We start from the raw sequence: 115343 nt of genomic DNA, 5'->3' as shown, positions 1-115343 counted from the left end.
GAGTGCGTCGACCGAGGCGCACGACCAGTGGTATCGCGAATTCGGCGACGACTTCCGCCAGTTCGTGTCGCCGCGCGGCGAATTCTCGCCGCCCGAATACGTCGCGATGGCGCTGCTCGCGAACGCCGCGATCGCGCGCGACGTCGCGGGCGTGCGCTGCGACGCGGGCAGCACGGCCGTCACGAGCTGGATCGAATACCTGATCGAGAAGACCGTCGCATCGGCGGTGCTCGCGACCGGCTCGGACTACGGGATGTCGAGCTCGCTGCGCGACATCGGCCAGCTCGTCGCGTACGACGAGACGACGCTGCTCGACACGATCCACGCGCTCACGCCGGCGAGCTTCTTCACCGCCTACGTGTCGCACCGGACGATCGCGCGCTTCGGCGAGCCGGAGAGCACGATGATCGCGACCTCGGTGCAAAAGCGCATGCAGTTCAACCGCTGGCACTTCATCCCGGGCAACTTTGAGCGGCCGCTGATCCGCGCGTCGCGCCACTGGTACTACCCGCCGCTCGTGCCCGACATCTCGTCGCATTCGGACATGCACCGCGCCGCGCACAACCGCGCGCGCGTCAAGTACTCGATCCGCGTGCCGGGCCCGGACATGTCGCGCCCGCCGCTGAACATCGCGGGCCGGCGCTATCGCGGCTTCTACGACGTGCGCGTCGTGCGCGCGGAAGGCGACGAATACTCGACCGAGGACATGCTGCGCGTGCGCCGCCGCACGCTGTGGCTCGAAGCGCTGTACACCGCGCTGGTCAACTACCTGATGACGCCGGATGCGCACCGGCTCACCGTCAACGGATTCGACGCGGGCACCTATCTCGACCTCGCGGGCGACGTGCTGCCGAACGCGGCCGATGCACTGCGCGCGACGGCCGCGGAGGGCGCACTGTGACGTCGTCCACGGCAAGCGTCGTCAATACCGTCGCCGCGAACGGCGGCAAGCGCGCGACGCATCGCGTCACGTTCTTCCAGCAGGGCGGGCGCATCGTGCTCACGCACGCGCAGCTCGACGCGCAGGCGGCGCGGCTCGCGCACGCGTTGCGCGCGGGGGGCCTCGCGCCCGGTGCGCGCATCGGAGTCGTCGCGCGCAACGGGCTCGCGTGGGTGCTGCTCGATCTCGCCGCGCTGAAGGCGGGGATCGTGACGGCCGGCTTCGAGTTCGGCAAGTTCCGGCCCGACCAGGCGTTCGTCGACCGGTACGCGCTCGACGCCGTCTATGCGGACGGCGCCACGTCGTTCGATCCGGCGCGCGACCTGCGCGCGCTCGTCGATGCGCACGTGCGCGCCTGCCGCGATGGACGTAACGGGCGCGACGTCGATCCGGTCGCGCCGCCGTTCGAATCCGCCGCGTATGCGCGCGACGACGTCACGACGATCAAGTTCACGTCCGGCAGCTCCGGCGAGCCGAAGGGGCTCGCGGCGCGCGCGGGCAGCATCGACGCGTCGCTCGCGGCGGTCCAGCAGCTCTACGCGCACGGCGACGGCGACGACGTGCTGGTGTTCCTGCCGCTGTCGCTGCTGCAGCAGCGCTACTGGATCTATTCGGCGCTGACCTACGGGCACGACGCGACCGTCGCGCCGTTCGAGTTCGCGCTCGAGGCGATCCGCGAGCAGCCGCCGACGGTCGTGATGGGCGTGCCGGGCTTCTACGACGGCATCAAGAAGCGCATCGAGCGCGCCACGCCGCCGGACGACACCGGCCTCGACGCGCGCAGGCGGCGGATCGACGCGCTGCTCGGCCCGCGCATCCGCTACCTGTGGACGGGCTCCGCGCCGGCGAACCCGCAGACGCTGCGCTTCTTCGACGAAGCGGGCGTGCCGATCTTCGAAGGCTACGGGATGAACGAGACCTGCATCGTGACCAAGAACCATCCGGGCGCGGCGCGCACGGGCAGCGTCGGCCGGCTGATCCCGGGCAAGCGCGCGCGGATCGACGACGACGGCGTGCTGATCGTCGGCGCGGACGAGCCGGTCAACACGCAATACCTGTACAGCGAGCCCGGCGCGAGCGAGCGGATCTTCCTGCCGACGGGCGAGGTGCGCACCGGCGATCTCGCGCGCTTCGACGACGACGGCTACCTGTACATCCTCGGCCGCGCGGACGACCTGATCGTGCTCGCGAACGGCAAGAACGTGCATACGCGCAAGCTGGAGGAGCAGGTCAAGGCGCACGTCGGCGTCGAGGAATGCGTGCTGTACGGCGCGGGCCGGCCGTTCCTCGTCGCGGTGATCTCGCCGCAGGACGCGCGCGCCGACCATGCGGCGATCCATGCGCATCTCGCGGAACTCAACGCGACGCTCGCGCCGCACGAGCGGATCGTGAAGGCGTTCATCGCGCCGCGGCCGTTCGGCGGCGAGACGCGCTTCGTCACGTCGCAGTTCAAGCCGAAGCGCAACGCAATCTTCAGCGCGTTCAACAACGAAATCGAGCGACTTTATGGAGGGCAAGCGTGACCGACATCGAATCCATCGTGCGGCGCCACCTGTGCGAAGTAGCGGGGCGGCCCGCGTCCGACGCGGCGACGCTGCCGCTCGACGACGACCTGACGTTCGACTTCGGCCTCGCGTCGCTCGAACTGATCGTGCTGCTGAGCGGCGTGTGCGACACCGCGCGCGTGCCGCTCACCGAATTCGGCGAGGACGATCTCGCAAAGCTGCGCACCGGCCGCGACATCGTCAACCTGCTGGCCGCCAAAGTACACGCATAAAGGACCACTGATGAGCTGGAACATTCCGAACCTCCTGAACGCGACGCTCGAGAACGACGTCGTGAAGCTGCGCCGCATCGGCATCGACGACAAGGCCGGCTTCGCGCAGATCGCCTACGACCCGGACAGTTGGACCTACATGGTGTCGGTCGTGCACGACGAGCCGAGCCTCGTCGCGTTTCTCGAGCGCGCGATCGCCGATTCGCTCGCGGGCACGCGGATCGTGTTCGCGATCATCGACAAGGCGAGCGGCCGCTTCGCGGGCACGGCCGCGTTCGGCAACCTCGCGCCGGCCGACTGCCGCATCGAGATCGGCTGGTCGTGGCTCGGCGCGCCGTATCGCGGCACCCGCGTGAACCGCGCGACGAAAGGGCTGCTGCTCGACTACGCGTTCGGCGAGCTGGGCTGCGAGCGCGTCGAGTTCAAGACCGACGTGCTGAACGCGCGGGCGCGCGCGGGGCTGAAGGCGATCGGCGCGACCGAGGAAGGCGTGATGCGCAGCTTCAACGTCATGCCGGGCGGCCGCCGTCGCGACGCGATCTACTACAGCATCCTCAAGGCGGAGTGGCCCGATGTCCGTGCAACCCGCTTTCGTTGAGCCGGCGGCGCGCGCGCCGCACGACGCGCCGTTCGCGATCGACGCCGACGTCGACCCGGCGCGCCGCGTGCGGCTCGCGGGCAGCCGCCGCGAGATCGGCCGCCGGCACGGCGCGGCGCTGCGCGACGCGATCGGCCGGTTCCTGACCGATCGCATCGCGCGGCTCGCGCCGCTCGTCACCCACGCGCGGCTGCGCGAGTTCGCGCCGCTCGTCGCGAGCCATGCGCGCGTGATCGAGCGCGCGCTGCCCGATCTCGCGGAAGAGGTGCACGGGCTCGCGGAAGGCGCGGGCATTATGCTCGAGGATGCGTACCTGCTGCAGCTGCGCCGCGAGTTGACGGGCTTCCAGCGGATGCCCGCGCGCGGCGACTGCACGACCTTCGCGCGGCATGCGAACGGGCAGGCGGTGGTCGCGCAGACCATCGACCTGAACGGCGACATGGCGGGCGAGCTGAGCGTGCTGGAGATCGCGCCCGACGCGGGCGCGCACGTCGCGCTCGTCAGCTTCACCGGGCTGCTCGGCTATCTGGGGATCAACGGCCACGGCGTCGCGATCGGCCTGAACCTCGTGCTCGGCGGCGCATGGCGGCCCGGCATTCCCGGCTACCTGGCGATCCGCCATCTGCTCGACACCTGCGCGAGCGTCGACGAATGCGTGGACACGCTGCGCCGGCTGCCGCGCGCCAGCTCGCGCGCGCTGACGATCGCCGACGCGCGGCGCGTCGTGACGGTCGAGACCCTGCCTGACGACCTCGTCGTGATCGAAGGCGCCGAGCATGCGCACGCGAATCACTTCCTGCATCCAGCCTTCGCGGCCGGCGACGCGCTGAACCCGTTCGCGCGCACGTCGTCGCTGCGCCGGCTGGACGCCTGCCGCGCGGGGCTCGCGCGCCTGCCGGACGACGCGGATGCGGCGGCCTGTCTCGCGCTGCTCGGCGAGCCGCCGATCGAGGTCGCGCCGACGGGCGACGTGCGGCGCGAGTGCACGGTCGCGTCCGTCGCGATGTTTCCCGCGCGGCGTGCGCTGCACGTGCGCGGCCGGCCGGGTGTGCCGCCCACGCCGCCCACGCCGCCCACGTCACGACACTGAGGTTGTGAACCCGCTACTGAATCCCGTCCCCACCGGAGAACCGCGATGGCCTACGTCGTCACCGAGAACTGCATCAACTGCAAGCACACCGATTGCGTCGAGGTGTGCCCCGTCGACTGTTTCCACGAGGGCGAGAATTTTCTCGTCATCGATCCGGACGAATGCATCGACTGCGGCGTCTGCGAACCGGAATGCCCGGTCGGCGCGATCCGCCAGGATGTCGCGCTCGATGCGGACCAGGTGCATTACGCGGGCCTGAACCGCGAGCTCGCGCAAAGCTGGCCGACCCTCACGATCCGCAAGCCGGCGCTGCCCGACGCGGCGCAGTGGAAGGATGTCGAGGGCAAGTTTCAGCAACTCAAGCGCGATGTGATCGCGTAAGCAACCAGGATTTTTTATGTCGAATGCGGGTATCAACGGGGCCGGCGTCTTGCCGGCAACACCTGACCGCGCGGCGCCGCACCGCCGGATGCTGCCGCTGCTGCTGATCGGGCAGGGGATGGCCGCGATGGACACGTCGATCGTGAACGTCGCAGCACCCGCGCTGCGCGCGGACCTGGGCATCTCGGGCGCGCTGCTGCAGCTCGTCGTTGCGGGCTACATCCTCGCGTATGCGGTGTTCCTGATCACGGGCGCGCGGCTCGGCGACGATTACGGCTATCGCCGGCTGTTCGTGACCGGGCTCGCGATCTTTACGGTGTCGTCGCTCGCATGCGGCATCGCGCCGGGCACGTGGCTGCTGATCGTCGGGCGCATCGCGCAGGGCGTCGGCGCCGCGATGCTGGTGCCGCAGGTGATGTCGTTGATCCAGCGCAGCTTCGAGGGGCCCGCGCGGGCCCGCGCGATCGGCTACTACTCGATGATCCTCGGCCTCGGCTCGACCGCCGGCCAGGCGCTCGGCGGCGTGATCATCACCGCCGATTTCGCGGGGCTGTCGTGGCGGCCCGCGTTCCTGATCAACGTGCCGATCGGCATCGTGCTGCTCGCGGGCGCGCGCTCGGTGCTGCCGGCGCTCGCCGGGCCCGAGCGGCGCAAGCTCGACCTGGTCGGCGTCGCGCTGCTGACGGGCGCGATGCTGCTGATCGTCGTGCCGCTCACGTTCGGCCACGACGTCGGCTGGCCCGCGTGGGTATGGGCGTCGCTCGCGGCGGGCGTCGTCGGCGTCGCGACTTTCCTGCGTTTCGAGCGTGCGCTCGCGCAGCGCGGCGGCAGCCCGCTGCTCAGCCTCGACGCGGTGCTCGCCACCGGCATCCGGCCCGGGCTCGCGGTCGTGTCGATCGGCTTCATCGGCTACGGCGGCTGGCTGTTCGCGTGCGCGCTGTACCTGCAGACCGGCCTCGGCTTCTCGCCGATGATCTCGGGCTTCGTGTTCGCCGCGTACGCATTCGGCTTCGGCATCTCGAACGTGAGCTGGTCGAAGCTGCCCGCGCGCCTGCTGCGCTTCACGCCGGCGGTCGCGTTGATCGCGATGGCGGCCGCGAACCTCGCGTTCGGCATGACCGCGCGCCACGCCGGCTGGGTCGCCGCGGTGATGGTGCCGCTGCTGTTCTGCGCGGGCGCGAGCCACGGCCTCACGTTCGGCACCACCGTCAACCAGATGACGCAGCGCACTGCACCGCAGCACGCGCCCGCGCTGAGCGGGCTCGTCACGACGTCGGTGCAGCTGTCGATCGTGATCGGGGTTGCCGCGCTCGGCGCGATCTACCTCGCGGTCGCGACGCCCGGCGCGCCCGTGGCGTCCGCGCGCGCGATCGCCGACGTGACGTTCGCGATCGGCGCGCTCGCACTCGTCGCGATCGCGTGCTCGCTGCGGCTCGCAACCGTGCGCGCGCCGGCCTGATTTCTCCGAACGCTGACGAACCACAAGGACCGATTCGTGAACGACCAACCGTTGATCCTCGAACCCGACGTCGCACCAGAACAGTTGCGCGCGCAACTGATAGACGAACTGCGCGCGACGGTCGCGGCGACGCTGCACGTCGCGCCGGACGTACTCGATGCCGACCTGCCGCTCGCCGACGCGGGCCTTACGTCGGTCGAGCTGATCGACCTGATCGTAAGCTGCCAGGCGCGCCATGCGATCGAGTTCCCGCCCGAGCTGCTGGTCGGGCTGACGCTCGGCTCGCTCGCGGACGGCATCCTGGCCGCCCGCGACGCGGGAAAGGGCGCGCGATGAGCACGCCGATCGCCATCACCGGCTTCGGCGTGCTGTCGCCGGCCGGCGCGACGCCGGACGCGCTGTGGCGCGCGCTGGAGACGCGCGCGGTGCTGAACGGGCCGTGGCCGAAGCGGCCGCTGGCCGGCTATCCGGCGGACAACGTGATCGCGGTGCCCGAGGCGGTCTGGCGCACGCTCGAGCCAGGCGCGACCGGCGTCGAGAACCGCGCGGCCGCGCTCGCGCGCTACGCAATCCGGCAGGCGTTGGCCGACGCGCAGCTCGCCGACGCTGACGGCCTGCGGATCGGCTGCATGCTCGGCACGACGACGGCCGGCGTCGAGGTCGCGGAGAACGTGCTCGTCGACGCGCCCGGCAGCGGCGCGGCCGGCGCGGCGGATCTCGACGCGAGTGCGCTGCTGCCGGGCCGCGACGGCCGCTGGCGCGGCCCGCTCGCGGTGCTGTCGACCGCCTGCTCGTCGGGGCTGCTCGCGCCGGCGCTCGCGATCGACGCGCTCGTGGCCGGCGAAGCCGACGTGATGATCGCGGGCGGCATCGACGTGCTGCTCGAATACACGATCTGCGGCTTCAACGGGCTGCGCGTCGCGACGCGTGACCGGTGCCGGCCGTTCAGCGGGGACCGGCAGGGCGTGGTGCTGTCCGAGGGCGTCGCCTGCGTGTGCGTCGAACCGCTCGACGCGGCGCTCGCGCGCGGCGCGCCGATCCGGGCCGTCGTGACCGGCCATGCGGCGGGCTGCGACGCGGCGCACGCGACCGCGCCGGACGTCGACGGCGTCGCGCGCACGATCGCCGCCGCGCTCGCCGGGAGCGGCGTGCGCGCGGACGCGCTCGGCGGCGTGTTCGCGCACGGCACCGGCACGCCGACCAACGACGGCGCGGAAATCGCCGCGCTGCGCCGCGCGTTTGCCGACACCTACGGCCGTGACGCGCTGCCGCCCGTCACGTCGATCAAGTCGACGCTCGGCCACCCGCAGGCGGCGGCCGGCACGTTCTCGCTCGTTGCCGCGACGCTTGCGCTCGCGCGGCGGCGCCTGCCGCCGACCGCGAACCTCGACGTGCGCGACGACGCGCTCGGCGACGTGCGCATCGCCGACGGCGACGGCCTGCCGCTGGCGGGCGACAGCGTGCTCGTCAACGCGTTCGGCTTCGGCGGCAACAACTGCGTGATGGTCGTCGCCGACGCCGCGCGCGCCCATCAGGAGGCCCGCGCATGACTGCCTTGATGCCTCGCGCGCCCCGCCGCGCGTTCCGGATCGCGGCGGCGGCCGCGATCGTGCCCGCCGCCGACGGCGTGCTGACCGACGCGCATCTGCATGCCGAGCGCCGCTCGCGCAAGGTCGGCCCGCTGCCGCTGAAGGCGCGGATGACGCTTGCCGCCGCCGAGCGGCTGCGCGCCGCGCTCGGCGACGCCGACCGCGCGACGCCCGCCGGCCGGATCGGCGTGAGCTTCGGCACGCTGTTCGGTGCGATCGACGTCGCCGAGCAATGCGTCGGCACCGTGCGCGCGGAAGGCTTCGAGCAGGTGACGCCGTCGTGGTACGCGGCGGGCCTGCCGAACGCGACCGCCGCGATCGTCGCGTCGCTGTTCGACTGGAGCGGCCCGAACCTGACCTTCCTCGGCTACCAGGCCGGCCTCGACGCGATCGTCGGCGCGTGCCGGCAGCTCGCCGCCGGCCACGCGGACGCGGTGTGCGCGGGCGGCTTCGACCTGCCGAGCGCCCGCTATGTCGCGCACGCCGACGCGCCGCTGCGCGACGCGCAGGCGCTCCATCCGGGTGCGGGCGTCGTATGGCTCGCGGCCGGTGAAGCGCGCGCGGGCGATCTCGGCCGGATCGTCGGCTGGTCGCAGCAGGCGTTCGACGCCGACGCGTTCGACGCGGCGCACGCGCGCGGCTTCCCGGCGCTCGTCGCGGCCGCGCTGCCCGGCGCGCCGGCCGATACGGCGCCGGTGGTGCACGTCGTGCGCCCGGGCGCGCCCGGCACGATCGACCGGCTCGCGGCAAGCGCGCCGGTCGCGCTCGCCGAAGGTCTCGCCGGCGCATGGCGGCCGGGGCTGCACGCGCTCGTCGTGAAAGGGCTCGGCGTGCTCGCCACGTGCGTGATCGTCGACAACCAACCGGGCAGGGAGTGACGCGATGGCCGACCTCATCGACCTGCGCGCGCGCACGGCGCTGCCGTACCTCGATGCGCGGCTGCGCGCGTTCGACGCGCTGCGCCCGCTCGACGCGCTGACGCCGCGCACCGTGACCGCGAGCGACGGCGTACCGCTCGCCGCGTTCGACGCGGGCGCCCCCGATGCGCCGACGGTGCTCGTCGTCAATGCGCTCGGCGTATCCGCCGCGTTCGTCGCGCCGCTCGTCGCGCGGCTCGCCGATCGCTGCCGCGTGATCACGTGGGAGTCACGCGGGTTGCCCGATGCGCGCGGCGATGCGTCTGACCTGTCGCTCGCGCGCCATGCGCGGGACGCGGCCGACGTGCTCGCCGCGCTCGCCGGCGCGAGCGTGCACGTCGCGGCGCTCGTCGCGTACTGCTCGGGCGCGAACGTCGCCGCGTACGCGCTCGACGAGCGCGTGCTGGCCGCGGACCGTCTCGCGATCGTGAGCCCGTCGCTCGAAATCGCGGGCGTCGCGGACAAGACGCTCTACCAGAAGACGGTGCTGCCGCTGTGGGCACGCATAGCGGAAGCCGGCGCGAAGCACGCGGCGCTCGTGCGCGTGCTGCTGAGCCAGGCGCGGCGCGTCGACGACGGCTCGCTCGACTACCAGCTTTCGACGCTGAACGCGCTGCCGTTCGGCGACGACGATTCGATCTGCCGCTATGCGCGGATGCAGGCCGCGTGCCTGCGCGAGGACTGGGCGGCGCGGCTCGGCCGCCTCGCGCTGCCCGCGCGGGTGCTGCACGGCGCGCGCGACGACGTGATTCATGCCGCGACGTCGCGCGGCGTCGCGCAGGCGCTGCCCGTCGCGACGCTCGAGACGATCGATGACGCCGGCCACTTCGGCGTGTACACGAGCCGGGCCCTGCAGGACAGGATTGCGGCGTTCCTGGACGACGCCGGCCAGCCCGCGGGCGAACGACTTTCTGACAAGGAGTGCGAACGATGAAGATGCATCTCACCGTGCTGGAAGAAGCGAAGGCCGATCTCGTCGGCCGGATTCGCGATCATTCGTTTCTCGCGCGCTGCCGCTCGGGCGACGTGCCGCTCGACGAGCTGAAGCTGTTCCTCGTCCAGCAGGGCCTCTACGGCAGCTACTTCACGCGCTATCTGTGCGCGCTGATGGCGAACCTGCCTGACAACGCGGACGTGCTGAAGCTCGCGGGCAACCTGTGCGAGGAACTGGGCCTCACCGACGACAGCGAGACGCCGCACAGCCTCGTCTACCGCGCGATGCTCGAGCACTTCGGGCTGACGACCGACGGCGCGCAGCCGCTGATCGGCACGCGCCGGCTGATCGACGCGATGTTCGACCATTGCCGCCACCCGGACGCGTCGCGCGGCCTCGCCGCGCTGTGTCTCGGCGCGGAGGCGCTGGTGCCGGCCGTCTACGCGGACATCATCAAGGGCTTCGAGCGGCACGGCGTCGCCGCGCCGGCGCTCACGTTCTTCCACCTCCACGTCGAATGCGACGACGGCCATGCGCAGACGATGCGCGACATCATGGTCGACATCGCGCAGCGCGACCCCGGGCGGATTCCGGCGATGCTGAGCGCGGGCTACGCGCTCGTCGACGCGCGCCTGGCGTTCTTCGATTCGATCGAGACGGGCTTCGCGCGGCGCGGCGACGCGCAAGGCCGCCGCGCATACGACCCGCTCGTGCTCGCGTGATGGCTGCCTTTCACGGAGACCGACACATGTACACGACGCTCAATCACGATGCGAGCTTCACGCAGAAGGTCGTCGAACGCCTCGCGGCGAGCTGGAACCACCGCGTGGCCGTGCGCCAGGAACGGCTCGACCTGACGCAGTACTGCGACGACGCGATTCCGGAATTCCCGGTGTCGATGGTGCCGTTCTGGGACGACGAGGATTTCGCGGGCCTGGCCGACGCGCGGAAGCGGCGCTTTCTCGGCGCCGCGTGGGTCGCGTACAACGAGAAGGCGATGTATCTCGAGGACGAGATCGTCCAGCCGCTGTGCAGCCTGCTGCTGAAGGGCCGGCTGCCTGGCGCCGGCGACCCGCGGCTCAAGCAGGTGCTCGCGCAGATCCAGGTCGACGAGCAGTTCCACATCCTGATGTGTGTCGACGTCTGCCACTGCGCACGCGAGCGCCATGCGCTCGACGGCTACGTGCTGCCCGAGCCGCTGGTCGGCGCCGGGCAGCGCGCGCGGCTCGCGCAGGTGGGCGACGACGCGCGCCGCGCGGCGATCGTGCGGCTCGCGTATGCGTCGATCGCCGAGATGTCGATCAACGCGTACCTGACGCAGGTGTCGAGCGACATGACGATCCAGCCGCTGAACCGCATCAACACCGACATGCACCGCCGCGACGAGGCTGCGCACAGCACCGCGTTCCACGAGATCGTCGCGTCGGTGTACCGCGCGCTCGACCCCGCCGGGCAGCAGGCGTTCCGCGACGAGATCGCCGCCGCGCTCGACGTGTACACGACGCCCGATGCGAGCGCGTGGGCGTCGATCCTCGCGTTCCTCGACGTGCCGGGCCGCGAGCGGATGCTCGCGCGGCTCGACGCGCGCACGCGTGGCGTGAAGCTGAACCGCGACTACGCGACGCTGCGCAGCCTGTTCGACGAGCTCGGCATTGCCGCGCCGCCGGCGTTCGCGTGATGCGCGCCGCTGACCACTCCGCCCATTCGGGAGCCGTATGAAGATCTTCGATGCCTCGATCCTGAACCTGCCGTTCTACGACGCCGCGCACCGCACGCTGGCCGCCGATCTCGAAGCGTGGGTCGACGCGCACGCGTACCTGCCGCGCGAATACGCGCATCTGAGCCCGTCCGAGCGGGGTCGCGTCTACACGCGCGTGCTCGGCGAGCACGGCTGGCTGCGCTACGCGGTCGATCCGGCGCCGGGCCGCACGCGGCCCGACGTGCGCAGCCTGTGCCTGATCCGCGAGGCGCTGTCGTATCTCGACGATCTCGTCGACTTCGCGTTCGCGATCCAGGGCCTCGCGGCCGCGCCGATCGCGTGGTTCGGCTCGGACGCGCAGCAGGCCGCGTGGCTCGGCGCGCTGTGCGACGGCACCGCGGTCGGCTCGCTCGCGCTGTCCGAGCCCGACGCCGGCTCGAACCTTGCCGCGCTCACGGCGGCCGCCGAGCGCACGCCGGACGGCTATGCGGTCAACGGCCGCAAGACCTGGGTGTCGAACGGCTCGATCGCGACGCACCACGCGGTGCTGCTGCGCACCGGCGACGGCCCCGGCGGGCTCGGCCTGAGCTTCCTGTCGGCACCGGCCGCGACGCCGGGGCTCGCGGCGAGCGAGATCGAGCTGGTCGCGCCGCGCGCGTTCGCGAGCCTGACGTTCGACCGCGTCGCGCTGCCCGCCGACGCGCTGATCGGCGCGTCCGGCGCGGGCTTCCGCTACGCGATGGAGATCCTGAACCTGTACCGCGTGACGGTCGGCGCGACCGCGCTCGGTTTCGCGCGCCGCGCGCTCGCCGCGTCGCTCGACTGGTCGCGCCAGCGCGCGGTCGCGGGCGGCAAGCTGATCCAGCAGCAGTTCACCGTCGACAAGCTGGCCGGGATGGCGACCTTCGCCGACGCCGCCGCGCTGCTCGTCGCGCGCGCGGCGTGGGAGTTCGACACGGGCGCGGCCGACGTCGCCGCGCACGCGAGCATGGCGAAGCTGTTCGCGACCGACGGCGTCGCGCAGGTCGTCGACGACACCGTGCAACTGTTCGGCGCGGCCGGCCTCGTCGCCGGCTCGACCCCCGAGCAGCTGTATCGGCAGGTGCGCGCGCTGCGCATCTACGAAGGCACGTCGGAGATCCAGAAGATCGTGATCGCGGGCAGCGTCTCGCGGCCGCGCAAATGAGCGCGGGGGCGGGCGACGGGCGCGCCGTGCTCGTCACCGGCGGCACGCGCGGCATCGGGCTCGCGATCGTGCGCCGGCTCGCGGCGGCCGGCTGGCGCGTGGCGGCGTCTTATCGCGGCGATGTAGCGGCCGGCGCGCGGCTCGCCGATGCGCTGGCGCGCGCGGGCGTCGAGCGTGCGGTGCTGCAGGCGGACGTGACCGAGCCGGACGCGGTGCGCCGGCTCGTCGCCGACGTCGTCGCGCGCTTCGGTCGCCTCGACGCGCTCGTCAACAACGCGGGCATCGTCGACGACGCGCCGTTCGTCACGCTGCCGCGCGAGCGCGGCGCAAACGTGCTGCGCACCAACCTGCTCGGCGCGATCCGCACGACCGGCGCGGCGCTGCCCCACCTGCTGAAGTCGGCGCGGCCGGCGGTCGTCAACGTCGCGTCGCTCGGCGGCATCGTCGGCAAGGAAGGGCAGGTCGCGTACGCGGCGAGCAAGGGCGGGCTGATCGGCTTCACGCAGTGGCTCGCGCGCCGCTACGCCGACGCCGGGCTCGCGGCGAACGCGGTCGCGCCGGGCTTCATCGACACCGACATGATCGCGTCGCTGACGCCCGCGATGACCGCGCACATCGTCGGCGGCAGCGCGGCGAAGCGGGTCGGTCGCGCGGACGAGGTCGCGCGGGCCGTGCAGTTCCTGCTCGAGCCCGGCTACGTGCACGGCACGACGCTGCGCGTCGACGGTGGCTTCAACCGGTGACCCGGACGACGGGTCTTCATCGGGTTCAACCTGACAACGGACACGCACCATGCGGACACACGAAGACGACACGACGCTCGACTACGAAGTGGGCTACGCGGACACCGACGCGGGCGGCATTGTCTATCACGCGCGCTACATCGAGATGGCGGAGCGCGCGCGCAACCGGCTGATGCGCGCGGCCGGCTATTCGTTCGCACGGCTCGCGGACGACGGCGCGCTGTTCATCGTGCGTCGCGTCGAGGCCGTGTATCACGCGAGCGCGTGGCTCGAGGACCGGCTGACGCTGCGCGCGCGGATCGCGAGCGTGTCGGTGTCGCGCTCGGTGTGGGTGACCGACGTCGCGCGCGACGGTGCGCCGATCGCGCAGGTCACGATCGAGATGGTCGCCGTCGATCGCGCGACGCGATGCGCGGTGCCGCATCCGCCCGCGCTGATCGACTGCCTCGCGCCGTACGCGGCGCAGCGCGCGGGCGCGCCGGCATGACGGCCGCGACCGAAGCGGGCTTCACGCTCGCCGCCGCCGACGTGCTGCGCTGCCTGCCGCACCGGCCGCCGTTCCTGTTCGTCGAGCGCGCGCAGGTCGCGGCGGACGGGCTCGCGATCGTCGGGCATCGGACCTTCGCGCCCGACGAGCCGTGGTTCGCCGGGCATTTTCCCGGCGATCCGCTGGTGCCGGGCGTCGTGCTGATCGAGTTCGTCGCGCAGACGGCCAACCTGCTCGTTGGCCATCTCGCGGGCGGCGAGGCGCGCTGCCATCTCGTCGGCGTGCGCAACGCGCGCTTCGCGCAGCCGGTGCGGCCCGCGCAGGCGATCGAGGCGCACGTGCGCGCGGGGCCTGACGGCGCGCTGCCGCGCGCGGGCGGCATCGCGACGTTCGACGCGACCGTGCTGCGCGGCGGCGTGCGCTGCATGAGCGCAAGCGTGACGATTTACCTGAAGCAGTAACGCAATCCGCCCGGCTTGCGCCGGGCCTTCAACCCGAATGGAGACGCACATGAGCCAGCCTTGGACGAAGAATCAGGTGATCGACGTGATCAGGACGGAGCTGCTGCCGGCGCTCGAATCGGCGGCGGGCGTGGCGCCGGAATCGATCGGCGTGGAGACCGCGCTGCTCGACAACGGGCTCGCGCTCGATTCGCTCGACGTGCTCGATCTGCAGGTGGCGCTCGAGCGCCGCTTCGGCGTGAAGCTGCCGGTGCTGAACCGGCAACTGATCGACGGGCCGCGCAACAGCGTCGGCGGCCTCGCGAGCCTCGTGCTCGACCATCTGCCGCAGGTCACGGCTTGAGCGCGCGGGTGCTGGTGATCGACGCGCACGGCCCGGTCGAGCGCGCGCTCTGCGCGAGCCTCGCCGAAGCCGGGCTGCGGGTCGTCGCGCATGTCGTGGATGAAGCGGACGACGGTGCGGCGGACTGGCCGGACGCGCCGGGCGTGCAGGTTGTGCGTGCGGCCGATCCGGCCGCCGCGCTCGACGGCTGGAACGACGCGTACGGCCCGTTCGACCGGATCGTGTTCGGCCAGCCGCGCGATGCGCGCGCGGGCACGGGTGCCCCGGAGGTCGATCCGTTCGACGCGCTCGCGGAAGGCGTCGAAACGCGGCTCGACGCGTTTCTCGCGACGCTGCAGGCGGCGTCGGCGCTCGCGCTGCGGCGCGGCGACGGCGCGCAGATCTGGGCGCTGACGCAGGACGACAGCGTCGGCTATTACCTGGACACCGCGCCCGGCGCGCTGCCGATCGACGTGCGCGCGCGGCACGCCGCGCTGAAGAGTCTCGGCAAGGAGATGCTGCGCTTCGGCGTGCGCGTGAACGTCGCGCACCTGCAGCCGGTGGCCGAGGCGGCGGCCCCGGACGCGTGGCACGCGGCGCGCGACGGCCTGAAGGCGTTCGCGCTGCGGTTCCGGCCGTCGCCCGCGGCGTGCGTCGCGGCCGCGCTCACCGCGTGGATCGCGCGCGACGACCTGCCGCTTGCGGGCATGGTGGTGCCGATCGGCATCGGTTTTGCGGAGAACAACGTGTGAAGGGCGGTGAAGATCCGATATTCAAATGCTGCTTTCGTGCATCGCGACAAATATATGGTTCATCGTCGCTATTTCCGGTTTCGTGATTAAATCATATAATAAATTCGTCAGGATCGTGTTTGATATCTGACAATTTTGCTAGTTTCCAGTCTCATCATGCGGTCGAAGTCTTCTTCATATGCAGTGAAAAATTCGACAAGGAGATTCTTATGAAATCGGTGCGTATGGGTGTGATTTTGTTTGCGTTCGGCGTTGGCGTAGCGGTCGAGCCGGTGATTGCCGCGGAATTATTTCAAACATCCGAAGTCGCCGCGAACAATATATCAAGCGATAGTGGGAAAAAGGGGAGCTTTAAACTGAATGCCGCGCAACAAGCCGAACTCGATCAGGCGCTTGGTTCCTATCCTCGGCAAAACTATCAGGGGCCTTATTTTGGAGCGACGCCTTACTGGAATCCAGGCACCGGGCCTTTTTGTCTCTACAATTGCCCGCCGCCGGTAGGCAGCGTATCGGCATCTCCTCAACAGGTCAGTGTTCCGCAAAATGGGACGGGCGCGACGACGCTGCGTTGGACATGGGATGAATCGCGCGCCAAACCGGTTGCCGAATATGCATGCTTGTGGGTGAGCGCCGGCGATGAACCCAATGCTCACATGGTGGATTGTGAACATCCTGGTAACCAATATACGGTCAATATTCCCTGGATCGCTGCTGGCACGTATACATTCTGGGTCGCTTTAGGTAACCCCAAGGGCGGGCCTTCTACTGTGCCAATTGCCAATCTGGTTCGATTTGCCCAGACAACCGTGGTAGGCATTTCTCAGTAGTCGCCGTAACGCTGCCGAACGCCGCGACACTAACTGCCCTCCATCAATTCCAATGCAAACCGGAATGGTATATTCCCGCGCAGTGTTGAGCGTGCCGTGCTCTTGGGGTGGTTAAGCAAAGGGACCCGGTTACGGCCGGGTCCCGATTCGGTGTGACCTTGCGTCGAATTCACGTACGGCAACTCGCGCAATTATCGATAATGATGCAGCATCGGTTGATGCTGACCGCGCTTCTCCGCCAAATACCACTACATCCGCCCCGGCTCGCCACGCATCAGCACGCGCCGCAGCAGCGCGCGCCATTGCGCGGCACGCGCCGGCGCGCACGGGCGTTCGAGCGTCGCGACCCGCAGCCGCGGCGGCACGCGCATGCCGTCCGGCGGCGGGCCGTCCATCCCGCACACCGTGAATCCGTGGCGGGCGAACGTCGCGTGGCGCGCGTCGAGATCGGGAAACACCGCGCAGCGCACGGCCGCGCAGCCGTCCAGTTCGGCCAGCGCGCCGATCCGCGCCAGCAGCGCGCCGAGCACGTCGGCGGCGTGCGCGCCGTCGCGCACGTACAGCCGGCGGATCTCGCGCGGGCTCACGGGCCCGCCGTCGGCCGCGATAGCCGTCACGGCCGCACAGCCGAGCGGCGTCCCGTCGACCCGCGCGACGTACACCGCGCCGTACGGCGGCGCATACGGCCCCGGCAGCGACGTCAGCTCCGCGCCGAGCCGCGGCATCGTCACGCCGTGCCGCAGCAGCGCCATTTCGTATTCGAGCAGCAGGTCCTGCACGATTTCCTCGTCGTCGGGAAACGTCGCGGCGCGTACGTCGACCGAACGCGCGCGCGCCGCGGCGTCGAGCCCGGCCGGAAACGAGGAGGAAAGCGCGGAGGCAGGCGTCATGGGCGTCACCCGCAGAGCGAGAAGCCGGTGAGCAGCGACAGGAGCGCGGACGGCGTCAGGTAGCCGGCGAAGCTCCACGCGACGAGCGCGAGCAGGCCGATCCACACGGCCCCGATGCGCGCGATGCGCATCGTGCGGGCCGCGCGGCCGGGGTGCAGTGCGGTACTCATGCGGGCTGGGCCGCCGCCGGCACGGCGAGCCGCGCGACGCGCCGGTCGTTGATCGGCAGGTGCAGCAGCCCGGCGATCACGCCGAGCGCGATCGAGCCGTACCACAGCAGGTCGTACGAGCGGGTCGTGTCGTACACGACGCCGCCGAGCCAGACACCGAAGAAGCTGCCGAGCTGGTGCCCGAAGAACACGAAGCCGAACAGCGTCGCGATGTAGCGCACGCCGAACACCTGCGAGATCACGCCGTTCGTCAGCGGCACGGTGCCGAGCCACGTGAGCCCCATCACGAACGAGAACACGTAAAGGCTCGCCTGCGTGAGCGGCAGGAGCACGAACAGCGCCATCGCAGCCGAGCGGACGAAGTAGATGCCCGCCAGCAGGTACTTGCGCCGCAGGAAGCCGCCCGCGTAGCCGCACAGGAACGTGCCGATGGTGTTGGCGAGCGCGATCGTCGCGAGCGCGATGCTCGCCTCGCGCGCGGTCATGCCCTTGTCGAGCAGGTACGCGGGAAGATGCGTCGCGATGAAGGCGAGCTGGAAGCCGCACGCGAGAAAGCCGAGATTGAGCAGCCAGAAGCCGCGGTGCGACAGCGCTTCCGTCATCGCCGCGCGGATCGTCTGGTCGTGGCCGCCCTCGGCGCCGTGCGTGACCGGGCGATCGCGCAGCCAGCCGGCGAGCGGCGCGGTCGCGAGCATCACGACCGCGAGCACGACGATCGCCGACACCCAGCCGAGCCCGCCGATCAGCTCCTGCGCGACGGGCACCATGCAGAACTGGCCGAGCCCGCCGATCGCGCCGGCGACGCCGAGCGCCCAGCCGCGCTTGTCCGCCGCGAAGAGCCGCGACAGCGCGCCGTACACCGCGCCGAACGCGGTGCCCGACAGCGCCACCCCGACCAGCACGCCGGTGCCGAGCGTGTAGACGCCCGTGGTCGCCGCGTAGGCCATCACGAGCAGGCCGAGCGCATACAGCACCGCCCCGACGAAGATGACCCGCGCGGACCCGAAACGATCGGCGACCATGCCCGTGAACGGCTGCGCGACGCCCCAGATCAGGTTCTGCAGCGCCAGCGCGAGCCCGAACGCTTCGCGCGACCAGCCGTGATCGAGCGACACCGGCGCGAGGAACAGGCCCTGCACGTGGCGGATGCCGAGCGCGGCGCCCATCACGATGCCGCCCGCGATCACGAGCAGCCAGCGGCGCTTCCACGCCTCTTCAGGTCCGATCACCGTCGTCTCCTTATTCTGTTGGACACTTTCATGCGTGCGTCGCACGCAGGCGACGACCGTTCGGCTATTAGAGCGCCGGCCGGACCGTTCCCTCAAGTGACTCTTCAGGCGGCTTCGCATGCACGGCGCGCATGCGAGACGGTGGGTCGGGGTCAGCCGGCGCTGCCGCCGCTGCCGCCGCTGCCGCCGTCAAAGCGCAGCTTGCGCACCACGCGGTCGCGCACCGGCGCGCTGAACGTCAGCTTGACGAGCCACACACCGTCCATTTCCAGCGCGAGCCGCGCGCGGTAGCGCCCCGGCTGGCCGTCGGGCATCGCATCGACTGGCGTGATGTTGTGCGCCATCGGCATCGACGGCATGTCGGCCGTCACCGTGAAACGCGCGCCGTCGACGGGCGCGTGCGTGCGCGGATCGGCAAGATCGATTGCGCAGTCGTAGGCCGACGCGGCGCCGGCCGGCTTGCACGCGATCCGCGCGTCGGGGGCCGCGGCGTGTGCGGCGGGGAGGGCGGCCGCCAGCACGACGATCGTCGCCAGCGCGCGCGCACGGCGCAGCGGCCACCGGGCGGCGGCGAGGTGGAAATGCGGAAGGGTCATGTTTGTTCCGGTTGGCGCCGCGCCGCGCGGCGGCGCAAGCGGCGCGGCAGCAGCAGCGGCGAGAGGGAAAAGACGCACATCACGCGCCGAATACGCATTGCATTCCACCCGCACAGCTTCGCGACGAGGGTTTCATCGATCAGCCCGCGCGGGCGCACGACGAGGATCACCGCGACGAGCCCGCCGAACACGATCATCCGGTAGCCGTGAAACAGCCGGCTGCCCTCGAGCAGGCCGAGATCGACGGCGACGCCCGCGAACGCCCCGAGCGGCGCGCCGAGCCCGCCGATCAGCGCGTACGACAGCCCGTGGATGCCGAGCATCACGTCGAAGTTGTCCGGCTCGACATAGGTGTTGCAGTGCGCGTACAGCGCGCCGCCGAGCGCCGCGATCCCGCCCGCGAGCGCCGCCGCGCCGAGCTTCGTGCGCCGCACGTCGATGCCGAGCGCGCCGGCGAGCGCCGGGTCCTCGCCGGTCATCCGCAGCGCGCGGCCGAAGCGCGTGCGTTCGAGCACGACGAGCCCGGCGAACACGAGCGCGAGCACGCTCCACACGACGAGCGCGACGTCGCTAGGCGTCATCCCGTGCTCGAACACGTAGCGGATGCCGGCGAAGCCTTCGGCGCCGTTCGGGCCGACCGGCTCGCCGTCCGCGCCGGGCCGCTGCACGCGCACGACCGCCAGCGCCTGGCGCACCGTTTCGGCGGCCGCGAGCGTCGCGAGCGAGAAGCCGAGCGCATGCAGCCGCAGCGTGAGCGCGCGCAGCACGAGCCCGGCGGCGACGCCGACCGCCGCCGCGAGCGCGAGCGCGGCCGCGAGCGGCCACGCGAGGAGCACCGTCGCCGCCGCGCCCGCATACGCGCCGAGCGCGAACGGCGCCTGCTGGCCGAACGACCAGTCGCCGCCGATCGCGAGCACGTACGCGGACAGCGCGAGAAACGCCAGCAGCCCGAAGTTCGCGAGCAGCGTCATGGGCCGGCCTCCGCGCGGCCGAGCAGCGCGGCGCGCGCGCGAGTGCAGGGCACGAGCGACGCGAGCCCGCCGGGCCGCACGCACAGCACCGCGAGCAGCAGCAGGTTCGACGCGAGATCGCGGTATTCGGCGCCGACGCGGGCCTGCAGCACCGTCTCGACCGCGCCGAGCGCGAGCCCGCCCGCGATCGCGCCCGGCATCGAGCCGAAGCCGCCGAGCACCGCGGCGGCGAGCCCCTTGAGCGTCGCCCACATCGCGAACATCGCGCTCACCTGGCCGTGGAGGCCGGCGATCAGGCAGCCGCCGAGCGCGCCGAGCGCCGCCGCGAGCGCGAACACCCGCGCCGACACGCGGCGCACGTCGACGCCCATGAACGCGGCGGCCTCGGCGTCGTCGACGACCGCGCGCACCGCGAGGCCGAACCGGGTCCGGTGGATCAGCAGCCAGCAGCCGAGCGTCGCGAGCGCGGCGCAGCCGAACGCGATCGCGTGGTCCGCGCGCAGCGGGCCGGCCTGCCACGCGGCCGGCAGCCGCGCGAACGGCGACGGGAACGGGTTCGCGTGCGCGGGCAGCAGCAGCACGCTCGCTTCCTCGACCTGCATCCACACGGCGAAGCTGGCGGCCATCGCGGTGACATGGGTGCCGACCTTCGCGCTGCCGCGATGCGGCGCGAAGCACAGGCGCTCGACGTACAGGTTCGCGACGAGCGTCGCCGCCACCGCGACGAGCGGCGCGGCGACCAGCGCGGCGACGGGCGGCAGCGGCGCCGTCAGCCGGATCGCGGCGTACAGCCCGAACATCACGGTTGCGCCGTACGCGAGGTTCACGCGCCGCAGCACGCCGAACACGAGCGTGAAGCCCGACGCGAGCAGCGCATACGACGCGCCGAGCGCGAGGGCGTCGAACGGCAGCGCGCTCATGTCAGGCCGCCGTGCAGCCGGGTTGCGGGGCCGGCGGGTCGCCGAGATGCGCGCCGAGATACGCGCGGCACACGGCCGGGTCGGCGAGCACGTGCGCGGGCGTGCCGGCCGCGAGCACGCGGCCGTGTTCGAGCACGACGATGCGCTCGGCGAGCTGCGCGACGAAGCCGACCCGGTGCTCGACCAGCACGATCGCGACGCCGCGCGCGCGCAGCGCGGCGAGCCGTTCGCGCAGCGTCGCCAGTTCGTCCGCGTCGAGCCCCGACGCCGGTTCGTCGACCAGCAGCACGCGCGGGCGCAGCGCCAGCGCGCGCGCCAGTTCGAGCCGGCGCCGCTCCGCGAAGGTCAGCGTCGCCGCGAGCGCATGCCGCCGGTGTGTGAGCGCCGCGTCGTGCAGCGCGGCGTCGGCGGCGTCACGCCCGGCCGCCGCGAGGTTGTCGCGCACCGACAGCCGCTCGAACACCCGCGGCTGCTGCGAGGTCCACGCGACGCCGAGCGCGACGCGCCGCCACGCGGGCACGCGCGTCACGTCGGCGCCCGCGAGGCGGATCGTGCCGGCCGTCGGGCGCAGCGTGCCCGCGACGAGGCCGAGCGTCGTGCTTTTGCCGGAGCCGTTCGGCCCGATCAGGCCGACCGTCTCGCCTTGCGCGACGTCGAGGTCCAGCCCGTCGACCGCGCACACGTCGCCGAAGCGGCACGTCACGCCGCGCAGCGCGACGAGCGGCTGCGTCACGGCTGGCGAGCCGTCGGCGCGGCGCCCGCGAGCTCGCTGCGCGGCGCGGGCCGCTCGATGACGGTCCACTCGTTGCGGCGCGCCTCGACCAGCACGAACGGCTTGATCGACTCGCGATCGGCCGTGCGCTTCACCGGGCCGAGCAGGCCGTCGGCCGTCTTCATCGCGGCGAGCCCCTCGCGGATCTTCTCGCGGTCGGCCTGCACGGTGTCGGGCTTCGCGAGCACGCCGCGCGTCTCGATCGCGGCGCGGATCATGTGGAGGATCTCCCACGCGGCCATGCTGTGCAGGTCCGCATAGCCGCCGTAGCGGGCGGTCTCGGTCGCGGCCTGCTGCGCGTCCGGGTTGATCGTCGCGAAGCTGGTCGGGATCACGAGCCCCTCGGCCGCCGGCCCGCACACCTTCAGCAGCTCGGGCGTCGAGCTGCTCGTGAGGCCGACCAGCACCTTCGGCCGCACGCCCTGGCGCTGCATCTCCTTGAGCACGCCGCATGCCGAGTACGGATGCGCGGAGATCGCGACGACGTCGGCATTGGCCGCCTTGATCGCGCGCACCTGCTCGGCGAAGTTCGTGTCGTCGAGCAGCCAGCGCGTCTCGCCGAGCACGTCGAAGCCGGCCGCCTGCGCGCGCGGCTTCATCACCTGGTACCAGGTCTGGTTCGAATGAACGAAGTTCTGCTCGACGCCGCCGTACACGGTGCGCGCGTCCGGGTGCGTGCGCCGGACCCACGCGAACACGTCGTCGTACATCGCATTCTCGTCGGGAATGTTGCGGAACGACCAGTCGGACATTTTCGCGAGACCGATCTTCATCGCGACGTCGGTGAAGACGGGCAGCTGCAGGCCGGAATCGGCCGCGTCGCCGGCTTTCTTCTGCAGCGAGCCGTACACCGCCTGCACGACCGGCGAACAGGTCGTGCCGACCGCCGCCAGCGTGTCGGTCTGCGCGAGGCGCCGTACGATGTCCACGCCTTCGGTCGGCTTGCAGTTGTCGTCGAGGTAGCGGATCTCGATGCGGCCGCGCGCGCCGTCGCCGAGCTTCACGCCGCCCGCGCGATTGATGTCGTCGGCGGCCGCGCGCAGCGCCGCCTCGCTGTTGACGCCGAACGGGCGCAGCACGCCCGACGTCGCGCCGAAGCCGGTGATCCGGATCACGCGCTCTTCGGCGCCGGCGCGGCCCGCGCCGGCGAGCGCCGCCAGCGCGAGCGCGGCGGCCAACCAGGGTTTGAGGTGTTTCATCGTGTCTGCCTCCTGAGGCGCGGCGGGCGGACGCTCGGCTCGGGCGTCGCGGACGCTGCGATGCGGTCGTTGGAACGCCGTCGATTTCACCGCGTCGCGCCGCGCGCGGACAACTACCAGCTTTGGTAGGTGGCGGCGCGGCGCCGGGTGCGCGAGGGTCTCGTCAGGGGCGGCCGACCGCGGCGAAGCCGCAGGCCAGGTCGAGCGAAGGTAGCCGGTCGAGCGTGGCTGCCATGCGTGTTCGTCATGCGAGAGATGCAAGAAGATTGATTGAGCGAAACAGCCCGGTCAAGTGAAATGGATGCCGTGACGTGGAGGGTTTCGAATGAGCGGAATGAATGACGGGGACACGCGCATCGCCGAGCCGGAATCGATCGCGCTGACGGCGGCCGACGGCTATCCGATCAAGGGCTTCGTCTGGCGCCATCGCACGGGCGAGGACGATGGCGAGCCGCGGCCCGTCGTGATCGTGAACGCGGCGACGTCGGTGCGCTGCCGCTACTACTTCCGGTTTGCCGCCTACCTGCACCGGCACGGCTACGACGCGATCGTGTACGACTATCGCGGGATCGGCGAATCGCGGCCCGCGCAGCTCGCGCGGCTCGACGCGACGTGGCTCGACTGGGGCGAGCGCGATTTCGAGGCGGTGCTGCGCTATGCGCTCGCCGAGTTTCCGGGCCAGCCGGTCGACGTGGTCGCGCACAGCATCGGCGGCTTCGTCGCCGGCCTCGCGCCGTCGAACCATCTGGTGCGCCGCATGTTCACGATGGGCGCGCAGTACGCGCACTGGCGCGACTACGCGCCGCGCAGCAAGCTCGCGATGCTGTGGAAGTGGCATGTCGTGATGCCGGTGCTGTCCGCGGTGTTCGGCTATTTTCCGGCCAAGCGGCTCGGCTGGATGGAGGACACGCCGAAGGGCGTCGCGCTGTCGTGGAGCCGCAGCCGGCCGGATTTCGAGGACACCTACCGGCGCGCGCCGATCGCGCGCGACGACGCGCAGCGCCGCGCGCTCGTCCGGCGCTTTGCCGGGATGCGCGCGCAGGTGCTCGCCGCGAGCGTCACCGACGACCCGTTCGGCACGATTGCCGCGATCGAACGGCTGCTGCGGTATTTCACGCGCAGCAGCGTCGTGCACCTGCGGATTCCGCCGGATGCGATCGGCGTCGACAGCATCGGCCATTTCGCGTTTTTCCACAGCCGCTTCGAATCGACGCTGTGGCCGATTCCGCTCGGCTGGCTGAAGACCGGGACGCTCGCGCCGGCGACGCCTGGCCGGATCGTGTCCGAGCGCGCCGCGCCGGGGCAGGCCGATGCGGAGCCGGCGGTCGAGCATCAGATCGTGCTGTTGTGAGCGGGTGGGTTGACCTGTCTAACGAGGTGCGGATATGTTGCTCAGTCCTCATGAAATCGCCGCGCTGATGGTGCTGGCCAGCACGCCATGCCAGCTGGACGGCGAGCTGGCCGAGGTTCGCGCGCTGCTCGGCCACGGCCTCGTGCGGCTCGACGCCGATGCGAGCGCGCAGGTGCGCGTGCTGCTGTCGGTTCAGGGGCGGGATGTCGTGTCGCGGCTGGCGTCGACGCCGGCTGTTCGGGGGTAGTGCTCCGTACGCGAACGGCGCGTCATCGTCGAAAGAGTCGTCAGCGCGAGCGCGCCAAAGCGGATTGCCGGTGATGCCTCCGGCCGATGATCGGACAAAAACCGGTTGCCGCTCCCAATCAGCTCAACCGAGCCCGGCCAAGAAAAAAGGCGATTGCCATCCAGCAATCGCCTGAATCCATCTGCTGGAACTCAAGGCCACCCAGCGAAGACGGGACGCGGCCATGCAGCCGCGCCTGAGGCACTCGGGGCCGGGCAGGTGCCCGAGCCGGAAAGCGGCGGACCATTTCGGCGATCATTCGCCTGAACTCCGTCGGAACCCTTGCGAGCGAGCGGTCATCTTGCGCTGCGTTCGCGCTACCGGGTGATCAGGAATGCGTCACGGCTGCGGCCCGCGATCCACAGCGGCGGCCTGCCTCGGCCACTCCACGTCGCGCCGGTTTCCGGATCGCGGTACTTCGGTGCGACCGAACCACGGCGTTTCCCGCGACCGCCGTTCGGCTTGGCCCGGCCAAAGATGTCCTCCGCGGAAATGCCGTACTGGCAGACGGTCTGCCGTATCGCCTTGATTGCATCCGCGGCTTCCTTTTTCCGTGCAATCTCGGCCGCCTCCGACACCGACTTCAATCTGGCCTGGAGTTCTCGATAGGTTTCAGAATACAGTTCGCTCATTTTTGCTCACCTATATAAATTTCCATTCCTGGTCATTGAATTCGACGAGATGTTCCGCTTGACGGATCGGCTCAATCCTTGCGCGGGGACCAGCACGCGGTTGCGATGAAGCTGAGGGCCGCGGTTCCCATCACGTAAAAGGCCGGGGCAAGATTGTTCTGCGTTGCCGCAATCGCCCAGGTGAGAATGGCCGCGGAAAATCCCCCGAACGTAATGACGGCAAGGTTGTACGAAATCGAAATGCCCGTGGAGACGATTTGCCGCGGAAACGTATCGCTCAACGCGGCGAGGATCGGCCCTTCATAACATGCAATAACCAGTCCGAATACGATCTGGAACAGCAGCAGCGAATGCAGCCCGGGGCTCGCATTCAAGAGCTTGAACAGCGGATGCGCGGCAATGATGGCCATGACGAGCGCCCCCATGAGAAAGCGGCGCCGTCCGTATCGATCGGAGAGGTGACCAAAGATCGGCGTGACGAAAAGAACGATCGACGCCCCGACGAGCACGGCGATGAACCCCGTCGATGCCGGCAAGTGCAGCACCTTGGTTGCATACGTGGGGATATAGAAGAGCAGGACATACGAGCAAACGGTCCAGAAGATCACCAGGCCGAACCCGATCAGCGTCTTGCTCTTCCAGCGACGCGCAATCTCGATCACCGGCGTGCGCTCCCGAACGCGCGTCACGTCCTCCGTGGAATCATGCGCCTGGTTGCGGATGTAGATTCCGAGCGGCCCCAGGCACAAGCCGATCAGGAACGGTATGCGCCACCCCCACGACTCGACCTGATCCACACTCAGATACTTGACGAGCACGACCGCCAGCACCGATGCGAGAATGATCGCGAATCCGATGCTCGCCTGAATCCAGCTCGTGTAATAGCCCAGCCGCTCGGCAGGGACATGGTCTCTCAGGAATCCGGTGGCGCCGCCCATTTCGCCGCCGGCGGAAAAACCTTGCAGCAGGCGTGCACACACGATCATCAACGGCGCAAGGATTCCGGCATCCTTGTAGGTCGGCGCGAAGGCAATCAATGCCGTGCCGATGGTCATCAACGATATCGTGATGACCAGCGTCGCACGCCGCCCGATCTTGTCCGCCATGCCCCCGAGGATGATGCCGCCCACCGGCCGCATGAAGAATCCGACGCCGATCGTGGAAACGGACAGCAACAGGGACAGGTTGTCATCCGAGGTGGGAAAGAATAGTTTCGCAATGATGACGGAAAAGAAGCCATAAGAAATAAAATCGAACCACTCGAATCCATTTCCGACGATGACGGCGACGACGGCCTTTGTTCTTTCCTGCGCGGTGGAGTCTCGCCTGCTCCCGTGCAAGCCAACGGTGGTTTCCATATTCTTGTGACCTCGGATTTTGATGTTATGGCGCCATTGGCATTGATCAGTGGCGCAGCCAATGGTACGGGTTTTTCCTGACTATTTACTCTGAAATTTTTTCTGGCAAGGCCGAGTTTCTGGAATACCTGGTTATCGCCTCCGCGGCATCCGCTTCAGCAACCACTCCCGGAAATGCGCCACGGCTGCCGTATCGCGCCGATCGTCGGGCCAAACCAGCTGGTACGCGCCGCCGAAGCTGGCGCTTGCATCCGATGCGAGCACCAGATCATTGCTTTCAACCAGCGGCGTGATCATGTGGTTCCATCCAAGGATGACGCCGTGGCCTCGCAGCGCAAGCTGCAGCAATACGGGATAGCTGTTGGCGGTGATCGTGCGCAACGGCTTGTACGTGATCTCGCTGTCGCATAGGTGAAACCAGTCGCGCCAGCTCATCCATTGACGCTGCTGTTCCTCCGCGACGAGCAATGTCGAGCTCATCAATTCGAGCGGCAAGACGCGCCGGCGCCCCAGATAATCCGGCGCGCAATAAGCGTGCACCTCTTCCTCGATGATGCGAATGCCGCTCATGCCGGGGGGCGGCGCATCGCGTATGTAATAAACGCCGATGTCGAATTCGGCGGGATTCAGATTGAAAACACCCTCCCGAACCAGGATCCGGACCGCCACGCTCGGATACTCGCGGCTGAATTCGGCAATGAGGGGCGTCAGGAACATGCCGGCCGTGCCGGATGCGCAGGCGATCGTGATGCTGTGGGGCGTCGGCTCTTTCATGACGAGCGCCGTGGCCTCCGAGCAGGAAATCAGCATGTCGTGAATCCGGTCGGCATAGGTTTGCCCGGCACGCGTCAAATGAAGCGCCTTTGCGTCTCGCACGAACAACTGCATGCCGAGAAAGCTTTCCAGCTTGACGACCTGTTTGCTGACCGCACCTTGCGTCACGTTCAGTTCCTCGGCTGCGCGCGTGAAGTTGCCATGCCGGGCGGCGGCATCAAAGAAAACCAGGCATTGCAGGGGTGGAATCGGGTGAATTCTCATGCGCGTTCCATATGGCGTGGCTTGACCAATGTGCGATCGCAAGCGTATGCAGGCACTTGACGGCACGTCTTTCAGCGATCGAAAAAATGGTCGTTCAAACGAAGCTTTCTTCGGAGCAGCTTCCTGTCACCGTCAACCGATAACAGGTCAACGCCCTCCGGAACCCGGTATGTCGCAATGAATGAAACAGCCGGGCGATGTGTTTCTTGACGGTGTGCGGCACGCTATCGGAATGGGCCCGAATAATCAAGAACCGTCGGCGCGGATCTCCTGAATATCCACTCTACGTCGACATTCTCGCAATTTCGGCGCATGAATCGCCCGGATGCGCGAACGTGCATAAAAAAGGAATTCTTTATTTTAATATTCAACAATATTGAATTATTGGGAAACTGTAAGGCAACGGCGTGCGATGTCCTTGTTGCACGGGTCTATTCGCTGAATATGCACCGCGTTTATTGTTTTCCGGGCGCGGCGTCTTTTTCAATCGCCGGTACGATTTACCGGGTCGACGGGCCCGTTGTCGGGAAAGTGAAAGCCGTCGTTGCTGATCGACCTGCCGGCGTGCTGCGTCCGTGGTCGCCGCGGGACTCAACTCTTGTCCGAACCTGTCGTTAACCGGGGATGGCCACCTCTGGATATGTGCGACCCAAAGCGTGGACCAGGTTGACACAGGATCGTCAAATGCGCCATCGAGGCCAGTGTGCCGTGTTCTCCGCCGCGACGCGCCGAGCGATCGGTCACAATTCCTGTTTGCGCGGTCATTGGATTTGGTCTGAGCATGTATCCGAGCACCTACGATGTTCCCGTTGCGCGCCTCGTCGCGCGTTCGATACTTTCCTGCACGCCCGCCACGCCGGTGCGGGAGGTCGCGCGACGCATGTTCATCGAGCGTTGCAGCTCGATCGTCGTGATGGAGGAGGGCGAGGCCGTCGGCATCTGGACCGAGCAGGACGCGCTGGCGGCCGGTGACAGCCCGCAGGCGCTCGACCGTCCGGTCGGCGAAGTGATGAGCAGCCCGGTGCTGACGCTGGAGGCCGATACGCCGCTCGGCGAAGCGGCGGTGAGGTTCAAGCGGTCGGGCGTGCGTCATTTCGTGGTCGTCAGGGACGGCGTTGCGATCGGCGTGCTGACGCAGACCGACGTCGTCGTGAACCAGGGGCCGGAGTTCTTCCTGCACCTGAAGCCGATCGAATCGATCCACGTCCATCCGCCCGTCGTGGTGCCCGGGCATGTCGCGCTGCATGATGTCGTCGCGCGGATGCGCGCGGAGAAGCTCGATGCCGTTCTCGTCGCCTATGACGATGGCGAGCACGGCATCCTGACCGAGCGGGACATCGTCCGGCTGATTGCGGGCGGCGGCTTGCGGGGGGCTGTCGGCGAGCATGCGAGCAGGCCGCTGCGGATGCTCGCCACGAATCAGAGCCTGTACGCGGCCCACCGCTACATGATGCAGCAGAACATGCGCCATGTCGGCATTCACGACGACCACGGCGCACTCACCGGGCTGCTCTGTTTCGCGGACGTCCTGCAGAGCATCGAGCATGAGTACGCGAACGAGTTGCGCAGCGCCGTGCGCGAGCGCGACGAAGCGCTGGGTCTCGCGCGCTTCAACCTGCGCATGGCGGACCGGGTGTTCGAATCGGCGCTCGAAGGCATCGTGGTGACCGATCGGCACGCGAGGATCGAGCGCGTCAACCAGGCTTTCACGCGCCTGACCGGGTACACCGCGGACGAAGTGATCGGGCGCAATCCGGGCCTGCTGAGTTCCGGGCGCCAGACGCCGGATTTCTACAAGCAGCTGTGGCATTCGCTGACGACCGACGGCCACTGGCAAGGCGAAATCTGGAATCGCCGCAAGACCGGCGAGCTGTTTCTCGAATACCTGACGATCACCAGCATTCGCGACAACGACGACGAGATCTCGCACTATGCGGCGATCTTCTCCGACATCACGCAGCGGCGTCAGGCGGAGGAGCGGCTGGGTTATCTCGCCACGCACGACGTGCTCACCGATCTCGCGAACCGGGCGTTGTTCGAGGAGCGGCTCGCGCATGCGATCGCTCACGCGAAGCGGCTCGGTCGCAAGGTCGCGGTGATGTACCTCGATCTCGACCGCTTCAAGCTGGTCAACGACACGCTCGGCCACAACGCCGGCGACGAGGTACTGAAGCGGGTTGCGGAGCGCATCGTCGCGTCGGTGCGCGCGAACGACACGGTGGCGCGCATGGGCGGTGACGAATTCGCGCTCGTGCTCGAGGAGTTCGACGATGTCCGCGATGTCGGGCGCGTGGCACGCAAGCTGCTGGACGAAGTGGCGCGGGCGATCGACGTCGGCGGTCGCGAGATCTTCGTGACGCCGAGCATCGGCATCAGCATCTATCCGGACGACGGCACCGAGGCGGAGCACCTGATCCTGCTCGCGGACCAGGCGATGTACGGCGCGAAGAGCCGCGGCAGGAACGTGTTCCAGTTCTTCGAGAGCAAGATGACGTCGTCGGCGATGGAGCAACTGGAGACGCTAGGCGAGTTGCACCGCGCGCTCGAGCAGAACGAATTCCGGCTGTTCTACCAGCCGCAATACGATCTGGCCAGCGGCCGGATCGTCGGCGTGGAGGCGCTGCTGCGCTGGCTGCATCCACGCAAGGGCCTGGTGCCGCCGGGCGACTTCATCGGGCTGGCGGAGCGGTCGGCGCTGATCGTCCCGATCGGCCGGTGGGTGCTGCGCGAAGCCTGCCGGCAGGCGCGCCGCTGGCTCGACGAGGGGTTCGAGTTCGGGCGGGTGTCGGTGAACGTGTCGGCGCGGCAGTGCTTTACCGACCATTTCCTCAGCGACCTGACGACCATCCTCAGCGAAACCGCGTTGCCGGCCGAATGCCTGCAGCTCGAGTTGCTCGAAAGCATGGCGATGAACACCCGCGAGGAAATCGGCATCCTGCTGCGCGAACTGGCGACACGGGGGATCAGCCTGGCGATCGACGATTTCGGTACGGGCTATTCGTCGCTGGTGTACCTGAAGGATCTGCCCGTCGATACGTTGAAGATCGATCGGTCGTTCCTGACGGACTGCGGTTCGGGCAGCACGGACGACGCGATCGTGCGCGCGATCGTGGCGATGGGGCGCGCGCTGGGGCTCGATGTCGTGATGGAGGGCGTCGAGACGGAGAAGCAGCTGGCGTTCCTGCAGGAAATCGGCTGCCACCAGGTGCAGGGGTTTCTGTTCGCGCGGCCGCAGCCTGCTGAGCAGCTGGCCGGGATTTCGCAGGGTCGCGGCGACGGCCGCGCGGCGGCCGGAGACGACGGCGGGGCGGCACTGCTGGCCGGGTGAGCGCGCGGGTGTCGGGGTTGCAGGCAATGCGCGCTCGGCTCCTGCGCGCCTTTGCCGATCCTGCTACGATTCCCGCCACACCGTACGCGCCGCTGCCGCGAACGTCACCGTCTCCTCCAACCGCAAGGACCCGCACATGACCTCGCCCCTCTACGACATCCCCGTGAACGCCATCGACGGCACCCCGACCACGTTGCGCCCGTTCGCAGGCAAAGTGCTGCTGGTGGTCAACGTCGCGTCGAAATGCGGGCTGACGCAGCAATACGAAGGCCTCGAAGCCCTCTACGAAGACAAGCGCGCACGCGGCCTCGAAGTGCTCGCGTTCCCCGCGAACGACTTCAAGGGCCAGGAGCCGGGCACCAATGACGAAATCCAGGCCTTCTGCAGCGCGACGTTCGGCGTGAAGTTTCCGCTGTTCGCGAAGATCTCGGTCGTGGGCGACGATCAGCATCCGCTCTATCGCGCGCTCACGCAGGCGCAGCCGCAGGCCGCGGACGACGGTCCGTTCCGCGAACGCCTGAAGGGGTACGGGATCGAGCCGAATCCGGCGCCCGACGTGCTGTGGAACTTCGAGAAATTCCTGGTGAGCCGCGACGGCAAGGTGGTCGCGCGCTTCGCGCCGAACGTCGGCGCGGACGATCCCGCGCTCGTCGCCGCGATCGACGCCGAATTGGCGAGCGCGCAGTAAGCGCCTCCCCGCATGCGCCGCACCGGCGCGGCGCATGCGTTCACCTCACCGCGTCAGGGTTTCGACGTGAGCCGCCCGATCATCGCGTTGACGGCCGCCATCTGCACGCCGGCCTTCACCGCGTAGTCCTTGCCCGTATAGCCGAACCAGTCCCAGCAGCCTTGCGGGTTGTTCGGTACCTTGGACGCATCGACCTGCGGATACAGGACTACGATGTTGTTGGTGTCGGCCCAGCGGTTGTAGCTGGTCTTCTGATAGAAGTCGTCGCCGACGACGCTCGCCGATTGCTTGCAGCCGTGGAACGCCACATGAATCCGGCACGCGGTGCCCTGCGTGCATGCCTGCGGCACGTACGCATACGCCTGTTGGGCCATCCCGGTCGCGGTGCCGGCGAACTCGCGCTGGTTGAACGCGATGATCTTTCCGGCGGGCTGGTCGGCCGGCGGATTCAGCGGGCCGTAGATGAACGACAGCAACGCGCCCGGCTGGTCGTAGCTCTGCTTGTCGACCGTGCAATGGTTGATGTAGGGCGTCGCCGTGATCGGGCAGTTGTTGCCGAAATCCGGCGTGATCAGCGCATGACCGGCCGGGATCGTCTTCACGTAGGTGAGATTGTCGGCCGGCACGCCGGCGTCCTTGAAGAACGACACGGTCGTGTCGACGGCCCGCTGGTACACCACCTTATCCTTGGTGCCGCTGAACACGTAGATGCGGTCGTTCTGCAGGCCGGCGAGCGGATCGATCTCGCCGCGCGCGGCGAAGCCCTTGGCGGCGCGCAGCAACTGCGCGGGATTGGGCAGGGAGCCCGGCAGCATCCCCATGCATTTGCTGGTGTTCGCCAGCTTGCCGGTGGCGCAGTAGTACGGGCCGCCGGCGACGATCCCCGAGCCGACCACGGAGTCGGAATAGGCGACCTGGTACTGCACGGCCATGAACGCGCCGGACGACAGCCCGGAGACGGACGTATGGGCGGGATCGGCGCCCAGCGCGGGCAGCGGATCGACGGCAAAGGCGGCGCGGGAACACAACGCGGCGCCGATCGCGGCAGCCGCCAGGGTGCGGTGGAATTTCACGGCAAACCTCCTGTTTCGTCGAGGGTTCGAATGCGCGAAGCGTACATGGGCGCGGCAGTCGAATGCCCGACTGTCGCGTTCGTCACGACACAAGCAGATACGATTGCGTGAATCTTGAACCGGCGCATCGAAGCGCCGGAGGGCGGAAAGCGGGAAGCATCCCGCGGGGGAAAACTGTGCATGAAAAACGATTGTTGAGGCACCTGCTCTTTCTGACAGGTGCGTTGATCGTTCGTATTCCGTGCGGCGGACCACGAGGAAGAAAGGCCACCTGCATGACGGAGCAACTGAAGATGGAATGGGCAACGAGCACGGTGCGAGATACGTTTGCACTCGCTGCTGGAGCGATATCATGCGCGACGCTCGCCGGCAACGCGTATGCACAGGCGACGCAGCCGGCGATCACCGTGCAGGCGAAGGCGTCGTCCAGCGGGCTCGTCGAAATGCGCACCGCGACCGGCACGAAGACCGACACGCCGGTCGCCGAGGTTCCGCAGACAATCAACGTCGTCACTGCGCAGCAGATCGAGATGACCGGCGCGACCGATCTCAACCAGGCGCTCAGCTATGTGCCCGGCTTCTCGACATTCGGATCCGACAGCCGCACCGACTCGTATGCGGCGCTGCGCGGTTTCACGCCGACGCTGTACGTCGACGGCGTGGCGGCGCCGAATACGGCCGTGATCGCGGACTGGCGCGTCGATCCTCAGATGATCGACAGCGTCACGGTGCTGCGTGGGCCAACGTCGGGACTGTACGGGGCAGGCGACCCGGGCGCGATCGTCGACGCACGGACGAAGCAGGCCGACGGTGAGCGCATCCGTGAAGCGGGGGTTCAGATCGGCAACTACGCGCGCAAACAGTTCATGTTCGACGTCGGCGACAAGCTCGCCCCCGACAAGGCGGCTGCGTATCGCTTCGTTGGCGTCGCGCGCGACGGCAATGCGCTGACCGGCCCGAATGCGGATCGACGCGTCGCGCTGGCGCCGTCGTTCCGCTGGCGGCCGAACGCCGACACGTCGCTGACGCTCTCGGCAACCTATCTGCAGGACCGGAGTGACATCTCATTCAATTTCCTGCCTGCGCGGGGCACCGTGCTGCCGAACCCGAATGGGCGCCTGTCACCGGATGTCTATACGGGCGATCCGGCATTCAACGCCTACCGAAAGAAACAATGGTCGCTCGGCTATCAGGTCGAGCACACGCTGAATTCGATGTGGACGCTGCGCCAGAGTGCGCGCTGGATGCACCTGTCGCTCGACGACGCGACGGTGTTCGGCAACGGCCTTGCCTACGGCAGCATGACCCGCATGATGCGCTTCGCGGGGCTGTTTCAGCTGAACTACGCCCGCTTCGACGTCGACAACAACGTGCAGGCGCGCTTCGGCACCGGTCCGATCGAGCACGTGCTGCTGCTCGGCCTCCAGTACAACCGGCAGACGACGACCGACAGCGTGTGGCTCGCGCTGGCGCGGCCCTTGAATCTCTACCATCCCGTCCATACGCCGGTCACGGACGCGATCTTCTCCGGCCCGACGTCGCTCGGCCACGTCGACCAGTACACGGCGATGAACACGTTCGGCGTATACGCGCAAGACCAGATCCGCTGGAAGCGCTGGACGCTGACGCTCGGCGGTCGGGAAGACCGCGTGACCATGCGCAAGGACGACCGCGCGGCGGGCATGCAAGCCGATGCGGACGTCAGTGCGTTCTCGGGCCGCATCGGCCTCACGTACCAGGGCGGCTACGGGCTGTCGCCGTACGTGAGCCATTCGACGTCGTTCGAACCCGTCATCGGCGTGAGGATGGCCGGCGGCGGCTTGCCGAAGCCGACACGCGGCACGCAGACGGAAGCCGGCTTGCGCTGGCAGTCGCCGGCCGGGAATCTTGCGCTGAGTGCGGCCCTCTACCAGATCGACCAGACCCACGTCGTGACGCCGACGCCGGTCAGTCTCGACCCGACCGGCACGACGTCCGTGCAGACCGGCAAGGTCCGCTCGCGCGGGATCGAGCTGAGCGCGGTCGGCAAGGTCACCCGCGAGCTGTCGGTCGTCGCGTCGTACGTTTATCAGGACGTCAAGAACGTGCAGGCGAACGACGCGTCGCTGAACAACTGGCCGGTCGCGGTTCCGCTCCCGCGCCAGACGGCATCGCTGTGGGTCGATTGGACATGGCGCATGGGCGCACTTTCGGGCCTGGGGATCGGGAGCGGCATCCGCTACCAGAGCGCGACCGCGGGTGCGCCGGACAACTCGCTGAAGGTCGCGAGCCATACGCTGTACGACGCTGCGCTGCACTACGAGATGCCGCACTGGCGGTTCGCGCTGAACGTCGCGAACCTGTTCGACCGTCGCTACATCAGTGGTTGCAACTCTTACGAGGCCTGCGTGTTCGGCAACGAGCGGACCGTGCTGGCCAGCGCGAAATACAACTGGTGATCGCGAGGCGGCAAGCAAGGTCAGCCTCGCCATGCGCATCCCGACACGCATGCATTCGATCGCTACGCATCGGCCTGACATGCTTCGGCGGTGTCGGCCATATCGCCCTGCATGCACTGCTTTCGCCAATCCGACGGCGTGATGCCGAAGCGTTCGCGGAACGCCGTGGCGAAATTGCCTGCCGTGGAAAAGCCGATCTCCACGGCGATATCCCCGATGCCCATCGACGTTTCGGCGAGAAAGCGATGGGCAATCCGCAGCCGCGTATCGCGCAGATACTCGAACACCGTCTGGCCGAGATTGTCGCGAAACGCACGCGACAGCCGCTTTTCATGCGTGCCGACCAGTCTGGCGAGATCGTCGAGCGCGGGCGGATGGCGCAGGTCGCGCAGCAGGATCTCGCTCGCGGCGCGCACCAGCGATGCATCCGGATGGTCGGGAAGCACCGGCAGTTGCTCGAGCGGCCGGATGCCGCGCGCCCTTTTCAGGTGATTCCGGATTCGCGCAACGACTTCGGCCGGTTCGAATGGTTTGACGATGTAGTCGACCGCGCCGATTTCGAGCCCTTCGATACGGTCCTCGAGGTCGCCGACGGCAGTCAGGAAGATGATCGGGATGGCTTGAGTCGAGGGCGTCGACGCCAGCAGCCGGCACGCGGCGAAGCCGTCCATGCGCGGCATGCGGACGTCCATCAGGATCAGGTCCGGGGAGATGGCCTGAGCACGGTTGTAGGCCTGCAAGCCGTCGAACGCGACACTGATCCTGCAGCGCGCAACCCGCAGGATATCGATCAGGAAACGGAGCTCGTCCGGGCGATCGTCGACGACAAGAATATGTGCGTCAGAGAGATCGGGCGCAGCACGAAGCGACATCGAACCGGACAAGCAAGATGACATGGTTGGAAACGAGTTGGGGGGATCTTATTGGACGGACAGCATCGAGAGCCACGGGCGTGCCATTGTTGCAAAAATCATAAGCTGGCGGAAGTGACGTTTTGGGATCCTGCACGGTTGCACGACCTGTGCGGCAGTGCGGCATTTTTGTTGTGGATTACCGGTGAATTTTTGTTCCGGATTTGATTTGGCTGCCGCGTTGCAATCTTCGAATGCCCGACACGAAATGAATGTTCGCGTTGTCCGCTCCAGAAAAGAATATTTCCGCTCGGAAAAAAGTCCGTCTCGCTGAATCCTTGCACACTACGCCCATATCACTGAAGCCGGCTTGCGACCTGGGAGACCGATCCGACTGACTCATCCTTCGCTTGGCGCGTAGGCCTGTATTCGCGCGTTCTCCCTGTTTGCAAGAGGAAGGCAAGAAGCACTTCCGTATCCAATTCAGTAATCCGAAATGCATTGAAGAAACAAGCGGAGCGTCTTCGCTCTCTGCAGGGTCCGCTTTTGCGTCATCAAGTACGTGAAAACCGAGGGGAAACTTAGATGAACAAGTCATTCAGAACAATCTGGAACGAAGCATTGGGCGCATGGGTTGCGGCGTCCGAGCTTGATCGTGCGCGGGGGAAGCGGGTTGCGTCGTCGAAAAGCGGGAACACCGGGTGGAGTACATCGCCAACGCGTCTCGTCGCGCTGACGCTGATTGGCGTGGGCGGATGGAGCGTGCACGCACAGGCGCAGGTGAACTGCACGGCGGCGCCCTATAACCTTTATAGCGGCAGCATCACATGTGTGGGTTATCAGTCGACAGCCAATCAGGCCGGGGCGACGGCGATCGGCTATCAGGCCAATGCAAACGGGCAATACACGGTCGCACTCGGCCAGGGCGCCGCGGCGACGGGGCAGGGCTCGATGGCGCTGGGCGGGGGCACGGTTTCGAACGACATCAATTCGGTGGCGCTAGGCGTCAGTGCCAGTGCTACCGCGGCCGGCGCCAGCGCGTTGGGCACCTTCGCCGTTGCATCGGCGGGGAACGCCACCGCGCTCGGCGTCAGTTCCAGCGCGTTGGCGGTGTATTCGTTGGCGGCTGGCTGGGGGAGCGTCACCAGCGGGCAGAACGCCGTCGCGATCGGCTTGCAGGCTGTTGCCAGTGGGCTCAATTCCGTTTACCTGGGCGCGCGCACGGCGCCAGGCACCGGCGCGACCGGACAATCGTCCACGGGCATCGGCACCGACGTTGCCGCTACCGGCGACTTTGCCACCGCGGTCGGCTTCCAGGCGGCGGCGGGCGGGCCCGAAGCCCTTGCGCTGGGTTATATGTCCAACGGGTCTGCGCAGCACACCACGGCTGTCGGCTTCCAAGCCATCGCCAGCGGCCTCAATGCCGTGTATCTGGGGGCACGTACCGTCGCGGGCACAGGCGCAACGGGGGCGGGGGCGGTTGCGATCGGCACGGACGTGACTTCATCCGGCCCCTCGTCGCTGTCCGCGGGAACGGTGGCCAAGGCCACGGCGCAGAACGCCGTGGCGTTGGGAGCGGGAGCCGCCGCCAGCGGCGTGAACGCGCTCGGCATGATGAACGGCTCCAGCGCCAGCGGCGCAAACGCAATAGCGTTGGGTGGCGCTGATTCCGTCGCGGAAGGCGGTTCATCCGCGCCGGCGGCAGCGGCGGGCGCCGCGGCGTCGGGCATTCGCGCCATTGCGATCGGCACCGGCGCCAACTCGGCTGGCGCCTCGTCCATTGCGATAGGCGACTCGGCGCGGACGGGCGTCAACACCAACGCCGTCGCCATGGGGACGAACGCAACGGCGTCGGGAAGCAGCGCGATCGCGTTGGGCAACCAGACGGTGGCAAGCAACGGCGATGCGACGGCGGTCGGCTTCAAGTCGCAAGCCCTCGCGACGTCGTCCGTGGCCATCGGCGACGGCAACGTGGTGGCGGCGACTGCCGGCACCGGTTCGATAGCGGGCGGCCACAACTCTCGAGTGCTCGGCGGCATCGGCGCGGTGGCGCTCGGCGAAGGGCAAACGGTGAGCGGCAACGGCGCGGTGGCGATCGGCGATCCGAGCACGGCGATCGGCACCGGCGCCGTGACGACGGGCTCGAACAACACCGCGAACGGCAACGGCGCGGTGGCGATCGGCAATTCGAACATCGCGCAGGGCACGGGCTCGCTCGCACTCGGCAATACGTCGACGGCTGCTGCTGCCGGCGCGCTTGCGTTCGGTTCTTCGGCGGTCGCCAACAATGCGGGTGACGTCGCGCTGGGCTCCGGCTCGGTGACGGCCGCGCCGAATCCGACGGCCAGCGCGACGATCGGCGGCAAGACGTACGGTTTCCAGGGAACGAATCCGAGCAGTGTCGTCAGCGTCGGTGCCGCGGGCACCGAGCGCCAGATCACCAACGTCGCGGCCGGGCGCATCAATTCGGCGAGCACGGATGCGATCAACGGGTCGCAATTGAATGCGACGAATCTGGCAATCGACTCGTTGTCGACGTCCGCGTCGACCGGCATCGGCTCGCTGTCGACCGGACTGTCGTCGACCAACAGCTCGGTGGCATCGCTTTCGACCTCGGCATCGACCGGCCTCTCGTCGGCAGTCAGTTCGATCGCGTCGCTGTCGACGTCGACGTCGACCGGCATCACTTCGCTGTCGACCAGCCTCTCGTCGACCAACAGTTCGGTCGCATCGCTGTCGACCGGTGTGAGCACGGTCATCAGCACGACCAACAACCTCGGCAACGGCACGGCGACGGCACTCGGCGGCGGGGCCACCTACGACCCGACGACCGGCACGATCTCCGCGCCGTCGTACGTGACGTACAACGCGGACGGCACGACGACCATCAACAACAACGTCGGCTCGGCCATCGACAATATCAATTCTCATGGGCTGAAGTACTTCCACGCGAACTCCACGGCGCCGGACAGCCAGGCGATCGGGCTCGACAGCGTCGCGATCGGCCCGCAGGCGATCGCGAGCGGAACGAGCAGCCTGGCAGCCGGCAATGGTGCGCAGGCCGCCGCAGCCAACGGCCTGGCGCTGGGCACGCAGTCGAACGTGTCGGTCGCGGGCGGCGTCGCGATCGGCTCGGGCTCGGTGTCGGACCGGGCCGTCCTGTCCGGCGCCGGATCGGTGACGATCGGCAGTCGCGCGATACCGTTCAACACGTCCGATCGAACCTTGCTCGGCGCGGTGTCGTTCGGCGATGCGAGCGGCAACACCTATCGTCAGTTGACCAACGTCGCCGACGGCACGCAGGCGCAGGATGCGGTCACGGTGCGCCAGCTCGCCGGCGCACTGTCGTCCTTTGCGGTGACGGGGCAGAAGTACTTCCATGCGAATTCGACCCAGGCGGACTCGCTCGCGGTTGGAACGGATGCCGTCGCGGTGGGCCCGACGACGGTGGTCAACGGCGACAACGGCGTGGGTATCGGCAACGGCGCGATCGTCGATTCGACCGCGCCCGGCGGCGTCGCCATCGGCCAGAGCGCGAGCTCGGCGCAGGCGGACGCGATCGCGCTCGGCAGCGGCGCGACGGCCACCGGTGCGCAGTCGATCGCACAAGGCGCAAATGCGATCGCGCTGAACGCGGGCGGGGTGGCGCTCGGGTCCGGCGCGCATAGCAACGGGATCAATGCGCTGGCGCTGGGCGCCGGTGCGAACGCCACGCTCGCCAACAGCGTCGCGCTCGGCGCCGGCAGCACGACGGCCGCCCCGAACACGGGAACGACCGCACAGTACGGCGGGACCGCGGCAGGCCTCGCGAGCGCGGCCAACGGCGTCGTATCGATTGGTGCCGCCGGCCGGGAGCGGCAGTTGCAAAACGTCGCCGCGGGCGTGATCTCGGCGGCGAGCACCGATGCGATCAATGGATCGCAGTTGTTCTCGGTGGTTTCCGGTGTCAATACGCTCGGCAACAGCGTCGCGTCCAGCCTCGGCGGCGGCAGCACCTACGACGGTACGACGGGCGCCGTGACGGCGAACCTCAGCTATGCGGGCAATACGTACAGCTCCGTCCAGAACGTGCTGAACGCGATCGGTGGAGGCGGGACGACCGCGGGCGTCAAGTATTTCCACGCCAATTCGACCGGCACTGACAGCCGCGCGCTCGGCGCCGACAGTGTCGCGATCGGCACGAATGCCGTCGCGAACGGTGCGCTCGATGTTGCGCTCGGCGCCAATTCGACGACCACGGCGGCGACCCCGACGCCCGACACGATCATCGGCGGCACCCGCTACGCCTTCGCAGGTGCGAATCCGGCCGGTGCGGTGAGCGTGGGCGCGTCCGGCGCGGAACGGCAGATCCAGAACGTCGCCGCCGGCCAGCTCGGCCAGAACAGCACCGACGCAGTCAACGGCTCGCAGCTTTACGCGACGAACCAGCAGGTCACGGCGAATACCACGGCGATCAACAACATGGCCAACGGAGGCGGGATCAAGTATTTCCACGCCAATTCCACGGCGCCCGACAGCCAGGCGACCGGCGCGGACAGCGTCGCGATCGGCGGCAACGCGCAGGCGACCTCCGCGAATTCGGTCGCGCTCGGCGCGAATTCGACGACGAACGCCAATCTGGGTCTTGCCGCCTACAACCCGGGCACCACGCCGCTGGCCGGCGCGACGCCCGCGGGTGAAGTGTCGGTGGGTTCCGCGGGGGCCGAGCGGCGCATCACGAACGTGGCGGCAGGCGCCGCGCCGACCGACGCCGTGAACGTCAGCCAGCTGCAGGCAGTCAGTTCGCAGGTCAGTCAGGTGCAGAACGATGCGCTGTTGTGGGACCCGACGGCGAACGGCGGCGCCGGCGCGTTCAGCGCCAGGCATGGCGGCAGCGGTCCGAATACGATCACGAACGTCGCGGCCGGCGCATTGGGCCCGACGAGCACGGACGCGGTCAATGGCTCGCAACTGTACGCGACGAACCAGAACGTGACCAACGTGACGAATGCCGTCAACACCATCCAGAACGGCGGCGGCATCAAGTACTTCCGCGCGAACTCCACCGCGGCCGACAGTCAGGCCATCGGCGCCGATAGCGTCGCGATCGGCCCGCAGGCTATCGCGAGCGGAACGAGCAGCCTGGCAGCCGGCAATGGTGCGCAGGCCGCCGCAGCCAACGGTCTGGCGCTCGGCACGCAGTCGAACGTTTCGGTCGCGGGCGGCGTCGCGATCGGCTCGGGCTCGGTGTCGGATAGGGCCGTCCTGTCGGGCATCGGGTCGATCGCGGTCGGCAGCCATGCGATTCCGTTCAATACTGCCGACCGGACGCTGCTCGGTGCGGTTTCGTTCGGCGATGCGAGCGGCAACACCTATCGTCAATTGACCAACGTTGCCGACGGCACGCAGGCACAGGACGCGGTCACGGTTCGGCAACTCGCCGGCGCACTGTCGTCCTTTGCGGTGACCGGCCAGAAGTACTTTCATGTGAATTCGGCACAGACCGACTCGCTCGCGGTGGGGGCGGAGTCGGTCGCGGTGGGCCCGACGACGGTGGTCAACGGCGACAACGGCATCGGCATGGGCAACGGCGCGATCGTCGATTCGACCGCGCCCGGCGGCGTCGCCATCGGCCAGAGCGCGAGCTCGGCGCAGGCGGACGCGATCGCGCTGGGCAGCGGTTCGATCGCGGCGGGCGCGCAGTCGGTCGCGCAGGGCGCGAATGCATCGGCGCTCAAGGCGGGCGGCATGGCCTTCGGCTCGGGGGCGCACAGCACGGCGATCGATGCGGTCGCACTGGGCGCCGGTGCGAGCGCGACATTCGCGAACAGCGTTGCGCTCGGCGCCGGCTCGCTGACGTCGGTCGGCGCGCTGAACAACTATGTCGCTTACGGGCTCGGTTCGCCGCAGTCGTCGGCGGGCGAAGTGAACGTCGGAAATCGTCAGATTACCGGGCTGGCCGCGGGCCGTATCGGGTCCGATGCGGTCAACGTGTCGCAGCTCGACTCGGTCGCCAACCAGTTGACCACGCTGATCAGTCAGAGAACGAGCAATACCGGTGGATCGACGGGGGGATCGTTTACGTCCAACCCGTCCAGCCCGAACAGCGCGCCGGCGTCGACCGGTTCGAACGCGTCCGCGGGTGGGCTGGGGGCGGTGGCGTCCGGGGCGAGCAGCACGGCGGTCGGCAACAGTGCGCAGGCGACGGGCAATGGCTCGACGGCCGTCGGCGCGGGTGCGACGGCAACCGGGAGCAATTCGGCGGCCATCGGCACGGGCAGCAACGACGGCGGGCGCTCGAACGTCGTCGCGGTCGGCTCGGCGGAGTCGGCGCGCCAGGTCGTCAACGTCGCGGCCGGCACGCAGGGCACCGACGCGGTCAACGTGAACCAGCTGAACGCCGTGTCGGGCGCGTTGTCGACGTCGGTGAACAATCTGGGCAACCAGATCAACCAGGTGCAGCAGCAGATCCAGCAGACCGATTCGATGGCGCGCGACGGGATTGCCGCGACGGCTGCGATGGCGTCGATCCCGCACATGGATCGCGACTCGAACTTCGCGATGGGGGTCGGTACGGCGACCTTCCTCGGCCAGAAGGCCATGGCGCTCGGCATGCAGGCCCGTATCACGGAGAACCTGAAGGCGACGCTGAACGGCGGCTTCAGCGGAAGCCAGCGCGTCGTGGGCGCCGGCATGTTGTATCAGTGGAAGTAACGGAGAGGCCGGGCATTTCGCGTACCTGCCCGGCTTCTACTACATACGGATTTTCCGGAGCATTACAGTGAAAAATCTCTATCTCGTACCCATTCTGTCCGCGCTGTTGCTTTCTGCATGCACCAGCGCATCCGGCCCGACGTTCAGCGCATACGAGCTGCAACCGAGGGATGGCATCCGGACGTACCAGGTCGACTGTCACGGCATCTTTTCCAGCCAGGCGACGTGCATGAAGGTCGCCACGCGCATGTGCGCAGACCAGCCCGTTCGAGCGGTCGATTCGACCAGGCCGTTCCGCGATGGTGCGGACCCCGGAACGCTCGTATTCCAATGCGGTGCTGCTGCTGGAGCGGCGGCGTCCGCACCCGTTGCGGCGGAGGCGCCGGCTCCCGTACAAAACGTCAATCTCTCGTCGGATGCCCTTTTTGCATTCGGATCGGCGACGCTGACTCCCGCCGCTCGCGCAACGCTCGACAAGCTGACGAGCCAGCAAGGCGACCCGCACTTCACGCGCGTGGCAGTCACTGGCCACACGGACGCGATCGGCTCGGACACGTCGAACCTCCAGCTCTCGCAGCAACGCGCGGACGCCGTTGCCGGCTACCTTCGAGAACGTGGACTTCGGGCCGATACGTTCGTCGTGACCGGACGCGGAAAGGCCGATCCGGTTGCGTCCAACGCGACAGCCGAGGGGCGCGCCGGTAACCGGCGTGTCGAGATCGTGCTGCAGCGTTGACGACGCTGCGTTTCGAGCATCCGTAACCGGATGCGGTTGCGGCGCGCGTTGCCGGACGCGCGCCGGATTTTGGTGAAAGGGAGAACACATGTCGAGCGAATCGTTGCAGGAGTTGCTGGCCCGTCGTGCCGAGCTGGATGCCCGGATCACGACACAACGCACCGCTCGCCGCAAAGATGTCGTGGAGCAGATCGTCAAGTTGATACGCGACTACGAGATCGACTGGCGAATGATCGAAGCGCGCTTGTTGAATGTCGGATCGGCCTGGACGCAGCGGCGCCGGCATGCCGAGCCGCGCTACTGGGATCCCGACACCGGCGCGACCTGGACAGGGCGCGGCCGGCGGCCGCACTGGTTGAAAGGACGCAATCCGGAGGATTTCAGAATCAGGTCGCCCGGCGAGGCTGCGGGCGAATCCACGCCGACCGATGCATGATGTGAGCCGTGATGAAGCGCGTCGGCGAGACCGCTGCCGATGGCGCGACCCGCATCGAGCGCGGGTGGCGTCGACGAAATGGCTGGTGAAAGGATGGTGACGACGGCGGTTTCGGGCCACGGCTCGTTCGGTGCGGGCGCGCGCCGGGCTTCAGGCCTGACCCCGCTCCGGCACGCGCGCCGGCGCCGGATCGTCGGGCCACTGCAATTCGAACACCGTGCCGCCGCCGGCCGCCGGCCGGCACGTCGCCTGTCCGCTGTGCGCATGCGCAATGGCTGCCACGACGGCCAGCCCGAGGCCGGTGCCCTTGCCCGAACGCTCGCCTTCGGCCCGCCTGAACGCGTCGAACACGTGCGGCGCGAAATCGGCCGGGATGCCGGGGCCATCGTCCTCGACGCTTAGATGGCATCGCCCCTGCTCGACGCGCGTCTGGATGCGGATCGCGCCGGGCACCGCATGGCGCCGCGCGTTTTCCAGCAGCGCCAGCAGCGCCTGGCGGATGCGCACCGGGTCGCAACGCATCGGGCGCGTGTCCAGGTCCAGCACGGCATGCTGGCCCGCCGCCTTCAGCGCATCGTCGAACACCGCGACGACCGCCTCGACGTCGGCGCCCAGGTCGGCCTCGTGCACCTGGAGATTCAGATGACCGCTGTCCGCGAGGCTGACCACGCGCAGATCCTCGATCAGCCGCCCGAGACCCTCGACCTGGGTCAGCAGCCGGCGGAACTGCGTTTCGTCGGACGGAAACACCCCGTCGGCCAGGCCCTGCAAGCGCCCGCGCAGCACCGTGACGGGCGTGCGCAGCTCGTGCGCGATCGCGGCGTTCCAGATCGCCTGCTCGTTGGTCACGCGCTGCAGCTCGCTGGCGAGCGCGTTGAAGTTGTCGGCGAGCAGCGCGGCTTCGCGCAGCGAACGGTCGCCCGCGACGGCGCGTGCGTCGAGATCGCCGCGCGCGACGCGGCGGATGCCGTTCGCCACCGAATTGAGCGGCACGAGGATGCGGCGTGCGAGCCTGATCGCCATCAGGACGGCCAGCGCGAGGCCGACCGACGTGGTCGCGATCAGCCAGGCCCATTCCGGCCCGGTCGGCACCCAGCCCAATTGCGCGCACAGCTTGGGCCAGTAACGGAATGTCAGAAAGTAAAAAACATAGGACGTCGATATGAGCAGCGCCGCCACGCCGAACGCGATGGTCGCCATCGACAGCGCGATCTGGCGGCTCATTCCCTCCAGCTTCACTCGACGCTCCAGAGCTTGTAGCCGACGCCGCGCACGCTGACCGGCACGCCCTGCACGCCGAGGTCGTCCAGCTTCTTGCGCAGCTTGCTGACGTGGCTGTCCACCGTGCGTTCCAGCGCGTCGCCTTCCGGCAGGCAGGTGGCCATCAGCTCGGCGCGGCTGAACACGCGCCGCGGCGCGCGCGCGAGTTGCGCGAGCAGCTTGAATTCGGTCAGGGTCAGCGTGAGGAAATGACGCTGCTGCCCCACCTGCACCACGGCTTCGTAGTGGTCCAGATCGATTTCCAGCGGCGGCACGCGCAGCACGCGCTGCTCGCTGCCGTGCGACGCGGCCATCGAGCGGCGCAGCACCGCCTGCGCGCGCGCCACGACTTCGGCGGGATTGAACGGCTTCACCACGTAGTCGTCGGCGCCGATGCGCAGCCCCATCAATTTGTCGAGGTCCTGATCGAGCGCCGTCAGCAGGATCACCGGGGTGCTGCCCCGATGGCGGATCTCGGTCAGCACCTTCCAGCCGTCGACGTGCGGCATCTGCACGTCGAGCAGCACGAGGTCGGGCTTGAGCTGCAGGTGCAGCTCCAGTGCGCGGCGGCCGTCGGCGGCGTGCACGGTGCGCAGGCCGCCGCGCGCGAGATAGGCGGTCAGGATCTCGGCGATCTCGGGCTCGTCCTCGGCGATGAGGACCAAGGGTTGGGCATGGTGAGCCGCGCCGGGCGGCTGGGGGGTGTCGGGCGTGATCACTACGTTGCATCCATTCGGCAGCTCCATCGAATCTCCATACTACCGTAGAAGAAACGCCATCGGGCGCACGCACACTGCCGCGTGTCAGGGTCGGCAATTGGCTGCCTGCGTCCCATGGAGTCCACATGAAGAATGAAAAACTGTGCCGCTACGGCGGCGTCTACGCGCTGGCGGCCGCATTGCTGGCCGGCTGCGGGAAATCCGACGCGCCGGCCGCCCCGCCTGCGATCCCGGTCGCCGCGATGACCGTGGCGCCGGCCCCCCTGAAGCTGACCGAGGACCTGCCGGGCCGCGTCGCGGCCGTGCGGATCGCCGAAATCCGGCCGCAGGTCAGCGGCATCGTCCAGCGTCGGCTGTTCGAACAGGGCACGGAAGTGCGTGCGGGCCAGCCGCTGTTCCAGATCAACCCGGCGCCGTTCAAGGCCGACATGGACACGGCCGCGGCCGCGTTGCAGCGGGCCGACGCGGCGCTCGAGCGCGCCAAGGTGCAGACCGCGCGACTCAAGCCGCTGGTCGAAGTGGATGCGATCAGCCGGCAGGTGTACGACGACTCGGTGTCGCAACGCGACCAGGCCGCCGCCGACGTCGCGCAGGCCCGCGCGACGCTCGCGCGCCGCCAGCTCGACCTGAAGTTCGCGACCGTCGAGGCGCCGATCACGGGACGCATCGACCAGGCCCTCGTGACCGAGGGTGCGCTCGTCGCGAGCAGCGACAGCCAGCCGATGGCGCGCATCCAGCAGATCGACCAGGTCTACGTGGACGTGCGCCAGCCGGCGTCGTCGCTGCAGCACCTGCGCGACACGCTGGCGTCGCAGGACAGCTATGCCGGTACCGGCCTGCCGGTCGACGTGCTGCGCGACGACGACACGCGCTACGACGTGCGCGGCCGCATGCTGTTCTCGGGCGTCAACGTCGATCCGGGCACCGGCGACGTGCTGCTGCGCGTGCTTGTCGACAACCCGAAACGCCAGCTTCTGCCGGGCATGTACGTCCGGGCCCGCGTTCCGCGCGCGCACTACGCGAACGCGGTGATGGTGCCGCAACAGGCCGTCGTGCGTGCCGGCGGCAAGCCGCAGGTATGGGTGCTCGACGCGAAGAACCAGGCGCACCTGAAGCCGGTCGAGCTCGGCGAGCAGACCGGCCGCAGCTACCGCATCAAGTCGGGCCTGCAGGCCGGCCAGAAGGTCGTCGTCGAAGGCATGGAACGCCTGATCGACGGCGCGCCGGCCGCCGCGACCGACTGGAAGTCGCCTGTTGCCGCGGCCGCCACGGCCGCGCGCTGAGTCACGGGGAGCGTCCTGCCATGTCTCAATTCTTTATCCGCCGCCCGGTGTTTGCCTGGGTGATCGCGCTCTTCATCATCCTGACCGGGTTGATCGCGATCCCGCAACTGCCTGTCGCGCGCTACCCGTCGGTCGCGCCGCCGTCCGTCACGATCACCGCGAACTACCCGGGCGCCACGCCGCAGACGATGAACGACGGCGTGCTGAGCCTCATCGAGCGCGAGCTGTCCGGCGTCAAGAACCTGCTGTACTTCGAATCGTCGGCGGATACGTCCGGCTCCGCGCAGATCACCGTGACGTTCAAGCCCGGCACCGATCCGGCGCTGGCGCAGGTCGACGTGCAGAACAAGATCAAGTCGGTCGAGCCGCGTCTGCCCGCGGCCGTGCGCCAGAACGGGCTGATCGTCGAGTCGGCATCGTCCGGCTTCCTGCTGTTCGTCGCCCTCAAGTCCGATAGCGGCCGCTTCGACGAAGGCGCGCTCGCCGACTACATGGCGCGCAACATCGTCGAGGAGCTGCGTCGCGTCGAGGGCGTGGGCCGCGTGCAGATGTTCGGCTCCGAACGCGCGATGCGCATCTGGGTCGATCCGCAGAAGCTGATCAATTTCGGGCTGTCGATGAGCGACCTGACGACCGCGATCGGCCAGCAGAACGTGCAGATCGCGCCGGGCAGCCTCGGTGCGTTGCCCGCGCTGTCGGGCCAGCGCGTGACCGTTCCGCTCACCGCAGAGGGCCAGCTCACGACGCCGGAAGCGTTCGCGAAGGTCGTCCTGCGCGCGAACGCGGACGGCTCGAAGGTCGTGCTCGGCGACGTCGCGCGCGTCGAACTCGGCTCGCAGTCCTACAACTTCGTCAACACCGAGAGCGGCAAGCCTGCCGTCATCGCCGGCGTGCAGCTCGCGCCGGGCGCCAACGCGGTCAAGACCGCGGACGCGATCCGCGCGCGCATGGCCGAACTGAGCAAGTCGATGCCGTCGGGCATGACCTACTCGATCCCGCTCGACACGTCTCCGTTCGTGAAGATCTCGATCGAGAAGGTGCTGCACACGCTGCTCGAAGCGATGGTGCTGGTGTTCCTCGTGATGTACCTGTTCCTGCAGAACGTGCGCTATACGCTGATCCCGGCCATCGTCGCGCCGGTCGCGATGCTCGGCACGTTCACGGTGATGCTGCTGACGGGTTTCTCGATCAACGTGCTGACCATGTTCGGCATGGTGCTCGCGATCGGCATCATCGTCGACGATGCGATCGTCGTCGTCGAGAACGTCGAGCGCCTGATGGCCGAGGAAGGCCTGTCGCCGAGGGACGCGACGTCGAAGGCGATGAAGGAGATCACCGGCGCGATCATCGGCGTCACGCTGGTGCTGACCGCGGTGTTCCTGCCGATGGCGATGGCGAGCGGCTCGGTCGGCGTGATCTACAAGCAGTTCACGATGTCGATGGCCGTGTCGATCCTGTTCTCGGCGCTGCTCGCGCTGACGCTCACGCCGGCCCTGTGCGCGACGATGCTCAAGCCGGTCGAGCCGGGCCACCACGAGAAACGCGGCTTCTTCGGCTGGTTCAACCGCCGCTTCGAGCGCCTGACGAATTGGTACGAGACGCGCGTCGGCCGCCTGGTCGGCCGCACGGGTCGCGTGATGCTCGTGTTCGTCGCGATCTCGGGCGCGCTGGTGTTCGGCTTCCGCGGCCTGCCGTCGTCGTTCCTGCCGGACGAGGACCAGGGCTACTTCATGACGGGCTTCCTGCTGCCGTCCGACGCGACGGCCGAGCGCACGCGGGACGTGGTCAAGACGCTCGAGCGGCATATCGCGTCGCGCCCCGGGATCGAGTCCAGCATTTCGATCGTCGGCTACGGCTTCTCGGGCCAGGGCCCGAACGCGGCATTGAATTACGCGGTGCTGAAGGACTGGGACAAGCGTAACGGCGCGACGGCCATGGACGAAGCGATGCGGGCGCAGCAGGCGATGGCCGGTGTCACCGAAGGCACGGTGATGAGCCTGCTGCCGCCCGCGATCGACGAACTCGGCAACAGCTCGGGCTTCGCGATGCGCCTGGAAGACCGCGCCAACCAGGGTACGGCGGCGCTCAAGGCGGCTGAAGCGAAGCTGCTCGAACTCGCCGCGCAAAGCAAGGTCGTGACCGGCGTGTACCCCGACAGCCTGCCGGCCGGCACGAGCATCCGGCTCGAGATCGACCGGCAGAAGGCCGAGGCGCTGGGCGTGTCGTTCACGACGCTCAGCGACACGTTGTCGACCGCGATGGGTTCGACCTACGTGAACGATTTCCCGAACGCGGGCCGCATGCAGCAGGTGATCATCCAGGCCGACGCGCCGGCGCGCATGCAGATCGACAAGGTGATGAAGCTGTACGTGCGCAACGCGGCCGGCGGCATGGTGCCGTTGTCGGAAATGGTTCGTCCGGTGTGGACCGAGACGCCGCTGCAGATGGTGCGCTTCAAGGGCTATCCGTCCGCGCGTATCTCGGGTACGGCCGCCCCCGGCCAGTCGAGCGGCGCCGCGATGGCCGAGATGGAGCGTCTGGCCGCGCAACTGCCCCCGGGCTTCGCGGTCGAGTGGACCGGCCAGTCGCTGCAGGAACGCCAGTCGGCGTCGGAAGCGCCGATGCTGATGGTGCTGTCGATGATCGTCGTGTTCCTCGTGCTCGCCGCGCTGTACGAAAGCTGGTCGATTCCGCTGTCGGTGATGCTGGTGGTGCCGCTCGGCCTGATCGGCGCGATCGGTGCGGTCCTGCTGCGCGGCATGCCGAACGACGTGTTCTTCAAGGTGGGGATGATCACCGTGATCGGCCTGTCCTCCAAGAACGCGATCCTGATCGTCGAGTTCGCGAAGCAGTTGCGCGAGGAAGGCAAGGGGCTCATCGAAGCGGCCGTGCAGGCATCGAAGCTGCGCCTGCGCCCGATCCTGATGACCTCGCTCGCATTCGGCCTCGGCGTCGTGCCGCTGATGATCGCGACCGGCGCCAGCGCCGAGACGCAGCACGCGATCGGCACCGGTGTGTTCGGTGGCATGGTGACCGCCACCGTGCTGGCGATTTTCTTCGTTCCGGTCTTCTTCGTGTTCGTGATGAGCATCCAGGAGCGCGTCGGGGCATGGCGGGCGTCCCGCCAGAATGTCGTGGCCGTGAGCCAAGAAACGGAAGGTTAATGTCATGCGATTGCTAGTTCTTCCCGTCGCCGTCGCCCTGGCCCTGTCGGCGTGCTCGATGGCACCGAAGCTGGTCAAGCCCGAGATGCCGGTGCCGACCGCCTACACGACGGCCGGCGCCCAGGCCGACACCCAGGCCGACACGCGCGCGAACGCGGCCGATCTCGGCTGGCGAACGATGTTCGGCGACCGCCGCCTGCAGCGCCTGATCGAGCTCGCGCTCGACAACAACCGCGATCTGCGCCTGGCCGCGCTGAACGTGCAGGCCGCCGAAGCGCAGTACGGCATCCAGCGTTCCGCGCGCCTGCCGTCGATCGGTGCCGGCGCAAGCTTCACGCGCCAGCGCACGGCGGCCAACGCCGACCTGAATCCGCCGATACCCGAGTCGATACAGCAGCAGTACGGTGTGAACGTCGGCGTCAGCGCGTTCGAGATCGACCTGTTCGGCCGCGTGAAGTCGCTGTCCGATGCGGCGTTCGCGCGCTACCTCGCGACCGATCACGGCCGCCGCGCCGCGCAGATCTCGCTGATCGGCGCGGTGGCGGATGCGTATTTCGCCGAGCGTCTCGCGCAGGAACAGCGCGCGTTGTCCGAGCGCACGCTGAACGACTGGCGCCAGTCGCTCGAGCTTGCGCGCAAGCTCAAGGAGGCGCGTCAGGCGAGCGGCGTCGACATCGCGCAGGCCGAAGGCCAGGTCGCGAGCGCGGCCGCGGACCTGGAGGCGCGCTCGCGCGCCGTGTCGCAGGCTCGCAACGCGCTGCGGCTGCTGGTCGGCACCGACCTGCCGAAGAACCTGCCCGACCCGCTGTCGCTGGAACAGCAGCCAGTCGTGACCCGGCTGCCGGCCGGCCTGCCGTCCGATCTGCTGGTTCGCCGGCCGGACATCCAGCAGGCCGAGCAGAACCTCGTCGCCGCCAACGCCGACATCGGCGCGGCGCGCGCGGCGTTCTTCCCGCGCCTGTCGCTGACGTCGTCGATCGGCTTCCTGAGCCCGGGGCTGGGCAGCCTGTTCAACGGCGATCACCGTGCGTGGGCCTTCTCGCCGCAGGTCACGTTGCCGATCTTCCAGGGCGGCCGGCTGCGTTCCGAACTGACGCTCGCGGAAGTGCGCAAGTCCAGCGCGGTCGTCGAGTACGAACGCTCGATCCAGACCGCGTTCCGGGAGGTCGCGGACGGCCTGGCCGGCAGCGAAACCTTCGACCGCCAGATCGAAGCGCAGACCCGGGTGGTCGCCAGCGCCGAGCGCCGCACCAACCTGTCCAACCTGCGCTATCGCGCCGGTATCGAGGACCGGCTGGAACTGCTCGACTCGCAGCGTCAGCTGTATGCGGCCCGACAGACGCTGCTGGACCTGCGGCGCGACGAGTTCGGCAACGCAGTCGCGCTCTACAAGGCGCTCGGTGGCGGGCTGTCGGACAAGGACGTCGCGCCGGCGGCCGGGGCGAACGCGAATCCGGCTTCGGCGAATCCGCAGGCATCGGGAGGTACGCCGACGGCTGGCTGAGTCCAGTCCATCCGGAATGCCTGCGCAGCGGCCGCCCGAACCCGGCGCGGCCGCTGCCCGGTGAAGCGGCGACGTTCCGGAAGGAGCGGCATGCGTCGGAGGTCTTGAAGACAGGGGAATACCCTGTCTTTTTTTTTCTTCGTCATGTTATGTATCATGACCTATGTTTTGTAACGTGTACTAGTAATTGAGGGATGGGACGCCCGAAAACCTTCCGGTGCCGAAGGAGTTTTATTTCGGAAGCCGAAGGGATTTCGCGGCGCCGGCGCATTTCCTTCGACTCGATCCGGATCTCGATTCCGGGCAATCGTCTCGCGCGCGCTGCCTCGACAGGCCGCTGACGCATGACTTTCCTGGCATGAGAAAAGACACCATGGCGAAGAAGTCTTCATCCAACCGTTCGGCGGACCCGCAGCGAAGGCAATGGCTCAAGTACGCCGGCACGTCCGTCGCCGCCGCCGGCATCGCAATGGGCGCCGCCCGGGCAAACGCCGGCGCTGCCGAGGCGGCGGGCAGCCCGGGCGACGTGCTCGAGGTCGCGATCGTCGGCGCCGGGCTGGCCGGTCTGACGGCCGCGCGCGACCTGCGCTACGCGGGCTGCGAATCCTTCGTCGTGCTCGAGGCGCGCGACCGCGTGGGCGGCCGTACGCTGAACTACGACGTCGGAAACGGATACGTCAGCGAAGTCGGCGGCCAGTGGATCGGCCCGGGCCAGACGGCGGTCGCCGATCTCGCCCGCGAGCTGGAGGTCGGCACGTTCCCGAGCTACTACACGGGCAAGACGGTGATCCTCGGCGGCGACGGGCGCGCCGAGATCGACCTGGAAGGCACGTTCGGCACCGACGAAGCGATCGGCGCCAGGCTCGGCAAGTTGTCGCGCGACGTGCCCTCCGGTGCGCCGTGGACGTCGCCGAAGGCCGGCGAACTCGACCGGCTGTCGGTCGGCGACTGGCTGGCGACGCAGAACATCGCGGCCGAAGATCGGATTGGATGGAACGGGTCGATCGCGCTTTCCGGCGGCGTGATGCCGGCGAAGATGGGGTTGCTGCACTTCCTGTCGATGATCAACTCCGCCGATTGCGATTACGCGCAGCTCGACTCGATCAAGCACAGCGCGCAGGAAACCCGCTTCGTCGGCGGCTCGCAGATCCTGAGCATCCGGATGGCGCAGCAACTGGGCGACAAGGTGCGGCTGTCGTCGCCGGTGCGGCGGATCGTCGGCTGGGATCGCGACGTCGTCGCGGTGCATACGGACCGCGGCGTGGTGCGCGCCCGGAAAGTCATCATGGCGATCCATCCGGCGTTGTGCAATCAGGTGCAGTTCGACCCGCCGCTGCCTGAAAAACGCCGCGCGCTGCAACGCGCGTGGCCGGCCCATTCGCCGGCGCGCAAGACGGCGATGGTCTACCGCCGCCCGTTCTGGCGCGACAAGGGCTTGAACGGCCACGTCTTCCAGACCGACGGGCCGGTGTTCTGGGCATACGACAATTCGCCGCCGGGCGGCGAGATCGGGATCATCAACGCGTTCGTCAAGAACGCGGTGATGCCGTCGGACCTTCAGGCGGCGCAGCGCATGCAGACGGAGATCTATGCGCAGGCGTGGGGCAAGGAAGCGCTGTCCCCGGTGGCTTACCACGATCGCGACTGGGGGCTCGCCGACCCGTGGACGATCACGTGCGTGTCGGCGATCCCGCCAGGCTTCTGGACCGCGCATGGCGACGCGCTGCGCGCGCCGTGCGGCAACCTGATCTGGTCGGGCACCGAGACCGCGAACATCTGGGCCGGCTACATGGACGGTGCCGTACGATCCGGTCACCAAAGCGCGCTTCATGCGCTCAATGCGCTCAATGCGCAGCGTCGGGCATGAGGAGAGCGGACATGAAGAAACGCATCCTGTTTGCCGTCGCCGCCATCGTCGTGGTCCTGCTTGCGATTTACGGCCCCGGTCTCGTCGATCTCTATCGCCTGCAGCGCTACGTCACGGCGTCCGCGCAGGCCAGTCAGGCCGACGGCGGCCCGTGGCCGCGCGTGACCGACGCGTGCATGGGCTGCCACGGCGTCAACGGCAATTCGCTGAATCAGGGCTATCCGAGCCTGGCGGGACAGCCGCCCTCGTACATCGCGGAGCAATTGCACAAGTTTGCCGATGGACAGCGGACCAATCCGATCATGGGCCCGCTCGCAATGACGATGAGCGAAGCCGAGATCAAGCGCCTGTCCGATTACTACGCTAAGCAGACCGCTGCCGAGAATCGTTTCTTCGAGCCGGACGCCCGGTTGAAGGCGCGTGGCGAGCAACTGGCGAAGGAGGGGGCATGCGCGGCGTGTCACGGCGCGCAACTGATGGGCCAGGGTTCGTTTCCGCGCCTCGCGGGGCAAGGCGTCGACTACGTGCTGAAGCAGCTCGACGCGTTTGCCGCCGGCACGCGCAGCGAATCCACCGGCACGATGCAGCGCGTCGCCGCGGCCATGTCGCCGGAAGACCGCAAGGCGGTGGCTCACTACCTGGCGAGCGTCAGGCCGGCGAAGCAATGATGAATCTTATGCAATCGGGAGAGGGAGTTTAGTCATGGATCAAAGAACTTTCGTGCTTTGCCTGGCCAGTGCGTTGCTGGCAACGACGACGTGCATCTACGGTTGGAAGTTCGTCAAGAAGCGCAATTACCTGCTGGGGATCGAGTGGCTGATCGTGACGGTTTCCTCGACCAATGCGCTGATCTATTTTGCAACCGGCTTCGAGATCCCGGGGCTCGTCTCGCATGTGCTGGATGCGTTTTCCCGCGGGTTCGGGATGCCGGTGATCGCGGTCGCCGGCCTGATGGCCGTCACGCACGGCTACAAGCCGTCGGCGCGCCAGGATGTCGCGCTGTTCGCGACGTCCTTCGCGGGAACCGCCGTGCTGGTGGGCGCCGGTTTCATGGCCAGGGTGCTGCCTTACTTCTACGTCGCGATGTGGGCGCTCCTGTCGATCTATCTGGCTTACTTCGTGCGGAGATTGCTGGCCGCGGGGCAGCTGTTTCATGCGATGACCACGACCGTGGCCCTGGTCGCATCGCAAACGATCGCCTGTATCTACGATTTCTACCCGATACCCGGCGACGCGCATAACGTCGTGTTCAATTTCTTCGTGCTCGCGCTGGTCACGTGGTCGTACGTCACGGTCTCGCTCTATTACGCGTATTGCGCGCTGGAGCGCGCCAATCGGAAGGGTCGCGTCGGGGACGTCCCGTCGGCGCGGGACCGGCATCGCCTTGCATGAGTACGATGCGCCGCCGATGGCGGAAGCCGGGGGCGCGAGCGTGAAGCCGCCGCGCCTGACCCGGGTGCAGAAGCGGGATCGGACGCGTGAATGCCTGCTGGCTGCCGCGCGCGCAGTGTTCCTGAAGAAGGGATACTGCGCGGCGAGCATCGAGGAGATCGCGATACTGGCCGGCCACACGCGCGGCGCGTTCTACTCGAATTTCAGTGACAAGACCGAGCTGCTGCTCGAGTTGCTCAAGCGCGATTGCGACGAAATCAACGCGGAATTGCAGCGGATTCTCGAAGCGGGCGGGCCCCGCGACGAGATGCAAAGGATGGCACTCACGCACTATCGGCAGCACTTTCGCCGGCACGAGTCGTTCCTGATGTGGATGGAAGCGAAGCTGCAGGCGGTTCGCGATGCGCGGTTCCGCGAGCATTTCAACGCATTTCTGCGGGACAGGCAGAACCGGATGACGGCGTACGTCGCGGGTCTCGCGGAACGCACGGGGGCGCGGCTGCCGCTTCCCGCCGAGGTGCTGGCGGTCGGGCTGCTGGGGCTGTGCGACGGCGTGCAGTCCTGTTACGCCGTCGATCCGCAGCGTGTCACCGACGAGCTGGCCGACGCGGTGCTGGCAAGCTTCTTTGCGCGAGCGGTGTTCGATCGTATGCCTGATTGAACGCGCGCCGGGTCGATTCGCTTCTTCCTGAATCACACGCTGCACAGGACAGGGAATACCCTGTCTTTTTTATTTTTTTGTTTTTGTCATCATGACCTAACATTGTCAACATGTTCTATGAGAGCAACACCGGAAGCATTCGCGACCGAGCTCTCATTCGACTCATCAGGAGAAGACCGATGGACGAATCCAAGCGCAAGGCTTTCGCGGAAGACGGAGCGGTTCTGATCGAAGGCCTGCTCAACGAGGAACAGCTGGCGATGTGCCGGGCGGCATTCGACTGGGGTATCGAGAATCCCGGGCCGATGGCTTCCAGCATGCTCGACGGCACCGAATACAAGTCGCACAACGACAACGCGAACCCGTATGCGAAGGAGCGGCTCGACGCGCTGGTCGGCACGCTGCCGATCGGCAAGCTGTTCGCCGACCTGTGGGGTTCGAAGCACGTGTGGTACTTCGCCGAGGAGCTTTTTCTGAAGAAGGGCGGCAAGAGCGCACGCTCGCCGTGGCATCAGGACACCTCGTACCTGCCGTGGCAAGGCATGCACTTCGGCAACGCGTGGATCAGCTTCGAGCACGTGCCCAAGCGCAATGCGCTGGAGATCGTGCGCGGCTCGCATCACGGCGTGCGGCATGACGGCACGACGTTCCAGAACGCCGAGGACCCGACCGACCCGCTGCACGGCGGCGACGTGTGGCCGCGGATGCCGGATATCGAAGCGGCGCGCCGCGCCGATCCGAATGCCTACGACGTCATTTCGTGGGAAACGAAGCCGGGCGACGTGCTGCTGCTCCATCCGGGCGTGCTGCATGGCGGCGGCGCGGTCGACGCCGATTTCCCCGATCGCCATACGCTCGTGCTGCGCTTTTTCGGCGACGACGCGGTGTTCAGCCCGCTGCCCGAAAACAGCGCGTCGGGCTTTACGCCGGCCGGCGTGCTGTTCGTCGAGGAACTGGCGTCGCTGAAAGCAGGCGATCCGTTCCGCGCGTCGTGTTTCCGTCAACTCGTCTGAACAAAGGAGTTCACCTCATGACAACCAGCAACAAACGTCAGTCGATCATCCCGCCCGGGTTCAAGGCCTGGTACGACGCGTACCACTTCTCGCCGGCGACGCGCGTCGGCGACACGATCTGGGTGTCGGGCCAGGTCGGCCTCGACGCGCAGATGCAGCCGGCCGACGGCGTGCAGGCGCAGGCGCGGATCGCGTTCGAGTGCCTGAAGGCGATCCTCGAGGAAGCCGGCGCGAGTCTCGCCGATGTCGTCGAGCTGACGACTTTCCATACGGACCTGCAACGCGAGACCGAAGGCTTCGCGGCGGTCAAGGACGTGTATTTCCCCGACCGCTACCCGTCGTGGACGGCGGTCGGCGTCACGCAACTGGCGCTGCCGGGGCTGTGCGTCGAAATCAGGGCGGTGGCGGTCGCCGGGTCGGGTGCGGCCTGAGCCGTGAACCGCTCGGCCGGAGCGGCGTCGCGGACGCCGTTTCCGGCAGGTCGGGAAGGGTGCGCCGGGCCGGTCGGGATCCGGCGCAATCAAGTGGAGTGCCTATGGAATGAGACGCGCTTTTCCAACAGGTTTCGATCATGCGACCGATAAAAGTCGCAGTCCTGAGTATTGGCGTGACGAATATCCGGCGGGGCGCTTACCGGTTTGACGATCGACCGGGGCGAGGCAAGGCGCCGCCGGAAACTGGCTTGGCCGGTTGGCCGAACAACCGGATCGGAACGAACGCCGACCGTCCGTCAGTGGCGCGAACGGCGAATGAATGTGGAATCGGAAGGAGACTCATGATGAAGAAGCACACACTCGGAGCCGTGTCGGTCATCGCGGCGGCCTTGTTGCTCGTGGCCGGTGAAACCGCCGCGGCGGACGATCTCACGCCGGTCGGAGCCGAACGCGGCGCGAACAAGGACGGCACCGTGCCCGCCTTCGCCGGCCGGCAGGCGACGCCCTCCGGCTGGGAATATGGGAAGGTGCGCGGCGATTTCTGGAAGCACCGCAACGAGAAGCCGCTGTACTCGATCGACGCGGCGAACGTCGACAAGTACGCGAGCCAGCTCACGCCGGGACAGATCCAGCTGATCAAGCAGAAGAAGGGCTACCGGATGGACGTCTACCCGTCCCACCGCGAATGCCAGTTGCCGGATGCCGCCGAGCAGAACTCGAAGGCGAACCTGGCGTCGGCGAAGCTCGCGTCGAACGGCGAAACGTTGCAGTCGGCGATTCTACCCGGCGTGCCGTTTCCGCAGCCGAAGAGCGGCACCGAAGCGATCCTGAACTACGAGATGCGCTATCGCGGCGAAGGCGTCGAATGGGCGCAGGTCGCCACGAGCATTTCGCCGCGCCCGGGCGGCAGCGAATGGATCGACGGGATCGGCCCGCAGGTCTTCTTCCTCCCGTCGGCCAAGCTCGGCAAGACATCGCCGCAGGACGTCGATCAGCTCAGCCTGGCCGCCTACTTCACGGCCAACTCGCCGGCCGCGCTGGCCGGGCAGGCCTTCGTCCAGCGGCAGTACTTCAACAAGGACTCGGAAACCTACTACTACTTCCCGGGCCAGCGCCGCGTGCGACGCATGCCGGCCTACACGCACGACGCGCCGTTGATCGGCTTCGAGAACCAGTACCTGATCGACGAGGCCAACATGATCAACGGCTCGCTCGACCGGTTCAACTGGAAGCTGGTCGGCAAGAAGGAAATGCTCGTCCCGTACAACGCATTCGGCATGTACACCTTCAATGCGAAGCTGCGTGACGTCGCGACGCCGAACGGCATCGCAGCCGGCCACCGCCGCTACGAGACGCATCGCGTATGGGTCGTCGAAGCGACGCTGAAGCCGAGTGCGCGGCACGTCGCGTCAAAGAAGGTGTTCTATCTCGACGAAGACAGCTGGCTCGCGCTCGTCGGCGAGGACTACGACGCGCAGGGCAAGTTGTGGAAGGTGCGGGAAAGCTACCCGATTCCGGTGTGGGAACTCGGCGGCACCTGCGACAACGAACCGCTCGCGCAGTACGACATGATCAACGGCCGCTATGTGTTCGACGCGTCGTCGATCGGCCAGGGCAAGGACATTCGCTGGTTCGGCCAGGCCGACGATCCGCGCTTCAAGCAGGATTTCTACACGGCGGAATCGCTGCGCTCGGTCAGCGATCGCTGAAGCGTGCGGCATAAATAATTAATAGAGCCGACGTGCGCGAGCGCGCCGTCGGCATCCGGTTTGGGTGAGGTGGGGCGATGAAAGCGAAGCAGGTCGTTAGGTATACTACGATTTCGATTGCCGTTCTGGGTGCGGCGACGTCGAGTGCATACGGATACGATTTCACGATGGGAGAAGGCGCCGTCCAGGGTTCGTGGGTGACCAATCTCACGGCGGGCGCGGGCATCCGCACCAAAAGCCCCAGCTGTTCGCTCACCGGCGATCCAAACGCCTTCGGCTGCGGCGCGGGCGCGAACACCAACCAGTGGGGCTACGCGGACAACGGCGACCTGAACTACCGCAAGGGCCAGCCGTTCAGCACCTACATCAGCGCGACGAGCGAGCTGCTGCTGAAGATGCCGAGCGAAGGGCTGAAGTTCATGGTGCGCGGCACCGGCATGTACGACTTCATGGCCAAGAACACGAACCGCACGCCGTTGTCGAGCACCGCGGCCGCGCAGGTCGTCTACAACGCGCAGCTGCTGGACCTGTGGGCGCAGAAGGATTTCACGATCGGCGGGCGCAATGCGCACGTGCGGCTCGGCAACCAGGTCATCAACTGGGGCGAGAGCATGTTCGCGCAGAGCGGCATCAACGCGACGAACTCGATCGACGCGCAGAAGCTGCTGATCCCCGGCTCGCAGCTCAAGCAGGCGCTGCTGCCGGCACCGATGGTGAGCCTGGCGGCCGACCTGTCGCACGGATTCAGCACCGAGGCCTACTATCAGTTTCAGTGGAACGGCAACCGCTATCCGCCAGTCGGCTCGTACTGGTCGGTGACGAACGGCTTCGGCCGCGGCGCGGAGCCGTTCACCATCAACACGAACAACCTGAACGTGACCGGCCCGAGCGCCGGCACGATCGCGAACGCGATCGGCGGGGGCGGCGCGGCAGGCAACTCCGGCGTGCTCGACGGCATCAAGAACGGGCTCGTCAACGGCACGTATGCAGGGCCGCCGTTCAACGACATCGGCATTCCGGTCTCGACACAGCTGCCGGCGAAATACCGGCCGCAGTTCGGCGTGAAGTTCAACTATTCGCCGCACTCGTTCGACGCGAACTTCGCGTTCTACTACCTGAACTACACCGACAAGTCGCCGGTACTCGCGTCGCTCGCGAACGGCACCGAGCAATGGTCGTACCTCGGCCGGCGTCAGCTGTTCGGCGTCAGCGCGAACTTCGGCGTCGGCCCGTGGGCGATCGGCACCGAACTGTCGTACCGGCCGCGCGACGCGGTCGCGCTGTCGAGCTGCTACGGCGCGGGCGGCCCGCTCGACCTGAACACGAACGGCGTGGCCGGCATCGACTGTCAGCAATGGGTCGACAAGAAGAAGTTCCAGTACGACATCAACGGGCTGCTCGCGCTCACGCGCAGCGAGTACCCGTTCCTGAAATTGCTCGGCGCCGATTCGGCCGCGCTGACGTGGGAACTGACGTGGATCTACTACCCGGGCCTCGGGTCGAGCGTCACGCGCACGATCAACGGCCAGCCGGTCACGCAAGTGCCGGCGACCGGTTATTTCCCCTGGCTGAACAACAACTCGGGGCTCGGCTATCCGATCACGGCGAGGCAGGGTACGTCGAGTTCGGTGGGCGCGACGATCGACTTCAACTGGACCTACGACGGCTCGCTGATTCCGGGCTGGCAGGTCACGCCGGGCGTGACGTTCTCCGACGGTCTGTACGGTTACACGCCGACCTTCACTGCGAATTACATGCAGGGTGCGAAGTCGCTGAACGTCTACGTGCTGTTCAACCAGAACCCGCCGAACTGGCAGGCCGGCATCAACTTCACCGCGTTCTGGGGCGGCCACGGCACGGTGGGCCAGCCTTATGCGGACCGCAATTTCGTCGGCTTGTTCGTCACGCGGAATTTCTGACGGGGGAACCCATGGGAGACGGCGCACGTCGTGCGCCGCCGGAATACATGAAGGGGTAATGTCGTGCTCAATCGTCTGGTCAGTCGCCTGGAAAGGCTTTTCTTCGGTCACCGCGCGATCGTGCTCGCGGCGATCGCGTTGTTCACCGTCGCGATGGCCGTATTCGCCGTGCAACTGCGCATGGATGCCGGCTTCGAAAAACAGATGCCGATCGGGCACGAGTACATCCGCACGTTCCAGCAATACCGGAACGACCTGCTCGGCGCGAACCGGATCACGGTGGTCGTGCGCGCCCGGAAAGGTTCGATCTGGACGCCTGACGGATTGACGCGGCTGTACGACGTCACGCAGGCCGTCACGTACCTGCCGAACGTCGACCGGATCGGCGTGCGCTCGTTGTGGACGCCGAACGCGTTCGTCAACGAAGTGACCGACGAAGGGTTTCGCGCCGAGCCGATCATCTCGGGCACCATTACGCCCGACCAGCTGACGCTGGAGATCGTCGCGAATATCCGCCGCGCGACGACGCTCGGCGGCTACGTCGGCACGCTCGTGTCGCACGGCGAGGACAGCGCGATGATCACGGCCGAGCTGAACGAGCGCGACAGCGCCGGCAAGGTGCTCGACTACGTGGCATTCAATCACCTGCTCGAGGAGAAGATCCGCAAGCCGTTCGAGGATGCCGGCTATGACGTCCAGATCATCGGCTTCGCGAAACAGATCGGCGATATTGCCGACGGCGCGACGGCCGTGCTCGGCTTCTGCGCGGTCGCGCTGCTGCTGACCACGCTCGCGGTGTACTGGTATTGCCATTCGGTGCGCTTCACGGTGCTGCTGGTCGCGTGCTCGCTGACGTCGCTCGTATGGCAGTTCGGCACCCTGAAGCTGCTCGGCTTCGGCCTCGATCCGCTCGCGGTGCTCGTGCCGTTCCTCGTGTTCGCGATCGGCGTGTCGCATGGCGTGCAGCAGGTGAACTTCATCGTCCGCGAGATCGCGCACGGGCAGAGTTCGTTCGATGCGGCGCGCCACAGCTTCAGCGGCCTGCTGATCCCCGGCGTGCTCGCGCTGATCACCGCGTTCGTGTCGTTCATCACGCTGCTGCTGATCCCGATTCCGATGGTGCGCGAACTGGCGATCACCGCGTCGCTCGGCGTGGCCTACAAGATCGTCACGAACCTGATCCTGCTGCCCGTCGCCGCATCGTGCTTCAACTTCACCAAAACCTATGCGGACAACTCGCTGAAGCGCGGCGAGCGGCGCTCGGCGTGGCTGCGCGGGCTCGCACGCATCGCGCAGCCGAAGTATGCAGGCGTGACCGTCGCGGCGACGGTGGCGATCTTCGCGCTCGCCGCGTGGCAAAGCCGCGATCGCGTGATCGGCACGCTGCAGCCGGGTGCGCCGGAGCTGCGCGCGGACGCGCGCTTCAACCGCGACGCGACGTCGATCGCCGGCAGCTACGACATGGGCCTCGACTGGCTGACGGTGGCGATCGAATCGACCGGCAAGGCATGCGACAACCCGGCGGTCGGCCTGTATGAGGACGACTTCTCGGCCGCGATGAAGACCGAGCCGGGCGTCGTGTCGGTGCAGTCGTATTCGGCGATGCTGCGCGCGTACAACCAGGGCTACAACGAGGATTTCCCGAAGATGAACGTCGTGCCGATCGCCGCCGAGAACTACGGCGCGGTATCGGTCGACGCGTCGCGCTTGAAGGGCTTCATGAGCCGCGACTGCGGGATGACGGCCGTGCACCTGTTCCTGACCGATCACAAGGCGACGACGATCAACCGCATCCTCGACGACGTGAAGCAGTACCGCGCGTCGCATCCGTTCCCGGGCATCGGAATTCGCCTCGCGGCCGGCAATGCCGGGGTGCTGGCCGCCACGAACGACGAAGTCGAGAAGAGCGAGCTGCCGATGATGCTCTACGTGTATGCGGCGATCCTGGTGCTCGTGTTCCTGGCCTACCGCGACTGGCGCGCGATGCTTGCGTGCTGCGTGCCGCTGTCGGTCGCGACCTTCATCGGCTACTGGTTCATGAAGGAGCTGCAGATCGGGCTGACCGTCGCGACGTTGCCGGTGATGGTGCTGGCGGTCGGCATCGGCGTCGATTACGCGTTCTACATCTACAACCGGCTGCAGGTGCATCTCGCGGGCGGGCAGGACATCGTGAAGGCCGTGCAGCACGCGATGCTCGAAGTGGGCGTGGCCACGATCTTCACCGCGATCACGCTGGCGATCGGCGTCGCGACGTGGAGCTTCTCGGCGCTCAAGTTCCAGGCCGACATGGGCAAGCTGCTCGCGTTCATGTTCATCGTGAACCTGGTGATGGCGATGACCGCGCTGCCCGCGCTCGCGTCGCTGCTCGAGCGCTGGTTCCCGCGCCGCAAGCCTGCCCGCGCGCCGGGCCTGTTCAGCCACTGAAGCCCGCGCACACCACTACGGAGGTTCATCCATGATCAAGACGCTTGTTGCCTGTGCCGCGCTTTGCGCCGCCGCGGAGGCATTTGCGCCGTTCCATGGATCGGTTGCGGACCGGACCGCGAAGCCGACCCGCGCGCGGACCGAGCCGAGCGATACACCGCGCGCCGGCGCGCGCATCGCCGCCGTCGACGCGAACGGCGTCGTTCTGGTGTCGGACGACGACGGCAAGACCTGGCGGCAGGCGCATCGCGTGCCGGTATCGGCGACGCTGTCGGCCGTTGCGGTCGGCGATGCGAGGTTCGGCCTGGCTGGCTTGTTCAGCCACTGAAGCCCGCGCACACCACTACGGAGGTTCATCCATGATCAAGACGCTCGTTGCCTGTACCGCGCTCTGCGCCGCCGCGGCGGCCTTCGCGCAATCCCATGGAACGGTCGCCGACTGGACCGCGAAGCCGGCCCACGCGTGGGCCGCACCCACCCGCATGATGCTGACGGACGCGACGCGCGCCGGCCGGCGCGTCGTCGCCGTCGGCGAGCACGGCGTGATCCTGCTGTCGGACGACGATGGGCGCACGTGGCGGCAGTCGCAGCGCGTGCCCGTGTCGGCGACCCTGTCGGCCATCACGTTCGCGGATGCGAAGCACGGCTGGGCGGTGGGCCAGTGGGGCGCGATTCTCGCGACCGACGATGGCGGCGACACGTGGGTCACGCAGCGGCTCGACACGTCGGTCGACCAGCCGCTGTTCTCGGTGCTGTTCACGAATGCGCGGGACGGCATCGCCGTCGGCCTGTGGTCGCTGATGCTGCAGACGCACGACGGCGGCAAGACGTGGGCGCGCACGACGCTGCCGAAGCCGCCGGGCGGCGGCAAGGCCGACCGCAATCTCTATCACGTGTTCGCCGACGCCGGGCAGGCGCTTTACATCGTGTCCGAACAGGGGATGGTGCTGAAGTCGGCCGACGGCGGCGCGAACTGGACCTATCTGCCGACGGGCGGCAAGGGCACGTTGTGGTCGGGCGTCGCGATGCCGGACGGCCGGATCGTGGTCGGCGGGCTGCTTGGCAGCCTGTTCGAGAGCCGCGACGGCGGCGCGACGTGGGCGCCGTTGAATCCACGCACGAAAAGCTCGATCACCGACGTCGTCGCGACCGGAAACGGGCTGCTTGCGGTCGGACTCGACGGGCTGGTGTTGACGCAGCGTGCGAACGGCGAATCGTTCGAGCTCGCGCAGCGCGCGGATCGCGCGACGCTCACCGCCGCGCTGATCGACGCGCGCGGCAAGCCGGTGCTGTTTTCGCAGGACGGCGTGCTTGCGTCGCAGTGAGCACGCTCGACCTGTCTGCGTAGATGAATCAGTGATCCTGATAAAAACGGAGAAAGGAAAGGTGCGATGAAAATCCTTGGAGTAAAGAGGCGGGATCGGCAGCACTCGCCCGATACGCAGACCCGGCGTCAGATCCTTCGTCTCGCGGCCGTGGGCGCCGTGTCGCTGGCCGCGGGCGAGGTGTCGCTGGCGGAGGGCGCGACAGCGCCCTCCGCGAACCGCGACGTGCTGGACGTCGTCATCATCGGCGCCGGGCTCGCGGGGTTGACCGCCGCGCGTGACCTGAAGCGCGCCGGATGCGAATCGTTCGTGGTGCTGGAGGCGCGCAACCGGGTCGGCGGGCGGACCTACAACCACGATCTCGGGCACGGCGTGGTGTCCGAAGCCGGCGGCCAATGGATTGGCCCGGGGCAGACGGCGATTGCCGATCTCGCACGCGAACTCGGGGTCGATACGTTTCCGACATATTACGCGGGCAAGACCGTCGTGCTGGCCGGCGACGCGCGCGTTGCCCAGGATTTCCACGGCGGCTCGGGCGGCGACGACGCGATCGGCGCGAAGCTTGGTGCACTCGCACGCGGCGTGCCGTCGCGCGAGCCGTGGACCGCGCAGCACGCGTCGGAGCTCGACAAGCTGACCTACGGCGACTGGCTGCTCAAGCAGGGCGTGACCTACGAGGACGGCTACTTCCTCGGCCTCGCGGCGAAGCTGTCGCTCGGCGGCGCACCGGCCCAGCTCGGGCTGCTGCACTACCTGTCGATGATCAACAGCGCCGATTGCGACTACGCGAAGCTCGAATCGACCAAGGGCGGCGCACAGGAAACGCGCTTCGTCGGCGGCTCGCAGGTGCTCAGCACTAAAATGGCGCGCGAACTCGGCGGCAAGGTCCGGCTGTCCTGCCCGGTGCGCAAGATCTCGAGCTGGGATCGCGACGTGGTCGACGTGCAGACCGATCGCGGCGTGCTGCGTGCACGGCGGGTGATCGTTGCGCTCAATCCGGCGCTGTGCCAGCAGATCGTGTTCGATCCGCCGCTGCCGGACGGCCGCGCGCAGTTGCAGCGGAACTGGCCGGCGAATGCGCCGATGCGCAAGACGGTGCACGTGTACGACCAGCCGTTCTGGCGCGACGACGGCTACAACGGACAGATCTTCGAGGTCGGCGGCCCGGTGTTCATGGCGTACGACAACTCGCCGCCGGACGGCTCGGTCGGCGTGCTCGCCGCGTTCGTCGCGCCGGGCGCGCTGCCGGCCGAGCCGAAGGCCGCCGAACGGACGTTGTCGGTCATCTATGCGAAGGCGTTCGGCGCAAAGGCGCTGCATCCCACGCAGTTCCACGACTACGACTGGGGCCGCGTCGATCCGTGGACGCTGCAGTGCATCCACCCACTGCCGCCCGGCTTCTGGACGAAATGGGGCAAGTTCCTGCGTCCGGAGGCCGGCCGGTTGATCTGGTCGGGCACCGAGACCGCCGACATCTGGGCCGGCGCGATGGATGGCGCGGTGCGATCCGGGCACCGCGCGGCGTTGCAGGCGCTCGGCAAGCTGGCACAACGCAGCGTGAGGGTGTAAATGAAGCGCGGAATGATCATCGGCGCCGTCGTGGCAATCGTCGCATTGGCGGGCGCGGGCGCGCTCCATGGGCGCGACATCCTTGACGGAATGCGTTTCGAGAAAGCGATGGCCGCGATCGGCGAAGCCGACAAGGCCAACGGCGACGCATGGCCGCAGCCGCAGGAGACCTGCTTCTTCTGCCACGGCGCACGCGGCCAGTCGTTCAATTCATGGTATCCGTCGCTGTCCGGCCAGCCCGAGGCGTATCTCGCGGCCCAACTTCGAGCGTTCGCGTCGGAGCAGCGGCACAACCCGTATATGGGACCGCTTGCACGGGATCTCGACGACGGGCAGGTCAAGACGCTGGCTGCCTATTTCGCGCGGCAGACCCCGACCCGCAACGAGGACGTTCCGGCCGACGCGGCGCTCGACAAGCGCGGGATGGCCCTGATCCAGTCCAGGAGTTGCCAGGCCTGCCACGGCGCGACGCTGATGGGCAGGGATCAGGCGCCGCGACTCGCGGGCCAGGGGGAGATTTACCTCGCGACCCAGCTAGCCGCGTTCAAGACGGGCGAGCGCAGGGATCCGACCGGTGCGATGAACGGCTTGGCCGCGACGTTGTCGGGCGACGACATCCGGGCGGTGGCGCACTACCTGGCCAGCGCGTCGCCCGGGCAGGCGGACGGCGCGGTTCGTTAGGTCCGGCGCAACCACGACGAGGCAGACGAAATGGGATCGGTTCGCGGCACGCGCCACGTTGCGCACCGGGCCTGCGACGCCGCGACGACGGCCGTGCGCGACGGTTCGGACGAGTTCGCGAAAGGTCGGCAGGGCAGGGAATACCCGGTCTTTTTGTTCGCCCATTTGTTTGTCATGATGACCTAACATTGGCAATGTGTTCTAGAAATGCGCGGCCGGCATCCGGTCCCGGCAACATCGGCAAAGTTTGATCGATCCGATTCATCACCACTCGAGTTTCAGGAGACAAGCATGGCTAAGCACCCCGTCGTCGTTTATGGCGCAAGCGGTTACACCGGCATGTTGATCATGGACTGGCTGATCGACCAGAACATCCCGTTCACGGCGGTCGCGCGCAATGCGGGCCGCGCGAAGGAAATGATGGCGCAGCGCGTCGTGCGCCTCGAATCCGCGCAATACGAAATCATCGAAGCCGAGCACGACGTCGATGCGCTCGTGAAGGCTTTCCGCGGTGCGAAGGTGGTATGCAACACGGTCGGGCCGTTCTCGAGCTTCGGGCTTGTCGGCGTCGAGGCCGCGCTGAAGGCCGGCTGTCACCATCTCGATACGACCGGCGAACAGTCGTATATCCGCGCGGTGCGTGACCAGTTCGGCGAGCAGTACCGCCAGGCCGGCCTGCTGGTGTCGTCGTCGAACGCGTACATGTACACGTTCGCCGAGATCGCCGCCGAGCTCGCGCTCGAAACGCCGGGCATCGATGCGCTGGAGACGGCCACGCTGACGCGCGGCCCGCGCGGCGCGGCCGGCGTGAGCATCGGCTCGACCGCGACGATCTTCGACGGCGCGCGCCACGAATCCTGCTACCTGTGGGAGAAGGCGCTCGTGCCGCACGCCGCGGACGCATCGTTCACCGTCGCGACCCCCGAGCTGATGCAGCCGGTGTTCTGCCTGCCGTGGGGCGGCACGTCGCTGCCCGTCTACTTCGAACACGATGCGCGCGTGCGCAGCTGCATCTCGTGCGTGGGTTTCTACGACAACAACGTGATGAAGCTGGTGCACCAGTTCGGGCAGAAGTGGGAAGCCGAATACAGGCACCTGCCGCGCGAGCAGCAGGACGAAGTGCTGAAGCAGGTCGTCGCGTCGACCACGCCGACGATGCCGCCGCGCGAGCGCACGACGATCCAGCGCAGCGTCGATTTCGCGATCGGCCGCGGCCAGCTCGCGGCGGTGCGCGCGACCGTGCACGGCGTGACGCCGTACATCTCGACGGGCGCGATTCACGCGGCCGGCGTGCTCAGGCTGCTCGACGGCGATACCGCGCGCACCGGCTTCGCGTCGGGCTCGAAGGCATTCGGCCATCGCTACCTGCTCGGCTTCCTCGAACAGCGCGGGCTCGCGCGCGCGACGGTCACGCAACTGTGATGCCGACGCCGGGCCGTCACGCACTATAAGGACAACGAGACATGGCGATCATTGATTTCTTCGACCGCGGGTGGCGCATTGCCCCGAACGGCATCGCGTATATCCAGGACGATCGCAACTACACGTTCCAGGAGATCGGCGAGCTGTCGTGCCGCATCGCCAACGGGCTGCTCGCCGCCGGCTTCGCGAAGGAGGCGAAGGCGGCGGTATGGGCCGACAACGACGTGATCGGCTGGAGCTGCGCGCTCGGGATGTGGCGCGCCGGACTCGCGTATATCCCGGTGAACGGGCGCAGCACGCCCGCGGAGAACCAGTACGTGCTTGATGCGTTCGACTGCGAGGTGCTGTTTTTCCACCACGCGTTCGCGGCCGCGATCGACACGTTGCGCGCCAGCCTGCCGAAAGTGAAGCTCTGGGTGTGCCTCGACGCCGACCTGCCGTGGGCTCCGTCGCTCGCCGCGTGGAGCGAGCGCCACCCGGCGACGCCGCCGGTCGTCGATTACGCGATGGACGACGTCGTCGCGCTGTCGGCCACGGGCGGCACGACGGGCGCGCCGAAGGGCGTGATGAACACGCACCGTTCGCTGCAGACGTACTTCGCGCAATTCATGATGGCGTGCCCGTATGGCGCCGAGCGCCCGGTGAATCTCGCCGCGGCGCCGATGACGCACACGGCCGGCATGATGTCGCTGCCCTGCACCGCGCGCGGCGGCACGGTGGTCGTGCTGCCGAAGCCCGACCCCGCGCTGTTGCTCGGCGCGATCGTCAAGCACCGCGTGACCGAGTTCTTCCTGCCGCCGACCGTGATCTACCGGCTGCTCGACATCCCCGGCATCGAGCAGGTCGATTTCTCGTCGCTGCGCTACTTCCTGTACGGTGCCGCGCCGATGTCGGTCGAGAAGCTCAAGCGCGCGATCGACGTATTCGGCCCGGTGATGACGGGCGGCTACGGGCAGACCGAGGCGCCCGCGTCGATCTCGTACCTGACACCGGCCGAGCATTTCGTCGACGGCAAGCTGGCATCTGACACGCGGCTCGCGTCGGTTGGCCGCCCGAATCCGCTGGTGCGCGTCGAGATCGTTGGCGAGCGCGGCGAGCTGCTGAGGCAGGGGGAAACCGGCGAGATCTGCGTACGCGGCGATCTCGTGATGAAGGGCTACTACCGCGCGCCGGACAAGACGGCCGAGACGATCGTCGACGGCTGGCTGCACACGGGCGACATCGGTCATCTCGATCGCGACGGCTATCTGCACATCACCGACCGCAAGAAGGACATGATCATCAGCGGCGGCTTCAACGTCTATCCGAGCGAGATCGAACAGGTGATCTGGGCGCACCCAGCCGTGCAGGACTGCGCGGTGATCGGCGTGCCCGACGACAAGTGGGGCGAAGCGGTGAAGGCGGTCGTCGAGCTCAATGCCGGCCAGCAGGTGAGCGCGGAAGAACTCGTTGCGCTGTGCAAGGAGAAGCTCGGCTCGGTGAAGGCGCCCAAGAGCGTGGATTTCGTCGCCGCGCTGCCGCGCAGCACGGCGGGCAAGGTGCTGAAGAAGGACCTGCGCGAACAGTACTGGCAGGGCCAGCAACGCAGGATCTGAGTCCCACTTCCACGGACGCTACACCATGAGCAACATCTACATCGCCGGCATCGCGATGACCGTGTTCGGGCGGCATCTCGACCGCAGCCTCGACGATCTGGCGAGAGAGGCGCTGCGCGGTGCACTCAAGGACGCCGGCTGCCACGCCGATGCGATCCGCGCCGCGTTCTACGCGGGCATCACCAACGGCCCGCTGCAGGGGCAGTTGTCGATTCCCGGCCAGGTCGTGTTCAGCAAGATCGGCCTCGAAGGCATTCCGGTGTTCAACGTCGAGAATGCATGCGCGTCCGGTAGCACGGCCGTGCATCTGGCGGTGCAGCACCTCAGGGCGGGCGCATGCGACGTCGCGCTCGCGCTCGGCGCGGAAAAGATGAACGTCGCGGACAAGGCGAAATCGTTCGCGCTGTTCGAGGCCGGCTGGGACGTGTCGCGCGTCGACGAGAATTTCGCGACGCTGGCGAAGATGGGCGAAGGTGTCGTGCCGCCTCCGGGATCGGAATCCGACAAGCCGTACAGCCGCTTCATGAAGATCTACGCTGCGATGTGCCGGCATCACATGCACACGTACGGCACGACGCAGCGACAGATCGCCGCCGTGTCGGCGAAGAACCACGGGCATTCGGTGCACAACCCGTATTCCCAGTTCCGCCAGCCGTTCACGATCGACGAGGTGCTGGCGGCCGCGCCGATCACGTACCCGATCACGCTGCCGATGTGTGCGCCGCTGTCGGATGGCGCGGCAGCCGCGATCCTCTGCACGGAGGAAGGGCTGGAACGCATTGGCGCCGATCGCAGCCGCTGCATCCGGATCGCCGCGAGCGTGATCCGCAGCTTCACGCGGCGGCGCATCGACGAGCCCGGGAAGAGCATCGGCCGTCTCGCGGCACTGCAGGCTTATGAGCAGGCATCGCTTGGCCCGGAGGACATGGACGTGGCCGAAGTGCACGACGCGTCGGCAATGGGCGAAATCATCCAGGCCGAGAATCTCGGACTCGCGCCCCTCGGGGAGGCCGGCGCCGCGGCCGAGCGTGGCGAATTCACGCTCGGCGGGCGCATCCCGATCAACACGTCGGGCGGCCTCGAATCGAAGGGCCATCCGCTCGGTGCGACCGGCATCGGGCAGTTGTACGAACTGGTCACGCAGTTGCGCGGCGAAGCGGGCGCACGCCAGGTGGACGGCGCGCGTCATGCGATCCAGGAGAACGGCGGCGGCTTGCAAGGCGTTGAAGAGGCCGCGCTTGCCGTCCATATCCTGAGCCGGCACTGAGGAAGGTAAGCCCGGCAACGGGGCCGGCCGCGACGCAACGCAATCCTGAACCCGGGTGCGTTCGCCGGCGGGCGGGCGCCGGGGCGGACATCGATGCCGTGCGAAGCGCAGTTGGTGCAATGGCAATGGCAACGGGATCGCCCACGGTCGCGAGCGCGGCCGCGTGCCTCGTTCGCCGGAAGGAGGAAACCGGAATGAGTGCAGTGCTGGAAAAGTATCGTCCGCTCGGCGGATGGGTGGAAATGCCGGACGATCCGCAGCCGCCGCTCGAAGGCGAGGTCAGTGCGGACGTCGTGGTGGTCGGCGCGGGCTTCTCCGGGCTGTCCACCGCGCTGGAGCTGGCCGCGCGCGGCGCGAGCGTCGTCGTGCTCGAACGCGAATTCGCCGGCTTCGGCGCGAGCGGGCGCAATGCCGGCTATCTCGCCGGCGGCCAGGGCCTCGAATACGAACTGTTCGTCAAGCGCGTGGGGCGGGAGCGGGCGAAGCGGATCGTCGGCTTCTACGACGAGGGCGTCGCGTACGTCGAATGCAAGCTCGCCGAATACGCGATCGACTGCGACTACCAGGCGACGGGGATCATTCGCGCGGGCGTGCATCCGTCGCAGGAGAAGCGCTTGCGCGAGAGCATGGAGACGGGCGTCGAACTCGGTTCTCCGGCGGCGTTCCTCGATCATGCCGCGATGCGCGAACGCGGGATTCCGCCGGCGTTCCTGTTCGGCTGCCACATGCCGCACGGCGGCACGCTCGATCCGGGCAAGTACGTAACTGGCCTGCGGCGCGCGGCGCTCCGCGCGGGCGTGAAGATCTACGAAAACACCGCGCTGCTTTCGTATACCGAAGGACCGGTCGTCAATGCGCATACCGCGCGCGGCAGCGCGAGTGCGCCGGTGCTGGTGCTCGCGACCAATGCGTACACGCCGCAGCTCGGCCTGCTCGGCGACAAGGTGATGCCGCTGCGCGTATCGGCGCTCGAAACCGAGCCGCTGTCCGATGCGCAACTCGCGGCGCTGGGCTGGCCGCGGCGCGAAGGCATCGTGACCTCGCATCTGACGATGGAAAGCCACCGCCTGACCGCGCGCAACACGCTGCTGCTGACGACCAAGCGGCTGCATTATGTATACGGCTCGCAGACGCCGAACGTGCCGGACGACGACGCGTATCGCGCGCTCGCGCAGACGCTGCACGAGCGTTTTCCCGAATTGGGCGACGTCGCGGTCCGCGCGTGCTGGAGCGGCTATATCAGCCTGGCCGGCGATGCGTTGCCCGTGGCGGGCGAAACCGGCGAGCACCGGAACATCATCTACACGGCCGGGTGTTCGGGGCATGGCGTCGGCACCCAGTCGTTGATCGGCGAACTGCTGGCCGAGCGGATCCAGGGCGCCGAGCATCCGCTGCTGGCGGCCTTGCGCCACAAGACGCCTGCGACGCTGCCCGAGCCGCTGCGATGGTGTGCGATGACCGCGATGCTCGGCGTCGCGAACCTGCTCGACGAACGCGTGAACCGCAAGGTGCGCGACACGGCTGCGCGAAGCACATAGCAACGGGTGTCGCGGCTGAAGTCACCCGCTCGGGAGCGTCTTGCGGGCCGGCTCCCGATGCGTCGAAACGGAGGCCGATCACGCGCCCGGGCAAGCCAGCCGGGCGTAAGCGACTTGTTGGAAAATGCGTCAGGCATCGGGTATAGTCATCAGCGCCCGGCGAAGCGCCGGCGAGACTATTTCCACGAGGCCAGAGCGCCCAAACGACGACGGAAAGCGATGACAGTGCCCATTGAGCAGCGCAACGGCAGGAAACGGCGCACATCGAGCGCAGCACCCGCAGGAAACGGCACCGACGGCTTGCGCGCGCAGGGCCTGCGCACGCGCAACACGATCATTCGCGTCGCACGCAAGCTTCTGCTGGAAGGCGGGCCGCTGGAGTTCTCGCAGCGCGCGGTTGCGGCGGCGGCAGGGATCAGCGTCAGCAATCTGCAGTACTACTTCCCGACGCGGCTGGCCGTATTGCGGGCGGTCATGGAGCCTGCCATCGGGACGTACCTGAAAGAGCTGACGCGTGCGCTCGACAGCGACGCGTCGCCGCACGAGATACTCGACGCGCTCATGAAGAGGGCGCTGCGCGATGCGAAGGATGCGCAATACAGGGCGCTGTGGGTGCATTTCTTCTCGTTCGCGGCGATCGACGACGAGTGCCGCAGGCTGGTCGACGAGTGGTACGCGACGCTGACGCGCGACCTCGCGCAACTGCTGCGCGCGGTCAATCCGGCGTTCAGCGCGGCCGACAGCCGGCACGTCGCCACGCTGCTGATCTCGATGGCCGACGGGCTGGCCTTTCAAGCCGGCGCGGGGCGGCATACGCCGGCGCTCGAGGCGAGATTCATGGAATCCGCCCATTACCTCGTGTACGGAAAGCCGTCGAGCGCCGCCGGGAAGTAATGGCCGAAACGCTACCGCGGCATCCGGAAGAGACAGGGGAATACCCTGTCTTTTTTTTGCTCCCTATGTTTGTCATGATGACCTATGTTTGTCATGTATTACTAGATGTGGGATGACCGGATGCACCCGCTGTCCGGTCGGCATGCTTCCAGGAGAGGAGGAGAACCGAAATGATTCGTCTGCATAAATCCGCTGCATTGCCGTCGGTCGGGCTGACCGGCTTCGAGACGCCGTTGAGCGAAGAGGAAAGTGCAATCCAGCACACGGTTCATCGTTTTGCGCGCGACGTGCTGCGGCCGATCGGCCGCGAGCTCGACCGGATGACGGCGGAGGACGTGATCGCTCCGGGCTCGCCGTATTGGGCCGCGATCGTCGAGAGCGCGAAGCTCGGGCTCGATCCGCAACTGATCGCGCAGTTTCCGCCGGAAACGGCCGTGCGCATCGAGTCGCTGATCGGCGAGGAACTCGGCTGGGGCGATTCGGGTCTGGCCGTTTCGCTTGGCGCCGCGACCACGCCGTTGATGATGGCCCAGTCGGTCGGCAACCAGGAACTGATCGACATGTGTACCGGCAAGATCGGCTGCTGGATGAACACGCAGCCCGATCGCGGCTCGGACGCGGCGATCCTGTATCGGCAGGAACTCGGCGCGCATGGCCGGCAGCCGGTCGGCAACGTGTCCGCGAAGGTCGGCGCCGACGAGATCGTGATCAACGGGCAAAGCTCGGCGTGGATCTCGAACGGCTCGGTCGCGCAGGTCGCGCTCGCGTACATGGCGGCCGACTACGGCGACGGCTTTTACGGCGAAGGCGAGCGCAGCGCGTTTACGAACGGCATCGCGATGATCCTGCCGCTCGATCTGCCCGGCGTGTCGCGCGGCAAGCCGCTCGACAAGATCGGCCAGCGCTCGCTGCCGCAGGGCGAGATCTATTTCGACAACGTGAAGGTGCCCAGGCGCTTCGCGGTCGCGCTGAAGGACGACTATCTCGGCAACCTCGCGTCGACGTGGTCATATGCGGGCACGCACATGTGCCAGGTGTTCGTCGGCGCGGCACGCGCCGCGTTCGAACTGGCGCTCGCGTATTGCCACGAGCGCAAACAGGGCGGCGCGTTGCTGATGGATCACCAGATGACGCACCTGCGCATCGGCGAGATGCTGCGTCGGCTCGAGATGGCGCGCGCGATCTCGCGCCGCAGCCTCGCGTTCTCGCGGATGTCGCCGCAGAGTCATCCGTATGCGACCGCGCAGGCGAAGGTGAGCGTGACCGAGGAAGCGATGAAGATCACGCATGAGGCGTTCCAGCTGTTCGGCGGCAACGGCACCACGCGCGAATTCCCGATCGAGAAGCTGTTTCGCGACGTGCGCTCGGCGCTGATCGAGGACGGCGAGAACTACGTGCTCGCATCGCGGCTCGGCGTGCTGGCCGGGAAGCTCTATCAGGAAGGGTGGGCGCGGGAATAAGCGCGCGACGGCGGCGGGGCTACCGGCTGGCGCGAAACCGGGAGCCCTCACGCGTCCTGTCTTCGCGCAACCGGGTAACCGATCGATGTGGCCGATTCGTTCAGGAATCCGGATCGGTGAACGACATGAAGGGACTGGACGGCCGCTGTATCGAGGAAATTGAATCAGGAGCAGCAATGAAAGTGCTGGTAGCAGTGAAGCGCGTCGCGGATGCGAATGTGAAGGTGCGCGTGAAGGCCGACGGATCGGGCGTCGATCTGGCAAACATCAAGATGAGCATCAATCCGTTCGACGAAATCGCCGTTGAAGAAGCCGTGCGCCTGAAGGAAGCCGGTGTCGCGACCGAAGTGATCGCGGTGTCGGTGGGCGTGACGCAAGCGCAGGAAACGCTGCGTACGGCGCTGGCGATCGGCGCGGATCGCGCGATCCTCGTCGAGTCGAACGACAGCGTCGAGCCGCTGGCCGTCGCGAAGATCCTGAAGGCGCTGGTCGACAAGGAACAGCCGCAACTGGTGATCCTCGGCAAGCAGGCGATCGACGATGATTCGAACCAGACCGGCCAGATGCTCGCCGCGCTGGCGGGTCTGCCGCAAGCGACGTTCGCGTCGAAGGTCACGATCGCGGACGGCAAGGCAACGGTCGCACGCGAAGTCGACGGCGGTGCGGAAACGCTGTCGCTGACGCTGCCGGCGGTCGTGACGACCGACCTGCGCCTGAACGAGCCGCGCTACGTGACGCTGCCGAACATCATGAAGGCGAAGAAGAAGCCGCTGGAAACGGTGAAGCCGGAAGACCTCGGCGTGGACGTCGCGCCGCGTCTGAAGACGCTGAAGGTGGCAGAGCCGCCGAAGCGCGCAGCCGGCGTGAAGGTGCCGGACGTGAAGACGCTGGTCGAGAAGCTGAAGACCGAAGCCAAGGTGCTGTAAAGGGAGCGCAGGGAAATGACGATTCTGGTGATTGCAGAACACGACCACGTGTCGATCAAGGCCGCGACGCTCAATACGGTGGCGGCGGCAGCGGTTGTCGCGACGTTCATCGACGAGGCGATCCATGTGCTGGTCGCGGGTCACAACGCGCAGGCCGCAGCCGATGCGGCCGCGAAGATCGCAGGTGTATCGAAGGTGCTGCTGGCCGACGCGCCGCAACTCGAAGCGGGCCTCGCGGAAAACGTCGAGGCGACCGCCCTGAACATCGCGAAGGACTACTCGCACATCCTCGCGCCGGCGACTGCATACGGCAAGAACATCGCACCGCGTATCGCCGCGAAGCTCGACGTCGCGCAGATCTCGGACATCACGGCGGTCGACTCGGCCGACACGTTCGAGCGTCCGATCTACGCGGGCAACGCGATCGCGACGGTGCAGTCGAGCGACCCGATCAAGGTCATCACGGTGCGCGCGACCGGTTTCGATCCGGTTGCAGCGGAAGGCGGCAGCGCGTCGGTCGAGAAGATCGAAGCGGCGGCGGATGCCGGCAAGTCGCAATTCGTGAGCCGTGAAGTGACGAAGCTGGACCGTCCGGAGCTGACGTCGGCAAGCATCATCGTGTCGGGCGGCCGTGGCCTGGGCAGCGGCGAGAACTACACGAAGGTGCTGGAGCCGCTGGCCGACAAGCTGTCAGCGGCACTCGGCGCCTCGCGCGCGGCAGTCGACGCCGGCTACGTGCCGAACGACTATCAGGTCGGCCAGACCGGCAAGATCGTCGCGCCGCAGCTGTACATCGCGGTCGGCATCTCGGGCGCGATCCAGCATCTGGCCGGCATGAAGGATTCGAAGGTGATCGTCGCGATCAACAAGGATCCGGAAGCACCGATCTTCAGCGTGGCCGACTATGGGCTCGAAGCCGATCTCTTTCAGGCGGTGCCGGAGCTGGCGGCCGCGCTTTGACCGGGTGCGGCGCGACGATAGGTGAGCCGCAGGTTGCGCGGCTTGGATGAAAACGGTTCCATGCGTCGTTCCGATCGGCCGCCAGCCGTCACCCCCAACGCTTCGTCCGGCCGGTCAGCCGAAATTCGCGGCGTGAATACCCATCGATTCAACAAATAAATTTCAAAAATGCACGTCCGGCCGCTAATCTGACCGCTACTCACGGATGAGCATGCGATGGCTGAACTTTTTCTGGTACGGCACGGGCAGGCGTCCTTCGGCACGGACGACTACGACCGGCTCTCCGCGCTCGGCGAACGGCAAAGCGTCTGGCTCGGCGAATACTTTGCGCAGCAAGGCCTGGCGTTCGACCGCGTGATCTGCGGCACGATGAACCGCCATGCGCAGACGGTCGACGCGATCCTGCGCGGGATGGGCCGTGAGGACCTCGGCTACGACCGCCATCCCGGCCTGAACGAATACGACTTCGAAGGGCTGTTTGCCGCGGCTGCCGCCGACTATCCGGAGCTCGCGCGGCTCGCGGCCGGCTCGATGAAGTCGCATTTCCGCGCGCTGCGGCAGGTGCTGCAGCTCTGGTCGGAGGACAAGCTGAGCGGGCCCGTTCCCGAGACCTGGGCGCACTTCCAGCAGCGCGTGGCCGATGCCCGCGCGGCCATCCGCCACGGCGGCGGCCGGCGCGTGCTGACGGTGAGCTCCGGCGGCCCGATCGCGGTCACCGTGCAGCAGGTGCTGGCCGCCCCGCCGTCGAGTGCGATCGCGCTGAACCTGCAGATCCGCAACAGCAGCCTTTCGCAGTTTTTCTTCAACGCCGATGCGTTCCACCTCGCGTCGTTCAACGGCATCCCGCATCTGGAGGATCCCGAACGACACGCGCTGCGAACCTACGGCTGACCCACGAACGATCGCGACGATGACGAACACACCGCAGCAACTCGATGTCGCCAGGCTCACGCAGTATCTGGAACAACACATCCCCGGCTTCGAGGGGCCCGTCGAAGCGGAGAAGTTTGCCGGCGGCCAGTCGAATCCGACTTTCCTGCTGCATGCGAAGAGCGGCCGCTACGTGCTGCGCCGCCAGCCGCCGGGCGAACTGCTGAAATCCGCGCACGCGGTCGACCGCGAATTCCGCGTGCTGAGCGCGCTGTCGGGCACCGCGGTGCCGGTCGCGCATCCGTATCACCTCTGCGAAGACCGCGACGTGATCGGCAGCCTGTTCTACGTGATGAGCTTCGAGGACGGCCGGATCTTCTGGGATCCCGCGCTGCCGGAGCTGCCGAAGGCCGATCGCGCGGTGTGCTACGACGCGTTGCTGCAGACGATGGCCGCGTTGCACGACGTCGATGTCGACGCGGTGGGCCTCGCCGACTACGGCCGCCCCGGCAGCTATTTCGAACGCCAGATCGGCGTGTGGACGAAGCAGTACCGCGCGGCGGAAACGGAGCGCCTCGACGCGATGGAGACGCTGATCGACTGGCTGCCGAAGGCGTGCCCGGAGGACACGGGCCGGCCGACGCTGGTGCATGGCGATTTTCGGATCGACAACCTGATGTTCGCGCGCGACAGCTATCGCGTGCAGGCCGTGCTCGACTGGGAACTGTCGACGCTCGGCAACCCGCTCGCCGATCTCGCGTACTTCTGCATGTGCCTGCGGCTGCCGTCCGCCGGCGACGTGCCGGGGCTCGCGGGCGAGGATCGCGACGCGCTCGGCATCCCGCACGAAGCGCAGATCGTTGCGCGCTATTGCGAGCTGCGCGGCATCGAGCCGATCCGCGACTGGCATTTCTATCTCGCATTCAGTTTCTTCCGGCTCGCGGCGATCGCGCAGGGCGTGAAGGCGCGCGCGCTGCAGGGCAATGCGTCGAGCACGAAGGCGCGCCAGGTCGGTGAAATGGCCGGGCGCCTCGCCGAGATGGCCGTCGGCGTGATCGACGCGCATCGCTGAACAACCCGAAGCCGATGCGGCGCTCGCCGCACGCACATACATGGAGGAGCAATAGATGGCAACGAATCTGTTCGACCTGACGGGCAAGATCGCACTGGTGACGGGCGCGAGCCGCGGTATCGGCGAGGAAATCGCGAAACTGCTCGCGGAGCAGGGCGCGCACGTGATCGTGTCGAGCCGCAAGCGCGACGACTGCCAGGCCGTGGCCGACGCGATCGTCGCGGCGGGCGGCCGCGCCGAGGCGCTGGCGTGCCACGTCGGGCGCCTGGAAGACATCGCCGCGACGTTCGAGCATGTCCGCGGCAAGCACGGGCGGCTCGACATCCTCGTGAACAACGCGGCCGCGAACCCGTATTTCGGGCACATCCTCGATACCGATCTCGCCGCTTACGACAAGACGGTCGACGTGAACATCCGCGGCTACTTCTTCATGTCGGTCGAGGCCGGCAAGCTGATGAAGGAGCACGGCGGCGGCGCGATCGTCAACACGGCGTCGGTGAATGCGCTGCAGCCGGGCGACCGGCAGGGCATCTACTCGATCACGAAGGCGGCCGTCGTCAACATGACGAAGGCGTTCGCGAAGGAGTGCGGGCCGTTCGGCATCCGCGTGAACGCGCTGCTGCCGGGGCTCACGAAGACGAAGTTCGCGGGCGCGCTGTTCGCCGACAAGGACATCTACGAGACGTGGAAGGCGAAGATCCCGCTGCGCCGCCACGCGGAACCGCGCGAAATGGCCGGCACCGTGCTGTACCTCGTGTCGGACGCGGCGAGCTACACGAACGGCGAATGCATCGTCGTCGACGGCGGCCTGACGATCTGAGCGAACGGACACACGAAAGCGATCAGGATTCCGATCAGTCGAGAGCCGGGAACTTCGTTTCCCTCATTTCAGGAAAAGACTCATGAACTTCGAATACTCGCCCAAAGTCAAGGAAATGCAGGCGCGCCTGCTGGCGTTCTTCGATCGGCACATCTACCCGAACGAGCATCGCTTCGAGCAGGAGGTGGCCGCGAACCGCCGCGCGGGCAATGCGTGGGTGCCGACCACGGTGATCGAGGAGCTGAAGCCGCTGGCGCGCGAAGCGGGCCTGTGGAACCTGTTCCTGCCGCGCTCGTCGCGCGCGCCGGAAGGCCTGTCGAATCTGGAATACGCACCGCTCGCCGAGATCATGGGGCGCGTGGGCTGGGCGTCGGAAGTGTTCAACTGCAACGCGCCGGACACCGGCAACATGGAGACGCTCGAACGCTATGCGTCCGAGGCGCTGAAGGACCGCTGGCTCGAGCCGCTGCTGCGCGGCGAGATCCGTTCGGCGTTCGCGATGACGGAGCCTGCGGTGGCGTCGTCGGACGCGACCAACATCGAATGCCGGATCGAGCGCGTGGGCGACGAGTACGTGATCAACGGCCGCAAATGGTGGTCGTCGGGCGGCGGCGATCCGCGCTGCGCCGTCTACATCGTGATGGGCAAGACCGACCCGGACGCGGGCCGCCACGAGCAGCAGTCGATGATCGTGGTGCCGGCTGACACGCCGGGCATCACGGTGCTGCGTCACCTGCCGGTGTTCGGCTACGACGACGCGCCGCACGGCCACATGGAAATCGACCTGAAGGACGTGCGGGTGCCGGCGTCGAACCTCCTGCTCGGCGAGGAAGGCAGCGGCTTCGCGCTCGCGCAGGCCCGCCTCGGGCCGGGCCGCATCCACCACTGCATGCGCAGCATCGGCATCGCCGAGCGTGCGCTGGAGCTGATGTGCCAGCGCCTGAGCTCGCGCGTCGCGTTCGGCAAGCCGCTCGCGCAGCACGGCGTGTGGCACGAGCGCATCGCCGAAGCGCGCTGCATGATCGAGCAGGCGCGCCTGCTCGTGCTGAAGGCCGCGTACATGATGGACACCGTCGGCAACAAGGTTGCGAAGGCCGAGATCGCGATGATCAAGGTGGTGGCGCCGAACGTCGCGTGCCAGATCATCGACTGGGCGATCCAGGCGCACGGCGGCGCCGGCGTGTCGGACGACTTTCCGCTGGCGGCCGCGTATGCGAACCAGCGCACGCTGCGCTTCGCCGACGGCCCGGACGAGGTGCACCGCGCGGCGATCGCCAAGCTCGAGCTCGCGAAGCACCTGCACCGGCTCGTGGGCGTGGCCGACATGCCGGTGACGCGCGGCGCGTAGCGGTAGATGCCCCCGGCATGGACGCAAGCGCGGCGCACGCCTTAAGATGCGGGCGAGGAGGCGACGCAATGCGTTTATCGAAGCTGGACCTGAACCTGTTCGTCGTGTTCGACGCGATCTACACCAAGCGCAACCTGACGCGCGCGGCCGAGGTGCTCAATCTCACGCAGCCGGCCGTCAGCAACGCGCTGGCGCGGCTGCGCAAGACCCTGAACGATCCGCTGTTCGTCAGCACGCCGGCCGGGATGATGCCGACGCCGCTGGCCGAGAACATCGTCGGCCGGGTGCGCGAGGCGATGCAGCTGCTCGATTCGAGCGCGCACGAAGGCGACGTGTTCGATCCGGCGTCGTCGACGCGCGTGTTCCGGATGAGCATGAGCGACCTGACCGAAGCGCTGCTGCTGCCCGCGCTCGGCGAACTGCTGCAGACGCATGCGCCCGGCATGCACGTGCGCAGCTACTACACCGATCGGCGCGAGGTGGCGACCGCGCTCGCGAACGGCTCCGTCGACATCGCGATCGACGCGCCGCTGATCGGCGATCCGCACCTGCACCAGGCGCTGCTCGTGCGCGACCGCTATGCGTGCATGATCCGCGACGATCACCCGTTCAAGGGCGACACGCTCACCATGGACGACTACCTGTCGATGGGGCACATCCACGTGTCGAGCCGTCGCAAGGGCAGCGGGCACGTCGACGCGGAGCTGACGCGCCTCGGGTTGCGCCGCACCATCCAGATGCGCGTGCAGCACTACATGGTCGCGCCGCTGATCGCGATGCGCGGCGATCTCGCGCTGACGGCACCGCTGCGGCTGCTGCAGCGCTATCCGGCGCGGATTCTCGAACTGCCGTTCGAGATGCCGGCGCTCGAGTATTTCTGCTACTGGCATCGCAGCGCCGACCGCGACCAGGCCAACCAGTGGTTGCGCGAGCAATTGATCCGGCTGTTGCGCGACGTCGGCTGACGAAGATGCGTATCGAAGATGCCGCCTCCCAAGCGCGATTTGAGCGCATTTAGCCGCTATTTCATTGCCGTTTCATGATGCGGCTCAATCGATGCGCGTCAGTAGAGCGTCGGTCAATTATGTTCACTTGACACATTTCCCGGCGGAGTGACAATTTCGAGATTGCCGGCGCCGTTCCGAGAAAGATGGCGGGCGTCAATCGGCAATCCATCGAGACGCAGATCAAAGCGTCGTTTACATTTCAGGAAACACAGATGAGACAACAAAAAGCGCTCAAGACGCGCAAGCACATGCTGATCGGAGCCGCGGCGATTCTGTCGTCGGTGGCTGTCGCCGACGCGATGGCCGACCAGGTCGTCAAGATCGGCAGCGTCGAACCGACGACGGGCGGCATCTCGCACCTCGGCAAGGACAACGAGAACGGCGCGCGTCTCGCGGTCGAGGAAATCAACGCGAAGGGCCTCACGATCGGCGGCCAGAAGATCACGCTGCAACTCGACGCGCAGGATGACGCGGCCGACCCGCGCCAGGCCACGCAGGTTGCGCAGAAGCTCGTCGACGACAAGGTCGTCGCGGTGATCGGCCACCTGAACTCGGGCACGTCGATCCCGGCGTCGAAGATCTACAGCGATGCGGGCATCGTGCAGATCTCGCCGTCGGCCACGAACCCGACCTACACGCAGCAGGGCTTCAAGACGACGTACCGCGTGGTCGCGACCGACGCGCAGCAAGGCCCGGCGCTCGCGAGCTACGCGCAGGCGAAGGGCGTGAAGAGCGTCGCGGTGGTCGACGATTCGACCGCCTACGGCCAGGGCCTCGCGAACGAGTTCGAGAAGAAGGCCAAGGCGCTCGGCCTGAAGGTGATGTCGCACGACGCGACCAACGACAAGGCGGTCGACTTCCGCGCGATTCTGACCAAGATCAAGGGCGAGAACCCGGACGCGATCATGTACGGCGGCATGGACGCCACCGGCGGCCCGTTCGCGAAGCAGGCGAAGCAGCTCGGCCTGCGCGCGAAGATCCTGTCCGGCGACGGCGTGTGCACCGAGCAGCTGTCCGACCTCGCGGGCGAAGCGGCGACGAACGTGGTCTGCTCGCAGGCAGGCGCTGCGCTCGAGAAGATGCCGGGCGGCGCGGACTTCCTCGCGAAGTACCAGAAGCGCTTCAACCAGGGCATCAAGTTCGATGCGCCGTTCGCGTATGACGCGGTCTACATCGCGGTGGACGCGATGAAGCGCGCGAACTCGACCGATCCGGCGAAGATCCTCGCGGCGATGCCGGCGACGAACTACTCGGGCGTGATCGGCACGACGACCTTCGATGCGAAGGGCGACCTGACGCACGGGGTGATCTCGATCTACGGCTACAAGAGCGGCAAGAAGACCTTCCTCGACCAGGTGAAGATGTAACGCATCATCCGCGCGCTGCGCGCCGATCGCCGGCAATTCACCCGGATTGCCGGCGATTTGCGTTTACGCGCCCGATCGATGCAATGCACCATTTGATTTAAAAAGAGAAATAAAAAATCGAATAGACAACGTTATTGAAATGAAGAGCAGCTTTCAATCCGCCCCTCTGACTTGCGATCGCATTTGATGCAATCTATATATATTTTGTAGCCGTTTCATGCCGCGCTGGCAGGCGGCGGGCGCATTGCCGGGCAGGTCTTCATCACCGTGTGCTGCAAAGGAACGAAGCATGAGCGCGAGTGCGTTTTCGGCATGGTTCTGTTTCGTTCGCGCAAACTGGCGCGGAACACTGGTCGCATGCATCGTCGCGATGCCGTGCGCCGGCCCGTGCGTCGCGGCAGAGCCCGGCTTGACCGACGGCGCGATCCGCCTTGGCATGGTCAACGCGCAGACGGGCGCGGCGGGGGGCCTCGGACACGGGCTGCGCATCGGGGCACAAGCCGTGTTCGACGACGTGAACGCGCGCGGCGGCGTGCATGGCAGGAAGATCGAGCTCGTGGTCGACGACGACCGCTACGAACCCGACAGGACCGTCGACAGCACGCTGGAAATGATCGGGCGGCGTAACGTGTTCGCGCTGTTCGGCTATGTCGGCACGCCGACGACCACGGCGGTCCTGCCGATCATCCGGGAGGCCGGCATTCCGCTCGTCGGCCCGTTCACCGGCGCGATGGCGCTGCGCAAGCCGGTCGTGCCGGAGGTCTTCAACATCCGCGCCAGCTACGAAGACGAGACCCGCGCGCTGGTCGACCATTTCATCGCACACGACGGCGCGAAACGTTTCGCGGTGTTCTATCAGGACGACGGCTTCGGGCTCGCGGTGCTGACGGGGACGCGGCTCGCGCTCCAGCGTCACGGCCTGGACGTCGTCGCGACGGGCACGTTCCGCCGCGGGACCACGGCGATCGACACCGGCCTCGCGTCGCTGCTCGACGGCCATCCGGATGTCGTCGTCATGGCCGGCCCCTATACGCCGATCGCCGCGTTCATTCGCGCCGCGCGTCGCGAAGGGCTGAAGGCCCGGCTCGCATCGGTGTCCTTCGTCGGCACCGACGACCTGATGCGCCTGGTCGGCGACGAAGGAGACGGCACGCTGATCTCGCAGGTCGTGCCGCTGCCCCGGAACGACCGGCAAGTGATCCGCGACTGCGTGCGGCTGATCGAGCAGCGCTTTCCGGGCGAGCAAGCGGGCGTGGTGCACATCGAGGGCTGCATCGACGCGAAGATCATGCTGATCGGCCTCGAGCGCGCCGGCCCGTCGCCGACCCGCGCGGCGCTGAAGCAGGCGCTCGAATCGATCAGGCATCTCGATCTCGGCGGCCTGGTCGCCGATCTGAGCGCGGACAATCACCAGGCGCTGAACGCGGTGTTCCTCTCCGAAATCGCGCACGGCCGCATCACGCCCCTGGACGCGCCGGCCAAGTAACCGTCAGGATGGCTGCGCGCGGGCCGTCCCGACCCCGGAGGCTGCATGGACATCAGGGCCAAGCTTGTCACCGGCACCAGCCTGATGCTGCTGGGTGCACTGGCGATTTCCGCGACCAGCCTGATCGCGGTGCACGGCATCGCCTCCGGTGTGGGCACGCTCACGAAGGAGTCGCTGCCGTTGCAGGTGCGCAGCAACGAACTCCAGCGCGCGTACGCGGAGCTCGCGGTGGATTTCAGCCGGCTCGAGCAGGCGCGGGACGCGTCCGAGCAGGAGCAGGCGACGTCGGAAATCGGGACGCAATTGCAGCGGATCGCCGCCATCACGGCCGCCGTGCGCGCGATCGACGGGCACGACATCGACGAACCGTACGACGCCGTGGCGGCAATGCTGCAGTCGATGAGCGAGGGCGTCGGCCAGCGTCTGCGGGATGTCGCGCAGCTCGACGCCGACAGCAGGCTGATCGAGCGCGTGCAGGCACGGAGCGAGACGTCGCTGGCCGCCATCGGCAAGGAGACGGAACGGCTGGACAACCAGGCGGAAACCGCCTTGACCGACGCGCTGGCGGCCAACATCGCGTACAACCGGACGATTCATGCGCTCGACAAGGTTCGGATGAACGTCAAGGACATCCTCAACGTTGCCGGTCATGTCGACGGCGCGCCGAACCGGTACCGGCTCGCCCCGCTGCGGGAACGGATGAAGGCGGCCTTCGACGGCGCGCGCAACGCGCTGACGATCGCGGCGCCGAACGTCGATGCCGCCGCGACGCGGGACGTGTCGGATACGCTCGAGCGGGTGGCGGCCGACCTCCTCGACGGCAACGACAGCCTGGTCGCGCTGCGCGGCAGGATGTTCGCGGAGCCGTCCGTCGCGACGCGCTATCAGGAAACAAAGGACCAAGTGACGAAGTTGCTCGATGCGCTCGACACGAAGCTGGCGGAAATCGCCGACCCGTTCGCGTTGCGGATCGTCAAGGCGCGACAGCGTCTCGACGAAACGATCGCGTTCCAGCGGCAAGCGGCGCGGATCAGGTACCTGTCGTCGGTCGTCATGGGGGGGATCGAGGAATTGACGGCCGACCTCCGCCTGGCCGGGCAAGGCGAGAGCACGGAACAGCTCGAGCGCGTCGGCGACGAGGTACGGAAGGATATCGACAAGCTCGCCGCCGCCGCGAGCGCGCTGCGCGATGCGCTCGTCGCCAGCGGGCAGGGCGAACTGAGCCGTGCGCACGACATGGTTCCGCTGACGGCGGCCCTGGCCGGTGCCGCACGCCGCATCCTCGCGGTGAGGTCGAACATGCTGTCCAACGACGCCAGCATGCAGCGCATCGTCGCGGATGTGGACACGACCGCGAATCGGCTCGCGGCCTACACGGAACAGGAAGCCGTGCGCGTCGACCTGCAGCAGCGCAGCATCGTGTCGCAGGTGTACCGCGCGATGGCCGGCGCGGTCGGGATGATCGCCGTCGTGTCGCTGTTGCTCGCGGTCGTCGGCTTCGTGATCAGCCATCGCCTCGGCAAGTCGATCTCCCTCCCGCTGGGGAACCTGACGCGCACCATGGCCCGCATCCGTAGCGGCAGCGACCTGTCGTTGCGCGTGCGTCACCACGGCACCGACGAAGTCGCGACCCTGATCGCCGGCTTCAATACGATGCTCGACGAAATCGAACGCCGCGACATCGACCTGAAGGCGGCCATCGACGCGGCCGAAACCGCGAATTCGGCGAAATCGGAATTCCTCGCGAGGATGAGCCACGAGATCCGCACGCCGATGAACGGCGTGCTGGGCATGACCGAGCTGCTGCAACGCACGCGCCTGACGTCGAAGCAACGCAAGTTCGTCGACACCGTGTATCGGTCGGGCCAGACGCTGCTCATCATCATCGACGACATACTCGATTTCTCGAAGATCGAGGCCGGCAAGCTGACGCTCGAGCGCATCGATTTCGACCTGCATCAGTTGCTCGACGATGTCGTCGCGCTGCTCGAACCCACCGCCACGCGCAAGGGGCTCGCGCTGCGCTTTCGCAAGCAGGACCCGGTGCCGGAATGGGTGCGCGGCGACCCGGTCCGGCTGCGCCAGATCCTGACGAACCTGATCGGCAATGCGATCAAGTTCACCGAGCGCGGGCAGATCGCGCTGACCGTGTCGTATGCGGACGACGGCCGCGTCGTGTTCGCGATCGCCGACAGCGGCATCGGCATCGCGCCGGACGTGTCCGCGCAGTTGTTCCGGCCGTTCCAGCAGGCCGACAGCTCGACCGCGCGCAAATACGGCGGAACCGGGCTGGGGCTCGTGATTTCCCGCCAGCTGGCCGAGATGATGGGCGGCACGCTCACGCTCGAATCGACGCCCGGCAAGGGCTCGGTGTTCACCGTGACCGCGCGGCTCGAGCCGGCGGACGGCGCGGCCGGCGCGGTCGAGGGCGCGCGACGGTCGCTGGCAGGGTTGAGGGTCCTGATCGTGGACGACAGCGAGACCGATCGCAGCGTCCTCGTCGAACATGCGTTCGAATGGCAGCTGTGCGTCGCGACGGCCATCGGCGGCGGCGATGCGCTGTCGCAGTTGCGGTCGGCCGTCTCCGACGGCGTGCCGTTCGATCTCGCCATCGTCGATGTGCGGATGCCGGGCATGGACGGCATCTCGCTCGTGCAGCACATCCGCCGCGACCCGTCGCTGCGTGCGCTCAGGATCGTCACGCTGACCGCGTTCGAGATGATGGACAGCATCCAGGTCGCGCGGGAACTCGACATCGACGCCCGGCTGACGAAGCCGCTCCATGGTGCGGAGCTGTACACGGCCATCGCGTCGGCGATGCGCGTGAGGCCGCCCCGGCTGCCGTCGTCGGCGCCGCTCGCCGACGAAGCCGAACCGGACGGCGGCCCGTTGCCCGGCGCGGTTGCGGCGCGCGTGCTGCTGGTCGAGGACAACGCGGTCAACCAGCAGATCGCGCTGGCGATGCTGGAGGATACGGGCTACGCGGTGGCAGTCGCCGAGAACGGCCGGCAGGCGCTGGAGCGGCTCGCGAACGAAAGGTTCGACGTGGTCCTGATGGATTGCCAGATGCCGCTGCTGGACGGCTTCGAAGCGACGCGGCTGCTGCGTCGGCACGAAGCGGCGGCCGGCGCGCCGCGACTGCCGGTCATCGCGTTGACGGCCAATGCGCTCAGCGGCGACCGGGAGCGCTGCCTGGCCGCCGGCATGGACGACTACCTCGGAAAACCGTTCCGTCGCGATGCGCTGCTGCAGATGCTCGCGCGCTTTGCGCGCGGCGATGCGCCGGCGGTGCCGGCAGTGGCGCCGGCCGCGAGCGACACAGCCGTCGATTCGGCAACCGATGCGGCAATCGATGCGGCGATCGAGGCGGGAACCGACCCGGCAACCGACCCGCCGAGCGCCGCCCCGGACGGCGACTCGAACGTGATCGACCGCAAGGCACTCGACGCATTGCGCGCGCTCCAGCGGCCCGGCCGCCCCGACATCCTGACCCGGATCATCGATCAGTTCGTGCTGGATGCGCCGCGACTGATCGGCGACATGCATGCGGCCGTCGCGGCGGGCAATGCCGATGCGCTGAGGCTTGCCGCCCATACGCTGAAATCGAGCAGTGCGAACGTCGGCGCGCACGTGCTGTCGGCCCGCTGCAAGGAGATCGAGCAGTTCGCGCGCGCCGCCGAAGTCGCCGCGGCGGCGGACCTGGTCGCCGGCACGAACGCCGAATTCGAGCGGGCGCAGGCCGCGCTGCTCGCGGAGCGGGTCGCCGGATGAGCCACTGAAGCCATTGGAAACGGAGGGAACCGAGTCGTGAACGATCGACATTCCGATGCGCCGGTGATTCTGATCGTCGACGACGATGCGATGACGCGTCTGCTGGTCGTGGAGACCCTCGAGCCGGAGGGTTTTCGCGTCGAGGAAGCGACCGGGCCGCAGGAGGGCATCGACGCGTTCCTGCGTCATCGTCCCGCCGTGGTGCTGCTCGACGTCGAGATGCCCGGCGGCGACGGCTTCGCCTGCTGCCGCCAGCTGCGCGCGTTGCCGGAAGGTCGCCGCGTGCCGATCGTCATGCTCACGGGCAACGACGACGATACGTCGATCGCCAGCGCCTTCGACGCCGGCGCGACCGATTTCGTCTCCAAGCCGATGCGCTGGAAGCTGCTCGGCTACCGGATCCGCTACCTGCTGCGCGCTGCCGCGACACTCGAACAGCTTGCGACCGCCGAGATCAGCCTGACCCATGCGCAGGCGCTCGCGCATCTGGGCAACTGGGCGTATCAGGCGGGCCGGGCGGACGGCAGTTGGTCGCCGGAGCTGTACCGGATCCTCGGCCTCGACCCCGAACGTACGCCGCCCACCTTCGATCGTCTCCTGCAAGCGGTTCCGCTCGACGAGCAGCCGCTTCTGATCCAGTCGTTCACGAGCCTGCGCACCGAGGGCACCCCGTTTTCGCTCGAGCATCGGCTGATTCACCCGGACGGCACCGAGCGCCACGTGCTGCACCAGGCGGAGGCGGGGCGCGACCTGAACCACGCGATCATCCTGCGCGGCATCGTGCAGGACATCACCGAGCGCAAGCTGCAGCAGGGGCGCATCGAGTATCTCGCCAACCACGATGCGCTGACCGGCCTGCCCAACCGCAACCTGCTGAGCGACCGCATGGAGCAGGCGATGTCGCAGACGCGGCGCACCGGACACCTGGTCGCGGTGATGGTGCTCGACCTCGATCGCTTCAAGCACGTCAACGACACCTTCGGCCATTCGATCGGCGACGGCCTGCTGCGGGCCGTGTCGGCCCGGCTCACGGCGGCCGTGCGCGACGGCGACACGGTCGCGCGGCTCGGCGGCGACGAGTTCGTCGTGATGCTGGTCAACCTGTCGACGGCGGCGGACGCGGATGCGGTCGCCCGCAAGATCCTGAACACCTTCGGCGCGCCGTTCGTGCTCGGCGGACACGACCTGCACGTGACGACGAGCATCGGCGTCAGCGTCTGTCCGACCGACGGCACCGACGCGGAAACGCTGCTGAGGACGGCCGACGCCGCGCTGTATTGCGCGAAGGAATGCGGGCGAAACGGCTACAGCTTCTACACGCGCGAGCTGGGCGCACGCGTGGAAGAGCAGGCCGAACTCGAAAACGCGCTGCACGAGGCCGTCGCGAACGGCGAACTGGAGCTGTACTACCAGCCGAAGGTCGATCTCAAGACCGGCCAGATCAGCGGCGTCGAGGCGCTGATTCGCTGGCGCCGCCCCGGAATCGGCGTGATTCCGCCCGATCGCTTCATTCCGATCGCCGAGGAAACCGGGCTGATTCTGCCGATCGGCGAATGGGTGTTGCGCACGGCCTGTGCGCAGGCGGTCGCCTGGCGTCGCGACGGACATCCGCCGCTACGGATCGCCGTCAACCTGTCGGCACGCCAGTTCCGGCAGCAGAACATGGCCGACGTGGTGCGCGACGCGCTGACGGATACCGGCCTGGAGCCGGCCTGGCTCGAACTCGAGTTGACCGAAAGCGTGCTGATGCAGGACTGCAACGCGATCGCACAGACGCTGCGCGAACTGAAGGCGCTCGGCGTCGTGCTGTCGCTGGACGATTTCGGCACCGGCTATTCCAGCTTGTCGTACCTGAAGGACCTGCCCATCGATGTCGTGAAGATCGACAAGTCGTTCCTCAGCGACGTCACCACGAGCGCGGAAGGCGCGTCGCTGACGCGCTCGATCATCGCGATGGCGGAGTCGCTGCACATGGAGACGGTGGCCGAGGGCGTGGAGACGGAAGCGCAGCTTTCTTTCCTGAACCGGCACCACTGTCACGCGATGCAGGGCTATTACTTCAGCCATCCGGTCACCGGGGCGGAAATTGCCGACATGCTCTCCGCCGGCTCGGCGCTCCCGGAGCATTGCCGGCAGCGCGAACTGCTGCACCGGACGCTGCTGCTGGTCGACGACGACCAGGCCGTGCTGCAAACGCTCAGGCAGGCGCTCGGCCGAGACGGCTACGAGATTCTCGGCACGACCGATCCGGCCGATGCGCTCGACCTGCTCGCACAGCATCGGGTCGGCGTGATCGTGTCGGACTTCCGCATGCCGAACCTCTCCGGGATCGATCTGTTGCAGCGCGTCAGGTCGCTTTATCCGGACATCGTGCGCATCCTGCTGTCCGGCTATGCCGACGCGCAGTCGCTCAGCGACCCGAGCGGCGCGGGATCGGTGCAGAAGATCCTGACCCGGCCGTGGGACGTGGCGCTGCTGCGCAAGCACATCGCCGAGGCGTTCCGGCAATTCGAGCGCGGCGACGCGATGGTGCCGCCGCCGCAGGGCGGGACGGGCGCGCAGGCGGCGCGCACCGGGCGCGACGGTTCGTCGCGGCCAGTCGTCCGGGACGCTTGACGGAAATCAACGTTCGAATCGTGCGGCCGTCGATGATGGTGACAGAACCGGACGCGACGACAGCGCCCGGCCATTCACCCAGCGAGGTTCGCATGTACAAGAAGATCATGGTGGCCGTGGACGGCAGCGCTTCGTCGAAGCACGCGCTCGACGAAGCCCTGAAGATGGCGAAGCTCAGTGGCGCCCGCCTGTTCGCGGTCTACGTCGTCGACACGTCGATCCTGTTCACCTTTGCCGGGCGGGTCGATCCCGACGTGCTGCTCGAGGAGGCCCGGCGCGACGGCGTCGCGGTGCTGCGCGAGGTCGAGCGGACCATCTCGCACGCGGCGGTGAACGGCGACACGGAACTCGTCGAGACGGCGGCCATCGGCGAGGACGTCGCCGAACGCCTGCAGCGCTATGTCGACGAGCATCGCATCGATCTGGCCGTGATCGGCACGCACGGGCGGCGCGGTATCCGGCGCGTGTTTCTCGGCAGCGTCGCGGAGCGCTTCCTGCGCGGCTCGAAGTGCCCGGTGCTGCTGATGCGCAGTGACGACGCGCCGCGTGCCGCCGCAGCGGCGTAGCGCGGAACGGCGAATCTACCCTTTCGGCAACTGGCGGATCACTTCCGCGCGGCGTCGCCGCGCGAACAGGACCTGGCGGACGCATTCGCGCGCCATCGTCCCGTGATCGAGCGGGCGGCGCGCGATATGCTGGAAGCGATCGGCGGACGGCCCGTATTGCTTCACAGCGGGGTTTTCCGGTTTTATGCGTGAACCCGTCGCGCAGCGGGTTCGCGCCGTTGATGCAGGTCGAGCGCGCACCGGTGCGCGGCGCCGATGCAGGGTCGGCGAGGGGGCTGAAATGGCGGTTTCAGGCGAGCTTCACGAAGCGGATTGGTCGGTGGCGATCGAAACGGCCGCCGTCGACGGGGGCGGCTACCAGTGCCGGATCCATGTGACGCACAAGGCGCCCGACGGCACGTGCGAACGCGCGTTCGCGCACAGCCGGATTTTCGCCAGCGAGCGTGAAGCGGCGCTGGAAGGGCTGCGAACCGGCATGACGTGGATCGAAATGAAGAAGTCGGACACGTTCACCCTCTGACGCGAACCGGCCCGCCCGATGTCGTCCGCTGTCAGCGTCGCGCGGGCCGCCTGAGCCTGCGCCGCACCTGCCTGCGGCGCGTGCGCGACACGTGGCCGGCCCGCGAGTCTTCCCGCCGTTGCCGGACATGATGCGCGACGGCGTCGGTCACGGTCGGAAAGAAGTTCGCCTCTCCGAATGTGTCGAACAGCCCGTACGCGCGCAGGCGATCCTTCACCGGCCCCTTCATTTCGGCGAAGCACAGCGCGATCCCGCGCTCTCGGAGTTCGTCGGCCAGCGCCACGAGCCGGTCGGCAGCGCTGACGTCGATATCCGTGACGGGCTCGGCCGCGATGACGATGCGCGACGCCGGCGACGGCGCGTGCCCCAGCGCCGCGTGCAGATGCTCGCAGAAAATCTCGACGTTCGCGTAGAAGAGCGGCGCGTCCCAGCGAAACAGGAGGAGCCCCGGCGTCTGTACGGCGTCCGGATGGCGCGCGATGTCGTGATAGCCGCGTACGCCGGCCAGCCGGCCCAGCACCGCATCGTACGGATGCCAGGCGCGCCACACGAACGACAGCAGCGACAGCGCGCTGGCGAGCAGGATGCCGGGCACGACGCCGATGCCGATCACGCCGGCAAAGCACAGCACCGCAATCAGGCATTCGCCGCGACGCATCCGGTACAGCCGCACGACGCTGCGGACGTCCGCGATGCCGAGTGCCGCATAGACGACGACCGCGGCCAATGCGGCGCGCGGCACCCGCATCGGCAGCGTCGGCGCGACGGCGAGCAGCAGCACGATGCACGCCGCCGCGACGAGGTTCGTGACCTGGCTCTGCGCGCCCGCGGCAATCGCGACGGGCGTGCGGGATGCGCTGCTGCTGACCGCGCAGCCCTGCATCATGCCGGCCAGCAGGTTGGCGGCACCCAGTGCGACCAGTTCCTGGTTGCGGTCCGGCGTTTCGCCCGCGCGCGCGGCGAGCGCGCGCGACAGCATGCTGATGTCGGCGAACGATACCAGCGCGACGGCGACGGCGCCGGACGCGAGCGCCGCGACGTCCGCGAGCGAGGCGGCCGGCAGGTGCGGCACCGGCGCGCCGGCCGGCAGTGTGCCGACCGTCGCGACGCCGTGCAGCGGCGGCAGTTGCGCGGCAAGGGTGGCCGCCAGCACGGCGATCAGCATGGCGGGCCAGCGCGGCGCCACGCGCTTGAGCAGCGCAATGGCCGCGAGCGCGCCCGCGCCGAGCACGCAGGCGTTCACCGAGACCTGATGGTCGAGCAGCCCGCGTGCGATCTGCCGGACGGCGGCGGCCATGTCGCTGGACGCGGCAGGCATGCCGAGCAGTTCCGGCAGCCGGCCGATCGCGAGCGCAATCGCGATACCGTTCAGGTAGCCGTACTGGATCGGACGTGACAGCAGGTCGGTGACGAAGCCGAGGCGGAGCGTACCGAGCAGGATGCAGATCGTGCCGGCCGCCAGCGCCAGCGCGCCGGCCAGCGCGATGGCGCGCTGCGGGTCATGGGCGGCGAGCGGGGCGATCGCGCCGGCGATCAGCGCGGCCAGCGCCGAATCGGGACCGAGGACGAGGATCCGGCTCGGGCCGAGCAGCGCATACGCAAGCAACGCGGCGATCGACGCATGGAGGCCCGTGACGGCGGGCAGGCCGGCCGCCTGTGCATAGCTCATGCCGACGGGCACCAGCACCGCGGTGAGCGCGACGCCCGCGTAGAGGTCGCGCCCGAGCCACGCGCGCCGGTAATCCGCCAGCAGCGCGAGCCCCGGGAGATGCGGGGCAACGCGTTCGAGAAGGTGCCGGTTCATCGCGCGTGCGCCGGCGGAAAGGGCGCGCCGTGCGCCACGTTCGTCGTCGGCGCTATGGGAACGATGCGCATCGTCTCGCCGCGACGCGTGCCGGCGGCAAGGCGCCGACGGCACGCGAAACCGGATCGGCCGTGGCGGCCGGGCGCATGCACGCGGCCGGCATCACGCCGCCTCGCGCATCGCAAGCTGCAGTGCCTGCGCGAAGCGGGCCAGCGTGGCGATCGAGCCCGTCACGCTTTCGTACCGCTCGCGCCCGATCATCGCATCGAGCGTGACGAGCATGCCGGCGTCGCGCGCCAGGGCGACGAGCGCCTGCGTGTCGGGCAGCGCGGGCGACCCTGCGGCAGGCGTTGCAGACGGCGCGGCGCAAGCGGTGACATCCGTCTGGTACGTGGCCCGATAGCCCGATTCGGAACGAAACGTAGCGTGTGACATCGTGCGTCTCCTGGTCGACCTGCGTCGTGTCGGCGTGCGGCATGGTCTGTTGCCGTGTATCCAGTATCGTCGGGGCTCCCGGGGCATTCAATCAGGCGGTCCCGAAGTTGTCGTAGGAATCGCGCGGGCGCGATCAGCGGATTCCTACACGCGACGTGCGGACGAAGCGCGCATGATGGAAGGCGTGCGAACGCGATCGGGCGGGGAGGCCAGGATGCTTGCGATGATGTTTGACGGCGCGACGCCGCATTTGCGCGAGGCGCGCGTGCCGGATCCGCTGCCGGCGCCGGGCCAGCTGCTGATCGACGTGCACGCATGCGGTGTCTGCCGGACCGATCTCCACGTCGTCGACGGCGATCTGCCCGACCCCAGGCTGCCGCTGGTGCCGGGGCACGAGATCGTCGGAACGGTGGCGGCGCTGGGCGACGGCGTGACGGGTTTCACGATTGGCGACCGGGTCGGCGTGCCGTGGCTCGGGCACACCTGCGGCCATTGCGCGTATTGCGCCGCCGGGCGGGAGAATCTGTGCGATGCGCCGGGCTTTACCGGCTATACGATCGACGGCGGCTACGCGGAGCGCACCGTGGCCGACAGCCGCTATTGCGTGCACTTGCCCGAACGCTATTCCGATCTCGAGGCCGCGCCGCTGCTGTGCGCCGGCCTGATCGGATATCGAACCTTGCGCATGGCCGGCGATGCGCGCCGTGTCGGCATCTACGGCTTCGGCGCGGCCGCCCATCTCGTCGCGCAGGTCGCGCATTTCGAGGGGCGGAAGGTGTTTGCGTTGACGAAGCCCGGCGACACCGTCGCCCAGCAGCTCGCGCGCAGGCTCGGCGCGGCATGGGCGGGCGGCAGCGACGAGCCGCCGCCGGAGACGCTCGACGCCGCGCTGATCTTCGCGCCGGTGGGCGCACTGGTGCCGGCCGCGCTTCGCGCGGTCGACAAAGGCGGGATCGTCGTATGCGGCGGCATTCACATGAGCGATATCCCGGGCTTTCCGTACGCGTGGCTGTGGGGCGAGCGCCGCATCGCGTCGGTCGCCAACCTGACGCGAGCGGACGCGGCCGCGTTCATGCGGATCGCCGATGCGATGCCGCTGCGGGTGGAAGCGGTGCGTTATGCGCTGACGGACGCGAATCGCGCGCTCGACGACCTGCGCGCGGGACGCGTGTCGGGCGCCGCGGTGCTCGCCACGCGCGGCTGAGCGGCGCGCGTTTCCCGCAACGCGCGCTCGCAGAGGCTCACACGCTCGCGAGGCCGTCCGAATCGACGATGCGGATCTGCTTGCCTTGCGCGGCGACGAGCCCCTTGCGCTGGAACTTCGACAGCATGCGGCTGACCGTTTCGAGCTTCATCCCGAGATATTCGCCGATCTCGTCGCGCGTCATCCGCAGCACGAATTCGGCGGCCGAGTAGCCGCGCGCCTTGAAGCGCGTGGACAGGTTCAGCAGGAACGCAGCCACGCGCTGCTCGGCGGTCATCGTGCCGAGCAGCAGCATCTGCGCGGATTCGCGCACGATCTCGCCGCTCATCATCTGGTACACGTGATGCTGCATCGGCCGTACGTCGCGGCACATCTGTTCGAGCTGGCCGAACGGAATGATGCAGACGGTGCTGTCCTCGAGCGCGATTGCGTCGCCGTTGTGCCGCCCGGTGTGCACGCCGTCGAGCCCGAGCGATTCGCCGACGATCTGGAAGCCGGTGATCTGCTCGTCTCCATCGCGATGCATCACGATGGTCTTGAACGAACCGGTCCTCACCGCATAGATGCTGTTGAATGCGTCACCCGCGCGAAACAGCGTTTCGCCGCGCCTGACGTGCCGCGTCGTGCAGATCATCGCGTCGACGCGCGCGAATTCCGCGGGCGTCAGCGACTGCGGCATGCACACGGTACGCAGCGCGCAGGTCGAGCAACGGGACGCGGCGCGCTTCGGCTGGTCTTCCCGGGTGACCGGGTACGGCGACGTGACGGGGCGGGACGGGGCGGCCGTCACGGCATCGGCATGGCTCAGCATGATCTGCTCCAGTTCGTTGGGTCTGCGGCGATCGGGACCCGGGTGGGGGCGCGTCGACCGTTTGGCGTGCGGCGTCGGCTGTCCGCCGTCTTCGTGAAACGAAATCCGTGCCGGACGGGTTCCTGGACGCGCACGGCTATCCGGCTTTGATGGGGGGCAGTATGGACGCGCCGGCACCCGAGCGGAATCAGCGTGGATTGAAGATGAGGTAGGCAACGTGGAAGCCGTGTAGGGCGATTCCTACAGGCGTGCGGCGTCATGCCGCAGGGGCGGCCAGCCGGGCGGCCGGGTTCGGCCGCCCCGTGCGCCGGTCAATGCGACATCAGCACCGGCACCGTCATCGTCTCGAGGATCGTGCGCGTGGCGCCGCCCAGCACACGTTCGTGCATCCGCGTGTGGCTGTATGCGCCCATCACGATGAGGTCGGCATGCAGGTCGCTGGCCCGGTTCAGCAGCGTCGCGCCCGAGCCGAGGTCGCCCTCGCGCGGCGTCGTCGAGAACGACGCGCGAACGCCGTGCCGCTCGAGATACGCGGCGACGTCGACGCCCGCGGGCGTCTTGTCCGGATCGGGGCGCTTGCGCGCGACGGTTTCGACGTTGACGAAGCGCGCGCGGGCGAGCAGCGGCAGCGCATCGGCCATCGCGCGGGCGGCTTCGCGCCCGCCGTCCCAGCCGATCAGCACGTTCTCGCCGATCGTCCGCACGTCGCCCGCGTAGGGCACGACGATCGCCGGGCGGCCGCTGCCCATCACGACATCCTCGACGAAATGGCTGGCGATATACGTCATGCGGTCGTGCGGATCGGGCTGGCCGAGCACCAGCAGATCCGCATGCCGCGCATGCAGGATCGCGGTCTCGGTCGCGGGGCCGGCCGGTGCCTGCCATTCGACGCTGCGTCCCGCGCGCTCGGCCGCTGCGAGCAAGCGCGCCTCCGCCTGCTTGCGGCGCGCGTCGCACAGGCGCTCGTACACGGCAAGCTTCAGCGGTTCGTCGGGCCGCCGCAACGGCTCGAACAGGTCCTGGCAGACCACGTAGAGGCCGATCAGATGCGCGTTCCAGCGCGCCGCGAGTTCGAGTGCGAGGCCGACGCGCGCTGCGCTCGCTGTCGTCGAGGTGGACGAGCAGGGTCTTGTAGCTCATGACGGCTCCTAGGGTCTGTTTACATACGGAACACGCATGCGTTGCGACGAGAACGGCCGCTCGCGAGGCGCGCGACGCCGCGAATACTGGACGTATTCGCAAGGAGCGCAACGCGGCGAGCGGCCGTTCTCGTGGCAACCCCAAATTTTAAAAAAACCATTCCACGGGAATGCCCGAAATCGCCCGTATGGCGGCGTCGCTCGTCGCTTGTTTGGCACGGCCAAACGGCGCTCCTTGTATCTTTAAGTCTGCGGTTTCGGACCGGCTCACGTAGCCCGTTCCTCCTCTGGGAAACCAAGCCCGCGAGTGAGCACTGGGCGCGTGAGTCGGACCGTTCTTCCGTAAGCCCGAACGGTTGTCGGAATAAAGTTCGCATAAACAAGGATGGGAGTGGAAGAACATGCCCGAAGCAGTGTTCATCGGTATCGATGTTTCGCGCGACACGCTGGAAATTGGCAGCAGCACGGCGAGTTCGACCTGGCAATACGCCAACAATAGTGACGGCATTGAAGCGATGACGGCCGAACTGGCGAAGCTGGCTCCAGCACTCGTCGTACTCGAAGCCACGGGCGGCTACGAATTCGAGGCGGCGTGTGCCTTGCAGGCTGCGGGACTGTCGGTGGCCGTGGTCAATCCCCGTCAGGCGCGCGACTTTGCTCGTGCCATGGGCACGTTGGCGAAGACGGACAGCCTCGACGCGCGGATGTTGGCCGCGTTTGCCCGCGTGTTGCACCAGCATCCGCAGCGCGAGCGCTTTATCAAGCAGTTGCCCGACGCGCAATTGCAGCGCTTGCAGGCGCTCGTGTTGCGTCGCAGGCAGCTGGTTACGATGCTGACGGCTGAGCGGAGACGCCTGACGTTGGCGCATGCCAGTGCGCGTCCGAGCATCGAGCAAACCATCAAGTTCCTCAAATCGCAGATCGACGATGTCGAACACGACTGCGCCGATCATGTGCGCACCCACCACGCCGAATTGGCCCAGGCGCTGTCCAGCGTCAAAGGCATTGGTCCTGCGACTGTCGCTACGCTGCTGGCCGAATTGCCTGAACTGGGTTCGTTGTGTCGTCGGCGCATCGCCGCACTGGTCGGCGTGGCTCCCCTGAACCGAGATTCGGGCCAAATGCGCGGCCAACGCACGATCTGGGGTGGCCGCGCCGAGGTCCGACGAGCGTTGTACATGGCTACGCTCGTCGCAGTGCGCCACAACACGGTCTTCAAAAGCTTTTATGCGCGCTTGACGGCCCTGGGCAAGCCCAAAAAGGTTGCCCTTGTTGCCGCGATGCGCAAGCTCTTGACCATCCTGAATGCCATGGCCAAATCGGGCTCGCATTGGAATGACTCGCTTCATTTGGCTTGACATGAAAGACGGTTGCTCCCTCCTTGCCCTACGAGCGATTTCGGGCATTCGCATGCGTGTTCCGTATGTAAACAGACCCTAGTCGGTCGACGCCGCCGCGGTTTCGGCGGCAGGCTGCGGCGCGCAGCGCGCCGGAATCATCAGGACCGGGCACGTGGCCAGGCGCAGCACGCGCTCGGCCACGCTGCCGAGGAAGAGGCGCTGGAAGCCGCGCCGGCCGTGCGTGCCCATCACGATCAGGTCGGCTCCGGTTTCCCGCGCGACGACCAGGATGCGGTCCGCGATGTCTTCGCCGGCCGGCTCGACGTTGGCGATCTGCGGCGTGCCGGACACGCCGCGCGCGGCCATCCGTTGCGCGGCGTCGTCGGTGACGCGCAACCCTTCTTCGCGGAAGGCGTCGACGAGGATCGACGGATCGTATCCGTACATGTCGTAGGCCGGCACCAGGAAATCGACGACGTAGACGGGGGTCAGCCGCGCACCCGTTTCCGCCGCGAGCGTCAGCGCGGCGTCGAGTGCATGCGAGGATGTTTCGCTGCCGTCGAGCGCAACCAGAATGTTCGAGTACATGGCGTTTCCCTGGAGAGGCGCGGATGTCTTCATCATCGGCGCACGCGGGGCGCTCGCGCTGATCTGGATCAAACGGCCCGGCCGTTCCCGCCGGGCTGCGAGGCCGATGTGCCGGCCTCGCGCATGGGCTTCGACCCGCTCAGTGCGACATCAGCACCGGCAGCGTCATCGACCCCAGCACCGTGCGCGTGGCGCCGCCCATCACCAGTTCGCGCCAGCGCGAATGGCCGTAGGCCCCCATCACGAGCAGGTCGGAACCCGTTTCGTACGCGCGCGACAGCAGCGTGTCGCCGATCGACGCGCCGGTGCCGGTACCGATGTCGAGCACGTTCACGTCCGATGCGTGCCGCGCGAGCATCAACGCCGCGTCCGCGCCCGGGATGCGCACCCCGGCGTCCGCGTGATTGCCGTTGACGACGGCGGCGACCGTCGTGCGCTTCGCATGCTCGAGAAACGGGAGCGCGTCGTGCGCGGCGCGGGCCGCTTCGCGGCTGCCGTCCCACGCGACGAGCACGCGCTCGCCGAGCGTCGGATACTCGCCCGCATACGGCACGAACAGCACCGGGCGGCCGGCGGACAGCACCAGGTTCTCCGGAAACTGGTCGTCGATGTAGGTGTCCGGATCGTCCGGATCGCCCTGGCCGACGATCACGAGATCCGCATGGCGTGCGTGGCGCGGCACGACGAAGTTGGCGCGCGCATCCGCGCACACCCAGTTGCTCGACACCTTGGCCCGCGCCGTTTCCGCATGGAACAGGCGCTCCAGCGCGGCGTGGCATTGATTGCGCCGTTCCTCGCGTTCGCGGAAATAGTCGGCGGAACCGGCCATCACGTAGAACGAAGTCAGTTCCGGCGTATAGACTGCAAACAGGCCGGTCAGGTGCGCGTCGAAACGCCGCGCCAGCCGCAGCGCGAACTCGAGGCGCGAATGCGCGCGGGCGCTCGTATCGAGGTGCACGACCATGCTCTTGTAGCTCATCGGAATCGCTCCATCGACGGGTGATCCGCCAGTGCAATCCAGTCTACGAAGCAGGGTTTCCGCGCGCTTGACTCAGATCAACGGCGCCCGTGCGGCATCAACGCACAGTGGCGGGGCCGCCGCGCCGGGCGCCGACGGGCGGCATGGACCCTGATCCCGATCAACGGACCGGTTTGAAACGGGGACGATGATGAGCGATGCCAACGTGACGCCGCTCGACGGCTGCCGGACGGGCGGCGATGCGGCACAGGAGAGCGTCTATGCGAGATGAGCGTGTTGCCTTCGTTACCGGCGGAATGGGCGGCCTTGGCGCCGCGATCAGCCGTTGCCTGCACGACGCGGGCATGACGGTGGCGGTGTCGCACACCGAACACAACGACCACGTCGCGACGTGGCTCACGCAGGAACGCGACGCCGGGCGCATCTTTCACGCGTTCGAGGTCGACGTCGCCGATTTCGACTCGTGCCAGCGCTGCGGGAAGCGCGTGATCGATCAACTCGGCGGCGTCGACGTGCTCGTCAACAACGCCGGCATCACGCACGACGCCACCTTCGTGAAGATGACGAAGTCGCAATGGGATGCGGTGCTGCGCACCAACCTCGACAGCATGTTCAACATGACGAAGCCGTTCGTCGGCGGAATGATCGAGCGCGGCTTCGGCCGCATCGTCAACGTCGGCTCGGTGAACGGCTCGCGGGGCGCGTACGGGCAGACCAACTACGCGGCCGCGAAGGCCGGCGTGCACGGGTTCACGAAAGCGCTGGCGCTCGAGCTCGCCAAACACGGCGTGACCGTCAATACCGTATCGCCGGGCTATCTCGCGACGCCGATGGTCGAGTCGGTGCCGAAGGAAGTGCTCGACACGAAGATCCTGCCGCAGATCCCGGTGGGGCGTCTCGGCCGCCCCGACGAGATCGCGGCGCTCGTCGCGTTCCTGTGCTCGGACGAAGGCGCGTTCGCGACCGGCGCCGATTTTGCCGTGAACGGCGGGATGCACATGAAATGAAAGTGATCGCCATGCGCGGCTCCGCCGCACGAGATCCCGCGAGCCACGACGTGGCTCCCGCTGCCGCGGACGCGCGCCCGCAGCCGCGCGCGGACGAACGCAAGCGGCCCGATGCGACGCCCGTCGAGCAGTGGAACCGCGCGGCGCACGCAAGCCTTGCCGCGATGACCTTCGGGCTGTCGCCCGTGTCGCTGGCGCTGGCGATGCTCGATTGGGGCGCGCATCTGGCGGTGTCGCCGGGAAAGTGCCTCGAGCTCGCGACGCAGGCGTGGATCGCGGCCGTGTCGTGGTCGGCCGGGGCGCCCGCCGCGCGCGACGACACGGACGAAGACGGTTACGCGGTGCACACGGGGGAAGCCGACCCGCGTTTCGCCGCGCCCGCCTGGTCGAACTGGCCGTTCCGGTTCTATCGCGACGGCTTTCTCGCGACCCAGCGCTGGTGGCGCGACGCAACGCGCGGCGTGCCGGGCGTCGAACGGCACCACGAGGAACTGGTCGGGTTCGTCGCGCGACAGTGGCTCGACGCGTGCTCGCCGGGCAATTTCCTGGCGACCAACCCGGTCGCGCTCGACGCGACGATGCGCAGCGGCGGCGCGAATCTCGCGGCGGGGCTGCGGCACTGGCTCGAAGACGCGCATGCGCTGGCCGAACGCATGCGCGGCGTGCATGCGCGCAAGGCGCCCGCGTATCTGCCGGGGCGCGACGTGGCGGTTACGCCGGGGCGCGTCGTCTGGCGCAACGCGCTGTGCGAGCTGCTGCAGTACGAACCCATGACGCCGAACGTCGCGCGCGAACCGATCCTGATCGTGCCGTCGTGGATCATGAAGTACTACATCCTCGATCTGCAGCCGCACAACTCGCTGATCCGCTTCCTGGTCGATGCGGGCTACACCGTGTTTGCGGTGTCGTGGCGCAACCCGGGCGCGGAGGCCCGCGACGTCGGGCTCGACGACTACGTGCGAGACGGCTTCCTCGCGACGCTCGACGCGGTGCGCGCACGGTGCGGCGAAGCGGTCCACGCGGTCGGCTATTGCCTGGGCGGCACGCTGCTGGCGATCGGCGCGGCGGCGCTCGCGCGCGACGCACGGCATGACGCGCTGCGCTCGATCACGCTGCTCGCCGCGCTGACGGACTTCAGCGAACCCGGCGAGCTCGGCCTGTTCATCGACGCGAGCGAACTGTCCGCACTCGACGCGCTGATGTGGCGGCAGGGTTACCTGGACGGCGCGCAGATGTCCGCCGCGTTCGAACTGCTGAACGCGCGCGACCTGATCTGGTCGCGGATGATGAGCGAATACCTGCTCGGCAGGCGCACGAAGCCCAACGACCTGATGTCGTGGAATGCGGACACCACGCGCATGCCGTATCGGATGCATTCGGAATACCTGACGCGGCTCTTTCTCGACAACGATCTCGCGGCCGGGCGCTACTGCGTCGACGGGCGGCCGGTCGCGTTGTCCGATCTCGACGTGCCGACGTTCGTGGTCGGCACCGAGCGCGATCACGTGTCGCCGTGGCGTTCCGTCTACAAGCTTCACCTGCTCACGCACCACGCGCTGACCTTCGTGCTGACATCGGGCGGGCACAACGCGGGCATCGTGTCCGAACCCGGCCATGCGGGGCGCCACTATCGATGCGCGACCCGCGAACCCGGCGCGGGTTACCGCAGCCGGCACGATTTCGTGCGCGACACGCCGGCGGTCGACGGATCGTGGTGGACCTGCTGGCGCGACTGGCTGCACGCGCGCTCGTCGGGCGACGTGCCGGCGCGCATGCCCGATGACGGATCGGGGCCGGCGCCGGGCACTTACGTGCTCGAGGCATGAGCAGGCGTTGCCGCTTGATGCGGGTCAAGCAGGCCGGCCCGCGCGTCTCCTACATTGTTGAGCGCAGGGGGCAACGCCCCATCGACGGAGAGAACACGCAATGAAAGCACTCGTCTACCACGGACCCGGGCGCAAGGCGCTCGAGGAGCGGCCCAGGCCGGAACTGCAGTCGCCTACCGACGCGATCGTCCGCGTGACGCGCACGACGATCTGCGGTACCGATCTGCATATTCTCAAGGGCGACGTACCGACCTGCGAACCCGGCCGCATTCTCGGCCATGAGGGCGTCGGCATCGTCGAGCAGGTCGGCGCCGCGGTCGATTCACTGAAGCCGGGCGATCCCGTGCTCATTTCGTGCATCTCGTCGTGCGGGCGCTGCGAGTACTGCCGGCGCGGCCTGTATTCGCACTGCACGACGGGCGGCTGGATCCTCGGCAACCGGATCGACGGGACACAGGCCGAGTACGTGCGCATTCCGCACGCGCAGACGAGCCTCTACCGGATTCCGCCGGGCGCGGACGAGGACGCGCTCGTGATGCTGTCCGACATCCTGCCGACCGGGTTCGAATGCGGCGTGCTGAACGGCAAGGTGCAGCCTGGCTGCTCGGTCGCGATCGTCGGCGCGGGCCCGATCGGGCTGGCGGCGCTGCTGACCGCGCAGTTCTACTCGCCCGCGCGGATCATCATGGTCGACCCGGACAGCAACCGGCTCGAGGTGGCGCGGCGTTTCGGCGCGACCGATTGCATCGACGGCCGCGCCGGCGACCCGGTGGCGGAAGTCATGAAGCTGACCGACGGCGTCGGCGTGGATTGCGCGATCGAGGCGGTCGGCATTCCGGCGACGTTCGAGATGTGCACGTCGCTGGTGGCGCCGGGCGGCGTGGTCGCGAACGTCGGCGTGCACGGGGTCAAGGCCGACCTGCACCTCGAGAAGCTGTGGGATCGCAATATCTCGATCACGACGCGGCTCGTCGACACGGTCAGCACGCCGATGCTGCTGAAGACCGTACGCGCCGGGCGCCTCGATCCGACGCGCCTGATCACGCACCGGTTCTCGCTCGACGACGTCGAGCGCGCATACGACACCTTCGGCCGCGCGGCGCAAACCCATGCGCTGAAGGTCATCATCGAGGTCGCCTGAGCGGCCGGCGGGCGCGCCGCGATTGCGGCGCCGGCCCGCCGTTCGCGTGCGACCTGTTATTCAGGGTCGCCTCGTGCACGGCGAACACGCAGATCGCCGGGAGTTCGAGCCGGGATTGCTTGCGGACCATTCAGTCTCCTGAATGACGGCCCTCTGATGGCCGGGCGGCTGCGCGGTCGATCCGTATCACCAGACGAAAGCGGTCGGCGCGCGCCTGCCTACGTGCGTGCGCGCGCAACGCGCCTGTCCGCGGCTGACCTGGATCAATTTCGCCCCGATTCGCACGACGTACCGTGAAATGTATCGACGGCAGCCGCGGACGAACGATCGCGAAGACCGATGCCGAATGGCGAAGGGGCGCGGGACAGACGCCACGCGTGCGTGAAGCGGCCGCCGGGGGAAGGTCGCGTAGCCGGCGCGGTGCGCGGCAAGCGAGGTGTGACATGCAGGCACGCGAGATCGCGATCCCGATCGACCGGACCCGGCTCGACGGCGTGCTGACGTTGCCGCAGGGCGCGCGCGGCGTCGTCGTGTTCGCGCACGGCAGCGGCAGCAGCCGCCTCAGCCCGCGCAACCGCGCCGTCGCGCAGACGCTGGTGAAGGCCGGACTCGCGACGCTGCTGTTCGATCTGCTCGATCGCGACGAAGAGCAGGTCGACTGCGTCACGGCGCTCTATCGCTTCGACGTCGATCTGCTCGCCCGTCGACTGTGCGCAGCGATTGCGTGGATACGCGCGCTGCCGGAATGCCGGCCGCTGCCGCTCGGCCTGTTCGGCGCGAGCACGGGCGCGGCCGCCGCCCTCGTCGCGGCCGCGCGCGAACCTGCCGTCGGCGCCGTCGTGTCGCGCGGAGGCCGCCCCGACCTGGCCGGCGATGCGCTCGAGCGCGTGGCCGCGCCGACGCTGCTGATCGTCGGTGCGCGAGACGATCAGGTGCTGCGTCTCAACCGGCTGGCGGCCGCGCGGCTGACGTGCGAAACGGTGATCGAAATCGTGCCGGGCGCAACTCACCTGTTCGAGGAGCCCGGTGCGCTCGACGCGGTCGCGCGGCTCGCCGCCGCATGGTTCGTCCGCTGGCTCGGCGGCCATGCAGAGCATCAACAAAAGGGGGGATCGTGATGTATCCGCTGTTTAAACGTTGCGAACGACTGGCGTTCGGCATCGTCACGTAAACGCAGCGAAGACGAACCGCGCATGCGCCCCGGCTCCCAGACGCGGAAACGTCAACGACGACGGTCGATCGTCTCCAGCATCGAGCGTCCGCTTTCCGTCAGATGGGCCCGGCGACTTTCCGATGCGAGCAGCTCCAGCGCGACGAGCTGGCAAATCAGCGAACCGTTGAAGCCGGCGTCGACGCCCGACACGTTGCCGGTGCTGCAGCTCGGCCTGCGGCCGTTCCATGCGGGCGGGGCGTTGTTCGGCAACGTGGCGATCGCCGCGCGGCTGGCCGCCGTCGTTCAGGTCAGGCTTCCTCGGACCACGACATGTTGTTGCGCGCGAGCAGCGCCGACGAAGCCGCAGGCCCGAACGTGCCGGCCGTGTACAGGCGCGGGCGGTCGCCGAGCTGCTTCCAGCCGTCGAGGATCGGTTCGACCCACGACCAGGCGGCTTCGAGCTCGTCGCGCCGCATGAAGTGCGTGAGGCGGCCGCGGATCACGTCGATCAGCAGCCGTTCGTATGCTTCCGCACGACGCTCCGGAATCGCCTGCTGCAGGTCGAGGTTCAGGCTCACGGGCACCATGTTCATCCCGCTGCCCGGTTCCTTCGCGAGCATCTGCAGCTGGATCGACTCTTCCGGCTGCAGCTGGATCACGAGGCGGTTGCTGTAGTGGCGCGGGCCGGTCGGGATGATCGAGAACGGCATGTCCGCGAACTCGATCACGATTTCCGACTGGCGGCGCTGCAGCCGCTTGCCGGTGCGCAGGAAGAACGGCACGTTCGCCCAGCGCCAGTTGTTGATGTGCGCCCGCAGCGCGACGAAGGTTTCCGCGCGGCTGTCGGCCGGCACGTTGTCTTCCTCGAGGTAGCCCTTCACCGGCTGGCCGTCGACCGCACCGGCCGTGTACTGGCCGCGCACCGTGTCGCGCGCGACGTCGGCGACCGCCATCGGCCGCAGCGAGCGCAGCACCTTCAGCTTCTCGTCGCGCACCGCGTCCGGGTCGAGCGACACGGGCGGTTCCATCGCGACGATGCACAGCAGCTGCAGCAGGTGGTTCTGCACCATGTCGCGCAGCGCGCCGGTATGGTCGTAGAAGCCCGCGCGGCTGCCGACGCCCACCGTCTCCGCCACCGTGATCTGCACGCTGCGGATGCTCGGCGCCTGCCACAGCGGCCCGAAGATCGGGTTGCCGAAGCGCAGCACCATCAGGTTCTGCACGGTTTCCTTGCCGAGATAATGGTCGATCCGGTAGATCTGCGATTCCTCGAAGTGCTTGCCGACCGCATCGTTGATCGCCTTCGCGGATGCCAGATCATGACCGAGGGGCTTCTCCAGCACGACCCGCGAGCGGGCGTCGACGAGGTCGGCCGACGAGAGGTTGTCGCAGATCGTCGTGAACAGCTCCGGCGACGTCGACAGGTAGAACACGCGAATCGCGTCGCGGCGGGTTGCTTCCGTGAGGCGCGCGTAGTCGGCCGCATCGTGCACGTCGATCAGCACGTAGCGGAACAGGTCGAGGAAGCGATGCCACGCCTGCGGGTCGAACGCCTTTTCGTCGATGAACGGGCGCGACTGCTCGTCCATGAACTTGCGATAGCCGTCGATGCCCCAGTCGCGGCGGCCGACCGCGATGATGCGCGTCTCGGGCGGAAGGTTGCAGTGCAGGTGCGCCATGTACAGCGCGGGCAACAGCTTGCGGGCGGCCAGGTCGCCGCCGCCGCCGAAGATGATCATGTCGACCGGCCGGTCGGCCGCGGTCTGGGTAGGCTGATTCGTCATGGGAGGTTCGCGTCTGAAACGGTGAGCGTGGAACGAACGTCGAAGGCGCCGGGCGCCGGTACGGCAAAACCCTAATAGTGCACGGTTTTGCCGAATCGCGTGCGCGCTCGCCTTCGGCGCGCGACGCCCTCGACGAGGCAGGTGCTTCCTGGCAGGCACCTCTCAGTTCCCAAGGATGGGTGTCCGCGAAACCGTGGTCGACTCCAGGCTCGACGATTCGCTGCAACCACATCTGTGTGCGAATCGCGCAGAGTTTCCCTGACCGGATCAACGTGCGATCAAAACGACTCCGATTGCAGGGTCGGCTTGCTAACGATACCCTTTCTATTTCATTACATTTATACGATGATATGTCGAATACATATACGTACGGGATACACGAGAACCTCACTCCCGTGGAGTTGTTCTTTTTGATCGCAGTGGATGAAACGATGAATGAGCTAGGAATCAGCGACGCGGTCGGTGTTGCGATGATCCTTGCAGGCTCGCGGTTTCTTTCCACACGAGGTAAATTTGCCGGCGCAGTAAAGGGAACCTCGGCTGCATCGAAGCTCTCTCGCTCGCTGCTGCCCTATGAGATAAAGCATCGAATCTTACCGACATTCACGTCTTGGACCAGTGTGGTCCTGCTGCGAGTGAAAATGACCAATCATATCGGTGTGTTCGTCGGACGGGCCATCCCCGGAGTTGGTTGGATGATTACTGCTGCTGACGTGGCGACCATCGGATATAAAACAGTTTTGGCATACAACCGTTATGTGAAGCCAGAGGACCGTCTCTAATGAGCGACACCTGGTTCCAACTCCAGCAATTTATACGAGAAGTCCGCGCACCGGGGGTGTTCGGCCTTGACGAACAACTGACTCCTGATATGGACCTGTATCACGATCTCGATTGGGAACCACCAAAAATCGTGAACGTTATGCAAATGTGGGCAGAACGTTTTCAAGTAGACCTCGAAGACTTCGACGTTGCCTACTACGTCCCGTCTGCGAACATGCGAAAGCGCGATGTAGTGCTGGCCGTGTTGAAGTCGCCGTTCAGCACGAAGGCGCGGGAGTCCCTGGCTGGGCGCTCGCTTACTCTCGGGATGCTGGAGGAAGCAATGAAGCGGGGATGGTGGAAGCGGGACTAGGGGCTGGTAAGAAGCATTCAACTGTCCCGCTATGCAAAATCCGGCAGACTCGGCTATGATTGAGCAATCACTCATTTAAGGCGGCAAAATCTTGGCACGACCCCGCAGTCTCGACAAGCACGAAGCGATTCTCGCCGCGGCGGCCGGCGCGCTCGCCGAACACGGCGCGGCCGCGACCACCGCGCGCATTGCGCGGCTCGCGGGCGTGGCCGAGGGGACGGTGTTCACGTATTTCGACACCAAGGATGCGCTGCTGAACGCGCTGTATCTGCATCTGAAGGCCGACCTGCGGCGCGCGATGATGACGGACTTCCCGGAGGACGGCCCCGCCGAGCCGGCGATGCGCCACGCGTGGAACGGCTACGTGTCGTGGGGCGTCGCGAATCCGGACGGGCGGCGCGCGCTGCGGCAGCTCGAGGTCAGCGGACGCATCGACGACGCGCATCGCGACGCGGGCGCGGAAGGATTCGGTCCGATCCGGGCGGTGCTGCGCGAGCGGATCGCCGCATCGGGCACATTGCGGCCCGACGAGGCACTCGCGTTCTGCGGCGCGTTGTTCACGTCGATCGCGGAAACGACGATGGAATCGGTCGCGCGCGATCCGGCGCGGGCCGATGCCTACCGCGAAGCCGGCTTTCGGGCGCTGTGGGCGGTGTTGCACACGCTGTGAACGTGCGCTGCGTCGGACGAATCATCGACGCATCGTCTTTATTGATGAGTGAGTAATCATTCATTTTGTGTAATGTCATTCTCGAGGAGTGGAACATGTCGAAAGTGTGGTTGGTAACAGGGGCCGCACGCGGCCTGGGGCGGTCGATTTCGGAGGCGGTGCTCGCGGCGGGCGACCGGCTCGTGGCCGGTGCGCGCGATCCCGCGCGGCTCGCGGATCTGGCCGGGCGTTACGGCGACCGGCTGCTGCCGGTCGCGCTCGACGTCACCGATGCAGCGGCGGCGACCCGTGCCGTGGCTGCCGCGCGCGACGCATTCGGGCGCATCGACGTGCTGGTCAACAACGCGGGCTACGGCCATACGGCGCCGTTCGAGCAGATGAGCGCCGACGATTTCCGCGCGCAGATCGAGACGAACCTGTTCGGCGTGGTGAACGTGACGCGCGCGGTGCTGCCGACGATGCGCGCGCAGCGCGCCGGCCATATCTTCCAGGTGTCGTCGGTGGGCGGGCGGACGTCGACGCCCGGCCTGTCCGCGTATCAGGCGGCGAAATGGGCGGTCGGCGGATTCAGCGACGTGCTGGCGAAGGAGGTCGCGCCGTTCGGCGTGCGCGTGTGCACGCTCGAGCCGGGCGGGATGCGCACCGACTGGGCCGCCGAGGCGAAGCGCGGCGTCGACGGCATGCTGCCGGACTACCAGCCGTCGGTCGGGCGCATGCTCGACTTGCTCGGCGCGTATGGCGGCCACGAGGTCGGCGATCCGGCGCGGATCGCCGCGCTGATCGTCGAGCTGTCGCGTCGCGACGACGTGCCGATGCGGCTGTTGCTGGGCGGCGATGCGGTGTTCGTCTGCGAGCAGGCCGAAGCGCAGCGCGCGGACGAGGCGGCGCGCTGGCGGGATACGTCGCTGTCGACGCAGTTTCCGGATGCGAAGCTGCCGGACGGCTTGCAGGCGTTGAAGGGACTCGAGTGACGGGGGGCGGACGGCCTCGGCAAACCGGCCGCGGCTTCAGGCGTCGCGCGTGAAGGTTCCGTCCTGATTGCGCGCGCCGTTCGCGTATCGCATCGCGCGCACGACGACGTTGAGCGCGCGGCCGAGCGGCATGCCGACGAGCAGGCCCCAGACGGCGAACGCGGCGAGCGCGAAACCGGTCGTCGCTGCCCAAGGCTGTTCGGACGCGACAGCGTAGTGCAGGTACGTTTCGGCCGCGAACGTGAGCATCAACGTCGCGACCAGGCTCGCGTCGCCCGGCAGGCGCACGAGCAAGCCCGCCGGGCGATCCGCGAATTCGAGCCGCCAGCGGCGCGCGTGCAGCCAGCCGAACGCGGCGCCGACGGAAAGGGCGGCGAGTGCGACGGTGCCGGCGCCGGAGCCCGCTCCCGGAAACAGGGCCCTGAGGCTCGTGACGCCCAGCATCGCGAACGCGACGGGAAACAGCAGCGTTCTCGCAGGGGATGCTTCGCGCGGGAAGCAGCGCTTCACGCCGAGATACACTAGCGCGCAGAACAAGAGATAGACGTAGCTCGGCACTGAAAGGAACGGTTGCATGGTCGGCGCCAGGGATGGGTGGTGACGTACGCACGATATCGACCCGAGGGCGCGCCTGCCGCGCTTTGCGACGAAGCGCGGGTTCGGCGCGATGAACGGCAGCCGCATCCGACGAACGTGCGGGCGCCTCTTGCGAACCGGGTGCGCTGTCAGGGGCCGTTCAGCTCTGGAAACAAGACGAATTTATCCGCACGTAATGAAGAAATTGCTGTTTGCTGCGCTCATGGTTGCGCAGGCGATGGGGCTGCCCCACGCAAATGCCGCTGATGAGGAAGAGGGCTTTGGAACATACGAAACCGCGGATTGGCAGACCAGGTTCGTGGCGTGCAAGAAAGCCATTTTTGAGCGGAACTGGTACGTCTACGACCGTGACCTTCTGCGCAAAGGCGGCTTGAGCACACCGCAGGCGGAGACTGCATTCGAGGCCTTGGCTGAAGCCAACATGCGTGAGACTTTCTTCCACGCGATGGCTCGGAGTGTGGACCCCGATGCGTACGCCATCAAGTTGAAACAGGTGGAGGACGCCGACTACGCCATGTTCGAAAGAGATGAGGCCGCCGCCGTGCGCGAGTTCAAGCGCCTTGCGGACTACTGCCTCTTTAGGGTGTACCCGGCGCTGATTGCCTACGGTTCCAGTTTCGCGGAACTGGACAAGGCGGTTCGTGCCACTCCGATTCCGGAGGATTTGAAAAAGGCCGCCAAGGCCGAGTTTATCGAGAAGGCAACCAAGGCCGCGGCCAAATAGGCAGTTTGCGGACACGGCGTGCCGAACGGGGGGATCGCAACCGGAATCTCGCCGCCTGTCGGCCCGTCGTGCATTTGGTCGCGTCTGCGTGCCGTTCGTCCCATGCGTCGCCGGCCATGCACGTTCGACGTTAAGGTTACGTATCGCATTCGATTGCATTCAGCCCGTCCGACACCATGCACAGCCGGCTCCATTCGATCTTCCCCGGGCGGCCGCCCGAGCCGGCCGCGCCGGCGCCGTTGCGCGGGCTGCCGGCGCTCGTCGCCCTCGTGCTGTTCAATTGCGCGGTCGGCCTTGGGTTCTGGGCGAGCCGGCGCGATGAAGGCGTGCTCCCGTACCTCGTGGTCGCGAACGGCATCGGCCTGTGCGCGCCGCTGTTCGGCATCGCCCTGGGCAAGCTGTCGCGCGGCCGGCTCGCGACGCTGCCGAAACTGCTGATCGTCGTGCCGGCAAGCGTCTTCGCCGGGTTCGAAATCGCCGCGTCGACGGTCGGCCACGTGCCGCATCTGGTCGGGCACGCGAGCGTTCGGACCTGGCTTGCGTACGCGTCGTCATTCGCCGTCACGGCCGCAGCCTACGCGATTCTTTCCCTGTTCATGCAGACGGCGCGCATGCGTGCGACGCTCGAGACCGAGCGCCGCGAAGCCGCCGAAGCGCGCCAGGCCGAGACCGCCGCGCGCCTGGCGCTGCTGCAGGCGCAGATCGAGCCGCACTTCCTGTTCAATACGCTCGCGAACGTGCAGAGCCTGATCGAGCGCGACCCGGCCCGCGCATCGACGATGCTCGACAGCCTGAACCGCTACCTGCGTGCGAGCCTGCGGCGCACGCGCGATGCGACGTCGATGCTCGGCGACGAAATCGAGCTCGTCGACGCGCTGCTGAAAGTCGCGTCGGTCCGGCTCGGCGAACGGCTCGCGTATGTGATCGACGTGCCGATGCCGCTGCGCGGGCTGGCGTTCTCGCCGCTGCTGCTGCAACCGCTCGTCGAGAATGCGCTGCTGCACGGGATCGAGCCGTCGCTCGACGGCGGCGAGATCCGCATCGTGGGCAAGCGCAGCGGCGACGGGCTCGAACTGAGCGTGATCGACACCGGCGTCGGTCTCGGCCACGGCGGCCCGACGCTGCACAGCGGCGTCGGGCTGGCGAACGTCGCCGCGCGCGTCAAGGGTCTCTACGGGGAACGCGGCCGCATGGCGGTCGGCGGCACGCCCGGCGCCACGCGGGGCGTCACCGCCACCCTGCTGATTCCGATCGACTGACATGCCGACCGCCCTCATCGCCGACGACGAACCGAACCTGTCCGACGCGCTTGCCGCGCGTCTCGGCCGACTCTGGCCCGAGCTCGACATCGTTGCGATGCCGCGCAACGGCGTCGATGCGCTCGCCGCGCTCAACGCGCATCGTCCCGACATCGCGTTTCTCGACATCAGGATGCCGGGCATTGACGGCCTGAAGCTGGCGAGCATCGTGCCGGACGTGCACGTCGTGTTCGTGACCGCGCATGACGAATACGCGGTCGATGCGTTCGATCGCGCTGCGGTCGACTACCTGTTGAAGCCGGTGACGGACGAGCGGCTGCTGCGCTGTATCGCCCGGTTGCAGCGCGGCGAGCCCGCGCGAAGCTTCGCGTCGGCATCCGCCGACAGGTCGGCCTTGACGGAGCCGGCTCCGATCCGCTGGCTGACCGTGGGCGTGAAGGATGCGACACGGCTCGTATCGGTCGACGACGTGCTGTATTTCCAGGCGCTCGACAAGTACACGGAAATCGTGACGCAAACGGATCGGCACGTGATCCGCACGCCGCTCAAGGAATTGCGCGCGCGCATCGATCCGGATCACTTCGCGCAAGTGCATCGCGGCGTGATCGTTGCGTATGCAGCGATCGATCGCGTCGAGCGCGACCTGCTGGGCCGCCTGCGCATTCATCTGCACGGCCGCGGCGATGTGCTGCCGGTCAGTCGCGCGTATGCGGGGCGCTTCCGGCATATGTAGGCGTTCGTGCGGCTTGGGCACGCATCAGATGCGCCGGACCTGATAAGGCACCTGCCGAAATACCTCCTCCAGCCACTGCACGAAAATCCGCACGCGAGGCGACTGTTGCCGGCTGTGCAGATAGAGCACCGACACGGGCATCGGCGGCGGCGGACACGCGGGCAGCACGACCTTCAGCCGCCCGTGCGCCAGCTCGCCGGCAATCCGGTAGCGCGGCACCTGGATCAGCCCGGCGCCCGCGAGCGCGGAACCCGTGTACAGGTCCGCGCCCGTCACGGAAATTGTCGAGCGCATCCGGACCTCGACCACGGCGCCGTCGACCGTGAATTCGAGCGGCACCGGCTTGCCGGTCGCGCTCGACACGTAATCGACCGCGAAATGCGCGTCGAGGTCCGCGAGCGTCGCCGGCTCGCCGAACCGTTCGAGATAGGCCGGACTGGCGACCGTGACCTGCTCCATTGCGGCGATCTGCCGCCCGATCAGCGACGAATCGCGCAGCACGCCCGCGCGCAGCACGCAGTCGACGCCTTCTCGCACGAGGTCGACCAGCCTGTCGTCCTCGCCGATATGCAGCCGCAAGTCCGGATAGCGCGACAGGAACGCGGGCAGCGCCGGCACCACGAAGTGCCGCGCCAGCGTGCCCTGCAGGTTCGCGACCAGCAGCCCCTTGGGCATCGCGTCGCGAAACGCGCCCTCCGCTTCGTCGATGTCCGCGAGCAGGCGCACGCAGCGGTGGTAGTAGGCCTCGCCGTCGTGCGTGAGACGCACCTGGCGCGTGGTGCGCTCGAGCAGGCGCGTGCCCAGCCGCAGCTCGAGCCGCTTGATCAGGTTGGTGATCGTCGCGCGCGGGATGTCGAGGTCGTCGGCGGCCCGCGAAAAGCTGTTGCGCTCGGCGGTTCGCACGAAAGCCTGCATTTCCTGAAATCGATCCATGAGATGCTCGTCGGCCTATCGTTGAAGCAAATGGAATAGCGATGGCGAAACTGTGCTAATTATCTCAGTTCCGATGCCGGTCATCATGTCGCTCACGTTCCCACCCAAACAGGAGATTCCGATGAGCGCAGCACACCACGCCGGCGTCGCGATCGTGACCGGCGCATCCCGCGGCATCGGCGCGACCATCGCGCGCCGCCTCGCACGCGACGGCTTTGCCGTCGCGATCAACTACGCGTCCGGCGCCGCCGACGCGGATGCGCTGGCCACCGAGCTCGCGCGGGAAGGCGGCCGGGCCGTCGCCGTGCGCGGCGACGTATCGAAGGCCGACGACGTGCGCCGCCTGTACGACACGGTCGAGCAGCAGCTCGGCAAGGTCGACGTGCTCGTCAACAACGCGGGCATCCTCAAGACCGCGCCGCTCGCGGAAACCAGCGACGAACTGTTCGAGCGGATGTTTGCGATCAACGTCGGCGGCGTGTTCAACATGCTGCGCGAAGCCGCCGCACACATGAACGACGGCGGCCGGATCGTCAACCTGTCGAGCACGACGCTCGCGCTGAATCTGCCGGGTTACGCGATCTACAACGGGACGAAGGCGGCGGTCGAAGCATTTACGCGCGTGTTCGCGAAGGAGCTGCGCGGCCGCCGCATCACGGTGAACTGCGTCGCGCCGGGGCCGGTCGCGACCGAGCTGTTCCTGAACGGCAAGACCGACGAACAGATTGCGCAGTTCGCGAAGATGCCGCCGCTCGAACGGCTCGGCCAGCCCGACGACATCGCCGGCGCCGTCGCGTTCCTCGCGGGGCCGGACGGCGCATGGATCAACGCGCAGGTATTGCGCGCGAACGGCGGCGTCGCCTG

The 115343-nt window shown here is 67.7% G+C and carries 102 protein-coding genes and 3 pseudogenes (2 of these 105 running past the window's edge); 80 read left to right on the top strand and 25 right to left on the bottom strand.

The window, feature by feature from the left end; translation table 11 throughout:
• The 20 genes from WT26_RS01800 to WT26_RS37015 form a co-directional block, all read left to right on the top strand.
• Positions 1-901, top strand: partial view of a hypothetical protein gene (locus WT26_RS01800; RefSeq protein WP_231130428.1) — the 3' portion only. Its footprint begins 965 nt before the window's first position; the window shows 901 of its 1866 coding nt (coding positions 966-1866); its start codon lies off the left edge, out of view; the stop codon is at positions 899-901.
• Positions 898-2463: an AMP-binding protein gene (locus WT26_RS01795; protein ID WP_069269570.1), complete on the top strand. Its 1566-nt coding sequence runs from the start codon at positions 898-900 to the stop codon at positions 2461-2463. Before WT26_RS01800 ends, WT26_RS01795 begins: the two co-directional genes overlap by 4 nt.
• Positions 2460-2717 (top strand): hypothetical protein, encoded by a 258-nt coding sequence (locus WT26_RS01790; protein WP_059591118.1) that lies wholly within the window; start codon positions 2460-2462, stop codon positions 2715-2717. The genes WT26_RS01795 and WT26_RS01790 overlap by 4 nt, the downstream gene beginning before the upstream one ends.
• Before the next feature lie 10 nt (positions 2718-2727).
• The gene (locus WT26_RS01785; protein WP_069269569.1) at positions 2728-3315 is read left to right on the top strand and encodes a GNAT family N-acetyltransferase; all 588 of its coding nucleotides are present in this window, start codon (positions 2728-2730) and stop codon (positions 3313-3315) included.
• Positions 3290-4405 carry a C45 family autoproteolytic acyltransferase/hydolase gene (locus tag WT26_RS01780; RefSeq protein WP_069269568.1) on the top strand — a complete coding sequence of 372 codons (1116 nt, stop codon included), beginning with the start codon at positions 3290-3292 and terminating at the stop codon, positions 4403-4405. Before WT26_RS01785 ends, WT26_RS01780 begins: the two co-directional genes overlap by 26 nt.
• A 45-nt stretch (positions 4406-4450) precedes the next feature.
• Positions 4451-4786: a ferredoxin FdxA gene (gene fdxA, locus WT26_RS01775; protein ID WP_059773455.1), complete on the top strand. Its 336-nt coding sequence runs from the start codon at positions 4451-4453 to the stop codon at positions 4784-4786.
• 49 nt (positions 4787-4835) lie between these two features.
• Entirely contained in the window at positions 4836-6245 is a 1410-nt protein-coding gene (locus WT26_RS01770) for an MFS transporter (RefSeq protein WP_230461526.1), read from the top strand.
• A 36-nt stretch (positions 6246-6281) separates the two neighbouring features.
• A complete protein-coding gene (locus WT26_RS01765) occupies positions 6282-6581 on the top strand; it encodes an acyl carrier protein (protein ID WP_059919410.1) in 300 nt (99 codons plus the stop codon).
• Positions 6578-7795 carry a beta-ketoacyl synthase N-terminal-like domain-containing protein gene (locus WT26_RS01760; RefSeq protein ID WP_069269566.1) on the top strand — a complete coding sequence of 406 codons (1218 nt, stop codon included), beginning with the start codon at positions 6578-6580 and terminating at the stop codon, positions 7793-7795. The genes WT26_RS01765 and WT26_RS01760 overlap by 4 nt, the downstream gene beginning before the upstream one ends.
• Positions 7792-8712, top strand: a complete 921-nt coding sequence (locus WT26_RS01755; protein WP_080405977.1) for a beta-ketoacyl synthase N-terminal-like domain-containing protein — start codon at positions 7792-7794, stop codon at positions 8710-8712. Before WT26_RS01760 ends, WT26_RS01755 begins: the two co-directional genes overlap by 4 nt.
• Positions 8713-8716: 4 nt before the next feature.
• Positions 8717-9685, top strand: a complete 969-nt coding sequence (locus tag WT26_RS01750) for an alpha/beta fold hydrolase (RefSeq protein WP_069269565.1) — start codon at positions 8717-8719, stop codon at positions 9683-9685.
• Complete coding sequence (locus WT26_RS01745; protein WP_059946123.1) at positions 9682-10407, top strand: TenA family transcriptional regulator; 726 nt, start codon at positions 9682-9684, stop codon at positions 10405-10407. Before WT26_RS01750 ends, WT26_RS01745 begins: the two co-directional genes overlap by 4 nt.
• A gap of 26 nt (positions 10408-10433) precedes the next feature.
• On the top strand, positions 10434-11363 hold the full coding sequence (locus WT26_RS01740; protein ID WP_045565864.1) for a diiron oxygenase: 930 nt from the start codon (positions 10434-10436) through the stop codon (positions 11361-11363).
• Between the two features lie 37 nt (positions 11364-11400).
• The gene (locus WT26_RS01735; protein ID WP_069269564.1) at positions 11401-12570 is read left to right on the top strand and encodes an acyl-CoA dehydrogenase family protein; all 1170 of its coding nucleotides are present in this window, start codon (positions 11401-11403) and stop codon (positions 12568-12570) included.
• Complete coding sequence (locus WT26_RS01730) at positions 12567-13313, top strand: SDR family NAD(P)-dependent oxidoreductase (protein WP_069269563.1); 747 nt, start codon at positions 12567-12569, stop codon at positions 13311-13313. The genes WT26_RS01735 and WT26_RS01730 overlap by 4 nt, the downstream gene beginning before the upstream one ends.
• Before the next feature lie 49 nt (positions 13314-13362).
• A complete protein-coding gene (locus tag WT26_RS01725; RefSeq protein WP_059715850.1) occupies positions 13363-13800 on the top strand; it encodes an acyl-CoA thioesterase in 438 nt (145 codons plus the stop codon).
• Positions 13797-14261, top strand: a complete 465-nt coding sequence (locus tag WT26_RS01720) for a 3-hydroxyacyl-ACP dehydratase FabZ family protein (protein WP_059715851.1) — start codon at positions 13797-13799, stop codon at positions 14259-14261. The genes WT26_RS01725 and WT26_RS01720 overlap by 4 nt, the downstream gene beginning before the upstream one ends.
• Before the next feature lie 49 nt (positions 14262-14310).
• Complete coding sequence (locus WT26_RS01715; protein ID WP_042585878.1) at positions 14311-14604, top strand: acyl carrier protein; 294 nt, start codon at positions 14311-14313, stop codon at positions 14602-14604.
• Complete coding sequence (locus tag WT26_RS01710; protein ID WP_230461525.1) at positions 14601-15335, top strand: hypothetical protein; 735 nt, start codon at positions 14601-14603, stop codon at positions 15333-15335. Before WT26_RS01715 ends, WT26_RS01710 begins: the two co-directional genes overlap by 4 nt.
• 119 nt (positions 15336-15454) lie before the next feature.
• Positions 15455-16162: a hypothetical protein gene (locus WT26_RS37015; protein ID WP_155123030.1), complete on the top strand. Its 708-nt coding sequence runs from the start codon at positions 15455-15457 to the stop codon at positions 16160-16162.
• Positions 16163-16410: 248 nt separating this feature from the next.
• Here the strand turns inward: WT26_RS37015 and WT26_RS01705 are convergent, their stop codons facing one another.
• The 8 genes from WT26_RS01705 to WT26_RS01675 form a co-directional block, all read right to left on the bottom strand.
• Positions 16411-17052, bottom strand: a complete 642-nt coding sequence (locus tag WT26_RS01705) for a hypothetical protein (RefSeq protein WP_069269562.1) — start codon at positions 17050-17052, stop codon at positions 16411-16413.
• A gap of 5 nt (positions 17053-17057) precedes the next feature.
• Positions 17058-17222, bottom strand: a complete 165-nt coding sequence (locus WT26_RS37925; RefSeq protein WP_196222122.1) for a hypothetical protein — start codon at positions 17220-17222, stop codon at positions 17058-17060.
• Positions 17219-18496, bottom strand: coding sequence for an MFS transporter (locus WT26_RS01700; RefSeq protein ID WP_420480920.1), 1278 nt, complete (start codon positions 18494-18496; stop codon positions 17219-17221). The genes WT26_RS37925 and WT26_RS01700 overlap by 4 nt, the downstream gene beginning before the upstream one ends.
• A gap of 107 nt (positions 18497-18603) precedes the next feature.
• Positions 18604-19047 (bottom strand): FixH family protein, encoded by a 444-nt coding sequence (locus tag WT26_RS01695; RefSeq protein WP_069269561.1) that lies wholly within the window; start codon positions 19045-19047, stop codon positions 18604-18606.
• Positions 19044-20018, bottom strand: a complete 975-nt coding sequence (locus tag WT26_RS01690) for a branched-chain amino acid ABC transporter permease (RefSeq protein ID WP_069269560.1) — start codon at positions 20016-20018, stop codon at positions 19044-19046. Before WT26_RS01690 ends, WT26_RS01695 begins: the two co-directional genes overlap by 4 nt.
• Positions 20015-20938, bottom strand: coding sequence for a branched-chain amino acid ABC transporter permease (locus WT26_RS01685; protein WP_069269559.1), 924 nt, complete (start codon positions 20936-20938; stop codon positions 20015-20017). The genes WT26_RS01690 and WT26_RS01685 overlap by 4 nt, the downstream gene beginning before the upstream one ends.
• Before the next feature lies 1 nt (position 20939).
• Positions 20940-21671, bottom strand: a complete 732-nt coding sequence (locus WT26_RS01680) for an ABC transporter ATP-binding protein (RefSeq protein WP_069269558.1) — start codon at positions 21669-21671, stop codon at positions 20940-20942.
• A complete protein-coding gene (locus tag WT26_RS01675) occupies positions 21668-22909 on the bottom strand; it encodes an ABC transporter substrate-binding protein (protein ID WP_069269557.1) in 1242 nt (413 codons plus the stop codon). The genes WT26_RS01680 and WT26_RS01675 overlap by 4 nt, the downstream gene beginning before the upstream one ends.
• A gap of 334 nt (positions 22910-23243) precedes the next feature.
• Here WT26_RS01675 and WT26_RS01670 point away from each other — a divergent pair, with 334 nt between their 5' ends.
• Both WT26_RS01670 and WT26_RS01665 read left to right on the top strand, forming a co-directional pair.
• A complete protein-coding gene (locus tag WT26_RS01670) occupies positions 23244-24260 on the top strand; it encodes an alpha/beta fold hydrolase (RefSeq protein WP_069269556.1) in 1017 nt (338 codons plus the stop codon).
• 34 nt (positions 24261-24294) lie between these two features.
• Positions 24295-24507: a hypothetical protein gene (locus WT26_RS01665; RefSeq protein ID WP_042585676.1), complete on the top strand. Its 213-nt coding sequence runs from the start codon at positions 24295-24297 to the stop codon at positions 24505-24507.
• 356 nt (positions 24508-24863) lie between these two features.
• Here WT26_RS01665 and WT26_RS01660 read toward each other — a convergent pair whose 3' ends face one another.
• The 3 genes from WT26_RS01660 to WT26_RS01650 all read right to left on the bottom strand — a co-directional run bounded on the left by WT26_RS01660 (position 24864) and on the right by WT26_RS01650 (position 27574).
• The gene (locus tag WT26_RS01660; protein ID WP_059804545.1) at positions 24864-25178 is read right to left on the bottom strand and encodes an H-NS family nucleoid-associated regulatory protein; all 315 of its coding nucleotides are present in this window, start codon (positions 25176-25178) and stop codon (positions 24864-24866) included.
• A 71-nt stretch (positions 25179-25249) separates the two neighbouring features.
• Positions 25250-26536, bottom strand: coding sequence for an MFS transporter (locus tag WT26_RS01655; protein ID WP_042585674.1), 1287 nt, complete (start codon positions 26534-26536; stop codon positions 25250-25252).
• A 132-nt stretch (positions 26537-26668) separates the two neighbouring features.
• Positions 26669-27574 (bottom strand): LysR substrate-binding domain-containing protein, encoded by a 906-nt coding sequence (locus tag WT26_RS01650; protein WP_042585673.1) that lies wholly within the window; start codon positions 27572-27574, stop codon positions 26669-26671.
• A 781-nt stretch (positions 27575-28355) separates the two neighbouring features.
• Here WT26_RS01650 and WT26_RS01645 point away from each other — a divergent pair.
• The gene (locus WT26_RS01645) at positions 28356-30902 is read left to right on the top strand and encodes an EAL domain-containing protein (protein WP_069272044.1); all 2547 of its coding nucleotides are present in this window, start codon (positions 28356-28358) and stop codon (positions 30900-30902) included.
• A 136-nt stretch (positions 30903-31038) separates the two neighbouring features.
• The gene (locus tag WT26_RS01640; protein ID WP_042585671.1) at positions 31039-31590 is read left to right on the top strand and encodes a glutathione peroxidase; all 552 of its coding nucleotides are present in this window, start codon (positions 31039-31041) and stop codon (positions 31588-31590) included.
• A gap of 53 nt (positions 31591-31643) precedes the next feature.
• Here the strand turns inward: WT26_RS01640 and WT26_RS01635 are convergent, their stop codons facing one another.
• Positions 31644-32663: a PHB depolymerase family esterase gene (locus WT26_RS01635; RefSeq protein WP_069269555.1), complete on the bottom strand. Its 1020-nt coding sequence runs from the start codon at positions 32661-32663 to the stop codon at positions 31644-31646.
• 293 nt (positions 32664-32956) lie between these two features.
• Here WT26_RS01635 and WT26_RS01630 point away from each other — a divergent pair, with 293 nt between their 5' ends.
• The gene (locus WT26_RS01630) at positions 32957-35101 is read left to right on the top strand and encodes a TonB-dependent siderophore receptor (RefSeq protein WP_069272171.1); all 2145 of its coding nucleotides are present in this window, start codon (positions 32957-32959) and stop codon (positions 35099-35101) included.
• A gap of 62 nt (positions 35102-35163) precedes the next feature.
• Here the strand turns inward: WT26_RS01630 and WT26_RS01625 are convergent, their stop codons facing one another.
• Positions 35164-35997, bottom strand: coding sequence for a response regulator (locus WT26_RS01625; RefSeq protein ID WP_069272043.1), 834 nt, complete (start codon positions 35995-35997; stop codon positions 35164-35166).
• 540 nt (positions 35998-36537) lie between these two features.
• On the opposite strand from WT26_RS01625, the pseudogene WT26_RS38995 reads away from it, so the two are divergent.
• The 4 genes and pseudogenes from WT26_RS38995 to WT26_RS38785 all read left to right on the top strand — a co-directional run.
• A pseudogene (locus WT26_RS38995) lies at positions 36538-36603 on the top strand (ESPR domain-containing protein); the annotation flags it as partial.
• A gap of 81 nt (positions 36604-36684) precedes the next feature.
• Positions 36685-42645 carry a YadA-like family protein gene (locus WT26_RS35080; protein ID WP_420480922.1) on the top strand — a complete coding sequence of 1987 codons (5961 nt, stop codon included), beginning with the start codon at positions 36685-36687 and terminating at the stop codon, positions 42643-42645.
• A 67-nt stretch (positions 42646-42712) separates the two neighbouring features.
• On the top strand, positions 42713-43381 hold the full coding sequence (locus tag WT26_RS01615) for an OmpA family protein (RefSeq protein WP_059871138.1): 669 nt from the start codon (positions 42713-42715) through the stop codon (positions 43379-43381).
• An 88-nt stretch (positions 43382-43469) separates the two neighbouring features.
• Positions 43470-43817 carry an H-NS family nucleoid-associated regulatory protein gene (locus tag WT26_RS38785; protein ID WP_059627047.1) on the top strand — a complete coding sequence of 116 codons (348 nt, stop codon included), beginning with the start codon at positions 43470-43472 and terminating at the stop codon, positions 43815-43817.
• A gap of 150 nt (positions 43818-43967) precedes the next feature.
• Here WT26_RS38785 and WT26_RS01605 read toward each other — a convergent pair whose 3' ends face one another.
• Positions 43968-45056 (bottom strand): ATP-binding protein, encoded by a 1089-nt coding sequence (locus tag WT26_RS01605; protein WP_069272042.1) that lies wholly within the window; start codon positions 45054-45056, stop codon positions 43968-43970.
• Positions 45053-45823, bottom strand: coding sequence for a response regulator (locus WT26_RS01600; protein WP_069272041.1), 771 nt, complete (start codon positions 45821-45823; stop codon positions 45053-45055). The genes WT26_RS01605 and WT26_RS01600 overlap by 4 nt, the downstream gene beginning before the upstream one ends.
• A gap of 98 nt (positions 45824-45921) precedes the next feature.
• On the opposite strand from WT26_RS01600, the gene WT26_RS01595 reads away from it, so the two are divergent.
• From WT26_RS01595 to WT26_RS01425, 37 genes and pseudogenes are all read left to right on the top strand, one after another.
• Positions 45922-47079, top strand: a complete 1158-nt coding sequence (locus WT26_RS01595; RefSeq protein ID WP_069272040.1) for an efflux RND transporter periplasmic adaptor subunit — start codon at positions 45922-45924, stop codon at positions 47077-47079.
• Between the two features lie 20 nt (positions 47080-47099).
• Complete coding sequence (locus WT26_RS01590; protein WP_069272039.1) at positions 47100-50243, top strand: multidrug efflux RND transporter permease subunit; 3144 nt, start codon at positions 47100-47102, stop codon at positions 50241-50243.
• 4 nt (positions 50244-50247) lie between these two features.
• On the top strand, positions 50248-51747 hold the full coding sequence (locus WT26_RS01585; protein WP_069272038.1) for an efflux transporter outer membrane subunit: 1500 nt from the start codon (positions 50248-50250) through the stop codon (positions 51745-51747).
• A 373-nt stretch (positions 51748-52120) separates the two neighbouring features.
• Positions 52121-53614: a flavin monoamine oxidase family protein gene (locus WT26_RS01580; protein WP_069272037.1), complete on the top strand. Its 1494-nt coding sequence runs from the start codon at positions 52121-52123 to the stop codon at positions 53612-53614.
• Between the two features lie 11 nt (positions 53615-53625).
• A complete protein-coding gene (locus WT26_RS01575; protein ID WP_069272036.1) occupies positions 53626-54282 on the top strand; it encodes a c-type cytochrome in 657 nt (218 codons plus the stop codon).
• A 34-nt stretch (positions 54283-54316) separates the two neighbouring features.
• Positions 54317-55006: a hypothetical protein gene (locus tag WT26_RS01570; protein WP_069272035.1), complete on the top strand. Its 690-nt coding sequence runs from the start codon at positions 54317-54319 to the stop codon at positions 55004-55006.
• Between the two features lie 40 nt (positions 55007-55046).
• On the top strand, positions 55047-55667 hold the full coding sequence (locus tag WT26_RS01565; protein WP_069269712.1) for a TetR/AcrR family transcriptional regulator: 621 nt from the start codon (positions 55047-55049) through the stop codon (positions 55665-55667).
• Between the two features lie 179 nt (positions 55668-55846).
• Entirely contained in the window at positions 55847-56680 is an 834-nt protein-coding gene (locus tag WT26_RS01560) for a phytanoyl-CoA dioxygenase family protein (protein WP_069272034.1), read from the top strand.
• Positions 56681-56697: 17 nt separating this feature from the next.
• Positions 56698-57111, top strand: coding sequence for a RidA family protein (locus tag WT26_RS01555; RefSeq protein ID WP_069272033.1), 414 nt, complete (start codon positions 56698-56700; stop codon positions 57109-57111).
• A 344-nt stretch (positions 57112-57455) separates the two neighbouring features.
• On the top strand, positions 57456-58823 hold the full coding sequence (locus WT26_RS01550; protein ID WP_069272032.1) for a DUF1329 domain-containing protein: 1368 nt from the start codon (positions 57456-57458) through the stop codon (positions 58821-58823).
• A gap of 77 nt (positions 58824-58900) precedes the next feature.
• Entirely contained in the window at positions 58901-60742 is a 1842-nt protein-coding gene (locus tag WT26_RS01545) for a DUF1302 domain-containing protein (RefSeq protein WP_069272031.1), read from the top strand.
• A 63-nt stretch (positions 60743-60805) separates the two neighbouring features.
• On the top strand, positions 60806-63166 hold the full coding sequence (locus tag WT26_RS01540) for an efflux RND transporter permease subunit (RefSeq protein WP_069272030.1): 2361 nt from the start codon (positions 60806-60808) through the stop codon (positions 63164-63166).
• Positions 63167-63197: 31 nt separating this feature from the next.
• A complete protein-coding gene (locus WT26_RS01535; protein WP_069272029.1) occupies positions 63198-63494 on the top strand; it encodes a hypothetical protein in 297 nt (98 codons plus the stop codon).
• A 31-nt stretch (positions 63495-63525) separates the two neighbouring features.
• Complete coding sequence (locus WT26_RS01530; protein WP_069272028.1) at positions 63526-64491, top strand: WD40/YVTN/BNR-like repeat-containing protein; 966 nt, start codon at positions 63526-63528, stop codon at positions 64489-64491.
• Between the two features lie 66 nt (positions 64492-64557).
• Positions 64558-66060, top strand: coding sequence for a flavin monoamine oxidase family protein (locus WT26_RS01525; protein ID WP_069272027.1), 1503 nt, complete (start codon positions 64558-64560; stop codon positions 66058-66060).
• A complete protein-coding gene (locus tag WT26_RS01520) occupies positions 66061-66741 on the top strand; it encodes a c-type cytochrome (RefSeq protein ID WP_069272026.1) in 681 nt (226 codons plus the stop codon).
• Between the two features lie 30 nt (positions 66742-66771).
• Complete coding sequence (locus tag WT26_RS37010) at positions 66772-66927, top strand: hypothetical protein (RefSeq protein ID WP_155123028.1); 156 nt, start codon at positions 66772-66774, stop codon at positions 66925-66927.
• A gap of 105 nt (positions 66928-67032) precedes the next feature.
• A complete protein-coding gene (locus WT26_RS01515; protein WP_069272025.1) occupies positions 67033-68163 on the top strand; it encodes a saccharopine dehydrogenase family protein in 1131 nt (376 codons plus the stop codon).
• A 41-nt stretch (positions 68164-68204) separates the two neighbouring features.
• Positions 68205-69758: a class I adenylate-forming enzyme family protein gene (locus WT26_RS01510; RefSeq protein WP_069272024.1), complete on the top strand. Its 1554-nt coding sequence runs from the start codon at positions 68205-68207 to the stop codon at positions 69756-69758.
• 25 nt (positions 69759-69783) lie between these two features.
• Positions 69784-71025 (top strand): thiolase family protein, encoded by a 1242-nt coding sequence (locus WT26_RS01505; RefSeq protein WP_069272023.1) that lies wholly within the window; start codon positions 69784-69786, stop codon positions 71023-71025.
• Between the two features lie 194 nt (positions 71026-71219).
• Entirely contained in the window at positions 71220-72563 is a 1344-nt protein-coding gene (locus WT26_RS01500) for an NAD(P)/FAD-dependent oxidoreductase (protein WP_155774623.1), read from the top strand.
• 219 nt (positions 72564-72782) lie between these two features.
• Positions 72783-73457 carry a TetR/AcrR family transcriptional regulator gene (locus WT26_RS01495; protein ID WP_081333696.1) on the top strand — a complete coding sequence of 225 codons (675 nt, stop codon included), beginning with the start codon at positions 72783-72785 and terminating at the stop codon, positions 73455-73457.
• Between the two features lie 170 nt (positions 73458-73627).
• Complete coding sequence (locus tag WT26_RS01490; protein ID WP_069272020.1) at positions 73628-74917, top strand: acyl-CoA dehydrogenase family protein; 1290 nt, start codon at positions 73628-73630, stop codon at positions 74915-74917.
• Between the two features lie 176 nt (positions 74918-75093).
• Entirely contained in the window at positions 75094-75843 is a 750-nt protein-coding gene (locus WT26_RS01485) for an electron transfer flavoprotein subunit beta/FixA family protein (RefSeq protein ID WP_069272019.1), read from the top strand.
• A gap of 15 nt (positions 75844-75858) precedes the next feature.
• The gene (locus tag WT26_RS01480; RefSeq protein ID WP_069272018.1) at positions 75859-76803 is read left to right on the top strand and encodes an electron transfer flavoprotein subunit alpha/FixB family protein; all 945 of its coding nucleotides are present in this window, start codon (positions 75859-75861) and stop codon (positions 76801-76803) included.
• A 216-nt stretch (positions 76804-77019) separates the two neighbouring features.
• Positions 77020-77694, top strand: a complete 675-nt coding sequence (locus WT26_RS01475) for a histidine phosphatase family protein (protein ID WP_069272017.1) — start codon at positions 77020-77022, stop codon at positions 77692-77694.
• A 19-nt stretch (positions 77695-77713) separates the two neighbouring features.
• Complete coding sequence (locus WT26_RS01470) at positions 77714-78745, top strand: phosphotransferase (protein ID WP_069272016.1); 1032 nt, start codon at positions 77714-77716, stop codon at positions 78743-78745.
• Between the two features lie 55 nt (positions 78746-78800).
• The gene (locus WT26_RS01465; protein ID WP_059523897.1) at positions 78801-79565 is read left to right on the top strand and encodes an SDR family oxidoreductase; all 765 of its coding nucleotides are present in this window, start codon (positions 78801-78803) and stop codon (positions 79563-79565) included.
• An 82-nt stretch (positions 79566-79647) separates the two neighbouring features.
• Entirely contained in the window at positions 79648-80913 is a 1266-nt protein-coding gene (locus tag WT26_RS01460; protein WP_069272015.1) for an acyl-CoA dehydrogenase family protein, read from the top strand.
• A gap of 68 nt (positions 80914-80981) precedes the next feature.
• Complete coding sequence (locus tag WT26_RS01455) at positions 80982-81878, top strand: LysR family transcriptional regulator (RefSeq protein ID WP_069272014.1); 897 nt, start codon at positions 80982-80984, stop codon at positions 81876-81878.
• Between the two features lie 290 nt (positions 81879-82168).
• Complete coding sequence (locus WT26_RS01450) at positions 82169-83287, top strand: branched-chain amino acid ABC transporter substrate-binding protein (RefSeq protein WP_231130445.1); 1119 nt, start codon at positions 82169-82171, stop codon at positions 83285-83287.
• Between the two features lie 289 nt (positions 83288-83576).
• Positions 83577-84773, top strand: coding sequence for an ABC transporter substrate-binding protein (locus tag WT26_RS01445; protein ID WP_081333695.1), 1197 nt, complete (start codon positions 83577-83579; stop codon positions 84771-84773).
• Positions 84774-84818: 45 nt separating this feature from the next.
• A complete protein-coding gene (locus WT26_RS01440; protein ID WP_069272013.1) occupies positions 84819-88544 on the top strand; it encodes a hybrid sensor histidine kinase/response regulator in 3726 nt (1241 codons plus the stop codon).
• A gap of 36 nt (positions 88545-88580) precedes the next feature.
• Positions 88581-91160 (top strand): EAL domain-containing protein, encoded by a 2580-nt coding sequence (locus WT26_RS01435; protein WP_069272012.1) that lies wholly within the window; start codon positions 88581-88583, stop codon positions 91158-91160.
• A 92-nt stretch (positions 91161-91252) separates the two neighbouring features.
• Positions 91253-91726, top strand: a complete 474-nt coding sequence (locus WT26_RS01430; protein WP_069272011.1) for a universal stress protein — start codon at positions 91253-91255, stop codon at positions 91724-91726.
• Between the two features lie 30 nt (positions 91727-91756).
• Positions 91757-91918: pseudogene (locus WT26_RS35075) on the top strand (DUF1488 family protein); the annotation flags it as partial.
• A gap of 88 nt (positions 91919-92006) precedes the next feature.
• The gene (locus WT26_RS01425; RefSeq protein WP_059634138.1) at positions 92007-92246 is read left to right on the top strand and encodes a hypothetical protein; all 240 of its coding nucleotides are present in this window, start codon (positions 92007-92009) and stop codon (positions 92244-92246) included.
• Between the two features lie 31 nt (positions 92247-92277).
• On the opposite strand, the gene WT26_RS01420 is transcribed toward WT26_RS01425, so the two are convergent.
• Both WT26_RS01420 and WT26_RS01415 read right to left on the bottom strand, forming a co-directional pair.
• The gene (locus WT26_RS01420) at positions 92278-94050 is read right to left on the bottom strand and encodes a SulP family inorganic anion transporter (RefSeq protein WP_069272010.1); all 1773 of its coding nucleotides are present in this window, start codon (positions 94048-94050) and stop codon (positions 92278-92280) included.
• A gap of 162 nt (positions 94051-94212) precedes the next feature.
• Entirely contained in the window at positions 94213-94485 is a 273-nt protein-coding gene (locus tag WT26_RS01415) for a hypothetical protein (RefSeq protein WP_069272009.1), read from the bottom strand.
• A 214-nt stretch (positions 94486-94699) separates the two neighbouring features.
• Between WT26_RS01415 and WT26_RS01410 the strand changes: the two genes are divergently transcribed.
• The gene (locus tag WT26_RS01410) at positions 94700-95689 is read left to right on the top strand and encodes a zinc-dependent alcohol dehydrogenase family protein (protein WP_069272008.1); all 990 of its coding nucleotides are present in this window, start codon (positions 94700-94702) and stop codon (positions 95687-95689) included.
• Positions 95690-95726: 37 nt separating this feature from the next.
• Here the strand turns inward: WT26_RS01410 and fnr are convergent, their stop codons facing one another.
• Together fnr and WT26_RS01400 are read right to left on the bottom strand one after the other, a co-directional pair.
• A complete protein-coding gene (gene fnr, locus WT26_RS01405) occupies positions 95727-96500 on the bottom strand; it encodes a fumarate/nitrate reduction transcriptional regulator Fnr (RefSeq protein ID WP_069272007.1) in 774 nt (257 codons plus the stop codon).
• Positions 96501-96811: 311 nt separating this feature from the next.
• A pseudogene (locus tag WT26_RS01400) lies at positions 96812-97640 on the bottom strand (universal stress protein).
• Positions 97641-98040: 400 nt separating this feature from the next.
• Between WT26_RS01400 and WT26_RS01395 the strand changes: the two are divergent.
• Positions 98041-98997 carry an IS110 family transposase gene (locus WT26_RS01395; protein ID WP_069269534.1) on the top strand — a complete coding sequence of 319 codons (957 nt, stop codon included), beginning with the start codon at positions 98041-98043 and terminating at the stop codon, positions 98995-98997.
• A 78-nt stretch (positions 98998-99075) separates the two neighbouring features.
• On the opposite strand, the gene WT26_RS01390 is transcribed toward WT26_RS01395, so the two are convergent.
• Both WT26_RS01390 and WT26_RS01385 read right to left on the bottom strand, forming a co-directional pair.
• Entirely contained in the window at positions 99076-99567 is a 492-nt protein-coding gene (locus WT26_RS01390) for a universal stress protein (RefSeq protein ID WP_069272167.1), read from the bottom strand.
• 139 nt (positions 99568-99706) lie between these two features.
• Complete coding sequence (locus WT26_RS01385; RefSeq protein WP_069272006.1) at positions 99707-100546, bottom strand: universal stress protein; 840 nt, start codon at positions 100544-100546, stop codon at positions 99707-99709.
• Between the two features lie 260 nt (positions 100547-100806).
• On the opposite strand from WT26_RS01385, the gene WT26_RS01380 reads away from it, so the two are divergent.
• From WT26_RS01380 to WT26_RS01365, 4 genes are all read left to right on the top strand, one after another.
• On the top strand, positions 100807-101553 hold the full coding sequence (locus WT26_RS01380) for a beta-ketoacyl-ACP reductase (RefSeq protein ID WP_069272005.1): 747 nt from the start codon (positions 100807-100809) through the stop codon (positions 101551-101553).
• Positions 101550-103379 (top strand): PHA/PHB synthase family protein, encoded by a 1830-nt coding sequence (locus WT26_RS01375; RefSeq protein ID WP_231130444.1) that lies wholly within the window; start codon positions 101550-101552, stop codon positions 103377-103379. Before WT26_RS01380 ends, WT26_RS01375 begins: the two co-directional genes overlap by 4 nt.
• Positions 103380-103479: 100 nt before the next feature.
• Complete coding sequence (locus tag WT26_RS01370; protein ID WP_069272004.1) at positions 103480-104520, top strand: zinc-dependent alcohol dehydrogenase family protein; 1041 nt, start codon at positions 103480-103482, stop codon at positions 104518-104520.
• A 443-nt stretch (positions 104521-104963) separates the two neighbouring features.
• Positions 104964-105638 carry a dienelactone hydrolase family protein gene (locus WT26_RS01365; protein ID WP_059778821.1) on the top strand — a complete coding sequence of 225 codons (675 nt, stop codon included), beginning with the start codon at positions 104964-104966 and terminating at the stop codon, positions 105636-105638.
• A gap of 104 nt (positions 105639-105742) precedes the next feature.
• On the opposite strand, the gene WT26_RS01360 is transcribed toward WT26_RS01365, so the two are convergent.
• Entirely contained in the window at positions 105743-105943 is a 201-nt protein-coding gene (locus WT26_RS01360) for a hypothetical protein (protein WP_069269531.1), read from the bottom strand.
• Positions 105944-105981: 38 nt separating this feature from the next.
• Positions 105982-107457 carry a glucose-6-phosphate dehydrogenase gene (gene zwf, locus WT26_RS01355; RefSeq protein WP_069272003.1) on the bottom strand — a complete coding sequence of 492 codons (1476 nt, stop codon included), beginning with the start codon at positions 107455-107457 and terminating at the stop codon, positions 105982-105984.
• Between the two features lie 350 nt (positions 107458-107807).
• Between zwf and WT26_RS01350 the strand changes: the two genes are divergently transcribed.
• The 4 genes from WT26_RS01350 (at position 107808) to WT26_RS01335 (ending at position 110233) form a co-directional block, all read left to right on the top strand.
• A complete protein-coding gene (locus WT26_RS01350; protein WP_069269530.1) occupies positions 107808-108239 on the top strand; it encodes an STM2901 family protein in 432 nt (143 codons plus the stop codon).
• On the top strand, positions 108239-108592 hold the full coding sequence (locus WT26_RS01345) for a DUF1493 family protein (protein WP_059715388.1): 354 nt from the start codon (positions 108239-108241) through the stop codon (positions 108590-108592). The genes WT26_RS01350 and WT26_RS01345 overlap by 1 nt, the downstream gene beginning before the upstream one ends.
• 91 nt (positions 108593-108683) lie before the next feature.
• A complete protein-coding gene (locus WT26_RS01340; protein WP_069269529.1) occupies positions 108684-109262 on the top strand; it encodes a TetR/AcrR family transcriptional regulator in 579 nt (192 codons plus the stop codon).
• Between the two features lie 95 nt (positions 109263-109357).
• Positions 109358-110233, top strand: a complete 876-nt coding sequence (locus WT26_RS01335) for an SDR family NAD(P)-dependent oxidoreductase (RefSeq protein WP_059624342.1) — start codon at positions 109358-109360, stop codon at positions 110231-110233.
• A 36-nt stretch (positions 110234-110269) separates the two neighbouring features.
• On the opposite strand, the gene WT26_RS01330 is transcribed toward WT26_RS01335, so the two are convergent.
• On the bottom strand, positions 110270-110809 hold the full coding sequence (locus WT26_RS01330) for a DUF6622 family protein (protein ID WP_060077992.1): 540 nt from the start codon (positions 110807-110809) through the stop codon (positions 110270-110272).
• 196 nt (positions 110810-111005) lie between these two features.
• On the opposite strand from WT26_RS01330, the gene WT26_RS01325 reads away from it, so the two are divergent.
• From WT26_RS01325 to WT26_RS01315, 3 genes are all read left to right on the top strand, one after another.
• Positions 111006-111554, top strand: a complete 549-nt coding sequence (locus tag WT26_RS01325) for a hypothetical protein (RefSeq protein WP_069269528.1) — start codon at positions 111006-111008, stop codon at positions 111552-111554.
• 176 nt (positions 111555-111730) lie between these two features.
• Positions 111731-112813 carry a sensor histidine kinase gene (locus WT26_RS01320; protein ID WP_231130443.1) on the top strand — a complete coding sequence of 361 codons (1083 nt, stop codon included), beginning with the start codon at positions 111731-111733 and terminating at the stop codon, positions 112811-112813.
• A gap of 1 nt (position 112814) precedes the next feature.
• On the top strand, positions 112815-113546 hold the full coding sequence (locus tag WT26_RS01315) for a LytR/AlgR family response regulator transcription factor (RefSeq protein WP_069272002.1): 732 nt from the start codon (positions 112815-112817) through the stop codon (positions 113544-113546).
• A 24-nt stretch (positions 113547-113570) separates the two neighbouring features.
• Here the strand turns inward: WT26_RS01315 and WT26_RS01310 are convergent, their stop codons facing one another.
• Positions 113571-114479, bottom strand: a complete 909-nt coding sequence (locus WT26_RS01310; RefSeq protein ID WP_069269526.1) for a LysR family transcriptional regulator — start codon at positions 114477-114479, stop codon at positions 113571-113573.
• 121 nt (positions 114480-114600) lie between these two features.
• Between WT26_RS01310 and WT26_RS01305 the strand changes: the two genes are divergently transcribed.
• Positions 114601-115343, top strand: partial view of an SDR family oxidoreductase gene (locus WT26_RS01305; protein WP_059624369.1) — the 5' portion only. 1 nt of this gene lie beyond the right edge of the window; 743 of the gene's 744 nt are visible here — the first part of the coding sequence; its start codon is at positions 114601-114603; only part of the stop codon is in view: it crosses the right edge, with 2 bases visible at positions 115342-115343.

It is taken from the genome of Burkholderia cepacia (assembly GCF_001718835.1).
GTDB classification, from domain to species: Bacteria; Pseudomonadota; Gammaproteobacteria; order Burkholderiales; family Burkholderiaceae; genus Burkholderia; species Burkholderia cepacia_F.
This window is presented reverse-complemented; position numbering and strand designations above follow the sequence as displayed.

What these genes read in the sequence shown, in the direction of transcription:
- WT26_RS01410 (WP_069272008.1), top strand. Translation starts at nt 94,700, where the DNA reads ATGCTTGCGATGATGTTTGACGGCGCGACGCCGCATTTGCGCGAGGCG.
- WT26_RS01760 (WP_069269566.1), top strand. Translation starts at nt 6,578, where the DNA reads ATGAGCACGCCGATCGCCATCACCGGCTTCGGCGTGCTGTCGCCGGCC.
- WT26_RS01450 (WP_231130445.1), top strand. Translation starts at nt 82,169, where the DNA reads ATGCTGATCGGAGCCGCGGCGATTCTGTCGTCGGTGGCTGTCGCCGAC.
- WT26_RS01660 (WP_059804545.1), bottom strand. Translation starts at nt 25,178, where the DNA reads ATGAGCGAACTGTATTCTGAAACCTATCGAGAACTCCAGGCCAGATTG.
- WT26_RS01745 (WP_059946123.1), top strand. Translation starts at nt 9,682, where the DNA reads ATGAAGATGCATCTCACCGTGCTGGAAGAAGCGAAGGCCGATCTCGTC.
- WT26_RS01640 (WP_042585671.1), top strand. Translation starts at nt 31,039, where the DNA reads ATGACCTCGCCCCTCTACGACATCCCCGTGAACGCCATCGACGGCACC.
- WT26_RS01520 (WP_069272026.1), top strand. Translation starts at nt 66,061, where the DNA reads ATGAAGCGCGGAATGATCATCGGCGCCGTCGTGGCAATCGTCGCATTG.
- WT26_RS01470 (WP_069272016.1), top strand. Translation starts at nt 77,714, where the DNA reads ATGACGAACACACCGCAGCAACTCGATGTCGCCAGGCTCACGCAGTAT.
- WT26_RS01580 (WP_069272037.1), top strand. Translation starts at nt 52,121, where the DNA reads ATGGCGAAGAAGTCTTCATCCAACCGTTCGGCGGACCCGCAGCGAAGG.
- WT26_RS01380 (WP_069272005.1), top strand. Translation starts at nt 100,807, where the DNA reads ATGCGAGATGAGCGTGTTGCCTTCGTTACCGGCGGAATGGGCGGCCTT.
- WT26_RS01690 (WP_069269560.1), bottom strand. Translation starts at nt 20,018, where the DNA reads ATGACGCTGCTCGCGAACTTCGGGCTGCTGGCGTTTCTCGCGCTGTCC.
- WT26_RS01645 (WP_069272044.1), top strand. Translation starts at nt 28,356, where the DNA reads ATGTATCCGAGCACCTACGATGTTCCCGTTGCGCGCCTCGTCGCGCGT.
- WT26_RS01445 (WP_081333695.1), top strand. Translation starts at nt 83,577, where the DNA reads ATGAGCGCGAGTGCGTTTTCGGCATGGTTCTGTTTCGTTCGCGCAAAC.
- WT26_RS01455 (WP_069272014.1), top strand. Translation starts at nt 80,982, where the DNA reads ATGCGTTTATCGAAGCTGGACCTGAACCTGTTCGTCGTGTTCGACGCG.
- WT26_RS01415 (WP_069272009.1), bottom strand. Translation starts at nt 94,485, where the DNA reads ATGTCACACGCTACGTTTCGTTCCGAATCGGGCTATCGGGCCACGTAC.
- WT26_RS01670 (WP_069269556.1), top strand. Translation starts at nt 23,244, where the DNA reads ATGAATGACGGGGACACGCGCATCGCCGAGCCGGAATCGATCGCGCTG.
- WT26_RS01625 (WP_069272043.1), bottom strand. Translation starts at nt 35,997, where the DNA reads ATGTCATCTTGCTTGTCCGGTTCGATGTCGCTTCGTGCTGCGCCCGAT.
- WT26_RS38785 (WP_059627047.1), top strand. Translation starts at nt 43,470, where the DNA reads ATGTCGAGCGAATCGTTGCAGGAGTTGCTGGCCCGTCGTGCCGAGCTG.
- WT26_RS01485 (WP_069272019.1), top strand. Translation starts at nt 75,094, where the DNA reads ATGAAAGTGCTGGTAGCAGTGAAGCGCGTCGCGGATGCGAATGTGAAG.
- fnr (WP_069272007.1), bottom strand. Translation starts at nt 96,500, where the DNA reads ATGCTGAGCCATGCCGATGCCGTGACGGCCGCCCCGTCCCGCCCCGTC.
- WT26_RS01390 (WP_069272167.1), bottom strand. Translation starts at nt 99,567, where the DNA reads ATGTACTCGAACATTCTGGTTGCGCTCGACGGCAGCGAAACATCCTCG.
- WT26_RS01675 (WP_069269557.1), bottom strand. Translation starts at nt 22,909, where the DNA reads ATGAAACACCTCAAACCCTGGTTGGCCGCCGCGCTCGCGCTGGCGGCG.
- WT26_RS01495 (WP_081333696.1), top strand. Translation starts at nt 72,783, where the DNA reads ATGACAGTGCCCATTGAGCAGCGCAACGGCAGGAAACGGCGCACATCG.
- WT26_RS01395 (WP_069269534.1), top strand. Translation starts at nt 98,041, where the DNA reads ATGCCCGAAGCAGTGTTCATCGGTATCGATGTTTCGCGCGACACGCTG.
- WT26_RS01720 (WP_059715851.1), top strand. Translation starts at nt 13,797, where the DNA reads ATGACGGCCGCGACCGAAGCGGGCTTCACGCTCGCCGCCGCCGACGTG.
- WT26_RS01375 (WP_231130444.1), top strand. Translation starts at nt 101,550, where the DNA reads ATGAAAGTGATCGCCATGCGCGGCTCCGCCGCACGAGATCCCGCGAGC.
- WT26_RS01335 (WP_059624342.1), top strand. Translation starts at nt 109,358, where the DNA reads ATGTCGAAAGTGTGGTTGGTAACAGGGGCCGCACGCGGCCTGGGGCGG.
- WT26_RS01590 (WP_069272039.1), top strand. Translation starts at nt 47,100, where the DNA reads ATGTCTCAATTCTTTATCCGCCGCCCGGTGTTTGCCTGGGTGATCGCG.
- WT26_RS01780 (WP_069269568.1), top strand. Translation starts at nt 3,290, where the DNA reads ATGTCCGTGCAACCCGCTTTCGTTGAGCCGGCGGCGCGCGCGCCGCAC.
- WT26_RS01330 (WP_060077992.1), bottom strand. Translation starts at nt 110,809, where the DNA reads ATGCAACCGTTCCTTTCAGTGCCGAGCTACGTCTATCTCTTGTTCTGC.
- WT26_RS37010 (WP_155123028.1), top strand. Translation starts at nt 66,772, where the DNA reads ATGGGATCGGTTCGCGGCACGCGCCACGTTGCGCACCGGGCCTGCGAC.
- WT26_RS01695 (WP_069269561.1), bottom strand. Translation starts at nt 19,047, where the DNA reads ATGACCCTTCCGCATTTCCACCTCGCCGCCGCCCGGTGGCCGCTGCGC.
- WT26_RS01545 (WP_069272031.1), top strand. Translation starts at nt 58,901, where the DNA reads ATGAAAGCGAAGCAGGTCGTTAGGTATACTACGATTTCGATTGCCGTT.
- WT26_RS01365 (WP_059778821.1), top strand. Translation starts at nt 104,964, where the DNA reads ATGCAGGCACGCGAGATCGCGATCCCGATCGACCGGACCCGGCTCGAC.
- WT26_RS01685 (WP_069269559.1), bottom strand. Translation starts at nt 20,938, where the DNA reads ATGAGCGCGCTGCCGTTCGACGCCCTCGCGCTCGGCGCGTCGTATGCG.
- WT26_RS01460 (WP_069272015.1), top strand. Translation starts at nt 79,648, where the DNA reads ATGAACTTCGAATACTCGCCCAAAGTCAAGGAAATGCAGGCGCGCCTG.
- WT26_RS01740 (WP_045565864.1), top strand. Translation starts at nt 10,434, where the DNA reads ATGTACACGACGCTCAATCACGATGCGAGCTTCACGCAGAAGGTCGTC.
- WT26_RS01585 (WP_069272038.1), top strand. Translation starts at nt 50,248, where the DNA reads ATGCGATTGCTAGTTCTTCCCGTCGCCGTCGCCCTGGCCCTGTCGGCG.
- WT26_RS01385 (WP_069272006.1), bottom strand. Translation starts at nt 100,546, where the DNA reads ATGAGCTACAAGAGCATGGTCGTGCACCTCGATACGAGCGCCCGCGCG.
- WT26_RS01370 (WP_069272004.1), top strand. Translation starts at nt 103,480, where the DNA reads ATGAAAGCACTCGTCTACCACGGACCCGGGCGCAAGGCGCTCGAGGAG.
- WT26_RS01755 (WP_080405977.1), top strand. Translation starts at nt 7,792, where the DNA reads ATGACTGCCTTGATGCCTCGCGCGCCCCGCCGCGCGTTCCGGATCGCG.
- WT26_RS01735 (WP_069269564.1), top strand. Translation starts at nt 11,401, where the DNA reads ATGAAGATCTTCGATGCCTCGATCCTGAACCTGCCGTTCTACGACGCC.
- WT26_RS01725 (WP_059715850.1), top strand. Translation starts at nt 13,363, where the DNA reads ATGCGGACACACGAAGACGACACGACGCTCGACTACGAAGTGGGCTAC.
- zwf (WP_069272003.1), bottom strand. Translation starts at nt 107,457, where the DNA reads ATGACGAATCAGCCTACCCAGACCGCGGCCGACCGGCCGGTCGACATG.
- WT26_RS01535 (WP_069272029.1), top strand. Translation starts at nt 63,198, where the DNA reads ATGATCAAGACGCTTGTTGCCTGTGCCGCGCTTTGCGCCGCCGCGGAG.
- WT26_RS01320 (WP_231130443.1), top strand. Translation starts at nt 111,731, where the DNA reads ATGCACAGCCGGCTCCATTCGATCTTCCCCGGGCGGCCGCCCGAGCCG.
- WT26_RS01705 (WP_069269562.1), bottom strand. Translation starts at nt 17,052, where the DNA reads ATGACGCCTGCCTCCGCGCTTTCCTCCTCGTTTCCGGCCGGGCTCGAC.
- WT26_RS01345 (WP_059715388.1), top strand. Translation starts at nt 108,239, where the DNA reads ATGAGCGACACCTGGTTCCAACTCCAGCAATTTATACGAGAAGTCCGC.
- WT26_RS01525 (WP_069272027.1), top strand. Translation starts at nt 64,558, where the DNA reads ATGAAAATCCTTGGAGTAAAGAGGCGGGATCGGCAGCACTCGCCCGAT.
- WT26_RS01560 (WP_069272034.1), top strand. Translation starts at nt 55,847, where the DNA reads ATGGACGAATCCAAGCGCAAGGCTTTCGCGGAAGACGGAGCGGTTCTG.
- WT26_RS01595 (WP_069272040.1), top strand. Translation starts at nt 45,922, where the DNA reads ATGAAGAATGAAAAACTGTGCCGCTACGGCGGCGTCTACGCGCTGGCG.
- fdxA (WP_059773455.1), top strand. Translation starts at nt 4,451, where the DNA reads ATGGCCTACGTCGTCACCGAGAACTGCATCAACTGCAAGCACACCGAT.
- WT26_RS01505 (WP_069272023.1), top strand. Translation starts at nt 69,784, where the DNA reads ATGAGCAACATCTACATCGCCGGCATCGCGATGACCGTGTTCGGGCGG.
- WT26_RS01350 (WP_069269530.1), top strand. Translation starts at nt 107,808, where the DNA reads ATGTCGAATACATATACGTACGGGATACACGAGAACCTCACTCCCGTG.
- WT26_RS01420 (WP_069272010.1), bottom strand. Translation starts at nt 94,050, where the DNA reads ATGAACCGGCACCTTCTCGAACGCGTTGCCCCGCATCTCCCGGGGCTC.
- WT26_RS01730 (WP_069269563.1), top strand. Translation starts at nt 12,567, where the DNA reads ATGAGCGCGGGGGCGGGCGACGGGCGCGCCGTGCTCGTCACCGGCGGC.
- WT26_RS01515 (WP_069272025.1), top strand. Translation starts at nt 67,033, where the DNA reads ATGGCTAAGCACCCCGTCGTCGTTTATGGCGCAAGCGGTTACACCGGC.
- WT26_RS01650 (WP_042585673.1), bottom strand. Translation starts at nt 27,574, where the DNA reads ATGAGAATTCACCCGATTCCACCCCTGCAATGCCTGGTTTTCTTTGAT.
- WT26_RS01555 (WP_069272033.1), top strand. Translation starts at nt 56,698, where the DNA reads ATGACAACCAGCAACAAACGTCAGTCGATCATCCCGCCCGGGTTCAAG.
- WT26_RS01425 (WP_059634138.1), top strand. Translation starts at nt 92,007, where the DNA reads ATGGCGGTTTCAGGCGAGCTTCACGAAGCGGATTGGTCGGTGGCGATC.
- WT26_RS01600 (WP_069272041.1), bottom strand. Translation starts at nt 45,823, where the DNA reads ATGGAGCTGCCGAATGGATGCAACGTAGTGATCACGCCCGACACCCCC.
- WT26_RS01475 (WP_069272017.1), top strand. Translation starts at nt 77,020, where the DNA reads ATGGCTGAACTTTTTCTGGTACGGCACGGGCAGGCGTCCTTCGGCACG.
- WT26_RS01480 (WP_069272018.1), top strand. Translation starts at nt 75,859, where the DNA reads ATGACGATTCTGGTGATTGCAGAACACGACCACGTGTCGATCAAGGCC.
- WT26_RS01490 (WP_069272020.1), top strand. Translation starts at nt 73,628, where the DNA reads ATGATTCGTCTGCATAAATCCGCTGCATTGCCGTCGGTCGGGCTGACC.
- WT26_RS01715 (WP_042585878.1), top strand. Translation starts at nt 14,311, where the DNA reads ATGAGCCAGCCTTGGACGAAGAATCAGGTGATCGACGTGATCAGGACG.
- WT26_RS01630 (WP_069272171.1), top strand. Translation starts at nt 32,957, where the DNA reads ATGGAATGGGCAACGAGCACGGTGCGAGATACGTTTGCACTCGCTGCT.
- WT26_RS01310 (WP_069269526.1), bottom strand. Translation starts at nt 114,479, where the DNA reads ATGGATCGATTTCAGGAAATGCAGGCTTTCGTGCGAACCGCCGAGCGC.
- WT26_RS37925 (WP_196222122.1), bottom strand. Translation starts at nt 17,222, where the DNA reads ATGAGTACCGCACTGCACCCCGGCCGCGCGGCCCGCACGATGCGCATC.
- WT26_RS01570 (WP_069272035.1), top strand. Translation starts at nt 54,317, where the DNA reads ATGGATCAAAGAACTTTCGTGCTTTGCCTGGCCAGTGCGTTGCTGGCA.
- WT26_RS01550 (WP_069272032.1), top strand. Translation starts at nt 57,456, where the DNA reads ATGATGAAGAAGCACACACTCGGAGCCGTGTCGGTCATCGCGGCGGCC.
- WT26_RS01325 (WP_069269528.1), top strand. Translation starts at nt 111,006, where the DNA reads ATGAAGAAATTGCTGTTTGCTGCGCTCATGGTTGCGCAGGCGATGGGG.
- WT26_RS01440 (WP_069272013.1), top strand. Translation starts at nt 84,819, where the DNA reads ATGGACATCAGGGCCAAGCTTGTCACCGGCACCAGCCTGATGCTGCTG.
- WT26_RS01665 (WP_042585676.1), top strand. Translation starts at nt 24,295, where the DNA reads ATGTTGCTCAGTCCTCATGAAATCGCCGCGCTGATGGTGCTGGCCAGC.
- WT26_RS01465 (WP_059523897.1), top strand. Translation starts at nt 78,801, where the DNA reads ATGGCAACGAATCTGTTCGACCTGACGGGCAAGATCGCACTGGTGACG.
- WT26_RS01315 (WP_069272002.1), top strand. Translation starts at nt 112,815, where the DNA reads ATGCCGACCGCCCTCATCGCCGACGACGAACCGAACCTGTCCGACGCG.
- WT26_RS01530 (WP_069272028.1), top strand. Translation starts at nt 63,526, where the DNA reads ATGATCAAGACGCTCGTTGCCTGTACCGCGCTCTGCGCCGCCGCGGCG.
- WT26_RS01750 (WP_069269565.1), top strand. Translation starts at nt 8,717, where the DNA reads ATGGCCGACCTCATCGACCTGCGCGCGCGCACGGCGCTGCCGTACCTC.
- WT26_RS01785 (WP_069269569.1), top strand. Translation starts at nt 2,728, where the DNA reads ATGAGCTGGAACATTCCGAACCTCCTGAACGCGACGCTCGAGAACGAC.
- WT26_RS01575 (WP_069272036.1), top strand. Translation starts at nt 53,626, where the DNA reads ATGAAGAAACGCATCCTGTTTGCCGTCGCCGCCATCGTCGTGGTCCTG.
- WT26_RS01655 (WP_042585674.1), bottom strand. Translation starts at nt 26,536, where the DNA reads ATGGAAACCACCGTTGGCTTGCACGGGAGCAGGCGAGACTCCACCGCG.
- WT26_RS01430 (WP_069272011.1), top strand. Translation starts at nt 91,253, where the DNA reads ATGTACAAGAAGATCATGGTGGCCGTGGACGGCAGCGCTTCGTCGAAG.
- WT26_RS01510 (WP_069272024.1), top strand. Translation starts at nt 68,205, where the DNA reads ATGGCGATCATTGATTTCTTCGACCGCGGGTGGCGCATTGCCCCGAAC.
- WT26_RS01500 (WP_155774623.1), top strand. Translation starts at nt 71,220, where the DNA reads ATGAGTGCAGTGCTGGAAAAGTATCGTCCGCTCGGCGGATGGGTGGAA.